Genomic DNA, 115,343 nt, shown 5'->3' with positions numbered 1-115,343 from the left:
ACCCAGACCTTGTTCGGTTCACTGACATTGAACTGCCGCTCCAGACGGTTGGGCGAGGCCACCGGCGGCTTGCCACCGTAGTACCCGGGGCGCCGGCGATAACCGGTCTGCGAGCGCAGCCCCTCTTTCCTCATCAGGCGAGCCACACGGTGACGGCCACAGGACTCGCCTAGCTCACGCAGGTCGTCGTGGATCTTGCGGTAGCCGTAGACCCCGCCGCTTTCCAACCAGGCATGCTTGATCAATCCGAGCAGACGCTGATCTTCCTTGGCACGCGCGGATTTCGGCTCGGCCAGCCAAGCGTAGTAACCGCTGGGATGTACCTGAAGGGTCTGGCAGAGACGCCGTACTGGGTACTCCACCGACAGCTTGCTGATGACGGCGTACTTCAGCCGGACTCCTTGGCAAAGTACGCGGCGGCCTTTTTTAGGATGTCTCGCTCTTCGGTCACCCGCTTGAGCTCCGCGCGCAAGCGACGCAGCTCAGCCTGCTGATCATCTACTTGCCGCAGCTGTACTTGGGGTTTGCTGTAGCGCTTTACCCAGGCGTACAGGCTGTGCGCGGATACGCCTAGACGCTCTGCTACATCGGCAACGCGCAAGCCGCGTTCAGTGATGTGCTTGACCGCTTCAATCTTGAATTCTTCGGGGTAACGCTGGTTGCTCATGGCACCTCCTGCTGGGTCTCATTATGAGGCTTGGAGGTGTCTACGAAACTAGGGGCGATTCACCTTACCAATCTCCTGGAGGATACGGAAAAGCCTGGGGCGGTGCTTTACATCAGCCCGCTGAAGGCTCTCATCAATGACCAGTGGGATCGTTTGGCGAGGCTTTGCGATGAGCTTGAGCTTCCTGTCATTGCTTGGCATGGGGATATCTCAGCGAGCCGCAAACATCGCTTCCTCAAGTCCCCGGAAGGCATTCTGCTGATCACGCCGGAGTCGCTCGAAGCTTTGTTCGTCAACAAGGGAACCAGCCTAGCGGGATTGTTTGCCAACCTGCGGTATCTGGTGGTGGATGAGCTCCATGCCTTTATTGGCAGTGAGCGCGGCAAGCAACTGCAGTCACTCATGCATCGTGTTGAAACAATCATTGATCGCCCCCTGCCCAGGGTTGGTCTTTCCGCCACGCTGGGCGACATGACGCTGGCTGCTGCCTTCTTGCGTCCCAATGCCCCTCATCATGTGTCGGTGATCGAATCCAAGGGTAGTGGCCAGATACTTAAAGTTCAGATCAGAGGGTATGTGGAGTCCAAGAAGGCGCTCCCGGTACGGCCTGAAGGTGACGATGTTTTTTCTCCGGACCATGCCATCGCAGAGCATCTCTTTCAGGTGCTACGCGGCAGCAATAACCTGATCTTCCCCAACAGTCGAACTCAGGTTGAGTGGTTCGCTGACAATCTTCGGCGCCGTTGCGAGCAGGATGGTGTACCGAACGAGTTCTGGCCGCATCACGGCAGTTTGGCGAAGGACATTCGAGAGGAAACCGAGAAAGCGCTGAAAGCCGGTGACCGGCCTGCCACCGCAGTCTGCACTACCACGCTGGAGCTTGGGGTCGATATCGGCAGCATCAAGACGGTAGTGCAGATCGGGGCTCCGCCATCGGTAGCTAGCTTGCGTCAACGCTTGGGGCGATCCGGACGCCGTCCGGGAGAGGCAGCCATTCTCCGAAGTTACTGCAAGGAGCGTCAGCTAGACGATGGCTCGCCCCTGTCGGATCGACTTCGCCAGGGTTTGCTGCAAAGCATCGCGATGATCCGGTTGTTGATGCAGGGCTGGTTCGAGCCTCCTCGTGTTCATGGCCTTCATTTATCGACGCTGGTACAGCAGTGCCTCTCGGTGATAGCCCAGCGGGGTGGAGCTACAGCTGCAGAGCTGTGGAGCACCTTGATACGCAGTGGTCCGTTCACTGGGGTGGAGCAGGGCAGCTTCCTCAGTTTGCTTCGTGCCCTCGGTGAGCGCGATTTGATAACCCAGGAAACATCGGGGCTCCTGCTGCCAGGCGTAGTGGGGGAACGCCTGATCAACCACTACGACTTCTACAGTGCATTTGTCAGTAATGAAGAGTTCCGCCTGGTATGCGATGGGAAACCACTTGGCGCATTGCCCGTCTCCAGGCCATTGACCGTCGATCAGCGAATCATCTTTGCTGGGCGCCGCTGGCGGGTAACGAGCGTGGACACTGAGGCCAAGGTCGTTGTCGTGAGATCCGATCCCGGTGGTGCTCCCCCGTCCTTTGACGGGCTTGGAGCCCGTGTACATGATCGGGTTCGGCAAGAGATGAGGAGCGTCTTGTTGGAGGCGGACGTCTACCCCTATCTTGATACTACGGCACAAGAGCTACTAGCTCAGGCACGTAGTGCTTTTTCGGACCTTGGACTGGCACATTCGAGCATGACCGAAAGCGGAGGTAAGACTTACCTTTTCAGCTGGCGAGGCGATTGGACAAACGATGCCCTAGCCATCTTGTTGACGCACACCGGGCTAGCCAGTGAGAACAGCGGGTTGGTCATCGAGGTTGAGGGAGATCGGACGTCGCTTGAAAGCAAGCTGCGTGAGATCGCCGAGTGGGACGGTATTGATGAATCCGCTGTTCTGGCGGACGTACAGAACATGGCTCAAGAAAAATGGGATTGGGTGCTTCCGCCAGCATTACTCATGCAGTCTTACGCCACGATGCATTTGGACTTGGGTGGAGCAAAGGCCTTGGCATTGGCTCTAGTGAGCCAGCCTGCGGAGACGGCCTGATATCTAGCTTATTCGTGTGGTGCCAGCTTTGTTGAAAGCCGACGTTGGTTCATCTGGTCAAGATGAACCAACGTCTGGCTTCGGCCCGACGGTGGTGGTTAGGGCTAAATCAATGGAGGGGTTTTTCCTTCAACACCCTTAGTGTTCATTGACAATAGGTGATTCCAGTGGCTGTGCATTGATGCGAACAGCTGGCTCTGTACGTTCCGCTCTCTTGGGCGGCACTTCGCCTTGCGGCGGGAAATGCGTACATTACTGTGAAGAGCCCCGTTCTGCTCACTCGGTATTCCTCCGCAAATGTTTGGTTTCAAACCGAGTCTAAGGCCGGCAAAAAGCAGATGCAAAACGCGGTTACCCGGGCGACTAGTCCATGCCGTCGTTGATTTCTATACCTTGCTCTATCATCTTGTTGATCAATCCGGCCCGCACGTCCGGGAGATTAAGTAACGAAGATTTCCGAGTGATTGCCACTTCTTCTTCGGTATATGGCCGGTAGTGCTCAGGCATGCTTCCACCCGCTATGCCGTTCTTTTGTAACAGCCAATTGAGCAAGTCGGCCAGTTGCGCATCGTTGAGGGCCGACTGCGACATGCCCGGAACTCGCACCAGAAATTCGCGGCCAGCCTCAACCTTGAGGAAGTTGCCGACGAAGCCCTTCATCCGCGGAGTGTCGTTGGCCTTGGAGCCCTCACCGTCGTCCAGGTGACAGCCGGCGCACTGCAACTGATAGTTAACCGGTGTGCTGTAGTGAGCCTGGGCGATGGGTTTTTGGCGCTGTTCGTTGCCAGGGGCAGGCCGCTGATCCGGATTGGGAATGGCGCGAGCCATTGCCGGAGGGGCGACCATGACGCAAGCCAGTCCGATGATGAGTGCACGCATGATCACCCCCTTCATTCAAATTGCGACCCCGCGAATCACCGCGATAGTGCAGTTGTAGATGCTCGACTTGGCGGCCAGGCACCAGTTGATGTCGTTGTTGTTGAATGGGCGGTACAGCGGCTCCTCGCTGTCGTTGCGGGTACAGGCGCACTGGGCGCAGCTGTGCTTACCGCAGCAGTCGTTGTAGGCAATGATGTAGTCCTTGCCGTCGCCCGGGTTGCGACAGGTGCCGATCCAGGTGACCTGCGACACCTCGGTGCCCGGTGGGCAGGAGGTCACGGTGCCGCCGCAGCAACTGCAGAGGAAGCCGTCAATGGAGCAGTAGCGCCAGTAGTCGCAGCTGTTGGGATCACCCGGATCACCTGCTTTCGGCGTCTCGGCGGCCAGCGCCTTGCTGGTGCGGTCGATCGGCAACAGCACGGGCAGGGCGGCCCCGGCGACCATCAGCGAGCCGAGGCGGCCGAGGAAGTTGCGTCGCGACGTGGTGTCGGCCACATGGCGAGTGGAGCGTTCGAACAGGCGGTCTAGCAATTTCATGTCAGGACTCCTTGGCTCAGTGGTTGTGCGCGCCGTGTGCGTGCTGGCTGTTGTGCAGGAATTGCTGCAGGGTGGCGCTGCCCAGGTGCTCGGTCTCGAACAGGCTGTCGAGGTGCTCACGGGAGTTCACCAGGCCCTTGGCGCGCAGCACGCCGGTGTTGTCGATCAGGGCAGCGTAGGGCAGCTTGCCGATCTGGTAGGTCATGCCCACTTCCGGGCCGACCACGTAAGTGGCGTCTTCCAGCTTGTGTTCGGCGATCAGTGCTTTCTGCGCGTCCATGTCGCCGTCGCTCACGTAGATCACGTCGAGGCGATGGGCCTGGGTCTTGGCGATGGACTTGATCGCTGGCAGCAGCGATTTGCAGATCGGGCAGGTGGGCGAGAGGAAGAACAGCAGCTGGGCCTTCTCGCCGGCGTAGCCGAAGTTCACCGGTCGGCCGCTACGGTCGGCCGCGGTCACTTGCGGGGCGGGCTCGTTGACGGCCACGCCCTTGTCGACCATCAGGGCGCCGGCTGGCGCCAGACGGCCGTGAAGCACGCCGATCTGACGCACCAGCCCCATTACGGCGAATGCCAGGGCGATCAGCAGGCACCACAACAGGATGTTAGAAACGATAAGAGCTTCCATGATTCACCTTCCGATGAGTTTGAGCAGACGGGGGCTGTTGGCCATCAGGCCATCAGCAGCGGCGTAGATCAGCAAAGCCACGGCACTGGCGGCGATGACGACGAAACCGTCGAACACGCCCAGAGCACGGCTCAGCGGAGCGAGACTGGCGACCAGCGCCAATCCCACCAGAACGGCATTGCGGGTCAGCAGCACCGGGCGGATCGGCTGCGCCTGTTGTGGCCCGGCGCAACCGCAATCGATGTCACGCCGGCCACGCCAGAGGTTGATGGCGATGGCCAGGGCATAACCCGCAAGCAGCGCAGCTGCCGCGAAGGCCGCTACCTGACGGGCTGCGGGAACCAGCAGGGCGAAGGCCAGGACCGCCTCGATGCACGGCAGAACCCGGGCGACGGGGGCGTACCAGAGCCTGCGGCAGCAACTGGTAATCCTCCAACTGGCTGGCGAAGCGGGCCGGTGCGCGCAACTTGTGGGTCGCGGCGCTGGCCAGGATCACCGCTACCGCGAGCGCGGCGGCGATGACGAAGATCGGGTCAGGTTGCATGGCGGCACCTCGTCAGTGACTGAGTACGTGAATCGCGGTCTTGGCGATACCTTCCACGGTTCCGGTGTGCGTGCCGCTGGTCAGGTCGAAGACTTCCAGACCGCCGGTGACGTTGGAGCCGAGCAGGCGAGGTTGGTCATCGGTGGTGGCTTGCAGGCTCCAGATTGGCGCGGGGGCTTCCAGAGTGCCGATACGCTTGCGCGTTTTCAGGTCGTAGACCCAGATGAGGGTGCTCGGGTCTTCCCACTTCAATGGCTCGTGGGCGTCATGCATCAGGGCATAGAGGCGGTTGAGCTTCGGCGCCACGGCGATCAGCTGCCAGCCGCCCGGTGCCCAGCCAGCCTTCTTGTCAGCGTCATCGGTGACCAGTTCCCAGGCCGGGATGATCTTCGGCTGCTTGCCGGAGAAGTCCACGGCGCGCACGGTGCCGGTGGTGGTGACGAAGTAGTAGGTGTCGCCAACGGCGTAGGCACGTTCCACCAGCTTCTCGGCGTTGGGGTCGAAGAAGGCGGTATGGGTTCGGGCGCTTTCCTGGCCGGCGTCGTTCAAGGTAACTACCTGCAGGTTGCCGTCGCCGCACAGCGAGGCAAAGCTACGCTTGCCGACCGGGTAGTTCAGCACGCAGCCGGGAATCGAGATCTCGCTGACCACTTTCTTGGCCTGGGTGTCGACCACCGTCACCGAGGTGGAGGGCGTGAAGTTGTAGATATAGATGAAGCGGTCATCCGAACTGGCGCCCAGCGCGTGGCGCTCCGGCAGCATCACGGCACGCTTGTTTGGGATTTCAACCTCCCAGTCGGGCGACAGGGTGCTGGTGTTCCAGGCGGTGAGCACGTCGGTGCGGGTGCCACGGGTGCCGCGCGAATAGAACAGGTCGGCGGTGTACAGGTACTTTCCGTCGTGGCTCAGGGTCGAGGGTGCGGCGAAACCGGTGCTGACCATACCGAGCATGCGCTTGCTGTCCGGGTCGACCACGGTGATGCGGCCGGTTACCAGGTTCTCGAATTCGGCATCGACGATGTAGGCACGATGCGGCGACGGTGGGAAGGGCAGGGTTTCCTGGCCGATGGTGTCACGGGGAAGCTCGGCATGGGCGCCGAGCCCTGCCAGGGACAGACCCAGCGCCAGGGCGGTGCGTCTGATGAACCGGGGTATTGGCATGGGGTTCTCCTTGTTGTCGGGAGTGCGTGGCATTGCCGGCGGATTCGAGAGCGGTCGGGCCGAATGACGGCTGAGCATGCAGGCGTTCTCCGCGGACAAATGAGTCGGGATGGGCATCACCACGATCCTAAAAATGCAGCTCACTGGCTTGTAAGCGCCTGCAAGAAACTTGTATTTGCCTGCCAGCATGTAGGCCTCGCAGCGGCGTGCGAAGGGTGATCGATCGATCTGGCAGGCGTAGGCAAGTGAATGGCAGGCAGATGAAAGCGTGCGAGGGAAGCTGGGCATAGCGTCGGGGTCTGTCAACTTCACTCACCACTGGGGAACCTCATGTCCAAGCTACCCACCTTCCGTCTCTCCACTCTCGCGCTGCTGCTCGGTGCCGCATTACCCGCCGGCGCGGTGGAGCTTTACGCCGATGCGGACACGCGCGTGCAAGCCAATCTCGAAGGTGTGTTCGGCCTTTTTCACAGCCGTGAGAACTATGCCCCGAGCGGGCGCCTGGAAGAAGGCAGTTCCTCCTGGCGCGAGGGCACCGTATCCATCAGAGCCCGCACATGGGCTCGGCCCTGCAAACCCTGATCGCCGCCGTGGTGGTGTTGATGTTCGCCGCTGCCGGGGCCGATCCGATCCTGCAACTGTTCGCCTGGTTCTCCAGCCTGGCCGCGCTGTCGCTGATCCTGCTCATGGCACTGACCTCGGTCGCGGTGCTGGTCTACTTCCGCAAGCATCCCGAGCTAGGCCTGAGCACCATGCGCCGCTTCATCCTGCCGGCATTCTCGGGCATCGCATTGATCTGCGTGCTAGTGCTGGCGGTGATTCACTTCGAGGTGCTGACCGGCTCCAGCAAGCTGCTCTCTTACGGGCTTTGCATCCTGATTCCGATTTCACTTTTCGTCGGCGTGATGCTTGCCGCACGTCTGCGCCGTGTGTCGCCCGAACGCTTCCAGGCCCTGGGTAGCCACAAGCTTTAAGGGCTGCCAGGCATTCACCACCTCTACCACCAGCTAACCGCCGTGCTCGTTGCATTGCCGGCGGCCAAGGGGATGCTTCATATGAACGACTATCAACTGCTTATCGACGGAGCCCAGGTGCCGGGTGAAGGCGGTCACTTCGAGGTGATCAACCCGGCCTCCGGGCAGCCATTCGCCCATTGCCCAGCCGCCAGCGTGGCGCAACTGGAACAGGCCGTGGAAGCGGCCCAGCAAGCCTTCGCCCAGTGGGGCCGCACTTCGTGTAAGGAGCGTTGCGAACGCCTGACACGCATCGCCGATGACATCGAGCAGGAGGCCGAGGCGCTGGCCAAACTGATCGTTCTGGAGCAGGGAAAACCGCTTACGCTGGCGTTCTCCGAGGTGATGGGAGGAGCAGCCTGGACGCGCTACGCGGCCAATCAGGAGCTGCCCGTGGAGTTGGTCGAGGACACGCCCACGCAGCGTATTGAACTGCACCGCAAACCGCTGGGTGTAGTGGCCTCGATCACTCCATGGAACTGGCCGTTCATGATCGCCGTGTGGCACATCATGCCGGCGCTGCGCGCCGGCAACTGCGTGATCAGCAAGCCGTCCAGCCTGACTCCGCTGAGCACCATCCGCCTGGTGGAAATCATCGCCCGCCACGTGCCGAACGGGGTGATCAATATCGTTACTGGCGAGCGCGGCTTTGGCAGTGCCATCGCCAGCCACCCGGGCATCCACAAGATCGTCTTTACCGGTTCCACCGCCGTTGGCCAGCAGGTCATGCACGCGGCGGCCGGCAACCTAAAGCGTCTCACTCTGGAGCTGGGCGGCAACGATGCGGCCATCGTGCTGCCGGACACGCCGGTTGAGGCGGTAGCGGAAGACATCTTCCAGGCCGCCTTTCTCAACATGGGGCAGACCTGCGCCGCGCTGAAGCGTCTGTACGTGCATGAGTCGCAGTACCAGGCGTTCGCCGAGGCCCTGGTGGCCATCGCCCAGCGCCAGGTGGTCGGCGATGGCCTGGAGGAGAAGGTGACCTTCGGGCCCGTACAGAATCTCGACCAGCTCGAGCTGGTGACCGAACTGGTGGACTGCGCCCGCGCGCAGGGTGCCCACGTGCTCTGTGGCGGTGCGCGCCTGGATCGCCCCGGCTTCTTCTATCCGCCAACCATCGTCACCGGCGTCCGCGATGGCCAGCGCCTGGTGGATGAGGAGCAGTTCGGCCCGGTGCTGCCGCTGATCGCCTACCGCGAGGTGGAGGATGTGCTGCGCCACACCAATGCCAGCGAGATGGGCCTGGGTGGCTCGGTATGGGGCGCGGATCAGGCACAGGCACAGGCGCTCGCCAGCCGTTTGGAAAGCGGCGTGGCCTGGGTCAATTGTCACGCCCAGATTCAACCGAACACCCCGTTCGGCGGCTGCAAGATGTCCGGTTTCGGTGTCGAGTTCGGCCTGGAGGGGTTGCTGGAGTACACCGCCCAGCAGCTGTTGTTCGTACGCAAGCCCGCAGTGCAATCGTGAGGAGCGAAACCATGTCCAAGAATGCCGTGCTCAAGCCAGTACCCCATAAAGAGCCTGTCGAAACCATGTACGAGAAATACAAGACTGCCGAGAAGAAGTTCTGGCATCCGATGAGCGCCTCGGCGCCGGCCAACCGCGCCAAGACCCTGATCATCGCCCGTGGCGATGGCAACTACGTCACCGATATTGACGGCAATCGCATGCTCGATGGCGTTGGCGGCCTGTGGAATGTCAATGTCGGCCACAACCGTCCGGAAGTGAAGGCCGCCATCGCCGCGCAGCTCAATGAACTGGCCTATTACCAGACCTTCGATGGAATCGCTCATCCACGGGTGTTCGACCTGGCCGAGCGGCTCACCTCGATGTTTGCCCAGGAGCGAATGGCCCGCGTGCTGTTCAACTCCGGCGGCTCCGATGCCGTGGAAACCGCGCTGAAAATGGCGCGCCAGTACTGGATCGCCTCCGGCCAGCCGGGCCGCACCCGCTTCCTCTCGCTGCGTAACGGTTACCACGGCGTGCACGTCGGCGGCACCTCGGTGGGTGGCAACGGCGTCTACCACTACAACCACGGCCAGTTGTTGGCGGGTTGTCACCATCTCGATACCCCCTGGCTGTACCGCAACCCCTGGGATTGCCGTGACCCCGAGCAGTTGGTCGAGCATTGCATCCGCCAACTGGAAGAGCAGATAGCCTTCCTCGGCGCGCAGACCATCGCTGCCTTCATCGCCGAGCCGGTGCAGGGCGCTGGAGGCGTGATTGTGCCGCCGTCCGCCTACTGGCCGCGTCTGCGTGAAGTCTGCGACCGTCACGACATTCTGCTGATCGCCGACGAAGTGGTCACCGGTTTCGGCCGCAGCGGCTGCATGCTCGGCAGCCGTGGCTGGGGCGTGGCGCCGGACATCCTGTGCCTGGCTAAGGGCATCTCCGCCGGCTACATCCCTCTCGGTGCCACGGTGTTCAACCAGCGCATCGTCGATGCCATCGAGAACGCCCCCGGCTTCGCCAACGTGATCATGCATGGCTACACCTACAGCGGCCACCCGACGGCCTGTGCCGCCGCCCTGGCGGTGCTGGATATCGTCGAGAAGGAAGACCTGCCGGGCAACGCGGCGAAGGTCGGCGCGCACCTGATCGACGGGCTCAAGCCGTTGAGCGAACGATTCGACGTCGTCGGTGAAGTGCGCGGTAAGGGTCTGATGATCGCCGTCGATCTGGTCGCCGACAAACGCACCCGTCAGCCGCTCGACCCGGCCTCCGGGCAGGCCTCGCGCATCGCCGAAGCCGCGCGTGCGCAAGGCGTGCTGGTGCGCCCGATCGGCAACAAGATCGTCATTTCGCCGCCCCTGACCCTGACCTGCGCAGAGGCCGACCTGATCGTCGACGCCCTTGGCAGCGCCCTGGCCAAGCATTGAGCCTGCCAGCCCGCGCCTGGCGGCGCGGGCGTTTATCCCCTCCAGAAAACCAATAAGAACGTCTGCACAAGCACCGAGGAGCTCCCATGAAGATGAACACGCGCAACAACCGCAAGGTCGGGTTGGCCCTGGCCATCAGCCTGACGTTGGCCGGGCAGAGCCAGGCCTATGAACTCTATGCCGACGAAGACACCCAGCTGAACGCCGATGTACTCGCCGTGTTTGGCTGGATGAACAGTCGCAAGAACTACGATGGCACCGAGGGCGGCTCCACCTGGCGCGAGGGCTTCATCAAGTACGGCTTCAGCGGCCAGCAGGGCCTGGGCAGTGCCGGCAGCCTGTACGGGGCCTTCGCCCTGGTCAGCTCGGGTACCTGGGGCGACGGTGATGCCGGCGGCAACACCCTCGGCACGGAGCGCACCACCAAGATCGAGGATGCCTACCTGGGCTGGCGCTCGGGGAATCTGTTCCCCGTACTGGGCCAGGACGGCGTGGATTTCTCCGCCGGGCGCCAGGTGGTCAAGCTCGGGCGTGGCTTCCTGATCAACGATGACGGCCCGAACCTCGGCAAGGGCCCGGCGGACGGCGACCTCAACCGCGGCGACGCCTACTACATTGCCGCGCGCCACGCCTTCGACCGCACCGCCGTGCTGCGCCTGGGCGGCGAGGAGGGGCTGCATGGCTCTGTGGTCTGGCTCAAATCCGACAACCGCGCCCAGGCCGAAACCGAACTGGCCGCCGGTACCCTGGATTACACCACCGAGGCTGGCACCCTCGGGCTTACCTGGGTGCATGGTCTGGACGTCAACGAGCGCTGGGCCACGCCGATCCAGAGCGAGCGCGACAACCTCGATGTTTACAGCATTCGTGGTGAGGGTAGCGCCGGCATCGAGAACGCCAACTTCGCCTTCGAATATGCCTGGCAGAACGCCGACACCGGGGTGGAAAAGGCCTGGTACGCCGAGGCCGGCTACACCTTCGCCGACGCGCCGTGGTCGCCGAACCTGACGTACCGCTACACCCGTTATTCGGGCGACTGGGATTCGCTGTTCACCGGCCTCAGCACCGGCTACGGCACCTGGCTGCAGGGCGAAGTGGCGGCCAACTACTCCGGTCCTTTCAACAGCAATACGCGCATTCACCACCTGGGCCTGACGGTCACGCCGATGGAGAGGCTCACTCTGGGCGCGCTCTACTTCGATTTCCGTACGCTGCATGAGCGCAGCAGCCTGAATCTGGATGCTCGTGAGCTGGACCTGTATGCCGAGTGGGCGGTCACCGACAACCTGATCATCAGCCCGCTGGTGGGGCTGTATCAGCCGAAGAAGAGCGCCGATAACGGCGGCAACCAGGTCGGTGGCAATGGCACCAACGTTTACAGTCAGCTCATGGTCATCGTGCCGTTCTGACGTGAGGGATACCCTCTTGGCGTGACCGGGCTTTGCTCCTAACCACGCTCTAGTCGCGTGTCACGCAGCCGCCTTCGGGCGGCTGTTTTTATGGCTGCAACAGCCAGTAAGGGGCATACCCCCCCGATTACTACCTTGATGGGGGAAGGAGCTACTCGGTTTCTCTTGGCAATATTGGAGGGCAATACACTTGCCGCAGCCTCTCGGGTTGCGGCCGAGTTGCTGAGAACTGCTGCTCTTGACATTGGCAGGTCAATGATCTTCGTGAGTCAGGATACAACCGAGGGCCTGTAAGAGCAGGGTGGAAACGACTAACCGTTTGAGCGTTGGATGGCGCCGGCTCGGGCCATCTTTTTTTTGCCCGCCTCTCATAACTGTTTCTCAGAAAGTTTCGAGTAGAGGCACGGACTGCTCTTTTATTGGGAGTTCCCCGATGTTTCTTTTTTCTGCCGCTCGCCGTGCGAGAGAAACGCTGCTGCAACTCGTAGGGCTTGCCAGTGATAGCTCTGAGGTAGCTCATTCCATCAGTAACGCGGCGCTTGTCCAGCAGGCTGAGATCGCCGTGTTGCGTGTGCGCCAGCGTCTGCTCGAATTGGAGCGAGTGTGTGAGCAGGAGACGAACGAGCGGGGGCGTCTAGACGCTGACCACGCTCGCCTGCAGGCTTTATATGCTCAGTTCGAGGATAAATGTGAGCTGCTGGCTTCATGCCTCGATGACGACTTCTGGGAGGTCTCGCTGGGTCGAGGTGAGCATCTGAGCTTATGGACCGAGCTGTCTCTCTCGGATGGGTTGCAGCGGGTGTTTGGCAATGGTGCGTCAGTCTGTTTGGGGCGCTGGATCGAATGTGTTCATCCGGACGAGCGAGAAGATCTGCTGCGGGGGTTGCTCGCACATGCTGCAGCACATAGTACGGTGCCTTATCAGCTAGAGTGCCGTGTGCGTTGGGGGGCTGATGACTATCGATGGTTTCTGCTGCGCTGCGGCGTTCGATGGAGTGAACTAGGGCACTCGATTCGTATGCGCTGCTGGTTACGGGATATCGAAGCCAGCAAGCAGCTGTCCGCGGATTTGGAGATAAGCAGGCAGCGTTTCCAACTGACGCTCGAAACCATCAATGAAGCGCTCTGGGAGATGGAGGTCGTTGCTGGTGATCCGGTCAATCCTCACAACCGCATCTGGTGGTCTCCGCAGTTTTTGCATCTGCTCGGCTTCGGGGAGGCTGAGGACTTCCCTCGGGAGCTGAATAGTTGGGCATCGCGTCTGCATCCAGATGACAAGCAGGAGAGCCTGAGCGCTTTTGCCGCTTACATGACCGATCGTGACGCAGTAGCACCGCTTGAGCTCACCTATCGGCTGAAACTCAAAGATGGGCATTTCCGCTGGTTTCGTGCGCGTGGATTGGCGCAGCGAAACCAGGAGGGCACCCCTTTGAGGGTGATTGGCTCTCTCGTCGATATGCAGAATGAACATGAAGAGTCTGCCTTGCGGCAACTTCAGGTGCGTCAGCACCAAGAGCTGCAGGATAGCCTGAGAAAACTGGGTTCTATCGTGAGCTCCATCCAGGGGATCGCTACGCAGACCAACTTGCTGGCTCTGAATGCTGCGATCGAGGCTGCGCGAGCGGGCGAGAGCGGTCGTGGCTTTGCGGTCGTGGCTGATGAAGTACGAACTTTGGCTATTCGTACGACGGAAGCGACTTTGCAGGCCAAGGTAATGATGGGTAACAGCAGCGAGAGCGTGGATCTCGCAGTGTCCCCTCGGTAGTGATCGATGGTTGTACGCTCTTTCGCGATGGTTGTGAGCAAACCGCGACCCTCCTGATTTTTCTTTAGTCATGCCTCGAGATCCAGGTTGTATTGGCGATCTCTTGCGTCCCTGTGTGCGGCCTGGGTGCTGCTACCTATCCCCCCGTTCACCCCCCGCTCTGGGGGGCGTCTCCGCAAGGGCTGCGCGACATGATTGGCCCCACGAACAAAAACAACTAAAGGTGCTCTTATGCGCAGCCCTAATACTGCATCCGATGCTGGTTCTTCGGGTGCTGCCTGCCTTCATGTGCGGGCCGATTCTTCTAATTCCTTTGCAAAAAACATTGAACTTTCCCAATCCACGCCGCATGGCGAGCGTGAGGAGCAGGCTTCTGGCTTGATCTTGCCGTGGGCTGCTCGCCTCTCGCCCTGGGCGTTGATTTTCGGGCTGGCTTATGCGGCTGTCTTCATAAAGCCGACCGCAACTGGCGCTCCGTTGCGGCAGCCGGTGGTCGAGTCGCGTGACATGTTCTTCGGTGTGGCTGGAGACAAGGATTCGTTGTGGGTGGTTGGGCAGGATGGCGCAGTGCTGCATGGCGTCGATGACGCTACGCGTTGGAGTCGTGAGGTGCTGCCGAACCGCAGCAATCTACAGGCGGTGGCCGTTTCTCCGAAGGGTGTGGTGGTCACGGTTGGCAATCAGGGTGACCTGTGGTCGCGCGCACCAGGACATGGCTGGCGTCATGCTCCGCTACCGGTAGGCGAGATTGGTGGCAAGCTGCTGGACGTGGCCTACATCGATGGTCATTTCTGGGTTACCGGTGAGATGGGGGCACTGTTCCGTGCGGGCCCAGGGGCTGAAACCTGGGAGCGTATGGCGCCAGAGCAGGACGTGGCCTTCAATGCGATCCGCCCCGGCTCAGGTGGTGATATTTGGATTGCGGCAGAGTTCGGCCGCTTGTTGCGCAGCCGTGATGGTGGGCGTACCTGGAGCACTCAGGAGCTTGGCAGCGAAAGCCTGCGCGCGGTGGCCTTCGATGGCGATACCGGCGTTGCCGTGGGCAATGCCGGGTACATCTACCTGACTCAGGATGCTGGCGACACCTGGCGCAGCCTCACACCCTTCAGTCGCGATCACCTGCATGACGTGGTGGTACGTGACGGCCTGTGGAGCGTGGTTGGCGACAACGGCACCTATTTCCAGAGCACCAAACCCGCCAGTGGTTGGAAGAACGCCGCCATCGGTTTCGGTGAGTTGGGCAAGGGCTACCTCACGCGCATTCTACCGGTTGCAGGTGGCGAGCTGCTGGTCGGTCGCCAACTGGCCGTGGTGCAGGGCGGTCAGTTGCGTGTCGTGGGTGCGGAGGGGCGGCCATGAAGCGCTTGCAGAACTTCGCGACTCGTCTGGCCGAGTGGTCGATCGCCCATCGTTTGCCGGTAACCGTGGTGGTCGGCCTGGTCACCCTGTTCTTCGCCGTCAATCTGGCGCGCTTGCATGTCGAAACGCGTTTCTCCGACATGGTTCCGCATAACCATCCGTACGTGCAGGTGCATCAGGCCTATCAGGACAGCTTCGCCGCCAGCAATCGCGTGACCATCCTGGTCAAGGCCAAGGTGGGGGACATCATCGACAGCGACATCCTGGCCGAGGTGCAACGCATCAGCCGTGAGTTGCGCAAGGTGGAAGGCGTCAACCCACAGCAGATCGTTTCGCTGGCTTCGCGCAAGCTGAAGCGGGTCAATGCCTCCAGCGAGGGCATCGAGACCGAGCCGCTGATGAACGAGGTGCCGACCACGCCGGCACAGTTGCGTCAGTTGCGCCAGGCGATCCTCAACAACTCGATGGTCTATGGCCTGTTCGTCGATCGTGAGTTCGGCTCGACGCTGATCCAGGTGGATTTCTACGACCATCTGGTCAACTACCAGGCGATCTTCCCGCAAATCCAGGCGATCCTCGATGCTTCGCCGATCAAGGATCGGGTCAGTCTGCACCTGGTTGGTGAGCCGGTGCTGTATGGCTGGGTGGCCCACTACCTGCCGGAGACGCTGGGCCTGTCGTTGCTGTCGCTGGCGGCCATGCTGGTGTTGCTGTTCATGTTCAGCCGCACCTGGCGCGGCACCCTGTTACCACTGCTGGCTGGCGGCATTTCCGGGATTTGGGCGCTGGGTATCAGTTCCCTGCTGGGTTACAACTGGGATCCGCTGGTTGTGGTCGTGGCGTTCATCATCACCGCGCGTGCTTTCTCCCATTCGGTGCAGTTGATCACCCGTTACGACGACTTGGCGCTGGACGGTCAGGTGCCATCCAAACGCGCGGCCGAGCAAGCCATGGCCGAGCTGTTTCGTCCAAGCATGCTGGGCTTGTATGCCGACGCGGGAGCCATCCTCTGCGTGATGCTCACGCCCATTCCACTGCTGCACAAGGTGGCGATCATCGGCGCCGTGTGGGTCATGAGCATCGCCGTCTCGGCGGTCGTGATGACGCCGATCATGCTGTCTTGGGTGCGTCGCCCGCAGGGTTTCGTGCATCCGCTGAAGCTTGATTTCATTCTCAACGCGGTATTGGGGGGGGCCTCGCTTATGGTCACCACCCGGGCACGCTATTTCGTCGCGCCGGTCTGCATTGCGCTTTTGGGTGGATTGCTGTTCGAGGCTACGCGCATTCAGGTCGGTGATGCCAGCGACGGCTCGCCGATCCTCTGGCAGGGCTCGTCGTTCAATCAGGACAGCGCGCTGATCAATCGTCTCTACCCCGGTTCCGAGCAGATGTTCGTGGTGATCGAGGGCAAGGCGTCGGATGCGCTGAAGCTGCCCGAGGTGCTGACCTGGGCGCAGGGTTTCCAGCGCTACATGGAGCGCCAGCCGGAGATCGGCGGCAGCGTGTCATTGGCCGATCTGGTGGTGGACGTACGGCGCAACCTCTATGAAGGCAACCCACGCTACCGCGAACTGGGCACCTCGCAGATCGAGAACGGCGAGCTGATCAATTTCTACCTGCAAGGCGCTGCCCCCGAGGACATGGCGCAGTATGTCGACCGCTCGTTCCAGAATGGCGCCATCACCTTGTTCTTCCGCGACCACAAGGGCGAGACCCTGCGCAATGCGATGCACTACGCCAAACAGTTCATCGCCGAGAACCCGCTCGAATACGCCGAGGTGAAGTTGGCTGGCGGTGGCCTTGGCGTCATCGCGGCGGTCAACGAGGTGTTGCTGCGTGACCAGATCGAGGCGATCGCCCTGGCCTTCCTGGTGGTCGTGCTGTGCTGCCTGGTGGTCTATCGCTCTTCGGTCAGCGGCATCTTCTTCATCATCCCGGTGCTGGTTTCCAACGTGGTCACCTTCGCCTTCATGGCCTGGCAGGGCATCGGCATGAGTATCAGCACCTTGCCGGTGGTCGCGCTGGGGATCGGGCTGGGCGTCGATTACGCCTTCTACATCGTCGACTCGATCAAGGAATACCTGGAGAAGCATCCGCGTGCCAGTCACCTGGAGGCGGTGCTGCAGTCCATTGGTTCGGCCGGGCGCGGGGTGATCCTGACCGCGTTCACCCTGGCTGCCGGGGTGCTGCTGTGGGGGTACTCGTCGCTGCGCTTCCAGGCCGAGATGGGCTTGCTGATCGGCCTCTGGCTGATGGTTTCGGCCTTCACCTCACTATTCGTGATGCCGGCGCTGGCGCTGGTGTTCAAACCCGACTTCATCTTCGCCCCGGCTCATTCAGAGGAGCAGGGCGCCTTCGACTCCGAGCCCGCTGTGTAAGCGGTGGGTTCGAGTGCTACTGCCATCAAACAAGAACAATGAGAGGTATCTGGGATGCAATCAACCATTCGGGCCAAGCGGCCGACGTGGCTTATGGCTCTGCTGCCGCTGAGCATACTGTCCAGTGGCGCGCAGGCGATGGACTACGGTGACGATGATTTCGGTTTCAGCCTGGGCGGCTATGTGCGCGGTTGGTCGTCGTTCAATCTGAAGGATGCGCCGGAAACCAAGGGGGACGACAAGGGCAAGCTGTCGATGCTGCGTGGTTCGCTGATGCTCGATGCCGACGCGGTGACCGGCCCGCTGAGCTGGAAGGCTATCGCCCGTCTCGACAAGGAGTTGATGACCGATTACCAGGACGACCTGCAGGACATCAACCGATCCATGGTCAACACGGGCTTGCGTGGTCGCGGTAGCGACCTGATGGGCGAGTACGACCGTGGGGAACTGCGCGAATTCTATTTCGACTACGAGCTCGACCGGGTCAAGTTCCGCGTCGGCAAGCAGCAGGTAGTCTGGGGCGAGACCGATTTCTTCCGGGCCATGGACGTCGTTCATGGTTTCGATTATCGCTGGCGCTCGTTCCTCGAACCGGAGAACGAGGAGTTACGCAAACCGCTGATCCTGCTCAACACCACCATCCAGGTGCCGGAGTTCGATGGCGCGTTGCAGGTGCTGGTGCGTCCGGGGCTGGATGCGCATAACGCGATCGGCAACAGCGTCGATTTCTATGGTGGCCGCTGGGCGCCGCAGCCTTATCGCGGCACCGACTTCTTTTCCCTGCTCGATACCGACTACGAGCACCCGGCAGGGGACAACGAGAAAGTCACAGGTGGTCTGCGCTGGTCGGGGATGGCTGGTGACGTCAACTATTCGTTGGCCTGGCTCAAGTCCTATCAGGGCGACCCGGTGGTCAACTCGCGTTTCAATCCCTACAAGAAGGCACCCAAGGGGGTTCTGGGTGATGTGTTCCATCCAGAGATCACGGTCTGGGGCGCTACCGCCAGCACCTACGTGGCGGCAGCGGATGCCGTGTTCTCTACCGAGGTGGTGTACACCGAGGGCATGGGTTTCAACCAGGGCAGCGAACCGCTGTTCGGTGGTGCGGTGCCTCCAGGTTTCGCGGGGCTCAAGCGCAAGGACACCCTAACCACCATGGTGCGCATGGACAAGACCGTGGACTTGACTCGCTTCCTCGGTACCAGCCGGCCGTCCTTCCTCTCCATGCAGTTGTTCAACACCCGTGTGCTTGGTTTCTCCAAGGACGACGATCTGGTCGAGCTGGCCGCCTTCGCGGCGAAGAAGAAGCGTGACACCACGCTGTTCACCACCGTGCTGCAGATGAACTACCGCAACGACACGATCAACCCATCGCTGGCCGCTGGCGTCGACGTGAACAACAAGGGCGGTTTCCTGATTCCGGCGGTGGAGTTCGCCATGGGTGACAACTGGCGTCTGCGTGCCGAGGCCGACCTGTTCTTCTCCGCCGGACGCAGCAACGACAGCGCCGCCGGTGACAGCAGCGATACCCGACTGTTCGGTTACCTCGATAACCACGATCAGTTCGTGCTGCGCCTGACCCGTCAATTCTGACCTGGAGCCTGCTGATGAAAACGCTCTTCAAACTCGCGGCACTGAGCTGCGCTCTACTGGCCACCAGCGCCACCGCTGTGGCCGCTGAACTGCCCGCCGGCACCCTGGTGGACAAGAACAACCTCGACCAGGTGTTGAACGAGAGCTTCGAGGGGAAGCCCCTGAGTCAACTGCTCACCGACAAGGTGCAGTGGCAGATCCGTAACTACAACCTGGGTCTGACTCTGGCGCCTTCCAAGGCGGTGGAGCTCGATCCGGCCTATCTCGAAGCCAGCGCGGCGAATCGCGACAAGGTCGGGTTCGACCGTGCCACACGTACGGTTCAGGGCTGGGACAAGGGTGTGCCTTACCCAGATATCGATGTGAAAGATCCGGATGCCGGCGACAAGATCGTGTGGAACTTCATTTACGGCCGCCCGATGGGCGACTCGCAAGAACTGAAGAATTTCCACTACATCCTGATCGATGCCAAGAAAGGTGTTGAGCGGGTTCAACGCTACCGTCTCGACCGTTTCTATACCCGCGGCCGTCTGAACGGGCCGTCCAGCATCGGCAAGGACTTCATGCTGCAGAACACCCTGCTGTTCGCGGAAGCACCGCAGGACATCAAGGGTATCGGCACCTACACCAAACGCTACGCCGATGGTTTCAAGACCGACGACGTCTGGGCTTACGTGAAGTCGGTGCGCCGTGTACGGCGAATTTCGGGTAACGCCTGGATGGATCCAGTCGGTGGCCTGGATATTCTCGGCGACGATATCGACGTCTGGGATTCGCCGCCCAACTGGTACAAGAGCGTCCAGCTGATCGACAAGCGCTGGATTCTCGCCATCACCGATACGCCGCAGACCATCGGTGTGGGTGAAAAAGAACCTGCCGCGCAGTTCCCGCAGCAGGACGTCAGCAACCCGCCTTACTGGAACCCCAACCCCAAGCTGGGCTGGCAGCCCCGCGAGGTCTGGGTGCTCGAGGGGACGCCGCCGGATGCTCATCCGTATGGCAAGAAGATCCTCTACGTGGATGTTCAGGCCAATCGCCCGTTGATGTCTGAGATCTATGACAAGAACGGTGAGTTCTGGCGCTTCCACCACATGCAGCAGCAGCCCATCACGGGGGAGGATGGCTACAAGGCGATCCTCCCGGTGCAGGGGCAGCAGATCGACTTCAAGCGCCAGCATTCGACCAACTTCGCCACGACTTATGTCATCAACCGCAAGGGTGCCAAGGAGTCCGATTTCTCCCTGGGCAAGCTCGAGGCGGCCGGCAAGTGACGTTTTCGTCGCCGCCCGGCCGGGCGGCGGCTCCAGTAAGACAGGAGTTCACGCTATGCATCATTCCAATCTGCCCGTGCAGCAATGGCCTGCCGAGCCCAAGGTACAGTTCGGCCCCTGGGCTTGCGAGGCTGCGCTGGACGAAGAGTCCGAGGCTTTCCGCCAGAGCTTGCGTCAGTTCGCCAGCAAGGTCATGCGCCCCATCGGCCAGGAACTCGACAAGCTCAGTGCCGACCAGGTCGCAGCCAAGGGCTCGCGGTTGTACGAATTCTTCACCGAGTACGACAAGCTGGGCATCAGCCTGGAGCTGTTGTCCAGCCTGAGCGATGAGCAACGTGCGGTGATGTTCCCGTTGCTGTTCGAGGAGCTTGGCTGGGGCGATGCAGGGCTGGCGATTTCTGCCGCTGTACGCATGCTGCCGCTGTACATGGCCGCGAAGATGGGCAACCAGTTCCTGCTCAAGGAGTATTCCGAGCAACTGATTGGCTGCTGGGGGATCACCGAGCCCGATCACGGCACCGACTCGCTGGATGTCAGTCAGCAACTGTTCCATGCACAGGGGCGCTACGGTCGACCGAACTGCGTGGCGCGCATCAGCGATGGGCACATCATCATCAATGGGCAGAAGTCGGCCTGGGTCTCCAATGGCTGCATCGCCGAACTCTGCGTGCTGTATTGCGCGGCGGAAACCGCCAATGGCCCGGATCCACAGCGTGGCTTCTGCGTCGTGGTGCCGACCAATCTGCCTGGGGTCTCGCGAGGCAAGCCTCTGGAGAAGCTCGGTCAGCGTGCGCTGCCACAGGGCGAGTTGTACTTCGACAACGTCAAGGTCAGCCTCGACCACCTGCTGGCCGGGCCGGATGACTTCAAGCGTGCGGTGTACGCCATCCATACCGATGCCAACCTGCTGATGGCTGCCACTTTCACCGGCGTAGCGCGCTCGGCCTACGACCATGCCCTGGCCTATGCCCATGAACGCAAGCAGGGCGGTCAGCCGATCATCCGTCACCAGGACGTGGCGCGCCGCCTGTTCCACATGCTGCGCAAGGTCGAAACGGCCCATGCCCTGACTCGTAGGGTAGCCCGTTTCAATGCGTTGGAGCCGGTGCCGGCTCTGCAGGCCGCCATGCTGGCCAAGGTCACTGCCACCGAGCATGCCTTCGAGGTCGCCAGCGATGCGATCCAGATGTTCGGCGGTAATGGCCTGACCCGCGAATACCCGGTGGAGAAGATCTTCCGTGATGCCCGCGCCTCGATGATCGAGGACGGCTGCAACCAGATTCTGGCGATCAAGGGCGGCTACAACCTGACCAACCTGGAGTGGCTGTGATGAGCACCAGCACGGATCTGGATCAGCAACTGATCCGCAACGCGCGGCAGAATGCCTACGTCATTGGCGTCGGCATGACCCGCTTCGGCAAGCACCTCGGACGTAGCCTCAATAGCCTGGCGCGCGAAGCGATCAAGCAAGCGCTGGATGACGCCGGTATCGAGGCCAGGCAGCTCAATGCCGCCTGGATGGGCACAGGCGCGGCACCGGTGATCACTGGCCAGGTGTGCATCGCCGGGCAAGCCGTATTGCGTGGGCTGGGCGTCGGGCGCATCCCGGTGATCAACGTGGAGAATGCTTGCGCCACGGCTTCCACCGCCTTCCAGCAGGCCTGCACGCTGGTCAGCCATGGCCTTTATGACGTGGTTCTGGCCGCCGGTTACGAGAAGCTCTATCACGACGACAAGGCGCGGACTTTCTCCGTGTTCGATGGCTGTGTCGACGTCGAGGAGCAGGACGCCGTGATGGGCTTCTTGCAGGACAGCATTCGCCGCAGTGGGGCACAGGTGGATCTCTCCCAGGCTGGCAAGGACCGTTCGCTGTTCATGGACATCTACGCCACCTGGGCGCGTGACTACCTGGCCTCGGCTGGTGGCGAGGCGCGTCATCTGGCCATGGTGACGGCGAAGAATTCGCGGCATGGCGCGCTCAACCCCCGCGCGCAGTTTCAGGATGTGTTGAGCGTCGAGCAGATTCTCGCGGCGCGGCCTATCGCTGATCCACTGACCCTGCCGATGTGTTCACCAATCGGTGACGGCGCGGCTGCGGCGGTGATCGTCTCCGAAAGAATGTTGCAGCGCCTGGGCGCGCGGCGCCCAATTCGTGTGGCTGCCTCGATGTTGGTCAGTGGCTATGACTATGGCGAGGAGCCTGGGCCAGAGGTGACACGCTGGGCTGCCGAGCTGATCTACCAGGCCGCTGGCGTCGGTGCGCAGGATCTCAGTCTGGTGGAGCTGCACGATGCCACTTCCGCCTCCGAGCTGATGTATTACGAAAGCCTTGACCTTTGCGCGCGCGGGGAGGGCGTGGCCTTGCTGGAATCAGGTGCCACCGAACTGGGAGGGCGGATTCCGGTGAGCGTTTCCGGGGGGCTCAATCGCAAGGGGCATCCAATCGGAGCCACCGGGCTGGGGCAGATCTTCGAACTGGTCGAGCAGTTGCGTGGCAACTGTGGTGCTCGCCAGGTTGAAGGCGCACGCGTTGCTCTGGCGGAAAATGGCGGCGGCTTTATCGGCGCAGATGCTGCGGTCATGGCCATGACCGTGCTGACCCGCTAGGAGGCTGCCATGCAACATGATGCTTCATTGATTCTTGCCAATGTCATCCGCCGCAAGGTCGAGGAAACTCCTGACCTGGATGTGCTGACTTTCGTTCATGTCGGTGCCGACCAGCAGTTGCATGAGTGCAGCCGCAGCTATCGACAGCTCTGGGAGAATGGGCAACGCATTGCCTCAGGCCTGGACGATGAGTGGATGCGGCAGGGCGATGCCTTTGCCCTGATCATGTTCAACCACCCGGAGTTCGTCGAGGCGATGGTTGGCTCTTCCATCGCCAACACGGTGTTTGTGCCCATCGACGCTCGCGCCTGCGGTGACAAGCTGCATTACCTGTTGAGCTTCTCTGCCTGCCGAGGTGCAATCGTCGCCGACCATGCTTTGACTGCGGTTCTGGAACTGGCCGAGCGCCTGCCGAATCTGGACTGGCTCTGGGTGCTGGATACTGGCGCAGGTCTAGATGAATTGCCCAGCCACCCGAGGGTTCGGGTCCGTTCCCTGAGCGATGTGCTGGACGACCGTGTGCCGGACATTGCCGTACGCGCCAGCGATCTGCAACAGCCGATGCAGTTGCTGTTCACGTCCGGCACCACTGGCAATCCCAAGGCCATTGTCGCGCCCTATGCGCGTTTCGCCGCCATCGCCAGTCTCGGTGCCGAAGTGGGTCTGCAGCCAGGTGACAGGCCTTATACCGGGTTGAGCCTGACCCATGCCAACGCCCAGTGCATCACTCTGGGCAACGCCTTGTTCATGGGCCTGCGCGCGGTGATCAGCCGCCAGTTCACCAAGTCCCGGCTGTGGGAGATTCTGCGTCGCTATCAATGCACGGTGTTCAACCTGCTGGGGGGCATGACCACCGCGGTGTACTCCGAACCACCGCGTGCGGACGATGGCGACAATCCGGTGCGCTACGTGTTCAGCGCCGGTATGCCGGCGAGTATCTGGCAGGACTTCGCCAGGCGTTTCAATGTCGAGATATTCGAGTTCTATGGCACTGCCGAGGGCGGTCTGACACTCAACCCTCCGGGCGTCGGCCCTATCGGTTCGATTGGCAAACCACCCTCGCACCTCAGTTGCGCGATTCTCGACGAGAACGGTAACCAGGTGCCGCCGGGGCAGCGTGGAGAAATCTGCTTCCGTGCAGCCTCCGGTGCCGAGCACCCGCCGGTGGCCTATCTGAACAACCCACAGGCGTCTGCGGACAAGACCCGTGGTGGCTGGTTCCACTCAGGGGATATTGGTCACAAGGACGCGCAGGGATGGGTCTACTTCGACTATCGCGATGGCAGTGGCATCCGTCGCAATGGTGAGTTCATCGACCCGGCTCAGATCGAGAAGGTCATCGCCGAGATGGACTCGGTCGCCGACGTTTTCGTCTACGGCTTGCCCTGGCCGACCTGTGCACCGGGCGAGAAGGAGATCGTTGCCGCCGTCGTGGCGCTCCCCGGCCATGTCCTGGAGCACTCTCAGCTGCTTGCGCACTGCTCTCGCTATCTGCCACGCAACCTGCTGCCCAGTCATGTGCAGGTACTCGACGAAATCCCCAAGACCGCCTCGGAAAAACCCCTCGAACGCATTCTGCGCGAAAGCCTTGAAGGTGAGCTGAGCACGGCATCCACACAACAACAAACCGCATGAAACCCGGAGAACGAGAAATGACTGATATCAAGGTCGTGGTTTATGGCGCCAGTGGCTACACCGGCAAACTGATTGCCCGTCATCTGGCTGCGCGCGATGTCCCATTCATCGCGGCTGGCCGCAGTGCGGCGAAAATCCATGAGCAATTCGCGACTCAGCCTGAGCTCAAGGATGCCCGTTACGAAGTGCTCGAAGTGCCTAACGAAGAGGGGGCGCTGACCGAACTGCTCAGAGGCAAGGTCGTGGTGTACAACACCGTCGGCCCATTCATGCAATTGGCCGAGCCGATGGTGCGTGCCGCTCTGGCCGCAGGCTGCCACTATCTGGACAGTACCGGCGAGCAGGACTGGATGATCTTTCTGCGTAAGCAATATGCCGAGGCCTATGCCAAGCGAGGTCTGTTGCTGATCCCGGCGCTGGCGTTCATGTGGACATCTGGCCATCTGGCTGCGGAGGTCTGCCTGGAAACTCCCGGTATCGACACTCTGGATCTGGTCTACGTCACCCGTGGCTCGCTGCCCTCGGTCAGTTCCACGCTGTCGTTCCTGCGTATGTGCTGTCAGCCTCAATACCACCTGGCACAGCGTGAGCTGGTGGCCTGGGAACCGGCTACTGCTTATCAGTCGGTGGCGCCCACGTTCCACCAGGTACTCGATTGTCTGCCCTGGAGCGGTGGTGGCGAACCAGTGTGGTACCTCGATCATCCACGAGTACGCAACTGCAGCATGCTGGTGAATTTCGGCAACCCGCAGGTCATGAGCAACGTGCTCAAGCTGGCCCGCGAGTTCAACGAAATACACAGGTTCAAGTCCGCACAGGAGCAGGAAGAGGTTACCAATGCCTGGGGGCACGAGTTGACGCCGGCCGAGCCGCCGCGTGAAAACCCGGAGATTTGTCGTGCGGTGATCTCCTGCCACGGTAGCGGCCCGACCAGCCAGTCCACGGTCATCCTGCAAGGCAACTGTGGTTACGAACAGGCTGGTTCGGTAGCGGTGGCCGGGATCGAGCACATCCTTGCCGGGAAGGTCACCGCTGCCGGTTTCGTCAGTCCGGCCGAGGCTTTCGGTGCGCGTAACCTGTTGGCGGCGATGGAGCGTGATGGGCTGGTAAAGGTCATCGTTCGTAACTGAGTCGATTCGACGCCCTTGCGGTGCGGGTCCCCGCCCCCGCACCGATTTTTTCAGTGATATCGCTACGTGCGTTTCAGGTTCCGTCTTTCAACCCGTGTGCTTTTCCACGACCAGTTTCTCCCGGCGCGCCTTGTCGATGGCGTGCAGGCGATCGCTGACGTTCAGTTTGATGAAGAGCTTTTTCAGGTACCACTTCACTGTTTCTGCCGATATGTTGAGGGCCAGGGCAATACGTTTGTTCGGCATACCCTGCAGCAGCAGCTCCAGAATGTCCTGCTCTCGGCCGCTCAGGTTGTACTCGCTATGCGGTTGTGCGGAACGCCTCGATAGGGGCTTCTGGCTGTTCAGTACCTGCGCCAGAAACGCCTCATGCTCCGGCGTGCGGCACTGCCCGGTGAGCTCCTGCAGCATCTGTTCGGTTCCCGGAATCTCATCGCAAAAGCTGCGAATCATCTGCCCGGGTGCGCCCAACTCCAGCAGTGAATGCAAGGTGGGCCGCCAGTCGCAGTCTTGCAAGCGGTAGCGCGCCAGACATTCCAGCAGTTTGGTCTTGATGTAGTAGTCCAGACGCTCATCGGCATTGAGTGCAGTGAGTGCAGACAATTCGTCCAGTGCTGTCGAGGGACGTTCTTCACAGAGGGCAATGCGGGCACGCGAGAGAATGCCCAGAGCGGCTATGTCGAAGGCACTGCCCAGCGTGGCCGGTCTCAGGTCATGCGTCGGCCATGATGACAACGACTCCAGTTCCACTTGCATGCGAATCGCACCCGAAAGATCGCCCTGATGCAGCAGCAGGCGTATCCGCTCAGCCACTGCGGTGACGATCGGGCGTTGCAGTCCGGTGCTATGGCCAAACAAGCGCAGGCGTTCAAGAAGTTCGTGAGCATTGTCGCAGTGGCCTTGCAGGTAACTCAGGCGCGCACCTGCCAGAAGGGCGCGGATGTAGCTCTCGAAGAACACGCGTTCGTTCATCACCTCCAGGCGGCCGCTGAGCAAGCTGTTCAGCTTCTCGAGATCATTGCTCTCGTACAAGGTTTCGGCCAGGAAGCCTGATACGACGCATGAGGGAGCCGAGCGTCTGCCGAAGTTTTCGTCCAGCCGGTGCAGGGCCTCCTCCAGGCCGCTGATGGCCCTGTGCATGTTGCCTTTGAGGAATTGGATCCAGCCGGTGAAGGATTGTCGGTAGGCATAGGTGAAACCACGTATGGCACTGGGTGGTGGCTCTGGAAGTTGGGCGAGGATGCTCGGTACTTCCTCGAAGCGCGAAGCGCTGGCCAGTGCATAGATCAGTGCGTTGCAGGCAACGCCATTGTGGTAGGCATCGCCGCTGGGGGGCCAGTGATCGAGCAGGGCGAGCGCCGATTGGCTGTCGCCACTGAGGGCGTCGAAGGTGCGGCGACATACCTGATACTCGAATTCGCCAATGCCGTCTGCGGTTCCGCTTGCCTGCTGGAGGGCTTGCAATTCCTGGCGGGCGCGTTGTAAGTGCAGCCCGCCCAGTACCATGGCCCAGAAGCGAGCCACGCGCAGGTGCCAGCGGCGTGCCAGCTCGTCGCTGGGAACCTTGTCGGTCCAGGCCAGAATGGTGTTGAGATCGCCGGTCGCCAGGACATTCATGACGCAGCGATCGATCAGGTCATAGGCGCGTTCCTCGCCCGCCGAGGCCAGGGCATGGTGAACCGCTTCGATCAGATGCCCTTTGCGCTCGAACCAGAGGCTGGCGCGATAGTGGAAGGAAGGCAGGTCGATGGCGTTCAGCTCACTTTTGCACTCGCGCAGGAAGGCGGACAAGCTTGGCCGGTTCTGTTGACCGCCAGCATCGCGCCAGCGTTGCGCGCGCTGATGCAAGTCACCGAGGCTGGCCACCATGCGATCGGCCAGGCGCTGACGCAGATGCTCGCTGAACAATGCGTGAAAACGGTACCACTGTTCATCGTGGTCCAGTGGTACCAGCAAGAGGCCATCTGCGGCCAGCCCCTCGAGAATGTGCTGGGCGTCCTTGACCTCCAGTACTTCTTCGCAGAGTTCGACATTGAAGCGATCCAGCACGGATAGCCGCAGCAGAAGATCCTGGGTCTCGCGAGGCAGATTACCCAAGGTATTTTCCAGAATGGTTTCGGCCAGCGGATAGAGCCCCTTGGACCAGTCCGTCAGATCCGGATCCTTCAGCTCATTGGAGAGCACCAGCATCTGGATGCCGGCGATCCACCCTTCGGTTGCCTCGAACAGTGCGCGGCAAGAATCCGCGCTGACCGGTTGTGTCATCCGGTTGCTCAGGTAGGACTGCGTTTCGCTTTCCGAAAAGCGCAGGCTGCGTACGTTGAGTTCATTGCCACGACTTTTCTGACGGGGATCTTCCAGGCAGTGAGGCAGTTCGGTGCGGGAGGTGATGACCAGGTGGAAGTTGGCAGGTGTGTATTTGAGGATGCGGGCGAGCAGTTCGTGCAGACGAGGATTGCTGATGCAGTGGTAGTCATCGAGGATCAGATACAGCTCGCTGTCGAGCTCGGCGAGCAGATTGACCAGCACGGTCAGAAAGTTGTCCTGGGTTTCCGGGCGCCCGCGCTCGTAGCTATCCAGCAGTTGCTGTTGGATGGGGCAGCCAGCCTGCTTGAGGGCGGCTGCCCAGTAGTTGAGGAATTGAACGTCCTCGTTGTCGGTTTCATCCAGGTTGATCCAGCCGACCTTGTGCCCCTGTTCTATCAGGAGTTTGCGCCACTGGGTCAGGAGAGTGGTCTTGCCGAAGCCACCGGGTGCTCTGAGGTGGATCAGGCGCTGGTAGGCAACGTTATTCAGCCGTTCCAGCAGGCGTTCGCGAAGGAGCGGTGGGTGGTGATAGCGCGGCGGCAGAAGCTTGGTTATCAGCATGGATGGATGTCCAGCTTGTTATTGTTATGGGCGGCGCCACGAAGGCGCCGGTTCACTTTAACGCAAGCATTGGGCACATGCACGGTAGAGCTAGAACTGATCCTCGGTCATGCCATAGAGGCTGTTCGAGCCGCCTTGCAGGCAGGCGAGCAAGCCATTGCTGCGTGGCAGGATACGCTCGAAGAAGAATGCTGCCGTCGCCAGTTTGGCCGAATGAAAGTGCGTATCGAGCGCCAATCGGGCCTTGGCGGCACAGGCCATTCGCGACCAGAAATAGGCATAGCAGACGTAGCCGAACAGGTGCAGGTATTCCACCGAGGCGGCGCCTACCGCATTGGGATCTGATTCGCTTTGTTCGCGCACCCAGGCACTGGCATCTTCCAGTTGCTTGACCACGCTGTGCAGGGCCTCGCGGTAGTCGGTAGCGGCCGTATCGGCATGCTCGCGAATCTCGTCTAGCAATTCGTGCAACGCTCGGCCGCCATCGGCAAGCACCTTGCGTCCGAGCAGGTCGAGCGCCTGGATACCGTTGGTACCTTCGTAGATTTGCGCAATGCGTACGTCACGCACCAGTTGTTCCTGGCCCCACTCGCGGATGTAGCCATGGCCGCCGAGCACCTGCTGGCCGTGTACGCAGCTTTCCAGGCCCGTGTCGGTGAAGAAGGCCTTGGCCACGGGGGTCAGCAGTGCCACTCGAGCCTGTGCACGGGCCCTCGCTTGGCCATCGTGGGCATATTTGGCTATGTCCAGTTGAGCACCGATGTAAGTCGCCATGGCCCGACCGCCTTCGTTCATGGCCTTCATGCTCAGCAGCATGCGGCGTACGTCGGCATGCACGATGATCGGATCGGCGATCTTGTCCGCCGCCTGCACGCCGGTTGCCGCACGGCTTTGCAGGCGATCGCGTGCGTAGGCGACGGCGCTTTGGTAAGAGGCCTCGGCGCAACCGATACCCTGGATGCCGATGGACAGGCGCTCGTAGTTCATCATGGTGAACATCGCAGCGAGGCCCTTGTTCAGCTCTCCAACCAGATAGCCGGTGGCGCCGTCGAAGTTCATCACGCAGGTGGCCGAGGCCTTGATGCCCATCTTGTGTTCGATGGAGCCGCAGCTCACCGCGTTGCGTTCGCCGAGGCTGCCGTCGGCGTTGACCAGTACCTTGGGCACCAGGAACAGCGAGATGCCCTTCGGTCCGGCCGGCGCGTCTGGCAGCTTGGCCAGCACCAGATGGATGATGTTCTCGGTCAGATCCTGCTCGCCGCCGGTGATGAAGATCTTGCTGCCGCTGACTCTGTAGCTGCCATCGGCTTGTGGCTCGGCGCGGGTACGGATGATACCCAGGTCGGTGCCGGCATGGGCTTCGGTCAAGCACATGGAGCCGGCCCAGCGGCCTGCGTACATCGGTGGCAGGTAGGTGCGCTTGAGTTCTTCACTGGCGTGGACATCGATAGCCAGACAGGCACCACTGCTCAGCACCGAGTAGAGGCTGAAACTGCAGTTGGTGGCATAGAGCATTTCCTCTACGTGTACTGCGAGCATCTTGGGCATGCCCATGCCGCCATACTGGGGATTGCCGGAGAGACCGACCCAGCCGCCTTCTGCATAGATGGCGTAAGCTTCGCGGAAACCGCTGGGCGTTCGCACGCTGCCATCGATCCACTGCGCGCCTTCCTCATCGCCGTTACGGTTAAGGGGAGCAAGCGTCTCGCTGGCCAGTTTGCCGGCCTCATCGAGAATGGCATTTGCGGTTTCGATGTCCAGAGCATTTGCCAGCCCTGGAAGGTCGTCCCACAGCTTGCCGGCATCGAAGACTTCGTCGAGAAGGAACTGGATGTCACGCAATGGGGGGGTGTAAGGGTTCATGATCGATTCTCGCAAGGTGAGGAGGCGCTGATCAGCAATTGGGTAAGGGCTTTGTGACGGTCACCCAGCGGGTAGCTCGACAGCCACAGTGGCAGGTGTTCAAACAGTTCTAGGACAACGATGTCGTTGTCAGCCGCATGGCATCCGGTTGAGCGAAGCGATGTTGAGAGCCGTTGACGCAATTGCTCGCGCATACGCTCGATGTGTTGTCGTTGACTGGGACGCAGACAGTCGAGTTCGCGAATCGCCAGGCGAAAGTGCAATGGGCTGCTGTCGTGCAGTGCGATCAGACGCTCTACCAGTACCGGCAGCCTGGTTCCGACGGAGGCTTGCCGTGGGCGCCGTTCGAACAGCGCCAGCATGGCCGTGTAATGCTCCTCGATGAACTCCAGCAGCAGATCCTCCTTGCCGCTGCAATGGTTGTAGAGCGAGCCGACGGTCAGCTCGAGGTGGCTGGCCAGTTCGCGCAAGCTCACTTGGGCGAAGCCGCGCTCGACAAAAAGCTCCAGTGCCCGTGAACGGTTGCGCTCGAAACGGGACATGGGGCGGCCAGCACTTGGCTTCTTGGCATTGTCCCTTGCGCTCGTCATCTCTTCTTTCAGTGGGATGAGCATGTTCAAACACGCTCGAAAACGACGGCTATTCCCTGGCCCCCACCGATGCACATGGTGGCTAACGCATAACGCCCCTTGATGCGTTGCAGCTCATGGATAGCCTTGGTGGCGATGATGGCGCCGGAGGCGCCTATGGGGTGGCCCAGGGAGATACCGGAGCCGTTGGGGTTGACCAACTGTGGGTCGAAATCCAGTTCTCGGGCGACGGCGCAGGCCTGTGCTGCGAAGGCTTCGTTGGATTCGATGACATCCAGATCCGCTACCTGTAAACCGGCCCGCTGCAGCGCCAGGCGAGTTGCAGGTACTGGCCCCAGCCCCATCAGGCTCGGCTCGACTCCAGCATGGGCATAGGCCACGAGGCGTGCGATGGGGCGCAGATTCTCGCTGTGCACCGCTTCCTCTGTCGCCAGCAGCAGTGCGCTGGCGCCATCGTTCAGGCCAGAAGCATTGCCGGCGGTCACTGACCCGTTTTCGATGAAGGCTGGCTTCATCTTCGACAGTTGCTCGAGGCTCGCTTCGGCGCGTACGTGTTCATCCACATCGAAGCGCGTGACACCCTTGCGGTTCTGTATATCCAGCGCCACGATCTGTTCTTTGAAGCGTCCTTCGGCAATCGCCCTGGCGGCGCGTTGTTGGCTTTGCAAGGCGAGTGCATCCTGATCTTCACGGCTGATGCCACATTGCTTGGCGATGTTTTCCGCGGTGATGCCCATATGGATGCCGAGCAATGGGTCTTGCAGCGCGCCGAGCATATAGTCGAGCATCTTCACATCCCCCATGCGCGCGCCCCAGCGTGCGCTGGGAACGAGGTAACCGGCCTGGCTCATGCACTCGGCACCACCGGCAATGGCGATGCGTGAATCGCCCAGCATCAGGCCCTGGGCTGCGCTGACGATGGCCTGTAGGCCGGAGCCACAGAGGCGGTTGACGGTGAAGGCCGGAGCCTCTTTGGGAATGCCTGCCTGTAACGCGGCGACCCGGCTTATGTAGGCATCCCGTGGCGTGGTCGGGATGACATGACCGAATACGACATGCTCCACTAATTGCGGAGCGCAGCCTGCACGCAACATCGCTTGCTGGGTCACGTGTGTGGCGAGTTGCGCAGGCGGTACGTCTTTGAGGGCGCCGCCGAAGGTTCCGATAGCGGTTCGTACCGCGCTGGTAATGAAAATATCAGGTTGTTTCATGTAGGCAGCTCCAGTCCGGGCAATGTGACCGGGGGAGTCTAGGATGGCGACGAGATCTTCTTCTATGCCGCAATTGCACAGCCTCCACTGACGGATTTGGACATGTCGATGACAATTGAAGCGCAGGTGAGCGCTGCGACGGAGACCTTGCGCAAGGCCGATTCGGTCGCGGCCTATCTTGTGAGCGCAGCGTTGTATCGTCTGGCCGATCAACCACCGTTGGTGGCGCGACTGTTGCACGATGCGGGGATCGATCCTCAATGGCTGAGTGATCCTCTTCAGCGTGTACCGGCCAATGCGGTCACGCGGTTGTGGTTGTCACTCACCGAGGTGTTGGGCGATGAGTTCTTCGCCTTCGACTCTGGTGGGATGCCGCGCGGTGCATTCGCAATCATCTGTCGCAGTGCGTTGCATGAGCCGGATCTGCGGCGTGGCCTGCGCCAGTGTCTGGCGGGGTTCAACCTCTTCTTGCGCGATATCAAGGCGCGCTTGGAAATCCGTGGCAGTCGATCGGCCATCGTGCTGGAAACGCGTGTCGGGGAAGCGAGTATCCGAGGGGCTGCGGAGGAGATCTATCTGAGCATGGTCATCGGGATCGCATGCTGGCTGGTAGGGCGACGGCTCTCGCTCGAGCGCACGCAGTTCGGCCATCAACCCCCGCCTCATGGCGCTGATCCGCTGCTCTGGGGAGCATGGATCCAGTTTGGTTCGGGCCATACCGAGGTGGAGTTTTCCACGCATCAGCTCGAATTGCCTGTGGTACGCAACTTTGCCGCCCTCAAGAAATTCCTGCGTCAGGCTCCTGAGGGAGTGGTCGTGAGCTTTCGCAATCGCTCGGGACTTTCCTCCAAGGTCTATCGCCACCTGAAAGGGGGTAATGGGCTCGAATGGCCGTCGCAAACCCACATGGCCGAACAACTGGGCATGAGCGAGTCCGCATTTCGACGACAGTTGGAACGCGAAGGCTTTTCTTACCAGGTTCTCAAGCATGAAGTGCGCAAAGCTCTGGCCTTCGAGTATCTCGATGACCATCGGCTAAGCATTGCCGAGGTTGCGATTCATTGTGGTTTCCAGGAGCCCAGTGCATTTCACCGGGCGTTTCGGCAGTGGACGGGCATGACGCCAGGTGCATACCGGGCTGCGCGCTCGCAGGCTGTGGACGTTCCCGGATAGCCTGCTGGCTACCCCTGAACCACCTGTTCTGGGGGGAGGATGGTGGCGGTTGCGCTGGGCACTATCGACGACGGTTTGCAAGCACAACAATAACGAAGCTGCCTCCTGCGTTGCCGGCGTGCATCATGGCGTTCAGTCTGTGATCTCGAGGTTGCGGCCGGAGGTGGTGTAGCCCAAGAGAACCGTTCGATGACTCACCATGCCCGTCTGCTTTTCACCACCGCCGCCCTGTTCAATTGGTCGGTCGCGCTTGGCTTGCTGTTCCCTCCTGCGCTGCTCTCTCAACTATTGCAACTGACACCCGTCGAGGGTGGTGACCTGATCCTTCGACATATCGCCAGTGCATTGATCGCTGTCTTTGGCTGGGCCTACTGGCTTGTCGCTCGCGACCCGCAGCGCTGGCGTGCACTGGCGGTCATCGGTGTCATCGGCAAAAGCCTGGTGGTGGCTCTGGTTGGCGTCCACTGGGGTTTGGGAACGATCAATGGATACTGGCCTGCTCTGGTCATGGCTGACCTGATCTACGCACTGCTGTTCCTCGATTTCCTGCGGCGCTACCCCCTGCCCGCCCATGCAAGGGCTTGACTACATGAGCACTCTGGATCAGCTATACGCACTGGCAGGAAAGGTCGCTCTGGTCACTGGCGGTGCCCGTGGTTTGGGGGCGGAAATTGCCCGAGCGTTAGCCCAGGCAGGAGCCAGGGTTGCGATCAGCGATATCCAATTCGATGCCGCTGAGCTTACCGCTGGCAACATTCGTGAGACGGGCGGGATTGCCATCGCCGTCAAGCACGACGTGACCTGCGAGGCGGACTGGGAGGGTGCGCTACACAAGGCCGTAGAGGTTCTGGGCGGTTTGGATATCGTGGTGAACAACGCTGGTATCGAGCAGGTGGGGTTGATCACCGAAACCACCCTGGAAGAATTCACACGGTTGCATGCGATCAACGTGGGAGGCGTCTTTCTCGGGCTCAAGCACGCTGCACGGATCATGCGCCCCGGTGGTGCGGCAGGCCGTGGCGGCGTGATCATCAATCTGTCCTCGGTTGCCGGCCTGGTTGGTGTTCCCGGTTTGAGTAATTACTGCTCATCGAAAGGGGCAGTGCGTCTGTTGAGCAAGGCGGCGTCAGTGGAGTTCGCCGCACTCGATTACCGGATCCGCGTCAACTCCTTGCACCCCGCGATCATCAAGACGGAATTGGGCACCAATGTCGTGAATGGTTTTGCCAAAGTCGGCCTGGCTGCCGATGAGGAAGAGGCCGAGCGATTGATCGGTGGCATGCATCCGTTGGGCTACGGCCAACCGCAGGACGTCGCCAGCGCGGTGCTGTTTCTGGCCTGTGGAGCAGCGGGTTGGATTACCGGTGCGGAACTCGCGGTCGATGGCGGTCTCAGTGCGCAGTAACCCTGGCAAGGAGTATTGAAATGGGACGATTGCATGAGCGGGTATGCCTGATTACCGGAGCAGCCAAAGGCATTGGGCTGGCCACGGCAGAGTTGTTCGCCCGAGAAGGGGCGTATGTTCTGCTGACCGATATCGATGAGGTTGCTGGCCAGGAGGCCGCAAGCGTTTTGAGCGAACAAGGTCTGCGCGTTAGTTTTCATCGACACGACGTGACCGACCAGGAACAGTGGTTGACCGTGATGACGGCATGCGAAAACCGTCATGGTGCCTTGGATGTACTGGTCAACAACGCAGGGATTGGTGAGTTCTGCGATGTCGAACATTTGAGCCTGGCACAGTGGCGCCGCACCCTGGCATGCAACCTGGACAGTGTATTTCTGGGCACGCAGTTGGCCATCGAGAGAATGAAGTCACGGGGTGGGTCTATCATCAATGTGGCCTCGATCGAAGGGCTGATTGGCGAGCCCCTGGTACCAGGGTACAACGCCAGCAAGGGAGGCGTGCGTTTGTTCACTCGCTCCGTGGCGGCGCACTGCGCGCGCCAACGCTATGCCATCAGGGTCAACGCACTATGCCCCGGTTATGTCGAAACGCCGATGGTCTTGGGGGCGTTGGCGGCAGCGCCGGAGTCGGAGGCGAAAGCGATGAGCGACTACCTTTCGCAACGTATTCCCATGGGCCGAATGGCGCGTCCTACCGAGATCGCCAAGGCCATGTTGTTCCTGGCTTCGGATGACTCCAGCTATATGACGGGAGCAGATTTGATCGTGGATGGTGGCTATCTGGCTCAGTGAGAAACCGGCTCATGCTTATGATGGCGCCAGGTTTCGTTGCCATTTCGACGTGAGCCGCATTGCTGTGACGTAAAGCAAGCAGTGCCTTGTACGTCTTTATTGCTGCAGCGGCCAACGCAGCACGAAGCGGCTGCCGCCGCTAGCAGAAGCCTGACAGTACGCCTGCCCGCCATGCGCTTCGGCGATGGCCTTGACCACCGCCAGGCCCAGGCCGCTGCCGCCGCTCTTGCGCGAGCGCGAGGGGTCGCCACGGCGAAAGGCCTCGAAGATGTCGGCGGCCAGGGCGCTGTCGATACCGGGGCCGTCGTCTTCCACGCTCAGCCGGCAGTCGCCGTCGGCCTGCTCAAGGCGCACCCGCAGCTTGCCCGGTTCGGCATGGCGCAGGGCGTTTTCCAGCAGCGCCATCAGCGCCTGACGGATGCGCATGGCATCGCATTCCACCAGCAGCCCGGCGTCCAGTTCCTGCTGCAGGTGAAAACCCTTCTCCGCCAGCGGCGTGGCGAAGGCCTGCAGCACGCTGCCCAGTTCATCGGCCAGGTGCACGCGGCTCCGTTGCACTTCCAGATGGCCGCTGTCGTTGAGGCTCAGCACGCGCAGGTCTTCGATCAAGTGGTTGAGGCCTTCAACCTGGCGCAGCAGGCCCTCGAACAGCTCGTTGCTGGGGCTGAACACGCCTTCGGCCAGGCCTTGCAGGCGTCCGCGCAGAATGGTCACCGGGGTGCGCAGTTCGTGAGCGATGGCGGCGTTCCAGAACTCGCGCTCGCGGGTCATGCTCTGCAGGCGCTCGGCCATGGTGTTGAAGTCGCGCACCAGTTGCGCGGTTTCGCCCATGGCCTGATCGTCCAGCGGCGCGCGAGCGTCGAGCTTGCCCTGAGCCACTTCACGCAGGCTGTGTGCCACGGAGTTCAGTGGGGTGATCAGCCGTCGCGACAGGCGCACGGCGAAGAATACCGCCAGGCCCAAGGCCGCGATGGTGGTGCAGCCGATCCAGATCATCTCCACCCGCGAAGGCATCCAGGTTTCGGAGATGCTGTCCGGCAGGTAGGTCATCGCGATGGCGTAGAACACGTAGGAGCCGAACACCGCGATGAAGATGATGCTCAGCGCCATCACCGCCAGGGACTGAATGAATTGCCGGCGCAGGCCCGGAGTCGGCTTCATGACTCGGCGCCGAAGCGATAGCCCACGCCCCAGACACTGGCCGGCACGCCCTGGATATCGAGGGCTTCGAGTTTCTTGCGCAGCTTGCTGACGTGGCTGTCCACGGTGCGCTCCTGGGTGTCGCCTTCGGGCAGGCAGCTCTCCAGCAGTTCGGCGCGGCTGAACGCCCGTTTCGGCGCGCGCATCAGGCAGGCCAGCAGCTTGAACTCGGTCAGGGTCAGGTCCAGCGTGTGCGGCTGACCATCACGTTGCACGCTGGCTTCGTGGCTGTCCAGGTCGATCTGGAATGCACCGACGCGCAACACCTGAGAGGCGGCGGAAACATTGGCCCGGGTACGCCGTAGCACCGCCTGCACCCGCGCCACCACCTCGGCCGGGTTGAAGGGTTTGACCACGTAATCGTCGGCGCCCAGGCGCAGGCCCATGAGCTTGTCGATGTCCTGATCGAGCGCGGTGAGCATGATCACCGGGGTATCGCCGCGGGAGCGGATGTCGCTGAGCACCTTCCAGCCATCGACGATGGGCATCTGCACATCGAGCAACAGCAGATCCGGCTTGAGCGCCTGGTGCATGGCCAGCGCCTGCTGGCCGTCGCTGGCGTGCTGGGTGCGCAGGCCGCTGCGTTGCAGGTAGGCGATGAGGATATCGGCGATCTCGGCTTCATCCTCGGCGATCAGTACCAGTGCCGTGGCGGGGGAGGCGGGGCTGGTGCGCGCGTGGGGATCGGACATGGGCGGGCTCGCAGACGGTGGCCCTGAATGTTATCGCGGCCTCCATGCTTTCTCCACAAAGCCTCGAATCATTCGCAACAGCGCTGTTCCACACTGCCGCCTCAATCAGCTCCCGGTCGCCATCAGGTCAGCGGAGCGCAGTGGGTAATGAGGAGTGGGTTATGGGCAGCAATCAGCGGCATCTGGGCATCGTGCTCGCAGCGCTTGCCGCAATGGCACTGACAGGCTGCGACGCGGCGCCAGAGCAAAGCGAAGCGGCCGCGCCGCTGCAGGTGTCGGTACTGACACTGGAGGCGCAGGAGCTGGCGGTCAGCGAGGATCTGCCCGCGCGTGTGGCCGCCGTGCGCAGCGCCGAGATTCGCGCGCAGATCGGCGGCATCGTGCAGCGCCGCCTGTTCGAGCAGGGCGCCGAGATCGAGGCCGGTGCCGTGCTGTTCCAGATCAACCCGGCGCCGTTCAAGGCCGAGGTCGACAGTGCAGCCGCTGCTTTGCAGCGCGCCGAGGCGACCCTGGCGCGGGCGCGGGTGCAGGCTGAGCGCCTGGCCCCGCTGGTGTAGGCCGAGGCCGTCAGCCGCCAGGTGTATGACGACGCTGTGGCGCAGCGCGAGCAGGCCGCCGCCGATGTGGCTCAGGCTCGTGCGACGCTGGCGCGGCGCAAGCTGGACCTGCAATTCGCCAGCGTCGAGGCGCCGATTGCCGGACGCATCGACCAGGCGCTGGTCAGCGAAGGGGCGCTGGTGTCGCCCACCGATACCACGCCCATGGCGCGCATCCAGCAGATCGACCAGGTGTACGTCGATGTGCGCCAGTCCGCCTCGGTGCTGGAGACGCTGCGTCAGCAGGTCGGTTCGGCGACGCCGGAGCTGGCCGTGGACATTCTCGGCAGCGACGGCAAGCCCCTGGGCATGCGCGGGCGCATTCTGTTCTCCGGTATCGAGGTGGATGCCGGCACCGGCGACGTGCTGCTGCGCGTGCTGGTGGACAACCCGCAACGCCGCCTGCTGCCCGGCCTCTATGTGCAGGCGCGGATTCCCCGCGCGCATTACCCGGCCGCCCTCAGCGTGCCGCAGCAGGCGGTGACCCGCACGGCAGGCCAGGCCAGCTTGTGGGTGGTCGATGCCCAGGGCCAGGCGCAGCCGGTGGCCATCGAGCTCGGTGAGCTGGTCGAGCGTCGCTACCGCGTGGTGTCCGGGCTCAGCGCCGGGCAGCAGGTGGTGATCGAAGGCATCGAGCGTCTGAGCCCGGACGCCCAGGTCGCCACACGCCCCTGGCAGCCCGCCGCCAACGGCGAACGCCTCAGCGCCGTTGCGCGCTGAGTTCGGAGACAAGCGCATGCCACAGTTCTTCATCAACCGCCCGGTGTTCGCCTGGGTGATCGCCCTGTTCATCGTGCTGCTCGGCGTCATCGCCATTCCGCAGTTGCCCATCGCCCGCTACCCGTCGGTGGCTCCGCCGTCGGTAACCCTCTACGCCACCTATCCCGGGGCCACCCCGCAGACGCTCAACGACTCGGTGGTGAGCCTGGTCGAGCGCGAGCTGTCGGGGGTGAAGAACCTGCTGTACTTCGAGTCCTCGGTGGACACCTCGGGCACCGCGCAGATCACTGCCACCTTCAAGCCGGGCACCGACGCGGAGCTGGCCCAGGTGGACGTGCAGAACCGCATCAAGGCGGTCGAGCCGCGCCTGCCTCAGGCCGTGCGGCAGAACGGTATCCAGGTGGAGTCCGCCGCTTCGGGCTTTCTGATGATGGTCGGCATGACCTCGCCCAACGGTCAGTACGATGAAGTGGCGCTGAACGATTACCTGGCGCGCAATATCGTCCAGGAGCTGCGCCGCATCGACGGCGTCGGGCGCGTGCAACTGTTCGGCGCCGAGCAGGCCATGCGCGTCTGGGTCGACCCGCACAAGCTCACCGCCTATGGCCTGACCCTGAACGAACTGGCCCAGGCCATCGAGCAGCAGAACGCGCAGATCGCCCCTGGCCGGGTCGGCGACGAGCCGGCATTGCCGGGCCAGCGCCTGACCATACCGCTGACCGTGCAGGGGCAACTGAGCACGCCGGAACAGTTCGCCGCCGTCGTGCTGCGCGCGGGTGCCGATGGCGCCAGGGTGGTGCTTGGCGACGTGGCGCAGATCGAACTGGGCGCGCAGTCCTATGCCTTTTCCAACCGCGAGAATGGCGTTGCGGCGACCAGTGCCGCCATCCAGTTATCGCCCGGTGCCAATGCCGTGCGCACTGCCTCGGCCGTGCGCGAGCGCCTGGCAGAACTAGCGCCGAGCATGCCGGTGGGCATGGCCTACTCGGTGCCTTTCGATACCGCTCCCTTCGTCAAGGTGTCCATCGAGAAGGTGATCTACACCCTGTTCGAGGCCATGGCGCTGGTGTTTCTGGTGATGTTCCTGTTCCTGCAGAACCTGCGCTACACGCTGATCCCGGCCATCGTCGCGCCCATCGCGCTGCTCGGCACCTTCGCGGTGATGCTGCTGGCGGGCTTTTCGATCAACTCGCTGACCATGTTCGGCATGGTGCTGGCCATCGGCATCATCGTCGACGACGCCATCGTGGTGGTGGAGAACGTCGAGCGGCTGATGGCCACCCAGGGCCTGTCGCCGAAAGAGGCGACCCTGCAGGCGATGCGGGAAATCACCGGGGCGATCATCGGTATCACCCTGGTGCTCACCGCCGTGTTCATTCCCATGGCCTTCAGTAGTGGCTCGGTGGGGGTGATCTACCAGCAGTTCACCCTGTCGATGGCGGTGTCGATTCTGTTCTCGGCCTTCCTCGCCCTGAGCCTGACGCCGGCGCTGTGCGCCACGCTGCTGCGCCCGGTAAGCGCGGATCATCATGAAAAGCGCGGCTTTTTCGGCGCCTTCAACCGTGGCTTCGAGCGCCTCACGGCGAGCTACGGCACGCAGGTAGCGCGTCTGGTCGGGCGCAGCGGGCGGATGATGGCGGCCTTCGCGGTGCTCTGCGCGATACTGGCCGTGGCCGCCGCGCAGTTGCCCTCGTCCTTCCTGCCGGAAGAGGATCAGGGCTACTTCATGACCTCCATCCAGTTGCCCACCGGCGCCACCAGCGAACGCACCCTGGACGTGGTCAAGGCCTACGAAGCGCACGTCGCCACGCGCCTCGGGTTGGACGCCAACCTGGTGGTGCTGGGCTTCAGCTTCGCCGGCTCCGGCCCCAACGCGGCCATGGCCTTCACCATGCTCAAGGACTGGGATCAGCGCAATGGCGCCACCGCTGCCGAAGAAGCGGCGCTGGCGCAGCAGGCCATGGCGGGTAACGTTGAAGGTCGGTGATGAGCCTGATGCCGCCGGCCATCGACGAGCTGGGCACGTCCTCCGGCTTCACCCTGTTCCTGCAGGATCGGGGCAACCGGGGCGAGGCCGCATTGCTCGCCGCGCAGGCGCAACTGCTGGAACTGGCGGCGCAGAGCGAGGTGGTCAGCGATGTCTATCCCGATGGCCTGCCACCCGGCGAGAGCATTCGCCTGGATATCGACCGGCAGAAGGCCGAGGCCATGGGCCTGTCCTTCGCCGCCGTGAGCAGCACGCTATCGGCGGCCATGGGCTCGCTGTACGTCAACGACTCCCCCAATGCCGGGCGCATGCAGCAGGTCATCCTGCAAGCCGACGCGCCGGCGCGCATGCAACTGGACGACGTACTCGGCCTGCGCGTGCGCAATGCCAGCGGCGGCATGGTGGCGCTGCGCGAGGTTGTGACGCCGGTGTGGAGCGAGTCGCCGCAGCAGATGATGCGCTTCCAGGGGTATCCCGCCGTGCGTATCGCCGGGGGCGCTGCTGCCGGTGTCTCCAGTGGCGCGGCCATGGCCGAGATGGAGCGCCTGGTGGCGCAGTTGCCGCAGGGTTTCGCCGTGGCCTGGACGGGGCAGTCGCTGCAGGAGCGCCAGTCGGCGGCACAGGCACCGCTGCTGATGCTGCTCTCGGCGCTGGTGGTGTTCCTGGTGCTGGCGGCGCTGTACGAGAGCTGGTCGATCCCACTGTCGGTGATGCTGGTGGTGCCGCTGGGTCTGCTCGGTGCGGTGGCGGCGGTGATGTTGCGCGGCATGCCCAATGACGTGTTCTTCAAGGTGGGGATGATCACCATCATCGGTCTGTCGGCGAAGAACGCCATCCTTATCGTCGAGTTCGCCCGCCAGCTACACGCAGAAGGGCGCCCGCTGATCGATGCCGCCGTGACCGCCGCGCGCCTGCGCCTGCGGCCGATCCTGATGACCTCGCTGGCCTTCACCCTCGGTGTGCTGCCCTTGATGCTGGCCTCCGGCGCCAGCGCCGAAACCCAGCACGCCATCGGCACCGGGGTGTTCGGCGGCATGCTCAGCGGCACTCTGCTGGCGGTGTTCTTCGTGCCGGCCTTCTTCGTCTTCGTCATCGGCACCCAGGAGCGTTTCAGCGCCTGGCGTGCGCAGCGGGGCAACACCGCGCTGACCCAGGAGAACCCATGATGCGTCTGTTCCTCACCCTAGCGCTGCTCGCCTGCCTGAGCGCCTGCTCGCTGGCCCCAACTCTGCAGCGCCCGGCTGCGCCGGTGCCAGCGAGCTTCCCCTTGGCCACGGCTGCACCGGCCTCGACGCTGCCGGCCAGTGCATTGGGCTGGCGCACGATGTTCGGCGATGCGCGCCTGCAACGGTTGATCGATCTGGCGCTGGCCAATAACCGCGACCTGCGTCTGGCCATCCTCAACGTCGAGGCGGCGCAGGCCCAGGCGAACGTCCAGCGCGCCGCACGTCTGCCGGCTGTGGGGCTGGAGGGCGCGCGCACGCGTGAGCGCGCTTTGACGACCGATGCGAACGGCCAGGCCAGCCGCGAGGTGAGCCAGCAGACCGGGGTGAATGTCGCCCTCAGCGCCTTCGAACTGGATCTGTTCGGCCGTGTGCGCGCACTTTCCGATGCGGCGTTAGCACGTTACCTGGCCAGTGAACAGGGCCGCGCTGTGGCGCAGATCACCCTGGTTGGCGCGGTGGCCGAGGCCTATTTCGCCCAGCGCCTGGCCGACGAGCAACTGCAACTGAGCGAGCGCACCCTGGCCGACTGGCGGCAGTCGCTGCAACTTGCCCGCCTGCTCAAGCAAGCCGAGCAGAACAGCAGCCTGGACGTGGCCCAGGCCGAAGGGCAGGTGGCCCTGGCCGAAGCCGACCTGGAAGCGCGCCGCCGCGCCCTGGCGCAGGCGGACAATGCCCTGCAGTTGCTGGTGGGCGGCGAGCTGCCGGGCGATCTTCCTGCTGGCTTGCCGTTGGAGCGCCAATCGGTGATTGCGCCACTACCGGCCGGATTGCCGGCCGACCTGCTGCTGAACCGGCCGGATCTGCGCCAGGCCGAGCAGACGCTGATCGCTGCCAATGCCGACATCGGCGCGGCGCGGGCGGCGTTCTTCCCGCAGATTTCCCTGACCGCATCCTTCGGTTACGCCAGCACCTCGCTCGCTGGCCTGTTTAACCCGGCGCGGCAAGTCTGGCGCTTCGCCCCGCAGATTTCCCAGCCGCTGTTTCTGGGCGGGCGCCTGCGCGCCGAACTGCGTCTGGCCGAGGTGCGCAAATCCGAGGCGGTCGCGCAGTACGAGCGCGCCATCCAGACCGCCTTTCGCGAGGTGGCCGATGCTCTGGCCGGGACGGCTACCTTCGACCGTCAGATCGAGGCGCAACTGCGCGCGGTGACAGCGACCGAGCGGCGTCTGCAATTGTCTGACCTGCGCTACCGCGCGGGCGTTGACGGCCGACTGGAACTGCTCGACGCGCAGCGCCAACTGCAGGCTGCACGGCAAACGCTGTTGGAGTTGCGCCGCGCAGAAATCGCCAACCGGGTGGCGCTGTACAAGTCCCTCGGCGGCGGCCTGCACGAGCGCGATGCCGCGGAGATTGCCGCTGTCACGGCCGCTCAGTAGAGTCCATCCACCTTGCCCATGAACCTTTCCATGCGTGCTGTCATTCCCCGTCGCTGGCTGATCCTGCTGGCCGTGATGTTGGCCTTTCTGCCGGTGGTCATCGACATGACCATCCTGCACATCGCCATGCCGTCGCTGACCCTGGCGCTCGGCGCCTCGACCACCGAGGTGCTGTGGATCATCGATATCTACCCGCTGCTGATGGCCGGCCTGCTGGTGCCCATGGGTACCCTGGCCGACCGCGTCGGCAACCGCCGTGTGCTGCTCATCGGCCTGGTGGTGTTCGGCATCGCCTCGCTGTTGGCGGCCTTTGCGCCGACCCCGGCGCTGCTGATCGGCGCGCGGGTGCTGCTGGCCCTTGGCGGCTCGATGATCATGCCTTGCGTGTTGGGCATCATCCGCCGCACCTTCGAGGATGAAGACGAGCGCGCCATGGCCCTCGGGCTGTGGGGCATGGTCGGCGCCGCCGGCGCGGCGCTCGGGCCATTAATCGGCGGGGCGCTGCTGGAGCATTTCTGGTGGGGCTCAGCCTTCCTGATCAACGTGCCGATCATGCTGGTGGTCGCGCCGCTGGTGTTCCTCCTGCTGCCGCGCAGCGAAGCCACCACGCCGGGCACCTGGGCGCTGGGCCAGGCGTTGTTGCTGATCGCCGGCATGCTGGCGCTGGTGTATGGCATCAAGGCCGCCGTCGGCGCCACGCAGCCGTTGGCTGTGGCGCTGCTGGTGGCGGTGCTGGGGTTCGCGCTGTTGAGCCTTTTCGCGCGGCTGCAACTGCGTTCGGCGACGCCCATGCTCGATCTGTCGCTGTTCTCGCGCCCGGCGATCCTGGCCGGGATCATCATGGCGCTGGTTTCCATCGGCGCGCTGGCCGGAGTCGAACTGACGCTGGCGCAGGAGCTGCAGTACGTGCTGGGCAAGACGCCGCTGCAGGCCGGCATTTTCATGATTCCAATCATGGCCGCGGCCGCGGTGGGTGGCCCGATAGCCGGCTATCTGTCGAATCGCTTCGGCCTGCGCCTGGTCGCCAACCTGTCACTGGCAGTCGCGGCAGGGGCGCTGCTCTCTTTGGCGCTGACGGAGCTGCAGAGGCCAGGCCTGCTTGTACCCACCCTCTTGGGGATGCTGGGCCTGGCGCTGAGCATCGGGCTGACGGCTTCATCGATTGCCATTATGGGCGCGGTCGACGCTGACAAAGGTGGCGCTGCAGGGGCGCTGGAGGCGACAGCCTACGAGTTGGGTACTGGGCTGGGGATCACCTTCTTCGGCGTATTTATGTCCAGCATCTTTGCGCGCACGGTGTCCTTTGCGCCTGATCTCGCAGAGCCGCTGGCTGAACAAGCCGCACGCTCGATCGGTGACAGCTACATTGTTGCCCAGGGGCTGGATGAGCCCCTGGCAGCGGCTGTGATCGAGGCGGCCAGGGTCGCTTTCTCAGCAACCCACTCGACCTTGCTGATGACATCGGCAGCCCTGATCGGGCTCTTGGCTTGCGTGACTCCCTTCATGCTGGGCGTCGAGGGAAAAAGGCGCTGCTCGTCGTAGCAGTGGGGTTCAATTGATGCCAAGGCACATGTACTTCTGCTCAATGTAATCGTCGATGCCGTAATGCGAGCCTTCGCGGCCCAGGCCAGACTGTTTAATGCCACCGAAGGGCGCGACTTCGGTTGAGATCAGCCCTTCGTTGACGCCAACCATGCCGTACTCCAGCGCCTCGCTGACGCGCCAGGCGCGGCCCAGGTCGCGGGTGTAGAGGTAGGAGGCCAGGCCAAACTCGGTGTCGTTGGCCATGGCGATGGCCTCGGCTTCGCTGTCGAAGCGGAAGATCGGCGCCAGCGGGCCGAAGGTCTCGTCGCGGGCCACCAGCATGTCCGCTGTCACGTCGCCGAGCACGGTCGGCTCGAAGAAGCTGCCGCCCAGAGCGTGGGGCTGGCCGCCGGCGAGGATCTTGGCACCTTTGCTGACTGCATCGGCGATATGCTCTTCGACCTTTGCCACGGCACTGGCATTGATCAGCGGGCCCTGCTGGGCACCGTCTTCATCGGCCGGGGCGACCTTGAGCGCGTTTACCGCAGCCACCAGGCGTTTGCTGAATTCGTCGTACACAGCGTTCTGTACCAGAAAGCGGTTGGTACACACGCAGGTCTGCCCGCTGTTGCGAAACTTCGACCCGATAGCACCTTGCACCGCAGCATCCAGGTCGGCGTCGTCGAAGACGATAAAGGGCGCGTTGCCGCCCAGCTCCAGCGATATCTTCTTGATAGTCGCAGCGCACTGCGCCATCAGCAGCTTGCCGATGCCGGTGGAGCCGGTGAACGACAGTTTCTGCACATCCGGATTGCCGGTCAGCTCGCCGCCGATGGCGCGCGAGTCCCGGCCGGGTACGATGTTCAACACACCGGCAGGAATCCCCGCGCGCTCGCCCAGCACCGCCAGGGCCAGGGCTGACAAGGGGGTTTCCGACGCGGGCTTGAGCACCACGGTGCAGCCAGCGGCCAGGGCCGGACCGACCTTGCGGGTGATCATGGCGTTAGGGAAGTTCCATGGCGTAATGGCCGCGACCACGCCGATCGCCTGTTTGATCACCACCAGGCGGCGGCCTTGCTTGTCGTGGGGGATGACGTCGCCATAGACGCGCTTGGCCTCTTCGGCGAACCACTCGATAAAGCTGGCACCGTAGGCGATTTCGCCGCGGCTTTCGGCCAGGGGTTTGCCCTGTTCCCAGCTGAGCAGGCGGGCCAGGTCTTCCTGGTTGTCCATGATCAGGTTGTACCAACAGCGCAAGATGGCGCTGCGCTCCTTGGCGGTCTTTTCGCGCCAGGCGGGCAGGGCGGCCTTGGCGGCGGCGATGGCGCGAGCGGTTTCCGCCTGGCCGAGGGAGGCGACCTCGGCGATCAGCTCGCCGTTGGCCGGGTTGGTACGGGGAAGGGTGCCTGGTTGTCGGCATCGACCCACTGGCCGTCGATATAGGCCTGTTGGCGTAGCAAGTTGGTGTGGTTGAGTTTCATCGCAGGGCTCCGAAAAAAGCATGACCGCCGGCTGTATGGGCAGGGCAGGCATGGTGTGTGCCTCTCCGGGGATCGGAGGTGCGGTTGTTCGGAGATTTTTATACAAGCGTGAATGTTATCGACTTATATTTAGCAAAAAAACTCAATATAAGAGATTTTTGAGATTTTATAACAATGAAATGGCCAATTTATGGCGCGCCTGATGTGCTCTGCGGCTTCTGCATGTTGCTCGCGATAAGGTTTGTGGTCTGGATCACCAGGTCGATGACGCGCTCCTGGCGCAGTAGCTTGAAGGTGTCGGTGCTGCCGACGGCCGAGACGCTGCCGACCACCTCCTTGCTGTCCGTAACGATGATCGGTGCGGCGATACCCGTGAGCCCCAGGTTCAGTTCGTCATGGGTGATGCAGTAGCCGTCCTTGCGAATCTTCTTCGCCGCCCGGGCGAACTCCGACCAGCTGCGTGTGCTGTAGGGGTTGTTGGGGTCCTTGGAAATCTGTTCCTCGAACAGTTTCAGCAGGCGTCTGCCCTTCTGATAGGCCACCAGCACTTTTGACTGCGCACCGCGGAACGGCGGCAGCGGATGGCCACGGCCGAACGCGAAATGGTGCTGCTCGTTGGGGTCGGTGATGAAGGTGTTGATGATGTGCCCATCGTAGAAAACGCTGGCGAACACTGCCAGACCAGTCTCCTCAGACGTTAGCAGTCCCATACGGGTATACAGGCACTGCGCCCCTTGCTCCTGCTTGAAGGCTTACCAGCGCATCAGTGGTGGAAAGCTGCCTTAGCAGTTGAGCTTAACGGGTTCTACGCGCTAGCCTGCCTAGCCGAGATGAGCATGGGGCCGCTGAGCTCCGCGATCACTGTCCGACTATTGCTCCGATCGCTGACAGAATGCCGGATATCCTTGGCCTACCTCGTTCGAAACGGCACCGACGAGATGTGGAAGAAGTTAGCTCCTACTGCTGGCCAAGCCAAGCTGGCACTGCTCAAGCGCGAAGACATGTCTAGCCATAAGCCTCGGTTCGTTACCCAAGCGGCGCTCGAGGCGCTGGCGAACGAAGACAATTTCCAGGTATACGTGGAAATTAACCTGGGCCACTGGTACGGGAAAAACTGAATCGGCTCCGGTTTTCTACATCCCCAATGACCGCTTTGGACGGTTTCTTCCTGTCGTCAATGCTGGCTCCTGGCCTCTTTCGGCCGGTCTAAAAATGCAGTCTACTGGTCAACTCGATGCAATCCTTAGTCAGAACAAATGCAAAGGCCGTAAAAAACGATGGCCTTCGATTTGCAGCTGAAGCGCTGTTACCGCTATCTCGATCGTTAGCGTGTGATTATATGAGAGCGGTATCGAGACATTTGAATGGCTCACTCGGTTCGTCTGCTGTAGATGAACCATAATCCATGCGCTTTTGTTGGTGCAATCTTTAAGCGTGCGTCGGTTGCCGGGCATTAGTAAATGAAAGGCTACCGAGACAGTAAAGGTTTGAAGTGAGCAGCCTTCAAGTTAATCAGGCGAGCTACAATAAAGCCAACGTCTAACCGAGTCGCATTGAAGCCAATTTAGTCAATAAACGTCTTTATCTATAGCGCGCCTCGGTTGCATGCGGCTTTTGATTAGGAATGCAATGGCGGGACATTAGCGCTTGCACGCTTACCGTGGCGCATTGAAATCCAAAATATCCAGTTGCTCGGTCAGCCAGCGATATGCCTGATATGTGCTATTAAATTTACGAACTAGGGTGCGTACACCTTTATCTATGTTACAGTCGCGGAGCGTGAGGCCAAGACCTTCTTCGTCGACTTCGTAGGTCTTTGCTTTCATATCGCCGAGCTGCATCGCAAGCAGCCTAACGTCATCGAGAGAGTGAATGGGGGCGATGCTGTGCTTGCGCACGTAGGAGCGTACCTTCTCTGAAAGCTCATTGAAGTCATCTGCATTAATGCGGTGGACTATATCATCTGAATCTGGGATTTGCTCCGGATAGTCATCATCAAGTGATACGCAGTGTTCCACACCGTGAATGCTTGCTACTAGGTATTGACCGCCGACTTCGTCGCGCTCGCGGTTAAGAATTAGAATAGACATGTTTTTTCCTCAGGTTGTTGTTCTGTTCATTATTCTAAGTTGCTCCGCTTAAAAAAGGCAATAGGCTATACTGTATTTTTATACAGCCCAAGGTTAACGCCCCGGAGGCCGTTCGGCTGGCTATCTAGTGAGTGTCCGGCCCAAAACCCATAATTTAAAAGTGGCATAAGCAGTATGTCGTGGGCAGTGGTGTCTCGGTAAGCGATTGCGCCAGTCCGTCGCCGCCCCAGGCTGTGAGCGCAATTTAAAATTACTCTACTTGGTTCTCGCATTATAAAATGTGAATCGGCTGAAAGAGTGGAAGCACCTGCTCATACCCAGCGCTGTTCAGTCGGTCTATGTGCTGCTCCCGGCGGGTCGTCTTGTGGGGTCAGGTAACATGGTGCGTCCTTGGCCAACGAACCAAAGTCCGGAATGCGATATAGAAAGGATAGAATTTTTGCACCTTTGCAATGTTTGGCTTTTGGGGTTATATAAAAAATAATGCTCTGGTTGTTGTTTTTTTGTTTTCGTATTTGCAATAATTGATTGTGTGGCATGTGTCACGCAAATAATAATTAGAAGAATAATATGAATGCAGAGACTCAAAGCGCCTATATTAGTTTGGCCAGTAATTTTTATGCGACTCGGATGCAGGGCGTTGAGCTTGATGAGCTCAATATTATTGGTGCTTTACTACGGGCGGCCCCTGATTACCGCCCGGATTATTATCGGCGCCTACGTAACGCTTTGGCGTTTGATCAAAAGCATCGAGGAAATTTCTGGGCTGCCCAAGAAATCAATCGTACGCTCAATCCGGTCACTGTGTTAAATCTGCCGCGAAAGAAAAAGCAGCGACGTCCGCAGAAGCTTTCTACCGCTGATTTCGAAGCGTGGCTACGGTGTCTGGCTGAACGAGATATGCCTGTCGAAGCGGGAGCTTTAATGGTGATATCTCTTACCGGAGCGCGACCATGCGAGCTTAACGGAATTTCTATCGATGGCCGGCGCATCCATATATCCGGTGCAAAGCTTAGCCACAACGGTTTACGCGGCGCTAGCCGAACGCTTGAGGCTGATGGAGACGTCTGCAATATCTTGAGAAACGCTCTCGCTGCTTTTAAATGTCAGCCGCGCAGTATGGATTCAATACGCGTTGCGCTTCACCAAGTCGCTACTGAGCTATTCGGTAGGAGGAAGGTGCCGAGTATGTACACACTTCGTCACCAGTTCGGCTCAAATCTGAAAGCCTCAGGCATGTCCGCAATAGAAATGGCATACGTCATGGGGCACCAGGCTACCGATTCGATTAGCCGCTATGGCGATAAAAGATTTGGACGTGCAGAAGCGGTTAAGGTTAAGCCTGCAAGCGATGCTGACTTTTCAAAGGTGAGAGATACAGTGCCTGCTCGAATGCGTGCGGACGCCGTGGCTCTTAATGATCAGCGAGACTTGGATCGTAGGACTGAGGTCGCTGACGGCTGAGGTGATGTGGTCATTTCAGCGGACAATCATGAATTCCTTAGGCTATAGAGCGTTTGTATCTAGCTCTGGTTTTGATAGCGGTTTCCACCTTTACGTCGTCAACGCTCAGGTATCTGTTCGTTTTGTCGAACCATTGCATCGCCCTTTGTGATTGGCGTATAAACACACAAACACCTATTAGCGGAGAACGCTATGAATACCATTCGCTGGAATGTCGCCGTCTCGGCCGACACCGACCAGTCGCTTCGGATGTTTCTGGCCAGCCAGGGCGGCGGCCGTAAGGGCGACCTGTCGCGCTTCATCGAAGAAGCGGTACGGGCACACATCCTGGAGCTGAGCGCTGAGCAGGCCAAGGCCGCTAACGCCCATCTGAGTGAGGCAGAATTGACCAACGCGGTTGACGAAGCGCTCGACTGGGCACGTAAGCGCTGATGCGGGTCGTGTTGGATACCAACATCCTGTTCAGCGCCCTGATCTCGCCACATGGCGCGCCCGATGCGATCTACCGTGCCTGGCGGGCGGCGCGTTTCGAGGTGGTGACCTCGCGGATGCAACTCGATGAAATTCGTCGAGCCAGCCGCTATCCCAAGCTTCAGGCCATCCTACAGCCCGCCAAGGTGGGCGCCATGATCAATAACCTGCAACGGGCTGTGGTACTGGAGCGCCTGACCATCGAGGTCGAAGCCGATGATCCGGATGACTCGTTTTTGCTGGCCATGGCCTTGGCGGGCGATGCGGACTACCTGGTAACCGGTGATCGCCGCGCCGGCCTGCTGCAACGCGGGCACATCGAACGCACGCGGATCGTCACGCCCGCCGTGTTCTGCGTCGAGGTGCTGTGATCAATGCCGGTCGGTTTTCTGACTCAAGAGCAACGCGACGGTTTTGGCCGCTATGTTGATTCGCCCAGCCGTGAAGAGCTGGAACGTTACTTCCACCTGAGCGATGAAGACCGTGAAGCCATCCAGGTGCTGCGGGGTAACCATAACCGTCTGGGTTATGCCGTTCTGCTGACCACCGTCCGCTTCGTTGGCGTTCTGCCGGACAAGCCCGCCGCCGTGCCGGTGGAAGTCCTGCAGGTGCTTTGCCGACAACTGGCGATTCCAGACCCCGACTGCCTCCAGCGCTATAGCGATCATCGCCGCTGGATACATGCCACCGATATTCAGAACCGCTTTGGCTATCGTCATTTCACCGATCCGGGCATCGGCTTTCGCTTGAGCCGCTGGCTGTATGCCCTCTGCTGGACGGGCACCGACCGGCCGGGAGTGCTGTTTGAGCGAGCCACCTCGTGGCTGTTCACACAGAAAGTCCTCCTGCCTGGTGTGTCTCAACTAGAGCGCTTTATCGCCCAGTTGCGCAGTCGGGTCGAAGAACGCCTCTGGTTTACGCTGGGCCGCAGCGTGACTGAGGAACAGCGATTGCAACTGCAAGACTTGCTGACGGTGGCCGAAGGCAACCGCAGCTCCCGGCTGGATCAATTGCGCTCCGGCCCGGTCATGGTCAGTGGCCCCGCGTTGATTCGGGCACTGCGCCGGCTCGATGACGTGCGCGGCATCGGCATCACCTTGCCGGCGGCGGCGCACATCCCTCCCAGCCGTATCGCCGCCCTGGCCCGCTTCGCCAACACGGCCAAGGTCACCGCGATTAATCGGCTGCCGGCGTCGCGGCGGATGGCGACACTGGTGGCCTTCGCACTCTGCCTGGAGGCGACTGCGCACGACGACGCACTGGAAGTCCTGGAGGCCTTGCTGCGCGACCTGTTCAGCAACGCGGAGAAGGCCGACAAGAAAGCCCGCATGCGCAGCCTGAAAGACCTGGATCGGTCGGCCGCGACGCTCGCCGCCGCGTGCAAGGTCGTGCTGGACAGCTCGATCAGCGATGACAACGTGCGCGCCCGGCTGTTCAACGACCTGCCGAGGACCACCCTGGAAAAGGCCCTGGAAGAGGTCAACGCGCTGATCCGCCCGGTAGATGACGTCTATTTTCTTGCATTGGAAGCGCGCTACCGCAGCGTGCGCCGCTTCCTGCCCGACCTGCTCAAGCACATCCGCTTCGGCTTCAGCCCGGCCGGCAAGGGCGTGGCGGCTAGTCTGGAGTGGCTGCAACTGAACCTGCCGCGCCGGAAGCCAGAGGATGACGCGCCGCAGGAGATCGTGGCCAAGGCTTGGCAGAAGCACATCACCCGCGAAGATGGCTCCCTCGACATGGGTGCCTATGTGTTCTGCACGCTCGATGCGCTGCGCACGGCCCTGCGCCGCCGCGATGTCTTCGTCTCGCCCAGTTGGCGCTATGCCGACCCGCGCCTTGGCCTGCTCGACGGTGCCGAATGGCTGGCGGCGCGACCGATCATCTGCCGGTCACTGGGCCTGACCATCGACGCCAAAACCACCCTGGACGCCTTGTCCGTCGAGCTGGATGCAACCTGGCTGGCAGTAGCCGCGCGCCTGCCCGACAACCCGGCGATTCAACTGAGCGAGAACACCGAGGGCAAGACCGAACTGTCGCTCGGGGCGCTGGACAAGCTGGACGAGCCCTGCTCGTTGCTGCAACTGCGGGCGGCCGTGTCTGACCTGATGCCGCGTGTCGATCTGCCGGAAATCCTCTTGGAAATCGCCGCCCGCACTGGCTTTTCCGAGGCCTTCACCCATGTCTCCGAACGCAATGCACGCGCCGACAACCTGGTCACCAGCCTCTGCGCGGTGCTGTTGGGCGGGGCCTGCAACACCGGCCTGGAGCCCTTGATCCGCACCGACAACCCGGCGCTGCGCCGTGACCGGCTGTCCTGGGTCAGCCAGAATTATATCCGCGACGACACCCTGTCAGCGGCTAACGCCATCCTGGTCGGAGCGCAAAGCCAACTGGAACTGGCCCAAGTCTGGGGTGGCGGCGAGGTCGCCTCCGCCGATGGCATGCGCTTCGTCGTACCGGTGCGCACCGTGCATGCCGGCCCCAATCCGAAGTATTTCGGCACCGGCCGGGGTGTCACCTGGTACAACCTGATTTCCGACCAATTCTCCGGCCTCAACGCCATCACCGTGCCCGGCACGCTGCGCGACAGCCTGGTGTTGCTGGCGGTCGTGCTGGAACAGCAGACCGAGTTGCAGCCGACGCAAATCATGACCGACACCGGGGCCTACAGCGATGTGGTGTTCGGGCTCTTCCGCCTACTTGGCTACCACTTCAGTTCGCGGCTGGCCGATGTCGGCGGTACCCGCTTCTGGCGCACGCGCCCGGACGCGGACTACGGCAAGCTCAACGGGCTGGCCCGCCAGTCGGTCAAACTCGACCTGATCGCCGAGCACTGGGACGACCTGCTGCGCCTGGCCGGCTCGCTCAAACTCGGCCGGGTGCCGGCGACTGGCATCATGCGCACGCTGCAAACGGGAGATAGACCCACCCGGCTGGCCCAGGCGCTGGCCGAATTCGGGCGGATCGAAAAGACTCTGCACACGTTGACCTATATCGACGACGAGTCCAAGCGCCGCGCCACCCTGACCCAGTTGAACCGAGGCGAAGGCCGGCACAGCCTGGCCCGCGCCGTGTTCCACGGCAAACGCGGCGAGCTCCGCCAGCGCTACCGCGAAGGCCAGGAAGACCAGCTCGGTGCTCTGGGCCTGGTGGTGAACATCATCGTGCTGTGGAACACCCTCTACATGACGGCGGCCGTGGAACGGCTCAAGCAGCACGGCTATCCAGTGCTGGAAGAGGATTTGGCCCGGCTATCGCCGCTGATCTACGAGCACATCAACATGCTCGGGCGGTATTCCTTTGCGGTACCGGAAGAAGTTGCGCGCGGCGAGCTGCGGCCACTGCGTAATCCAGACGACGACCTGTGATCCCCCTAAACGCTATGAGCAACACCCAAGCTGCTGCTGGATCGGCGGGCACTTCACCGAGCCGAACGAACAGAAAACGCAGCAATCCCCTGGGTTGGGGCGCAGCAGCGCCTTGCAGTTGCTGCACTCGTAATAGAACTGGCAGGCGTCCGTGGGCATGGTTTCCGGCTTGGCGAAGCCGCAGCGCGGGCAAGTCAGCACGGACTCAAGGACAATGGCGCTCATCGTGACCTCACTTCTGCACTGTGGAGGGGTATCCCGCGTTCGCGGTCGCCTCAGTCAGTGCCTCGGGCTGGGCCTTATCGGGATCGTAGGTGACGGTCGCCGTCTTCTGGTCGAAATTGACCTGGACGTCACTCACGCCGGACACCTTCTCCAGCGACTTCTTGACCGTGATCGGACAGAGTCCGCACGTCATGTTCTGCACGTCGAGCGTGACGGTTTTCGGGGGAGCCGCCAGCGCCACGAAGGGCAAGGCGAAAAGCACGGCGATCAGCAGTTTGCGCATGGTTAATCTCCTTCAGTAGAACAGCGGGGCGAGCCACGGCACGGCCAATAGGCCGAGCAGCAGCACGCTGACGATCCAGAACACGAGTCGCTGTCGCACGAGCGTGCGCGGATCGGCGCAGGGTGTACCTGGCGTACAAACCTGTGGCACCAGGTAGAGCTTGCGGAATGCCAATCCCAGGAACAGTAGAGTCAACCCGATGAAGAGGGGGCGTAGTGGCTCCATCATGGTCAGAGCGCCCACCCACGTACCGCCGACACCGAGTGCCAACAGCACCAGTGGCCCGACACAGCACACCGACGCACCGATGGCGGTCAGCGAACTCGCGACCAGCGAGCCTTTCCCGGTGAGTTGCATCCCCATTCCCATCTCCTGAGCCTGATTGCCTAGGTGCTATTCTAAACTCCGTACCAAAGTACGGAATCAAGGAGAAAGTGATGGCCACAGAGCTGACCATTGGCAAGCTGGCAGACGCCGCCGGGGTGAACGTCGAGACGATCCGCTACTACCAGCGACGCGGGCTGCTGGATGAACCAGCCAAACCCTTGGGTGGCCATCGGCGCTATCCGGTGGACATGGTGAAGCGACTGCGTTTCATCAAGCGGGCTCAGGCGCTGGGTTTCACGCTCTCGGAAGTCGGTGGACTGCTGACGCTGGATGAGTCGTGCGCCTGTGCCGAAACGCGAGCACGGGCTGCACGCAAGCTCGCGTTGATCGAGCAGAAGATGGCCGACTTGGTCGTCATGCAGCAACTGTTAGGCGAACTGGTGCAGCAATGTGATGCGGGAGACGGCGGAACGATCTGCCCGATCATCGAGGCACTGATCAGAGAGTAATGCCTGGCGGGTGAGCTGGAGATCGGAAAGCCCCTTTACGGTGGGATTCAGAGCTTACGTTGGTTTTTGGTTCCATTGCTCCCCAAACCCCTACATGAACCGTTTCCAGATCGCACCCGAAGAGTGGGCGCTAGAGGCGCTGTTCGGCGAATCATTCGTTCGCTACCGCGCCCGCGTCCGCCGCTGGATCTGAGCGTTGTCAGTGGTAGTGGCTAGGAGACTTGCTATCGCGTCAGCCTGCGGCAGGTGCACTTGAGTTAGCTGAATTTTATCGTGACGAGCTGCTTATCTATATACCTGAAATATGTCGCAGGTCGAGGGCATAGCGCCAATAAGTGATATTCGGCTATTCGCTCTGTTAATACCTTGTTTTAATTGTAGCGCATAGTAAGCTTATGCTTCGCTGCAGTGATTGTCGGTCTGCTTGGTGTCGAGACAAACACTGCCGTCTAGCTCCATCTCGAGTGTCGAGTGGCTGATTTTGAATTGCTCATGGAGTACACGTTTCAAATCAGTCTTCACTCGTTCGATCCCAGGCAGACTCGCCTTCTTGATGACAACATGTGCTTCCAGTGCAATTGTATGCTCAGCGATTTCCCAAACATGCACGTGGTGAACGCCCTCGACGTCGTTTACTTGTTCCATGACATTGATTATATCAGCGACGGAAACGCCTTCTGGCGCGCCCTCCATTAACAGATGGATGGTTTTAGGCAGCATGCTAAAGCCTTGCCAGAGCACGTAGCCAGCAATCATCAGTGTCAGTACAGTATCCGCCCAGTACCACCCATACAGAAGTATCAATGTCCCGGCGATAACAACGCCGACGGAGGCCAGCGCATCCGACACATTGTGCAAGAATGCCGCCTTTATATTCATGCTGTTCTTGGACATTGTGTAGGTGAGAAAGGCCGTGACGATATCTACAACCAAGGCTATTCCCGCGACCACGACCACTGTCCAACCTTCAATGGGCTGCGGGGAAAACAACCGGCCTATGGCCTCGTAAATAAGATAGAGACCGACGATGATCAGGGTGACCAAGTTGATCAAAGCCGCTATGGTTTCACTGCGTCGATAGCCAAAGGTTTTAAATGCATCTGGCGGTCTGCGACCGATCTTACGTGCGATCAGCGCAATAACCAGTGATGCGGCATCGCTCAAATTATGTAGCGCGTCAGCAATGAGTGATAAGCTACCAGAGAGTATTCCACCGACTATTTGTGCCAGTGTTAATGCGGCGTTAACGCCTATAGCAGCAATTAGACGCTTATCGCCTATAGCTTCGGTGTTATGGTTATGTTCGTGGCCCATTGGTTTTTAACCACCCTTAAAAATCTAAAAAAAGACTAAGCACAGGAAGCCAAACGGTCGTCTATAGCAACAAATAAATATACTAGTGCCTTTGTACCGTCTGACACGGAGACAGCCTCCAAACCGTTGACAGAAATCCGACCATCATCGCCCGAGTTCGTGCGCCATTGCCTTCAATACGCCGATAACTGGCTAACCCTTGTCATGATCTGAATATGACAGATTTGTAATCTTCACATCATCTTTCGTGGTTCAAGCTGCACAGCGGAAGATTACATTTCAATAATGTAATGTTTGGCTCACACTGCCGTTATCTTCAGTCGCGCAAAATTCGTTAGAACCTGTAGAGCTCACCGGGAAAGCTCAACAAGCCACTTTGAATTTAGCGAGGGCTGCCCATATGAATCTGTTGAAAGCTATTATTGTTGGATCGGTAATCTTCGGCTCCGCATTATCCTATGCAGGAGACGGCTACGATCGTTCAATGAAATTTAACGAAAAGTTTCGTGCAGAACAAAAACGGATTCACGAAACCGAGTCTGGTGAAGAAAAAATAGACGGACTAGAAGCTAAGAATCCGCGCCCGGATCAGAGCAATATGCAAATAAAGAAAGAATCCAAAACTGAATAACCGCTTCACCCGAACAATCTTCGCCTCCGATAGCTTCCGAATCCCGTTGGTAAAGCTGTATTTAAGCGCCTTTCGAGGCGCTTTTTTTGTTTCTCGATAACGTACCCGTCAGTCGTTACCAGCGCATTGGGGCCACAAATCCTTTCAGTGAACCCTTCGAAGCTTCGATTGGATATTCATAAAAAGGCCAGGCATCAAGCCTGGCCTACGTTGGGAGAAAACCAATATCAGCTCGCGTCCTCATCCTCTTCGTTGCGTTTCATGCGGCGCTGCAGAGCCGTGTAATAGAGCGCAGGCAATACCAGCAGCGTCAGTGCTGTCGAGGACAGGATGCCGCCAATGACCACGGTCGCCAGAGGCCGTTGGACTTCCGCGCCGGTCCCTGTGGCCAACGCCATCGGGACGAAGCCGAGCGACGCCACCAACGCCGTCATCAGGACCGGGCGTAATCGCACCAGTGCGCCTTCACGCACAGCCTCGGATAAAGGCCGGCCCTCCTCTAGCAGCCCCCGAATGAAAGCAATCATCACTAGTCCGTTCAGCACTGCTACCCCCGACAACGCGATGAACCCGACGCCAGCCGAAATCGAGAGGGGAATGTCTCTCAGCCAGAGCGCAAGAATGCCCCCGGTAAGCGCGAACGGAATGCCGGTGAAGACGACTAGCCCATCACGCAGGGTGTTGAACATCATGAACAGAAGCACGAAGACCAGCAGTAAGGCGAGTGGGACGACCAGCTGCAGGCGCTTGGCGGCAGCCTGTAGCTGCTCGAATTGCCCACCCCAGGTCGTCCAATAAGCGGGCGCTACCGGGTTTCGCTCGGCGATTGCCGCAGACGCGTCTTGGACGAAACTGCCAATGTCACGCCCCCGAACGTTGGCACTCACCACAACCAGACGCTTACCATCCTCACGGCTGATCTGGTTCGGTCCCAGCACGAATTCCAGCGTGGCAACTTCAGCCAGCGGGATGAAGTCGATTCGGTCGCTAGCTGCGCCCGCCACCGCCGGCACCGGAATCGGCAAGCGAGCTAGCACATCCGGATCGGCACGCAGCGTATCGGAAAGACGAACAACGATGTCGAAACGGCGGTCACCCTCAAAGAAGGTTCCAGCTTCCCGTCCGCCGATCGCAGCTGCGACAGTATCCTGCACATCGCCGATGTTGAGTCCGAAGCGTGCCGCCTTGTCGCGATCCACATTGACGCTCAGCAGCGGGAGGCCCGTTGTCTGCTCGACTTTTACTTCGGACGCGCCTGGTACGTCCTGAAGTATCGCCGCGATGTCATCAGCCGTTTTGTTGAGAATATCCATGTCGTCCCCGAACACCTTAACGGCCACATCGCTGCGAACTCCGGAAATCAGCTCGTTGAAGCGTAACTGGATCGGCTGAGACATCTCATAGTTGCTGCCTGGTACAGATGCGGCCGCCTTCTGGATGTCCTCAATGAGCTGCTCGCGGGATTTGTCCGGATCTGGCCATTCTTCCTTGGGCTTGAGCATCACATAGCTGTCCGAAATATTCGGCGGCATAGGGTCAGCCGCGATCTCTGCGGTGCCGGTTCGGGCAAACGTACGCTTGACCTCCGGGACCTGTTCGGCAATTGCCTTTTCGAGCCGCTGCTGCATATCCACGGATTGGGAGAGGCTGGTCCCTGGAACGCGCAGAGCTTGAAGCGCAAAATCACCCTCGCTGAGGCTCGGAACGAACTCGCTACCCATTCGCATGGCCAGCAGCGCAGACAGCAGCACGCTAGCCACGGCGCCACTGAATACCAATGTGCGATGACGCATGACCCAGTCGAGCACCGGTGCGTAGCCATTGCGCGCGGCACGCATCAGGCGGTTGTCCTTCTCTTGCACTTTACCGGTGACAAAAAGGGCAACAGCAGCGGGTACGAAGGTGACCGAGAGAATCATGGCGCCCAACAGTGCGATTACCACCGTGAATGCCATGGGGTGGAACATCTTCCCCTCGACACCGGTGAGCGCAAAGATCGGCAGGTAGACCACCATGATGATCAGCTGGCCGTAGATCAGCGGACGCCGTGCCTCCTTGGCCGCCGCGAATACTTCGTGGAAACGCTCACTGCGGGTCAGAATCCTGCCATGTTTTTCCTGGGCGTGGGCAAGCCGGCGGATTGCGTTTTCGACGATGACCACCGCACCGTCGACGATGATGCCGAAGTCGAGTGCCCCTAGACTCATGAGGTTGGCACTGACCTTATTAGTCGCCATGCCGGTGAAGGTGAATAGCATGGAAAGCGGGATGACCATCGCTGTGATTAGGGCTGCACGCAGGTTGCCGAGGAACAGAAACAGCACGGCGATAACCAGGATCGCGCCTTCGATTAGGTTCTTGCGAACCGTGGCGATGGCCTTGTCAACAAGGTCGGTCCGGTCATAGACCGTTATGGCGCTCACGCCTTCTGGCAGGTTCTGGTTGATAATCTCCAAACGCTGCGCGACTGCCTGCGACACGCTACGGCTGTTTTCTCCCACCAGCATAAAGGCGGTCCCGAGGACCACCTCGCGTCCATTGTCGGTGGCCGCGCCAGAGCGCAGCTCGCGACCGATCCCCACTTCGGCAATATCGCGTACCCGCACGGGCGCACCGCCTGCGTTGCTCAGGACGATATTGCCAATGTCCTCGGGGGAGCCGAGCTGGCCGGGTGTGCGGATCGACAATTGTTCGCCATTACGCTCGATGAAGCCGGCGCCGACGTTGGCGTTGTTACGTTCGAGCGCAACTACAAGTTGTTCCAGAGTGATTCGGTACGCGGCCATGCGCTTCGGATCGGGCGCTACCTGATACTCTTTGGCGAAGCCACCGATCGTGTTGATCTCGGCAACGCCTCGAACGTTTCGCAGCTGCGGCTTGATGATCCAGTCCTGGATTTCACGCAGGTCGGTCGGCGTGTAGGGCTGACCATCAGGACGGCGCGCCTCGGGCTCGGCCTCGACCGTCCAGAGGAAGATTTCCCCCAGGCCGGTGGAGATGGGACCGAGAGTGACCTCCACGCCCTGCGGAAGCTCGTTGCTCGCGGCCTGCAGCCGTTCACTCACCAATTGCCGGGCGAAATAGAGATCGGTGCCATCATCAAAGATTACGGTGATCTGAGCGAACCCGGAGCGCGATAATGAACGTGTCTGGCGCAGGTGGGGCAAGCCGGCCATCGCCGTCTCGATGGGGAAGGTAACGCGTTGCTCGGTTTCAAGCGGCGACGCGCCTGGGACTGCGGCGTTAATTTGAATTTGTACATTGGTGATGTCGGGCACAGCGTCGATAGGTAAGCGCTGATAGCTATAAACCCCGACGCCCGCCATGCCCAAGACCGCCAGCAGCACTAGCCAGCGCTGCTCGATGGCGAAGCGAAGAATACGTTCGAACATGAGTTAGGTATCCGGAGGATCAGTGAACGTGCTCGGCGGAGCCTTTGCCGAGTTCGGATTTCAGGATGAAGCTGCCAGCGGTCGCGATCTGTTGGCCGGCCTGCAATCCGTCACGAATTTCCACGCGATTTTCGTCGCGCTGGCCCAGCGAAACCGGGTGCGCCTGGAAGCCGTGCGGCGTGCGAACGAAAACCGTCGGCGCGTTTTCGACGGTCTGGACCGCCTCGACTGGAACCGTGACCGGAACACTACGTCCGTCGGCGCTAACTCGGACCGTCACGAAAAGACCGGGACGCCAAGCCCCATCGGGGTTGGCCAGGGTCACGCGGGCTGTCGCGGCACGCGTCTGCTCGCCCAGCAGGCTGCCCACATGGGCGACCTTCCCCATTGTTCGCACGCCTAGCTCGCCGGCAACAACTTCGACTTCTCGGCCGACGGTTACGCGCATCAAATCACGGGCAGGTACGCTGAACGTGGCCCAAACCCGCGACAAATCAGTCAGAGTGAAGACGCTGGTCGTTTCATCTGCACGTTCGCCCAGCACAATATGCTTCTCGACGACCACTGCATCGAAAGGTGCACGGAGCTCGTAGCGATTACCCACACCGGCGTCACTTCCGCCGCCCAGCGCCCGGGTTTTTTCCTGGGCATTACGCAAGTCGATTTCTGCTACGCGCAGGCTCTGCTGGGCCTGCAAATAGTCCTGTTCTGCAGAGATACGCTCCTGCCACAGGGTGCGCTCACGCTCGAACAAGATGCGAGCCAGTCGGAGGCGCTGCTCGGCGGCAGCCAGCTCACTACGCTGTTCGGACAGCTGCTGGCTGGCGATAACCGCCAGCAACTGGCCCTTCTTCACTTGGTCACCCAGGTTGACCGAAACCGATTCGACAACGCCGGCCACACGGGGCACGACATGTGCGGTACGGTCTTCGTCGAAACGCAGCTCGCCCGGCAAAGATACAGACGAGCCGATTTCAGCCGGTCCGGCCTTGCTTAGCTGAATGCCTGCGGCACGTATCTGCTCTTCGGAAAGCTCAATCTCACCTTCGGCATGCGTTTCGTTGCCGTGCTCGTCCTCCTCACCGCCATGACCGCTTTCGTCACCATGGCCGTGGCCATCGCCTTCAGCGTCATGACCGTCTTCGTCCCCATGGTCGTTCTCAGATTCCTCGTGACCGCTTTCTCCATCCTCATGCGCGTGGCCATCCTCGGCGTGCTCAGCCTTGTTATCGCTGGCCTGCGCCTCAAGAACGAAGCCCTGTTTTACGCCAACGCCGGTCAGCAGTACCAAAGCGACCGCCAGAGCGATTCCCGTCTGTTTTTTCATGCAAGCTCCCCCACCGCCAATACGTAATGGCGGCGTTTCGGTCATTCGAAGGTAGTGGTAGGTCCGTACAGCCGCTCGATACGCGCCCAGGCGTCGACCACGGCTTGCAATGACTGCAGATAGCGCGTGCGTGCATCGATCAGCGCACGCTGTGCGTCGAGCACGTCGAGGAATGCGAAGCGGCCCAGACCGAAGCCACGCGTTGCCGCTTCCACGGTTCGCTGTCCCGCCGGCAGAATCCGGTTGCGTATCTCCTCGACGTCCGCACGTGCGGTGCGCCAGTCGCGCAGGGCCTGTTGGATCTCCGCACGCACACGCAGCTCGGCCGCATTGCGAAGATCACGCGCCTGTTCCGCCCGCCGTGCGGCCGCCAGAACATTGCCTTGGTTACGATCAAACAAAGGCAGCGGAACAGAGAGGCCGACGAGGTTGACGCGCTCACGCTCGATTTCGTCGTACTGGCTACCGATACTGACGCTTATGTCCGGGTAGCGCTGGCTTCGCTGAAGCCCCAGCTCGGCTTCACTCAAGGCCACTTGGCGCAGAGCCCTACGCATATCGGCACTCTCACGCACGCGCGCCAATAATGCAGATTCGCTAGGCACATCTGGCAGGTGTTCGAAACTGCCCAGCAAACTGCCAAACTCCGGTGCGTCGGTCCCGAGCAGGCGCGCTAGCATCTGTCGAGCGTTGTCCCATTCCTGGCGTGCTCGCCGCAGGTCCAGTTGTACGGTCGCCAGTTGCATATCGGCGCGCGTCGCCTCCACTGGCGAAACTTTTCCGGCATCGACCTGTGCATCGGCGACCTTAGCAGCCCGTTCGGCCAATGACAGAGAGGCCTCGGCCAGTCGCATGCCTTCTTGGGCGCGCAGGGCGGCGAAGAATGCCTGGATCACATCTGCACGTAATCCTTGGCGTCGAAGGTCGAGATCGGCATCCACCATCGAGCGATTAGCATCCGCCACGCCGATTCGAGCGCCGCGCTTGCCGCCCAACTCGATCGACTGGGTGATTGTAATTGAGCGGGTCTGGCGGTCGGACTGAGTGTCTTCCACCTCGAACCCTAATTCCGGGTTCGGGATAACCCCAGCTTGGCGGCGCAGACCGCTTGCGATGCCGATCTCCGACCGCGCAGCGGAAAATTCTGGGTTGCGTTCATACGCAAGGGACACGGCCCGCTCCAGTGTCAGACCGTCTTGCGCGCCCACCTCGAGCGACATTAGTGCCAGCCCGAGCCCAAGCAGCCCGCTAGCAAGCAGATACAAGCGTTTCTTTTGATACATACGCAACACTGCAGTGCAGTGCCCCCTTCGTCGATAGCGTTTCCTCAGCCGCACTAAACCGGCCAGATAGCTGATGGCTAAGCGGCGTGACTTTAGATAAGCGCGGATATCGGCCGGGTGACTACGACATTACAAATTTGTAATCCAAGGAATATCTGCGATTGCACCGCTCAAGATTACGAGATCGTCATTTACCGCTAATCCTGCGGTCATTTACAGGGGAAGATCATCGCCCGGCACTCGAACAAAAAGGCGAAGGCGTCATTCGAGCGCTGACATGCCGTATATCAGGAGCATCATCATGAGCAAAAAGGCCGCCCTTTCACTTACAGCCCTTTCACTGGCACTGGGCAGCGCCCCGGTCTTTGCCCAATCGGAAACAGCGGAGGGCTTCATCGAAGGCAGCACGCTTTCGCTGATAAATCGCAACTTTTATTTCAACCGAGATTTTCGCGACGGTGGGAGCGCCACCGGCAATGGCTATTCTGAGGAATGGGCTCACGGACTGATGGCATTCTTTGAGTCCGGATATACCCAAGGCTCGGTGGGGATCGGCGTCGACGCCTTCGCCATGCTCGGCCTCAAACTCGATTCTGGATCAGGACGTTCCGGTGCTGGCGGAACCGTCGATCTTCTCCCCTACAATAGCGCCGGCGATGCCGAGGATGACTTTTCTCGAGTAGGGGGGGCCGTGAAAGCACGGTTCTTGGGCACCGAGATCAAGGCAGGCGATGTATTTCCCGCTACTCCTGTCGTGCACTTTGGTGACGCACGGCTGCTGCCGGAGTCTTTCAAGGGTGTCACCGTTGTGAACAACTCGCTGGACGACCTCACCCTCCAGGGCGGCCGCCTGCACGCGATGAGCCAGCCCAATACCAGCAACACGAACGATGACTTCGTCACGTTTTATGGCGGCGGCGTCGACTCGCCTTGGCTCGGCTACGCAGGCGGCGACTATAGCGTGAACGAAAACCTCAGTCTTAGCCTGTATACCAGCCGGCTGAAGGATGCCTGGGATCAACATTATTTCGGTGTCTCGGCCACCTATCCACTTTCCGATGCCGTCGTGCTGCTGGGCAGCTTCAACTACTACAAGGCAACCGACGAAGGTCGGAAATTGCTGGGCGAGTTTAACAACAGCATCTGGAGTTCCAGTCTGGGTGTCGCCTTCGGCGCGCACACCGTCACGGCGTCGTATCAGCGAAACAACGGTAACAACGACTTTGACTACTTGCGCCAAGCGGACTCGATCTACCTGAATAACTCCATCCAGTACAGTGATTTCAACTCACCTAAAGAGCAGTCCTGGATGCTGCGTTATGACCTGAACATGGCGGGTTACGGCATACCTGGGCTTACGTTCATGACTCGCTACGCCCGCGGCTGGGGCGCCGATTACAGCAACGCAAATGAGGTATATATGCGCCAAGACGATAACGGCGCGCCTCTGTCCGGACAGAAGCGCTGGGAACGCGACGTCGAAGCACGCTACGTTGTACAGACAGGCTCGTTCAAGGACCTCTCTCTGCGGGTGCGCCAGGCTACAACACGGGCGACTGCTTTCGAGTCCGACCTCAATGAGGTTCGATTCATCGCCGAGTACCCGCTCTCGATCCTGTGAAGCACTACGAGCAACACCACATCTTCTTTTTGTGCTCCCTTGGTTTGAAGATGTGTTTCAGGCGCCCGTAGGGCGCCTTTTTTTGCTTAAGTGCACCTCCTTGCGCTGCGGGCCAACCAAATGACAGGTAGATTACAAATTTGCAAGACAGCCCCGCAGGACTTTTACCGCGTTAAAGTGCTTCCCGCTTCCCTAGGCTGATCTTTACGGCCTGCCTTCCATGCTGGGCAAGCCGCGTTAGTCTTGGCCTAGTTGCTACATGAATAATTTTTTGGTTCCGCTTACCGCGCACCTCATTGCTGAGTCATCTGAAAACATGCGCATTCTGGTTGTAGAAGACGAGATTAAAGCTGCGGAATACCTGCAGCAGGGTCTCATCGAGTGTGGTTACACGGTCGATTGCGTAAGTGATGGGCTCGATGGATTCCACCTGGCACTGCAGAACGACTATGACATCGTGCTGCTAGACGTGAATCTGCCAACCATGGACGGGTGGGAGGTGCTCGAACTCATCAGGCGACGTAAGCAGACACGCGTCATCATGCTGACGGCCAATGGCCGCTTAGAGCAAAAGGTCCGCGGCCTGGAGTCGGGCGCCGACGACTATATGGTCAAGCCGTTCCAGTTCCCCGAGCTGCTCGCTCGTATCCGAACATTGTTGCGGCGAGGCGAGGCGGTCGCACTCCCGAGCAATCTGCGTGTAGCCGACCTCGAACTCGACCCGGGCCGGCATCGGGCCTACAGGAGCGGTCAGCGTATTGATCTCACCAGCAAAGAATTTGCGCTACTGCATCTGCTCATGCGCCGGACTGGCGAGGTTCTCACGCGTACCGAAATAACCGCCCTGGTGTGGGACATCAACTTCGACTGCGATACCAATGTGGTGGATGTTGCAATCCGTCGCCTACGGATGAAGGTGGACGAACCCTTTGGCGATCGCCTGATACACACCATTCGCGGTGTCGGCTACGTGCTGGAGGCGCGGCCTTGAAGCCACTCAGCCTCGCATCGCGTCTCGCGCTTCAAATCACATTGACCGGCGCCGTCTTGGTCGCGCTGTTGATTGCACTGAGCTACTGGGTACTTGTGCGCCAACTGGAACTGCGCGCCCAGGAGGAAGTGACGGCCAAGCTCTCGCAGATCGATCATGGACTCCTAGAAGACACCAAAGCCCGTATGGGCCGCTCCTGGCAACACGCACTGAGCGATACGGTACTCGGCCATGACAACCTTTCGATTACCGTCATCGGCGATAGAGCCAAATCCCCCATTTTTAGTATCGGCCGGTTCGCCCATGCGCCGCAGCAGATGGATCTTGTGAACAGAGACGGTGAATACCTAGGCTGGACCACGGAAGACGGCGTGCAGATGCTAACCGGGCGCAAGCAAATACAGGTCCCGGGACTGGCTCCAATGACGCTTTTACTTACGCAAGATCGCAGTGCCGATCAACTGCTAGTGGCTGCATTCCTGCGCTCGGCCTTAGTGACTGTGCCGATGCTGCTGATGTTGATCGGGTTGGCTGGATGGCTAGTTGCTAACAACGGTTTGCGACCGCTTCGCAAGTTTCGGGCCTTGGCGACAAAGGTATCGACGCAGGATCTGTCACCCCGAATCCGCAGCGATCAGCTTCCACTAGAGCTTCAGGAATTGGCGCACAGCCTCAACGTAATGCTTCATCGACTCGATGACGGAGTTCAGCAACTGTCACAATTCTCGGACGATGTGGCCCATGAGTTGAAGACTCCCCTAAATAACCTGATAGGCAAGGCGCAGGTGACATTGGTGCGTGAGCGAAGCAAGGAGCAATATAGGGAAGTGCTCGAATCGTCGGTCGAAGAGCTCGAACGCATGGATCGAATCGTGTCAGACATGCTGTTTCTCGCCCAGGCCAGCCACGCCAGCCCAGCACTGAAACTCGAACAACTATCCCTGGGAAGTGAGGCGAATCGCGTCTGTGAATACCTCGAAGTCCTCGCCGAAGAAGCCGGAGTCGCAACGACGGTAACGGGCGATGCCATAGTTCTAGGAAATCGGCTTATGGTCCAACGGGCCATTTCCAACCTGCTATCCAACGCGTTGCGGCATTCGAATACTGGCAGCACGGTCGAAATTAAGATACTTGAGAAGGACATAGACATCGTCTCGCTGGCTGTCACCAATCATGGCGCGACTATCGAATCGGATCATCTCCCGCACCTGTTCGACCGCTTTTACCGCGTTAACGGCATACAACCTCGTGGGGCAGGATTGGGGCTAGCTATTGTCCGTTCAGTGATGAACCTCCACAAAGGCCACGTGGCCGTCGCCAGCAAAGACGGTCGGACCACATTCGAACTCACCTTTCCTCGGCACGCCTGATTCAAAGTGATACGGCTTGGTACCCACTCCCCATCAGACCAACGCCATACATTTAATGCATGCATGGCCTAATCGAGCGTGGGATGGTCTACAAAAACGATGAGTTTAAAACAGAGCCGAATCGGCAGAAAGCGATGGTTAATTACTGCTTTGTAATGCGAAGAACATCTTCTGGTAAGGGTCAACCCTTTAATCTAAAGGTATCTACTAACCCAAGAGGGTAACAAATGAACCGCCCTGCTAAAGTAATCCTGCCGTTCTTTCTGGCCGCTGCTTCTTCGCTCGCTATGGCTGAAGACGGAGGGGAACTAACAATGCAGCGCCTTGAGAGTGCGTCAGTAACAAATCCCACCCTTAAAATACTTGTTAAAGAAGGTAAAGTGCTGAGCATAGCACCTGCAGGGACGACCGGTACGACCGGAATGATTCAGAGTTATAGAACTAACGGCAAAGTTCAAACGTACGAGATGAAGGTTAAGACCCCTGATGGGAAGATCCATACGGTTGAGTTTTTGAGCGCCCCGGTTGGTATAAACAACGGCTAACAGGCCAGTAAGCCCCAACGCCATTAATTTAATGCACGCGTCCTCGCTAATGCCAGCGAGAATTCCACAAGCCTCAACTTCCCGCCCATCACTGCAATTAGCCCGCAGTGATACGAGTTGTCGTTCGAGTGACTGCAGAGCGGTTATCTGCGACTTGACTTGAGAAATGTGTTCATCGAGCAAGGCATTAACGGCCGTACAAGGCTGGCGAGGGTCATCCTGGTAGCGTTGGAGTGCGTGAATCTCTGGAAGTGACAGATTCAGGATTCGGCAGCTCCGGATGAAGGCTAGCCGCTCGCCATGCTTCTCGGTGTAGACACGATAGCCGTTCGCCTGGCGATCAGGCGGTGGCAGCAAGCCCTGCTGCTCATAGAAGCGGATCGTCTGTGTATCAATCCCTATTAGCCTTGCTAATTGACCAATGCGCATCGTGTGAATCCTTATCGGCTCTGCATTATTGACCTTGTAGTAGCTATAGGGCTTTTAATGACCCCATCTTCGATTTCAAGTGGAGCCGTATCATGAGCAAGTCCGATGGTCCCTGCGGCTGCGATGCGACACCAGCCGCCGATGCCGGTGTGCAAAATCATTCCGATACGACGGGGCAATGGGTCAGTGTTTACGCCGTGCCCAAGATGGATTGTCCATCAGAAGAGCGAATGATCCGCTTGGCGCTGAATAGTTTGGACGGAATTCGGAAACTGACTTTTGATTTATCGGACCGTCGATTAGACGTCATGCATGACGGGGCCGTTGAGCCCATAACTACAAAGCTGGCGGCGTTAGGGCTAGGCGCCACACTTCAGAAAACCGTCACTGCAGACCCGGAGATGATTAAAGCCGTCGAGAATTCGGCGGAATCTACACAGGAGTCCCGCTCCCTACGTTTACTGTTAGGCATCAACGCCTTCATGTTCGTGGTAGAGATGACTGCTGGTCTGGTCGCCAGGTCCGCGGGTCTGATTGCCGACTCGCTCGACATGTTCGCTGACGCGGCAGTGTACGGCCTAGCCCTTTATGCGGTGGGGCGTAGCGTCAGCCTGCAGGTGCGTGCTGCACACCTTGCTGGTGTGCTCCAGCTGATTTTGGCTCTCGGCGTGCTCGTAGAGGTATTTAGACGCTTTGTATTCGGCAGCGAGCCCGAGTCGCTGATAATGATGGCCGTCGCATTCCTGGCATTGCTCGCCAACATGGGTTGTTTGCTGCTGATTTCCAAACACAGGGAAGGCGGGGCCCACATGAAAGCGAGCTGGATATTTTCCGCCAATGATGTGGTCATCAACGTGGGCGTCATAGTCGCCGGAGCGCTCGTCGCTTGGAGTGGATCCAACTACCCAGACCTGATTATCGGTACTGTTGTGGGATTCATCGTTCTCAACGGCGCTCGGCGTATTCTGGCGCTCAAGAGCTGAAGGAGCTCCCGTTACAGAAAAAGGGTGTCGTCATGCCTGTAAGCCATCCGGGTCTAGCGGCGACAGCTAGAACTGGCGACGCAGCTTTAGCCATTAACGGATGGTGGGTATTGCAGAACGTGGGCTGCAAAGTCCATCAGCGAGACGAAGCCGCACTGATCGGCTTTTCCTTCACGCTGTAGGTGGTAGCCACGCATGCCTTGCCCAATTGGACCAAGCATATCGGCTTGCAACGTGTCACCGATCATTGCGATGGCGGAGGCTTCGCAGCCAAGCTGTTCGATCATCTGACGATAGATTGCAGGCTCAGGCTTTATTGCCCCAACCTCAAAGCTCCATCCGTAAACATCGAACGACGGCAGTAACAGTTTGGCTGGAATCGCATATGGGGCTGCGAGATTGGAGCACAACGCGAGCTTCAGGCCGGCGTTCTTTAGCTGATTTAGCGACTCCAACGCATCATCGAAAAGGCGAACGCTGGCCAGCTCGGTGAAAAGGTCGCTTTCAAGGCTAGCTAACTCAGAGTTGCTCAACTGCGCACCGAAATAATCGGCAGCTCCAGCCAAACCCAGATTTCGAGTCATCAGAGTCCGTGCGTCATCCGGCCTTGGTGTTCTGCCCTGAAGCCGCAGGTGCTGCATCAGTTGGCGGAAAGGATGGCGACGCTCATCTATCTGGAGAAGCGTGCCAAACACATCGAAAACTACTGCTTGTATCATGCCAGTACCACTACCGTTGGAGGCGAACCGACCACCCGAAGAGCGATGCCGCCCCTCAGTTTTCTGAACTGGATTTCTTCAGAGGTGGCACGAAGAAGATGGGTCTTTGCGGGGGCGCTATCAGGATATCTGTCGACTTGATGCTTGTGCCTTTTCGACGCCTTGTTTTGCCGTTCTTGTCGACCGCCAGCAGATCACCGGTCGCGACAGCAATGTCGAGTGCCTGCTTTACGCGAAGCTCGTCAGCCATGGTGTAGTTGGTCAATCCGCTCATCAGACCCAAAAAAGGTTGCCGTTCTACCTCCCATAGGCCCGCTATCCCTAGCAGCCGCCCATCGGCACGGGAAATTCGAGTAGGAATAGCCTTGCCTGTTCGCCAGTCGGGCTCATAGATCGCCACCGCAGGGATGATGCAGTGCTGTGCCTTCTTCCATGCCTCCCTGAATGACCGCTTGACCGAGGCCGTCTCAGAACGGGCGTTGTAGGTGGACCGTGCCAGCTTTTTGTCGGCCCAGAAGGGCAGGAGCCCAAACACTCCCACCTCAGCTTCAAATGGCAACACGGCGTCATCGTACGGGTCGACATTGCGAGGCTTGCGCAGGAACGGCCCGGCATAACCTGGCCACAATTCGAGCTTCTCCTGAGCGTCGAACTCGACACCAAACTCTTCTTGGAGACGCTCTGGGGTAGGGGCTTCGTAACGACTGCACATAACACACCTCTCATTCGTCACTGTGCTGCTCGGTGTTGCGGCCCGCAACGCCTTGGCGAGTGGGATCTATGATTAGGACAATCTCTCGCGGCACCCCGCTTACTGAGTACATCCTTATACTGAACGCCTGCCTCCGACGATGGTGAATGCATGTCGATAGATCAGCCCCTCCCTTTCTGGCGCAGAGCAGGAACATTTCTATGGGACTCAGTGCGTGAGGACTGTGGGTATCCTGCAACGCTCATGAAGCTGATTAAGAGCCCAGTCAAACTTAATTCGCCCATCCAGGAAACAGCAAAAGGTATTGGCGCAGGAGCGGTTGTTAGGTGGCACGACTTCGGATCTCTTATTTATGAGCGCGGGATATATCGCGACAAGCTGAATGGATGGACCCACTGCCGCACCTATGGTCGGTATGGCTCGACTAGCATCGAATGCGCCCCACTATTGCGCGTTGGCAGCGAGATGCAGATCCAACGGTGGCGGTGCGATATCCAACAGGTAGATGGCTTCTCCGCGTCGAAATCCGAACTCAAGGAGTTCGCCACCATGGATGACATGGTGGTAAGGAACTCACCCGAGATGATCGACGAGATATCTCCGGCGAAGCTGGCGAAGAATCTGGCCTGGGATGAAATTCGGATCATCAGCCACGTCGATCACGATTATTTCGCCACTTGGGCTTGGGACGGACGCGTCTTTCTGATGAACTCCGGCGGTTCGCATCACTTCGCAGCTGCCAAGTACATCGCGGCGCGGCTTGAACAGCCGGTTGAGCTGACCGGAACCTATAAGATCTACGGGTTATGTGAGCAGGCTATAACAGAACTCAGGCGTGAATACGGCATGTTCGTGTTGTCGCATGAGCCTGATGCTTGGTTGGGGTTCAACGAAGCTATGGCTCGCTTCAAGGCAACGTATTATTGGAAGACATTGCCCCGCCCGCACAACCACCAGCGTTGCGCAATTTTTTTACCGCTAAAGGAGAAGCGCTCTGCCATGGTTGCGAGGATTCTCAAGGAAAACAATTTCCAGGACCTAGGCGCTTACTTGGCTGGCCTAGCTGCCCAGTCACAAGCGGTCATCAACAAAGTCAATCCGCCATAATTAGGGTAGTCCAGACCTCAGCGCAACTATCCAATGATAGCTAGTGATCATCCTGACTCTCACAAAGTTTGAGATTGGGATTATCCAGCATCTCAGTTGTGAATACGTCGCCGGGTTTTTTGAGCATATAACCCTTCAGTGTTTTCGTTTTACGAGGTCCAAAGACTTCGCACGTCCAGATGTTATGTCCGTTGCTCTTCTTAACGTGAAGCTTCAGCTTTTCGAACGACTTTTGGACCTGCAGCCATGGCTGTCCTTCGCCAGCCCTCGCTGAGAAGAGGGTCGGATGCTCTTGGGCATACCTTCTGAATATTTCAGGAGTCACCAGAAAAGCCGTGCCGTTGACGGTGTGAACCTTGGCTTTTGCATCATTGATAATGATCTTGTGGGTTCCTACACCCACTTTTAGCCAGTGCATGAAAAGGTGACCTAGCGTGTCGCCGATCGGGCCAGCGATGGTAGCGGTCGCGGCAGTGTCTGACTGAGCTTCGACCTCGGACGCCGCCGGCATCGCCGGGGCGGGTACCGAATTGGTCGGCGCGTCACGCATATCCATCAGATCCAGAAGGTAGTCCGTATCATCTACCTCATCGGGTTGCGGTCCATGGTCACTTGCGGGTTCGTCCCCTTGAGGCTCTGCCGCAACGGCATCGCCGCCCCCGGCAGTAAGGCTGGGCTTTTCCTCCTGCGCTTCGGAAGCTGCGGCAGGGGCTGCTTCTTCGTTGAGGACTTGCACCGAGCCGCCAAAAGGCTCCGGGCGGTCTTCGCCAGCTGCCCATATGAGTGAAGGTGAAACTCTCAAGAACGTGAATGCGTTCTTCCATCCCGTAGGGCTCAGGATTTCGGCATCCCAAATAGCTTTGCCAGCAGGATTCGCAACAATCAGGCCGTTATCCTGAAAGACATTGAAGAGAGTGGAGTTGCGCTCCGGAACACCCTCAATCCCTTGGCTGAGGAGGTGAGCACGCAGCCGATCCGAAACGGTCTTGCTGACCAGCCAGATCGCATCGGCCGTGATCCAGCCATCGGAAGCGTCTGGCTGATTCAACTTGAGCTCGTTCTTCACCAGGTAGCGCAGCCCATCGAGGAGCTGACGCTGAAGAGTGTTACGCGGTGCTGCCACAGCTCTGTCTGGATTGCCGCCAAGCTCATGGGCGACCGACGCCTGGTCAGACCTTACAACGATGTCCCCAAGAACCCCAGCGTGCTCAAACTGGCCAGCCAGTACGTACAGCAAAGCACCCCAGAGCTCTGGATTGGATGAGATCCATCCGATACCATTCAATCAATGTACCCATAGAACGCATACGCGGAATTCGTGTGTGCGTTGATTCGTGAGCGGCAGAGAGAGGGCATTCATTGGTGAAGCAGCGCTGCGGGGTTTAAGAGTGCTCAGCGAGCCTGCTCGAAGAGCCGGCGCCGTGCTGAAGCACGTGAACCGAAACGCCGCTCTGGCCCGGTAGCTGCCAGTCGTCACCGGCGGCAATCGGCCAAATGCTGCCTCCGGCAGCTACCGACCAAAGCCTCCACAGAATTCCATCCAAATACTCATTGGCGCCTAGCCCACGGGGCAAACAGGGCGCGCAGCAGGCGGGATAAGAACTTGGGTACATCAATCTCGGCGATCCGCAGAGCTGAAAAGATGAGAGCTGCACCGGCCAGGGTTCTTCCATCCAAGGTTTCGCCAAGGAGCATCGCTCCCGCGAATGCTGCGAAGATGGGCTCGAACAGGTAGGTCAGGGCTACTTTTTCTTCTTCGAGATACTTCTGCGCAGCACTCTGAACCGCGTACATGAAGGCTGTGGCGAGCAACGCGCAGAACAGAACTCCTTCCCAGAAGGAGGAATCCATTGGGGCCCATTCGGCCCTAGCGTCGAAAAGTGCAGCAAAAAGGCATCCAGTAGCGCAGGTAGCCAGCGCAGTGATGACCGTAAGCATCGAGTCGTACTTATGCGAGAAGAAGCCAACCGTGAGCACATATGCGGCAAAAAAGACTGCACAGCACATGATCCAGATGTCACCTGGATTCAGAGTAAGCCCGGCCCTCGTAACGATCAGATAGAGCCCTGTCAGCGCGACGGCGCAGCAGAGCCAGATTCGAGGCTCGACGCGCTTCCGAAAGAGAGCCCACTTGAAGACCGGGATGAGCAATACATCCAGGCCAGTGATGAAGGCGGTGTTGGTGATGCTGGTGTGCTGAAGCCCGACAGTCTGGAAAATGTTACCCAAACACAAGGGTAGACCTATGGCCACGCCGGCCAGGAGCGTTTCTTTGTTGATCAGTTTCAGCCGTCTGAAAAAGATCACGCAAAGCACTAGCGTAGCGAGTGCGAACTTGTACCCCAGGAATACGAAGGGTGGCCCGTCCGCAACACCCACTTTGGTGAAGGCAAACGAAATCCCCCAGAACGCGGTTCCGAGGATTAACAGGCATAGATATGTCTGACGAACAGGCATGCGAAAACCATCCATTCAAATTGGAGTGGTTAGAGCATGCGGAGAGGCCGCAAGAAAGCCCGAGTTTGCCTTCAATCTCTTCTCTAACGTTAAGGCAAGTCGGTAAAGCGCTTTCATCTGCCGCTATTAATCAATCTGGGGCAGCAGGCTGTCAACAGGTGCTACAAACCAGTCTGCAGCAAGCTGCCATCGACAGATGGCTACAACATGGCACCCGATGCACTGTCGCCAGCTTCCGCTTCTGGCCGGTTAGCGACGGCCTGACTTCGACCGTCGCTATACATGGTCAAACCTCGGTCTGCTCTGCCATTTCCAAGGCGTCGTCGACCTCAATCCCAAGATATCGAACGGTGCTCTCCAGCTTCGTATGGCCAAGCAGAAGTTGAACGGCCCGCAAGTTCTTTGTCCTGCGATAGATCAGTGATGCCTTTGTACGTCTCATTGTGTGAGTGCCATACATGGCCGGATCAAGGCCAATGGCTTGCACCCAGCCTTTGACGATACGAGCGTATTGACGAGTGGATAGATGGTCTGAGGTGTGCAGCCTGCTCGGGAAAAGGCAGTCCTGGCTACGGAGCTGGGCTTGGTGTATCCAGGCCGCGAGAGCAGACCGTGTTTGCTCAGTAATTTCGAACTGCACTGGTCGCTTCGTTTTCTGCTGCATAACCATTGCTCGTGATGACACATGCTCGCCATGAGCAACGTCGCATACACGGAGCTTGGTTAAGTCGCAGGCTCGAAGCTTGCTGTCGATGGCCAGATCGAACAAAGCCAGATCCCGGGTTCGTTCTGCAAGCTGAAGCCTTACTCGGATGGCCCAGATATCTCTCAGCCGGAGCGGGGTTTTCTGTCCGACCAACTTTCCTTTGTTCCAGGGCCGGCGGGTGCAGGTAGCAGTGATGTTCATGGCAAGTCCTCCACATGTGGGAGGACAAGCATGGCTAGCCTGAGAAGTGGTCGCTAACCGGCCAGAACCGGACATTCAACAAGGTTTTACTTTGAGATTTGGGGGCGCCTACAAAGCAGGGGGGCGACAACCAGCGAGTGTCGCGATGCGCTGTGGTTTAGTGCGTCAAAGATAAGTGTCTCCTGGGTCGCGACGGGGCCCGCACGCTCGAAGCGAAGCAAGCCAGCGTCAATCGGCTCGCCCGGCTGGTGCTCCTTCCACAGCCACGCTCATACCTCTCAGTCGGCTACCCTCGAACGCCGCTCTTCCAACTTTTGCTCGATGCGTCTCCACGCTCTGCGAAGTCCAAAACGCAGGTGGGAGAACCGGGTCCGGTCGCGCATGCGGCGTAACCAAAAAGCCGGACGAGCCCGCAGGTTGCTGTCGAGTATCGGCGAGCCAAGTGCTGTCAAATCCCGTCCATATGGGTGGGATGGGGCCTGCAGATACGAGTGGCAGACGGGTGATAACTCGAAGAAAAGCACTGCTGAACACCATTGCCAGTGACCGCGACACCTTCCTTCAGCAGCCTTCAGCTTAGCGCCCCGGTTGCATCCTGCCGCCCAGCCACTTGCAACGAGCGAAGTAAGTCCCGTTTCTTCGCGCGATGCTCCCGCATGCGGCGCAGCACGTCATTGAGGGTTGTCACCGCCTTAAGAATGTATGGCCCCTTGTTGAGCATTACGCACTCAGCACGAACGCTCATGGCTGCATCGGTAATTTCTGAGCGCGCCGGCGCTCCCTTCTTAGCCAGGCTTTCAAGAACCTGGGTTGCCCATATCACTGGTACATGGGCTGCCTCACACAGGCACAGCATCTCTTCCTGAATTTCGGCCAAACGTTCGAAACCGGTCTCTACGGCCAGGTCGCCCCGGGCGATCATGACGCCAAATCGTGGCAATCGCATGCCGGCGAGCAGCATCTTGGGCAGGTTTTCGAATCCGGCACGGGTCTCGATTTTCAACACTACTCCAAGGTGCGTCGCGTCCAGTCGTTCCAAATGATCAATCAATTCAATCACGTCTTCGGCGCTGTTTGCGAACGACATCTGAACGATATCGGCGTGTTTCGCCGCAAACGCCAGTGTTTCAATATCGTCCTCGGTCGGTGCTCGGACTGGGAGGGCGTTGTCTGGGAAGTTGATGCCCTTGTCACTTGCCAGCTTGGCGCGGCCGCTTGCATGTGCGATTTGGGTAATGCGCAAGATCAGCGCATCGGCAGACGCTTTCTCCACCCGCGCCCCAATTTTGCCATCGTCGAACCAAACAGGGTCGCCCGCTGCGACCGCCGCCAATACGTGCGGTAGTGTGCAGCCTATCCTTGCGGTCTCGGCATTGTCGTTGCTCGGTGGATCGATAGGTTGGTCGTCAGCGGTCAGCGCCAACAGGTCGCCAACCCGCAGGGTCAAATGCTGCTCGCGCGGCGGCAAGCCAGTAACGCGCATTCGTCCCAGTGTCTTGCCTGCCCGACGCTGTTTGATCTGCCTGCCGTCTGTGAAGTAGGCCGTTTTCTTCAGCTCCGCCAGGCACCCCTCCTCATCAGACGCGATGACCTTCATCTTTCGTTTCGAGCCGCGCGCATCGCGTAACCTAAGCGTATCGCCAGCACGGACTGCCAGCGCTTTATCGCTTGTAACCATCAAGCATGGGTCGGTATCGGACTCGTTTATGGCTGCCGTCGCCCAGGTAATACGAACGTGGGCGGGGCTGATGACTTGCCCATAGCAATCACGCGTGGGCCGTACCTTTTTTACACCTGGCGCCGTTGCGATAGGGCCTGTGCGTAACTTGGGCCCAGCGAGATCGAGCGCTACCTTGCATTCGCGCCCAAGCGCTTTCTCCGCTGCACGAACATGCTCGATCATCGCACGCCAGCTGTCTGGGTCATCGTGTGCGCAGTTGATGCGCGCGCAATCCATGCCTTCCTTGATCAACGCTTCGATGAGGTCGCGGTTGTGCGCCGCTTCAGAGGGGAGGGTGACCATGATTCGAATCGAGCGCGTGCCACGGGCCTTTCCAAACAGCGCGTCGGCGTGAGCCGCCAATAGACGCTCACCCTCGTGGAGACCACGCTCAGGGGCCTTGGGCTCTTGGGTATTCGGCTCTTCGAGCCGCTGCAACACGCCCATCACCGATGTCACAGCTGCGAGTATTGCCGCCTCGGCGCGGCCCAAGGACGACAAACCGATCTCGGCAAGCTGCGCTTGTAACTCGCGCAGGTCATGGCGACGAAGACATAGGTACTGCAGCAGATTCTCGGCGCTTTGCCTGTAGCACTCATGAACCTGGATATTTTTCAGCGATGCCAGGCAGGCGTCGCTCGTCATCTCGTTACGTAGCCGTTCGAGTTGCACGCGTAATGGATTGAAATGCAAGGCCGCAGAGGGCGGGGTCAGTGCCTTTTTCGACATCGAAATCTCCAGAGAGCCTGCGGCCCGACCGGCCGCTACCGGTATACACTGACCTGATGCAGGTTGGACCTGTTTCATGACAGCCGACCAGTGGGTCGTCCTAGAAAGCAGCACACGAGGTGTCGACCTGTAGCCGAGAGCATCTTGGCCTATGCAACGTTTCAGACAGCAGCGGAGTGACTGGGCCTAGAATCACTGTCGGTAGGGGTGACTTTGAGCTGGAGCTACGGGCGTCTCCAAACTGCTTGTGTCCCACGCAGAACGAGCCAAGCCAATAGCGCGGCCAGCACGTCATCAAAAACGATACCCAAGCCACCACCAATGGTTTCGACGAAATCAATGGGGGGCGGTTTGGTGATATCGAAAAGCCTATACAGTGCGAATCCCGCACCTAGTAGCCACCATCGATGGGTTGTGGCCACTCCCAAAAAAACCAGTGGAAAGGCGAAGTACTCGTCGGCAACGATCTGCGCGGCATCACCGCCTCCAAGCCAACGCGAGGCCCAGTGACACAGCGGAACGCCGACCGCCAGCAGCGCGGTGATGACCAGCAGTTGCCTTGTCAGCGCCTGCCCCCAGAGCCACCACGCCAGTGGTATCCCCAGCAGTGATCCGAAGGTTCCAGGCACCCAGGGTAAAGACCCCAGCCCGAAACCAGTGGCAATCAATAAAACGACTTGCTCAAAGATCAATTGTCGAACCTCTAGGGTGACCATTTGGCATTGCGCGAGAAAGGCCTCGCAACATCTGGCATGAAATCGATTCGACCGCTAGGTATCGAACATCGCTCAAAATGAGCGCTTTTTACTCCTGAGCTACAACTGACCTGATCCGGCGGTGTGGTCGGCTCGCCGGCTTATCACGACGTTGCGTCTGCTCGCGAAAAATGCGGTGCATAGATAATTAAGGACCTTCGGTGTTTGCAATTGACAAGCTATTGCTGCTGGCAGCAGTACTGATCCTGTTCGGTGTGCTCTCCAGCAAACTGTCGGCCCGTCTGGGGCTGCCGGTGCTCGTGTTGTTCCTGATCACCGGCATGCTTGCAGGTGAGAACGGTATCGGCGGGATCGTTTTTGATAATGCCGTTGCCGCGCATGCCCTCGGCACCCTGGCTTTGGCGCTTATCCTTTTTGACGGCGGCCTGCAAACGCCCGTTTCGTCCATAAGGAAGGTTTGGAAGCCAGCGTCTCTGCTGGCAACAGTTGGGGTACTCGCAACGGCCGCAATCGCGGGGCTCGCAGCTGCCTGGATGCTTGAGCTTCCAGTTCTGGAAGGCATGTTGCTGGGTGCGATCATCGGCTCGACCGATGCTGCAGCCGTATTTTCTCTCTTGCGAAACGCCGGAATTCACATCAATCAGCGGCTCAAGTCGGTGCTGGAGATTGAAAGCGCGTCCAACGACCCCATGGCCATCTTTCTGACGGTGGGCTTGTTGGAGGTGCTGGTTAACAGCATGCCGCTTGGCTGGGGTCTGCTTCAGATGTTTTTGATGCAGATGGGGATAGGTGCGCTGGTCGGGCTTGGTGTCGGATGGTCGATACTCAGGTTGCTGAGCAGGATAAAACTGGTCGCGACCGGCTTGTATCCGGTGCTTGTTGCGGCCGGCGGATTGCTCGCCTATGGAGTATCCGCGAATCTGGGCGGCAGCGGATTTCTGGCGATCTTCGTCGCTGGCGTGATGATCGGAAACCAGAAATTCGTTTTCCAGCGCAGCACCTTCCTGTTCATGGATGGCCTGGCATGGCTTAGCCAGATCACCATGTTCGTAGTCCTCGGCCTGCTCGTCGATCCGGTTTCGCTGCTCGATGTGTGGGTCGAGGGGTTGGTGATTGCACTGGTCCTGGTGTTGCTGGCCAGGCCGCTGGCCGTCGCACCAATGCTTGCGCTTTTTGGCTTCAATCTCAGGGAGACGGCACTCGTTTCCTGGGTAGGCCTACGTGGTTCGGTGCCGATCATCCTGGCAATCTTCCCGTTGCTTTTCGGACTGCCTAATGCGCCCCTGATCTTCAATGTTGTGTTCTTCGTAGTTCTGCTATCGGCGACGGTGCAGGGCTCTACGCTCCCGCTCGTCGCGCGCAAGCTGGGGCTGACGGAGAAGCCACCAGCGACGCCCGCCGCGACTCTCGAAATCTCGTCACTGCACGATGTCGACGCGGAAATCGTCGAATACACGCTCGGTAACGATGCGAGAGCCGCCGGCCGTTTGCTCTCGCAGATGGCGTTGCCCGAAGGCGTAGTCGTGGCGATGATCACGCGAGGGTCGGCCGTCATACCGCCTCGAGGGTCGACCAGGCTTGAAGCCGGTGATCATCTGTTTGTCGTCCTCAAGCCAAACAATCAGCCTTTCGTTGACTGCGTTTTTTCCCAGGCGGTAGAAGCGTCAAGAACCGATCTGCCAAACCTTGAACTCCGGCTCAAGGGCAGCACCAAGGTTGAAGATGTGTGGAATTCCTACGGTATCGACCTGGCAGCGGAAAAGGGGCAACCCCTGGATCAGTTGATAAAGGAGGCACTCGATGGCAGCGCTCGTCAGGGGGACGAATTGATGGCCGGATCAGTGCGGCTAATCGTTCGCGAGCAACTGCAAGGGCGCATCACGACGGTTGGAATCGAGGCGGTGCGGCGCTTGGGGTTATAGAACATCTCGATGTAATCGAACACATCACTGCGGGCTTCTTCGCGAGTGCCGTAGGTTTTCCGTCGGATGCGCTCCTGCTTCAGCAACTGGAAAAAGCTTTCCGCGACCGCGTTGTCGTGACAGTTACCGCGTCGACTCATGCTGCTGATTAGGTTGTCGGCCTTTAGGAAGCTCTGCCAGTCCGAGCTGCTGAACTGGCTGCCCTGGTCGGAGTGGATCATCACCTCCTGCCTGGGCTTGCGCCGCCAGACCGCCATCAACAACGCATCGATGGCCAGGTCGCTGCACATCCGTGGTTTCATCGACCAGCCGATCACCTGGCGCGAAAACAGATCCAGCACCACCGCCAAGTACAACCAGCCCTCATAGGTGCGGATGTAGGTGATGTCGGTGACCCAGACCTTGTTCGGCTCGCTGACCTTGAACTGCCGCTCCAGGCGGTTGGGCGAAGCCACCGTCGGCTTACCGCCGTAATAGCCGGGGCGCCGACGATAACCGGTCTGCGAACGCAGCCCCTCCACCCGCATTAGGCGAGCCACGCGGTGCCGGCCACAGGACTCGCCCAGCTCACGCAGGTCGTCGTGGATCTTGCGGTAGCCGTAGACCCCGCCGCTTTCCAGCCAGGCATGCTTGATCAATCCGAGCAGGCGCTGATCTTCCTTCTCGCGTGCGGATTTCGGCTCGGCCAGCCAGGCGTAGTAACCGCTGGGATGTACCTGGAGGGTCTGGCAGAGACGCCGTACCGGGTACTCCACCGACAGCTTGCTGATGACGGCGTACTTCAGCCGGACTCCTTGGCAAAGTACGCGGCGGCCTTTTTTAGGATGTCTCGCTCTTCGGTCACCCGCTTGAGTTCCGCGCGCAAGCGACGCAGCTCGGCCTGTTGATCATCTACCTGCTGCCGCTGTGCTTGGGGCTTGCTGTAGCGCTTTACCCAGGCGTACAGGCTGTGCGCGGACACGCCTAGACGCTCCGCCACATCGGCAACGCGCAAACCGCGCTCGGTGACTTGCTTGACCGCTTCGATCTTGAATTCTTCGGGGTAACGCTGGTTGCTCATGGCACCTCCTGATGGGCCTCATTATGAGGCTTGGAGGTGTCTACGAAACCAGGGGCGATTCAATGATGGAACAGGCGACTTCCTCAATCGTCGGCCGGGCTCTGCCATTTCTATCGGATTGCTGCATAACGCAACGCCAGTGCTGGGCGTGGTTTACGCCCCCGTCACGCCTAGTGGTCCTGACTGCATAGCATGGGCTGAGGGTGCACCGGCTTTACTGCGTAATGGTCGTCCCGTGAATAATGACCTGCAATCTGCGATCTTGGCACCGGGGACAGCGGTAATGGTCAGTTATGGGGGCGCCCAAAAAGCCAAGCAGAATGCTTTGCTTTGCCACCCGGCTATTTTCCACCCGATGCCAAGCATTGCTTACCGCCTTGCGCGTGTTGCCGCAGGCGATGGTGTTGCTGCCGTATCGCTCTACAGCGTTTCGCCCCATGACCTGGTTGCGGGTCATGCTTTGTTGCGGGCGGTCAATGGCGATATCTGGAATGAGAAAGGTGAGTCGGTGCGATACGCATCACCACAAGCATTCACTCGAAGTTTGAATTTCTGCTTCGGTGGCGCGCAGGCAGCGTGCTCAGAACTGCTTGGCCGGCCATGGCATTCGCTGAAAGGCAGTGGTTATGTGCTGTAGGTCGTGTATGCGAGGGTGGGTTATTCGTGGTGAGTTTTTCCTTCTGCCCAAGGAGATAGCATCTGTGGATAAGCCGGCCGAGGATCAAAGCGTCACAGCACTCAAAGGACTGATCAAAAAGCCCGAAAACCCGATATCTGTCGACTCGATGAATCCCCTTGGCGCGACGAAGCAAGACCGTCTTTCCCAAGTAGCAGTCATAGCCGAAGAAATTTTCGAAGACAAAGCCGTTGCAATCTCATGGATGACCACAGTTAACGATGCCTTGGGTGGGAAAATGCCGATATTCCTTTGCGATACCGAGATCGGCGCTCGCCAGGTGCTTAGGGAAATCCTGAAGAAGACTTCCCGTTTCTGGTGAAATACGCCGATCCCGTTGCCGGAGTTTCCCGATGAAGCAGATGACCTTTGCCGACGCCGAGTACGCCGGTAAGCGCAAGCAGACCCGTAAGGAGTTGTTCCTGATCGAGATGGATCAGGTGGTGCCGTGGACGGGTTTGGTTGCCCTGATCGAGCCGCACTACCCCAAGGGTGAAGGCGGCCGTCCGGCGTATCCGCTGATGGCGATGCTACGCGTACACCTGATGCAGAACTGGTTCGGCTACAGCGATCCGGCGATGGAGGAAGCGTTGTACGAGACCACGATCCTGCGCCAGTTTGCCGGGCTGAGCCTGGAACGCATTCCCGACGAAACCACCATCCTCAACTTCCGTCGCTTGCTGGAGAAACACGAATTGGCGGCTGGGATTCTGGCGGTGATCAATGGTTATCTGGGCGACCGCGGTTTGTCGTTACGCCAAGGCACTATCGTCGATGCCACGCTGATCCATGCGCCGAGTTCGACCAAGAATCAGGACGGTAAGCGCGACCCGGAAATGCACCAGACGAAGAAAGGAAACCAGTATTACTTCGGCATGAAGGCCCACATCGGCGCATGCCGAGTCCGGCCTGGTGCACAGCGTGGTAGGGACGGCAGCGAACGTTGCAGACGTTACCCAGGTCGACAAGCTGCTGCACGGTGAGGAAAACATGGTGGGTGCCGACGCGGGTTACACCGGCGTCGAGAAGCGCCCGGAACATGAAGGCCGGGAGGTGATCTGGCAGATCGCGGCCCGCCGCAGTACGTACAAGAAGCTGAGTAAGCGCAGCGCGCTGTACAAAGCCAAGCGCAAGATCGAGAAGGCCAAGGCCCAGGTGCGCGCCAAGGTCGAGCACCCGTTCCGGGTGATCAAGCGCCAGTTCGGTTATGTGAAGACACGCTTCCGTGGCCTGGCGAAGAACACGGCGCAGCTGGTGACATTGTTTGCCCTGTCGAACCTGTGGATGGCGCGCCGGCATTTGCTGACGAATGCAGGAGAGGTGCGCCTGTAATGTGGGAAATGGCCGCTGAGAGGTGTTCGCGGCGGCTAAAAACTCAGAAATGAGCGGATGACTTGATCGATTTTGGTCGAATCGCCGCTTCTAAAATTGGCAAGGGCAGAAGTCGGCCGGAAACACAGGGCTACTTCAGACCATCCCTAGAATAAATTGGCTCACGGCATAAATGCTAGTGTTGTCTTGAGATTCTGTTGCGCTTGGGGGAACTACGCCTTGTTCGAGTATCCGCTTCTTGCTGCCGGAATTTGAAGACCACGAGCAGCAGCCATCGAACAAAAATTTCTGCTGTTTTTCAGTGCAAGTGATGAGGTTAAGAGCACATCACACGTAAGCTCCGCTTAGCATTAATGTAATATAAGACTCAGCTTTGTGTAAGGTTGACACCTTTAAACTATCCAACATCAATGACCAAGAGGTGTTAACGATGAAAAAATTTGCGGCAGTTCTTGCTGTTGGCATAGCCGTAAGTTCCTCCTTCGCAATGGCTGAGGTTGATAGAAACTCAACGATGCAGCATGACTATGCTGCAGTCGAGGGTAGACAGGCTTTAAAGGTTCTTCTTGAAAGCGGTGATGTACTAAGTGTGACGCCAATGGGCGAAGATAGTATTCTAGGCTGGCCAAGCTATCGTGCGCAGCCATACGAAATCAAAATTCGTACTCCTGATGGAGTTGTCCACTCAGTGGAGTTCCGTAGCGCGCCAGTTGGCATCAATAACGGTTAATTATTTATAAGGGAATTAATACGATATAAGCCAATTGTATGATCGTTACGATTGGCTTATGACTGATTTTTCAAATGGCATTCTTTTTTTTGCACAAGAGTAACAATAGAAGCCAAGGCGTCATTTCAGTGGGTAGAGCGTAGGTGTCCTGCCACTGAATAAAAGCGCTTTCCTACCAAGTCCATAAGATACCATCTTGGCAGGAAAGCGGCTTGCTGGTTATACAGCCATACGTTCACATTCCTCAGCGCACTTCATACAGGCTTTCGCGCACTCTTGGCAGTGATCCATCTGATGCTTGGCACACTCTTCACCGCAGGCTCGGCAAATTTTTGCACACAATGCACAGAACTCTTTAGCCAACTCGCTCTGGCGACTCATGAGTCTGGCTGCCAGAGCACATATGTCAGCACAATCTCTGTCGAGCTCAATGCAACGGGCCATCGTTTGTACGTCGTCTTCAAGTAAACAGGCAGATGCGCATGCTTCGCAAACTAGAGCGCAGTTAGAACAAGCTTGAATGCAGCTATTGAACATTGTTTCAGTCATGACTTCCTCCAAAGTTCGTATTTTAGCGTATAGTCTTGAGCTGGCCTGAGGTGATCCTCTAGCAGCTCATAAATCCGACATATTCAGAGTTCGTCCGTTCCAATGGTTAACATTACAATCGTGTAAGGTCCCTTATGATCGCTATGCGGCTGATTTTAAAATATTTACCTTTATTCGATATTTTATTATTGGCGGGGAAATTCCATGTGAAAGCCCGTCACGCCGTCTAATGAGGTGCACCAGATTCTGCCTTTATGGGCCTCAACAATAGATCTGGTAATAGCCAAGCCGAGGCCAGCGTTGCTTGGACTACCCTCGCGCCGGGCAGGATCGACCCGATAGAAGCGATAAAAGAGCTTGTCCAGGTGCTCGGGCTCGATCGTCCCTCCGGGATTCTCGACGCTGAGGGTTACCGTTCTTTCCGCCTCGTGAATCGTTACAGAAATAGTTTCCCCTACCGGGGTGTAACGCAGCGCGTTGGATAACAAATTGGAGACCGCTCTATCAATCATTAATTTATCTCCCAGCACATTTCCTGCGCCTGAGACTGAGAGACGGATATCGCGTTCGTCAGCCACTAAGTGGTAATACGCAAGCAGTTTAGCAACGACATCAGCTAGTTCGATAGACGCTTGTTCGGGAATAATCAAGCCGTTGTCGGATTTGGCCAAAAAGAGCATGTCGTCAATAATGCGTGACATACGCTTCAACTCCTCTAGATTGGAGTAAAGATTCTCCTCATAAGCATCAATATTCCGCTTTTTGGTCAGCACCACCTCGGTGTGGGTCATGAGGTTGCTAACAGGGGTTCGCAGTTCATGAGCAATGTCCGCCGAGAAATTGGAAAGCCGAACAAAGGCATCTTCCAAGCGATCTAACATCGCATTGAAGGACAGAACCAATTGCTGTAACTCAAGCGGTATCGGTTCAAGCGGCATTCGTTCCTGCAACGACCTTGCTGACATCGATGCGGCGAGATGGGTAACTTGCCTCAGAGGCCTGAGACCGCTTCTAACTACCATCCAGCCAAGCGCAGCACTAATTAGAGCGCTGACGCTTAATCCAACGCCGAACCAACGCTGCAAAGTCTGAAAGAAATGCGCGTGGTTAGTGACATCAAGAATCAACAGTGCTGTAAGTGGTTCGGGCTGGTCTGCTACCGAGATTCGGGCAGTCAATCCTCTATACAGGCGGCCGGCATATTTCCATTCCCACATATTCTGCTGTTCTGCGTCCCTATAGCTTTCCGGGACGTCGACTGTCTTGGGATCAGAAAAGAGCACTCTGCCATCTTCGCTCAAGATGGTCGCCGCTAAATCATGATGGGCACCTAGCAGAGCTCGCAACTGCGGTAGCTCCTCAGCAAGGTTTGCGCTGCTGCGTACGTTATTGAAAATTTTCTTGGTCGATTCGAGCTTCTCCACCAAGGCCTGCCGATCCAACACTTCGAAGTGATGCTGGCTAAGCAAATTGAAGCTCAGCCCAGCTATGGTGAGAACTACAACCACCACAGACATGAACATGACACTCATTCGGGCGGTCAGCGAAAGGTGACGCAGTCTCACTCCGGTGCATCCATCATATAGCCCATGCCACGCACGGTATGGATCAGTTTGTGCTCGAAGTCGTCGTCGACTTTTGCGCGCAGACGGCGTACCGCGACCTCGATAACGTTGGTGTCGCTGTCGAAGTTCATATCCCATACCTGAGATGCAATCAGAGACTTCGGAAGCACCTCGCCGCGTCGGCGCATCAACAATTCCAGCAGTGAAAATTCCTTCGCCGTCAGATCAATTCGCTTCCCAGCACGAACGGCGCGGCGCTTTAGCAGGTCCACTTCGAGATCTGAAATTTTCACGGTGGTTTGGGTGGGGGAGCCGCTGCCCCTGCGAAGCAATGTCCGGACCCTTGCCAGAAGTTCGGAGAACGCGAACGGCTTAATCAGGTAGTCGTCCGCGCCCAGCTCCAGGCCTTTGACGCGGTCTTCCACGCCATCACGTGCGGTCAAGAACAGTACGGGTATTTCGTGCCCTGCTGATCTGACCATGCGTAGCACCTCCCATCCATCTAACCCTGGCATCATCACGTCAAGGATTAAAAGGTCATAAACCTCACTCAGCGCATATTGGAGCGCATCTGTGCCAGTCGTGACCCGGTCGACGGTAAATCCAGCTTCGGTAAGTCCTTGTTGCAGGTAAGAACCAGTTTTGGGTTCGTCTTCAGCGACCAGTAATTTCATGCAGGCAGATTCCGAAAGTTTGTTTCGACTCAGTGTGCAGGTTAACGAGGCCGCCATCTAGAAGCTTACAAAAATGTAACGTACAAATCAGCTCGCTGACAGGCGGAGGTGATAGTGTTTCACATAAGTCGGAATCTATGTTCGAGCAAAATATGAGCAGTGACTCTAAGAATGCTAGCAGCTGGTTTTTCCAGGCCTTCCACATTGCTCCCTTGGCCTAATGGCGCCTCAACGGCGCCTTTTTTTTTTGGTGATCTGATCAGGCGGGCGAGCCTTACAGATAGTAATTTAAGTGTGCGCACCTCTGAACTTGAAGTGAATTAATTCATTCCTCTGCACGGAGTTTCTTTCAATGCTTAGATTGGGCGCGACATCCATCAGTCGGCTATCAAGCAAGGAGGGTCGGCAAGGTGAGGATCCGTTAATCTCCTTAGTTGGCATGCTATATCTATCGGGACGAGCGGCTCATGCTGACGCAACGTACTAAAAATACCAGCACTGGAGGTCACTGCCGTGTATCACCGCCATCTTCATCGGAATAATGAAATATCTTTTTGGAAGACTAGACCCGGCGTAGCGCTCTTAATGCTGGCAATAATCGGTTTTTTCTACTTGGCACGCGAGCATTACGGTCATCTCTTGCAGGGACTGCCATACATAATCTTGCTGCTTTGCCCGTTGCTCCATTTGTTTGGTCACAACCATGGTGGCCATTCCAATCCCACCCGTGTCTCCAAGGACAAAGATAGGAAGTAAATGGCATGCACAATTCTTCCAGCAACCACGACCGGCATCAGGCTAACCATTCGCACGATCAAAACGGTAAACAGTACGACCCGGTGTGTGGAATGGCGGTCAAGCCAGATAGTCCTCATCACGAGACCTTCGAAGGAAAGACTTATCGCTTTTGCAGCGCAAGGTGTCAGGAGAAATTCCAGGCTGCCCCTCAGCGGTTCGCAAGCGGCCGGCCGCATGAGCAGCATCAAGATGTAGCTCAAGCGCCGTCCGGACCTAGCACCGAATACATCTGTCCGATGCATCCGGAGATTCGCCAGGCAGGACCAGGAAGCTGCCCAATCTGCGGTATGGCATTGGAGCCTGTCATTCCGGAACTAGACGAAGAAGAGAACCCGGAGCTTAAGGACTTCTCTCGGCGCTTCTGGTGGACCCTGCCGTTGACGGTGATCGTCACCGTGCTGGCCATGGGTGGGCATTCCCTGAACCTGTTCCACGGCACCACGCAGAACTGGGTCGAGCTCGTACTGACCACTCCGGTAGTGCTTTGGGCTGGCTGGCCATTCTTCGAGCGCTGCGTACGCTCGTTCGTGCTGCGCAGTCCGAACATGTGGACGCTGATCGGCCTCGGCACCGCCGCCGCCTACCTGTACAGCGTCGTTGCCACTCTGGCGCCAGGCGTGTTTCCTGCCGACTTTGTACAAGACGGGCGCATCGGCGTGTACTTCGAGGCGGCGGCGGTGATCATCTCACTGACTCTGCTCGGCCAGCTCCTCGAGCTGAAGGCACGCTCGCAGACCTCGGCGGCGATCAAGTCACTACTCGGCCTGGCGCCGAAGACCGCGCGACGCATCAATCCCGACGGTACAGAGGACGACATTCCGCTCACCCATGTTCATGCGGGCGATAGGCTACGCGTACGCCCTGGAGAGAAGGTGCCAGTCGACGGTCTGGTGCTGGAAGGCGAAAGCGCGGTGGACGAGTCAATGCTGACAGGCGAGCCGGTGCCGATCATGAAGCACGTCGGTGACAGTCTCATCGGTGCCACCCTTAACGCCCACGGCAGTCTGGTGATGCAGGCGCAGAAGGTCGGCAGCTCGACCATGCTTGCGCAGATCGTGCAGATGGTTGCCCAGGCGCAGCGCTCCAAAGCACCGATGCAGCGACTGGCTGATGTTATTGCTGGTTACTTTGTGATGGTGGTGATCGCTATCGCCATACTAACCTTCCTTGTCTGGGGGCTTTGGGGTCCGGAGCCGAGCTGGGTCTTCGGTTTGATCAACGCGGTGGCGGTGCTGATCATTGCCTGCCCGTGCGCCCTGGGCCTGGCCACGCCAATGTCGGTAATGGTCGCAACCGGCAAGGCGGCCGGCAGCGGCGTACTGTTCCGCGATGCGGGCGCCATCGAAAATTTGCGCAAGATTGACACGCTGATCGTCGACAAGACGGGCACCCTGACTGAAGGTCGCCCGGCCTTTCACAGTGTAGAGGCGGCGCCTGGTTTCACTCCGGATGAGGTGCTGCGCCTGGCAGCGAGCCTCGATCAGGGCAGCGAACATCCCCTGGCCCACGCCATCGTCGACCATGCCCGCGCGCACGGCCTGGCACTGAGCACGGCCGAGACATTCGAATCAGCCTCCGGCATCGGCGTACGTGGCCAGGTTGATGACCACCACCTGCAACTGGGCAACACCGCGCTGATGAATGATGCCGGCGTGGATGCCAGCTCCCTCAGTGCGCGGGCCGAACAGTTGCGCGGCGAAGGCGTGAGCATCATGTTCCTGGCGGTGGACGGCGTCCTGGCTGGTCTGCTGGCAGTGGCTGATCCGATCAAACCGACGTCGAAACTGGCGGTAGAGCGCCTGCAGGCAGACGGCGTGCGGGTGATCATGGCCACCGGTGATGGCCTGACTACTGCTCGCGCAGTGGCCCGCGAGCTAGGCATCGAAGAGGTGCACGGCGAGGTCAAACCACAGGACAAGGAACGCTTGGCCGCCGCCCTGCAACAAGAAGGGCACCGCGTGGCCATGGCCGGCGACGGCATCAACGACGCCCCAGCCCTGGCGCGCGCCGATATCGGCATTGCCATGGGCACCGGCACCGACGTGGCGATGAACAGCGCTCAAGTCACGCTGGTCAAGGGCGACCTGCTGGGCATCTTGCGCGCAAGGAGCCTGTCAGTGGCCACCGTGCGCAATATGCACCAGAACCTGACCTTTGCTTTTCTCTATAACGCTCTGGGCATCCCGCTGGCCGCAGGCCTGCTCTACCCGCTGACCGGCCTGCTGCTGTCGCCGATTATCGCCGCGCTGGCGATGAGCCTGAGTTCGGCCTCAGTGGTGTTTAACGCGTTGAGGCTGCGCAAGGTATCGATCGATTGAAACGCTTGACCTTGCCGCTCTGGCAAGGTTGAACATCTGCTCAACCATTACGGTGACTTCCCAGGAGATTCTCATGAGCACCATTGAACTGAACGTCGAAGGCATGAGCTGCGGCTCGTGCGTCAAGCATGTCACCGAGGCGCTCAACACTGTCGAGGGCGTCACCAAGGTGGATGTCGATTTGCAAGCCGCCAGGGTGCGGGTTAGCGGCCAGAGCGACAGCCAAGTGCTGATTGCTTCCCTGACTGATGCGGGATATCCCGCGCAGCTGGCCAGTCCGGCAGCCGGGACGAACAACATGAAAAAGACGGGTTGCGGTGGCAGCGGTGGCTGCGGCTGCAACTGAAAACGAGAGGCAAACAAGGTTCTTATATGTCTAGAAAACTGCGTATATCAGCCCTTGCGGCGCTGCTGGTAAGTGGGGCGATCCATGCCGCTGAACCCTTGATCATCGATGTACACCGAGACGCCAACTGTGGTTGCTGCAAGGACTGGATCTCCTATCTGGAGGACAACGGCTTTGCGGTCCGCGACCATGTTGAACGCAACATGCGTTCGGTGAAGCAAGACCTAGGAGTGGAGCCGCGTCTGGCGTCCTGTCACACCGGTGTGATCAACGGCAAGTTCGTTGAAGGCCACGTGCCGGTGGCGCAGATACTCGAATTGCGCAAGCGTTCCGACCTGCTAGGTATTGCCGTGCCCGGCATGCCGGCTGGATCGCCCGGTATGGAGCACGGTGATGCCAAACATGCCTACGAGGTAATCGGGCTTACCCGTTCAGGGCAGGATGAGGTCCTCGCCAAGTACCCGTAAATTCAGGCTCCGTGCCGCTGACCGGCTTTCCCAGGCGGGTGGCAGCAAAGAGAACGCGGGGGTGATCACTGGATGATCGCAGCGATCACCCCGTCCGGCTCGCTTGCTCAGGACAGTTTCCTGACTTGCGAGGCGGAATTATGTCCGGAGCCTTTCGTTAACTCTTGTTCCGCGAGATACCCATGTTCCGCCTTTTGCTGTGCCTGCTTTTACTGATCCCACTGCCGGTCAGTGCTGGGATTTTTGATCTGCCTCGCTCACAGCCGGCCCTGTTCAACGCCCCCCTGAATAACAGCCAGGACTTCCTGCCGGTGGATCTGGCCTTTGGCCTTGATCTGATAGAAGCCGACACCGACAGTATTCGCCTGCGGTTCATAAATGCCGATGGCTATTACCTCTACAAACATCGTTTCGCCTTCAACAGCGACCATCCGCAAGTAACAATCGGCACCCCGCAATGGCCTGCAGCCGAACCGAAAACCGATGAGTATTTCGGCGATGTCGAGGTGTTCTACGGCATTACGGACTTAGAACTACCGATTGATAACCCTCAGAACAGGCCGTTCACCCTGCAGGTGAGCTACCAGGGCTGCGCCGATCTGGGACTGTGCTACCCACCTGAAATGCGCACTTTTCAGATCGGTAACTCGCCCCCGGTATCGCCTGCGCAACCGGAAACGACCTTGGACTGGGGAAGTCTGGCACTGTTCTTTCTGGCCGGTTTGGGGCTGACTTTCACTCCCTGCGTGCTGCCGATGCTGCCCATCCTTTCCGGCGTAGTGCTGCGTGGACAACTCGGTGGGCTACGAGGTTTTCGCCTGTCGCTTGCCTACGTACTTCCCATGGCTGCCTGCTTCGCACTGCTCGGAGCGCTGATGGGCATGTTCGGAGCTGGCCTCAACCTGCAGGCGCGCCTGCAGTCACCGTGGCTACTGGTGCCCTTTGCGCTGTTCTTTTCGGTATTTGCCCTGGCCATGTTCGGGGTGTTCGAGTTGCGTATGCCGCGCTTTATTACCGAACGAATGGATCGCCTGGCCAGCCGAACCCGCGGGGGTTCAATGATAGGGGCCGCAACGCTAGGCGTGCTGTCAAGCCTGCTTGTATCACCCTGCGTGACAGCACCACTGGTCGGTGCGCTGCTGTACATCAGCGCCACCGGCGATGCCCTGGGCGGCGGGCTGAAGCTGTTTTCGCTGGGTCTGGGCATGGGGGCGCCGTTGGTGTTGTTCGCCACTGGTGGCGCCGCCTTGTTGCCCAAGTCCGGGACCTGGATGGTCGGCGTACGCAAGGTTTTCGGTCTGATGTTGCTGGGTGTCTCTGTATGGCTGCTGGAGCGTGTGTTACCAGCTCCCGTGACGCTGGCCTTGTGGGGCCTGTTGGCGGTTGGCACTGCGTTGTGGCTGGGCGCCCTGGAATTTATTCCTAAGCCCGGCAAGCAGAAGCTTGCCCAGTTGCTTGGTGTGGCCTTGCTGGTTTACGGCATCAGCAGTTGGGTGGGCGCTTTGCAAGGTCAAACCGACCCGCTGCGCCCACTGGGTCGCCTGGACGCCCAAGGCTTGCCTCAAATCGGCGCAACCGTCGGCTGGCAGACCCTGGACACCCCAGCAGCCCTGGATGCGGCACTGTTGTCAGCGAAAACTGCCGGCCAACCTTTGCTGCTGGACTGGTACGCCGACTGGTGCATCAGTTGCAAAGTAATCGAACGAGAAGTACTCGAAGTGTCCTCTGTGCGCGAACAGCTGGCTGATTACCGGCTGGTGCGCTTCGATATGACGCGTAGCGATGCCGAGCAACGCGCGCTGCTTGATCGCTACCAGCTGTTTGGCCCGCCGGCACTGCAATTGTTTGCCCCCAGTGGTGATGAGTGGCAGGACCTTCGCACGGTTGGTGAAACCGACGCCGAGAGTTTTCTGGAACGACTGCGTCAAGCCGACGACCGAATGTAAAGCATGCAACCTGGTCGCTCCCGGAAGTCGACGTCAGCTGGCAGATCGCAGCCCGCCGCAGCATGTACTTGCGGCGGCTGAAAGCTAAGACGTGGGCAGATGACTTGATCGTTTTTACCGATGCTCCACTTTCAAAATCCGTGACGGCTGAAGTCAGCCATTTGTTGAACAGCCACACCGGAACTTAACAGTCAGAAAAACTAGAACCTGACAGAACTGTAATGTTTCGCTAAGGCCTGTGACAGGATGCCGCGGTTAAGTTGGCGTCGTGCCTGAAGAACAAAGCACTCCGTTCAAACGGAAACCGAATTAACGGGTATTTCGAGGGGGATCGAACAATGCCCCTGTTTTCATGCGTTGCCGAGTACTCCGACTTGGCAGGGGCGAATGTGTCAGTTGGCATATGGGGCACCTGAGTGGCGGTTTGAGAATCTGTCGCCTCCAAGCAGCATAAGCCGAGGCGCCTGTTGCAAATTGCGACGCCAAATAAGCTGAGCTTACCAACTGCTGAAGAGGCGCTGCTCGCTGGAACGAGTTCACACAACAGTGGGAAAGGTTGAAGGTGGAATCTCGATAGTGGGGCAGTCAACGAACCCGAGACCGGATTGCTCACCACCGGCTCATCTGATTAATGGACATAACGGGATGCAAAGCAAAACCACAAGGCGCACTTTCATCAAGGGGCTAGCCGCCACCAGTATTCTCGGCGGCTTAGGCATGTGGCGTATGCCGGTCTGGGCCGTGACCAGTCCCGGTCAGGCCAACGTGCTGGCCGGTACCGATTTTGATCTGTTCATCGGTGAAACCCCGGTAAATATTACTGGCGCGGCTCGTACCGCGATGACCATCAATGGCTCACTTCCGGGGCCGACCCTGCGGTGGCGGGAAGGCGATACCGTGACTCTGCGCGTTCGTAATCGTCTGCAGGAAGATACCTCGATTCACTGGCACGGCATCATCCTGCCGGCGAACATGGATGGCGTACCTGGCCTGAGTTTCCACGGCATCGCCCCCGATGGCATGTATGAGTACAAATTCAAGGTTAACCAGAACGGCACCTATTGGTACCACAGTCACTCGGGACTGCAGGAGCAGGCTGGCGTCTATGGTGCTCTGGTGATCGATGCCAAAGAGCCGGAGCCGTTCAGCTACGACCGTGACTACGTCGTGCTACTAAGTGACTGGACTGACGAAGATCCGGAACGGGTTCTGGCCAAGCTCAAAAAGCAATCGGATTACTACAACTTCCACAAACGTACTGTCGGCGACTTCGTCGATGACGTGAGCGAGATGGGGTGGTCCGCAGCGATCGCTGATCGGAAGATGTGGGCCGAGATGAAAATGAGCCCGACTGATCTTGCCGATGTCAGTGGCTATACCTACACCTACTTGATGAATGGCCAGGCGCCGGATAACAACTGGACTGGTATTTTCAAGCCGGGTGAGAAAATCCGTCTGCGCTTCATCAATGCATCGGCCATGACCTATTTCGATGTCCGCATCCCCGGTCTAAAGATGACGGTGGTGGCGGCCGATGGGCAGTACGTCAAACCTGTTAGCGTCGATGAGTTCCGTATTACTGCGGCCGAAACCTTCGATGTAATAGTCGAGCCCGATAGCGAGCAGGCCTACACCATCTTCGCGCAGTCCATGGACCGCACTGGCTATTCACGCGGCACCCTGGCCGTTCGCGAAGGGCTGAGCGCGCCTGTTCCTGAAGTTGATCCTCGCCCGTTGATCTCCATGAGCGATATGGGAATGGATCACGGCAGCATGGAGGGAATGGATCATGGCTCCATGCAGGGCGGCATGGCAGGCATGGATCATAGCAAGATGGCAGGTATGGACCACGACAGCATGGCTGGCATGGATCATTCAGCGATGGCAGGCATGGGTGGAGCGATGCAGCCCCATCCGGCCTCCGAAACCAATAACCCTCTGGTCGACATGCAGACCATGACGCCAACTCCCAAGCTGAATGACCCGGGAATCGGGCTTCGCAACAACGGTCGCCGTGTGCTGACTTACTCAGATCTGCACAGCACCTTCCTCGATCCGGATGGGCGCGAGCCGAGCCGTACCATCGAGTTGCACCTCACAGGTCACATGGAGAAATTCTCTTGGTCATTCGATGGCATTGAGTTCTCTGATGCGGAACCGTTGCGATTGAAGTATGGCGAGCGTGTTCGTATCACCTTAGTCAACGACACCATGATGACCCACCCCATCCACCTTCATGGCATGTGGAGCGATCTGGAGGATGAGAACGGCAACTTCCTAGTTCGCAAACACACCATTGATGTACCACCAGGCTCGAAGCGCAGCTATCGCGTAACCGCAGATGCGCTAGGGCGCTGGGCCTATCACTGCCACCTGCTGCTCCACATGGAAATGGGCATGTTCCGTGAAGTTCGTGTGGATGAGTAAAGGAGATATCTAATGAGCAATTCCCCGAAACGAAACCACCTGTTCTGCAGTGCCGCAATGTTGAGCCTTTTGGCTGCCCTGTATATCCCAGTGTCGCTGGCCGAAGAAAATCACAGCGATCACGGACGGCACGCCGTTGACTCTTCCAAAGCTGCAAGTGAGAAGCAGCCTCCTCAGGTGCGAGGCCAGGGCCCCGCCAATCAGCAAATGGATCACGGCTCGATGAATCACGGCTCGATGGACCATGACGGCATGGACCACCAAAAAATGACCGGTGAGCATGGCAGCGACCATGCCGAGGCAGATTCGAACCATGACCATTAAGCTTTCACGTCCATCGCTCATTGCGCTGGCGGTGTCAATGAGCGCACTGAGTAGCGGCTTTACCTTTGCCGCAGAAGAGATGGATCACTCGACTATGGACCACGGCTCCATGCCGATGGACCATAGCAAGATGAACCACGGGGCTGCTCAGGTGCAGATGGGGGGCATGGATCATAGCCAGATGCCCGAGGGCCAGAATTCGCAGGATGGGACTCCTGCTATGGACCACAGCAAGATGAATCATGAGGCCATGCAAGGCCAGATGGGCAGTATGGATCACTCCCAGATGAACCATGGCCAAAATCAGAGTAAAGCTGCGGCTATGGACCATAGCAAGATGGGCCACGGCGCCATGCAAGAGCAAATGAAAGGGATGGATCACAGCAACATGGATCACTCCCAAATGAACCATAGCTCCGCTGATACCCCGAGAACCACCAGTCGTACACCGATCCCCGTCCTCACGGATGCTGATCGCCAAGCGGCCTTCGCGCCTCTGCCTGGACACACAGTGCACGATAGCGGCATCAACAGCTTCTTTCTGCTCGATCAGCTTGAATATCAGGACGCTGATGAGGGCAGCACCCTGGCCTGGGATGCCTCAGGCTGGGTGGGAGGCGATATCAATCGGGTCTGGTTTCGTTCCGAGGGAGAGCGTACTAACGGCGTAACCGAGGATGCCGAGCTGCAGCTGTTGTATGGGCGCTCGGTCGGCCCCTGGTGGGACGTCGTTGCTGGCGTTCGCCAAGACTTCAAACCCGAGTCTCCACAGACCTGGGCTGCCTTTGGTGTGCAAGGCATGGCGCTTTACGCTTTTGAAGCCGAGGCCACAGCCTTCGTCGGCGAAAACGGCCAGACTGCGGCGCGTCTTGAGGGCGACTATGACATCTTGCTTACCAATCGGCTGATCCTCCAGCCAACTGCGGAAGCCAATTTCTACGGTAAGAATGATTCTGAAAGAGGAGTGGGCTCGGGCCTGGCGAATACCGAACTGGGTTTGCGCCTGCGCTACGAAATCGTTCGCGAGTTTGCGCCCTACATCGGGATTTCTTGGAGTCGCTCATACGGTAATACCGCAGACATGCTGCGCGACGAAGGAGAAGATGTTGAAGAGGCGCGCTTTGTCGCCGGCATTCGAATGTGGTTTTAGAGCCTGATATGAAAAAAACAATTACAACCCTGGTGGTAGCAGGCGCTGTCGGTAGTGCAGCAATATTAGCCGGAGCCTATTCCGGCTTGATCAACGTTGGTGCTGACGATCCTCATTACCCAGCCGTGCATGCGTTCCTTTCAATGGCGCGTGATCGCTCTATCGAAGCGCGGTCCAAGGACATTGAGATTCCCAATCTAGATGACGAGGCTCTCATTCGTGGCGGGGCCGGGAACTACAACGCCATGTGCGTTGGGTGCCATCTGGCGCCCGGTGTCGAACAAACAGAGCTGAGTCAGGCGCTGTATCCAGCCCCGCCTAACCTGGCCAAGATCGGCATTGACGCAGGCCCTGCATCCGCCTTCTGGGTCATTAAGCATGGAATCAAAGCAACAGGCATGCCGGCCTGGGGTAAGAGTATGGGCGACGAATATATCTGGGGCATGGTTGCCTTCATCAGCCAGTTGCCCAAGATCGACGCTACGCAATACCAAGCGCTCGTCGCTGCGAGTGGCGGTCACCAGCATGGTGGCGGTGAGAGCCAGACGCACAATCATGAAAGCTTGGATGGCAGCAATTCTGACCATCATGGCAATGCTGCCGCTGGAGGAGAGTCTGGACGTCGCGGTATAGCGGCTGCAGACCACCACGGCGGCTCAGCTCCAGAGGCCGATCACCATTCTTCGAGCAGTAACGGCGATGATCACCATGGTGGAAGTAACTCCAGCACGAAAGGCAGTAGCGCCAGCGACCATCATGGCGAGCCGGCGTCCAACGCTCACACTCATGCGGATGGCAAAGAGCACGTACATGACAGCTAAAAGCAACGGGGCACGTTTGGTGGTCAAGCAGTAGTTGAGCTTTTACCGCGACGAGCGTCTTGCTACACCGCCGTCATCGCGGGTTAGTTCGTGTGCTGGCCGCTCAGGTCAGCGAACTCAATAAGCGCAATGACCTCGTCGGGATCGCGTGACGCTTGAAGGAAAAACGGGCCGGGGCGAGAAAGTTGCTCGATACGTTTTTTCAGTTAGCCCTCTCTAGATCATTGATCAGGAACTTCATCTCAGAGATCTCTCGGCGCTGAGCCTCAATGATTTGATCTGCCAGCTTGCGAACGCGCGGGTCTGAAATCTGAGCGCGCTCACTTGTCATGATGGCTATGGAATGGTGAGGAATCATGGCCTTCATATAGTCCGTATCGTCGACAGTTGCCTGGCTACGAACAAGCCACAGGGCAATAGCAAAGGAAGCTGCTCCGCCGGCGAATATCGCTATGTTCATGGGCTTTTTCTTGTACATATTGAGCATGAAGGCGAGCATGACTATCGCCATGACAGCTCCCATTACTAACGCCATCCAAGCACGGGTCTCACTCCATAGAACATGCTCAAAAGCGTAAGTATTCAAATACATAACGCCGTACATGATGACGGTTGATGTGGCCACCATCGCAGCGAAACGCCAATAAGACATTTTCATATCAACTCCTCATGGTGATGTGCTGCCACAGTATTGCATTGACTAAAGTCTGCGTATTTTTCGATCATGCCGGGCAGTTGCGTTACTAATACTGTGAGAGCTCAGATTTGATAATCAGCCCTCGGTGTTACCTAAGAACGGACAAGCCGGGAGGCTGTGAGGTTTCGATTTTTTTAAAAAGCTTACAAAAATGTAATCTGCACCGAGTTTACTCGCTCTCGGGTTTGCGCAGCGCTGCTCCAAGTAGAAGTGACCATGCGCCAGTCTGGCTGCGTGACGCGCTTCCGTGATTTGGTGAGGAACACGGCGCGCCTGGTGACGCTGTACGACCTGTCGAACTGTGGATGTCTCCTCGATATTCGCTGTCGAATGTAGAAGAGGTAAGCCTTTAAGGGGTAAGGAGCGACATCGAGATCCTTGCGGTAACCAGTAATTGCGATTTGTGGAAGATCAGGTCGTTCAGACCTGTTTCCAGTTTCCAAAGCGCAGGAGCTGAACGTTTGTTGGCTGTCACTGAGGTTACGCCAATGTAATTTTAGGGACAGCATCCCGTAAGTATTCACCCGCCACACTCAAATCAGGCCCCAACACTGAGGAAAGCACAATGAAAAGCATGCAAAAGCTCGTTATCGCCCTTGTTCTAACCGCTACATCTCCTTTTCTCATCGCTGCAAATAAAGGCGATCAACCCATGAGACACGACCATACTGTTGGCGATGGTCATGAAGTGATGGTCAATCTGCTAAAAACCGGGCAAGTGCTAAGCGTGACCCCAATGGGTAATTCACCAGTGTCCGGAAGTGATGTAAGAACGTATGAGATTAAAATTAAAACCCCTGACGGAGTCGTCCATTCGGTCGAATTTCTCGGTGCCCCAGTAGGCGTTAAAAACGGCTGATACCACTTTAACGGACACCTCCGCGATATTAATACGATTATGGTTGTTGCAGGTATCAGCACTTACCCTGCAACAATCATCGATGCTTAGGCTTCCCTTTGCTAAGGGAACCCTAGACGTGCAGTTTATACTTGGGATGTTTGAGACAGAAAGCGAGCAATAGTTTTTTAAACGCAAATCGGGGAAGAGGGATAAATGATGAACCAAATTAGTAAAGCACTGGTGACGATTTCGCTAATTTCGGCAGCTTTCGCAGCCGTCGCCGGCACGGAACAAGAAAGTGCTATGCGGCACGATCACACTGTTGGGGATGGTCACCAAGTAATGCTGGATCTGCTGAAGCGCGGCGAGGTGGTGAGTGTGGCCCCTATGAATAAAGAGCGTTCGGATAATAAAGCTATAAATAACACACTTAAGGGAAATGTTAGGCCATATGAAATAAAAATTCGTACTCCAGACGGGCGACTTCACGCGGTAGAGTTCCGCGGAATGCCAGCCAAAATAAACAACCGCTCACATGGTAATAAATGACAAGAAAGTTATTTCTGAGTAGCTGCCACAGGGGTAAGCCGGATCATAACGTCTCCTTACACGGGAGGAGGATCCTGACAGCGTGTCATGCAACAATGGGCTGAGTCGGCCTTCTCGGCTCAGCTCAAAGCAACATGAGCGAGTGATTTAATTTTTCCACAGCACATACAATTTTTACATTCAGTTGGCGTCTACTTCACCAGTTGAGCGAATGTCTGTGGGGGACCCAGTGGTGCTGCTACGAAATCACTACAGTCGCTGTGGAAAACCACCAGTCCGCTCTGATATGCCGCCGATCGCGATCGCGTTCTCTGCCGCGAATATGAGGCCCTGACCAAAAGTGTGACGATACGCAGCGTTTTGAAGCTCCATTGCCATTCTGAATGCCGCCCCTTATGGCCGCGCCGCTATCGCCTCCTACATAGGCTATTACCAAGTTGAGTCTGTCATTGTCGAGCAGTATGTGGTCTTCCTCGTGATGTCTTCCAAAAGGCACCGATAATTGCCGCGGGTAGCTTGCAAACGCGGACGTCACGCAAAGCGATGCATGTGATCGACGAGACCCATCTTTTGGTCTGAGATCGCAGCGGTCAGTATCCCAGCTTTGAGCCGGGAAAGTCTGATGCGGCGCATATCGAGAATACGCCCCTGGTCGATGCCGATGCTGTTCTCTGCTCCGGCAGTGCCAGTTCTATGCCCCTTCATCAAGAGCCGAGGGGCGCCTGTCACCCGTCGGCCCGTCCTAGCCAGAAGCGCTGCGTGGATGGGCCTCTCAAATTTAAAACTTGAGCGCCTGCGACCCCCAGCTCAACGGCTGAATGATTTTCATATGGTGTGGCCGCTAGGTAACTGAGCCAATTAATCGGGATGGCTATGCTTGCTCGAATGCTACCGGCCCCACTTAATCCTTGGGTAATTTGATTCATAACACCAGTGTAATTACCGCGTCATATGAGTAACAGCTTGCCGCTCTTATAATTTCATCACACACGTTAAGTTAGGAGCTGGTTATGAAAGCTTTCAAGATTACGGCAGCAGTGTTTTTTATGAGCGTGAGCTCATTATCCTTGGCAGAGGGTAGCTCAGATCGCGAGTATGGCGAAATGATACGTGCGAACGAAAATACTATGCGGGAGTACGCTACTTCTGTCGGAAAGAAGCCTCCCGAAGTTGTCCATTATCGTTATGGGATGAAGTTGGACATCGCCAAGGTAATTCGTACCACGCGAACCGATATGACCTGCAACGATGTGATGCCGGCCCAAATTACCTATGAGGACTCTAAGGGTGATTTGGCGATTGTTGAGTATCGGGTCGCCGGAACGAACTGTCGGAGATAAGACACCACCTATCGACCCATCGAAGCCTGCATAAACGTAAGAGTCCGAGGCGGTAGTCGCAGCCCGAGACATGCTCCTGGTGCGGCGGTGGTCATAAGCATTTCAGCAATACAATCGTTACTAGCCTTGCCGTTTTTATGGCGAATCGGTGCGGGTACTGGCATGGGGCCGTCTGGGGAAACTGCCCAGCTGAGCGATGTGCTTAGTAGTACATACATAGCCGCGAGGGGTGCCTACGACTCGCGGCTTTTATTTTCCATATGGAGCGTGTAGCTGAGAAATGTTCGGACAAGTACTATCAAACCAAGTACTGCAACGTTTCGTAGCGAGGGCTCAATTACAACCGTTCGTATGACATCGGCAGCAACGAGGAATTCTAGTCCTAGCACAATCGCGCCGCCAATATCTTGCCGTAATGACCGGGAGCGATCCGTCAATGCGGCCCCTTTGTAATTGAAAAAAAAGCGATAGAGCGCTATGAAACTTCCGAAAGTTATAGCGAGCACCCCTGCAATCTCGAACCCGATCACCGCGATCTCAATCGCTGCATGAGGTGCCTCAAGGTTCATAGAAACACCCGTCAATGGTGGTCATAGATGCCTATTCCCCGAATATCGTTCCATGAGGTGGTCTGGTGGCAGAGATAGCACTGCTCAGGTTCCGCATTCCTGACACCCGCTATCGGCTTGGACATCATTCCGAAGTGCTCCTTGTAGTGGCTGAGCGGCGCGAGGTGGCACTGGCCGCACTCGGTGGAACTCGGCGGTGGATGCCGGTACTCGGCAATCGACCATGTGGTCGTGCCGTGGCATGTCGCGCAGTCGTTTCCGAAGACCTGGACGTGCGGGTCGGTGGTCTTGTGGCAGCTCGCACAGTCCAGCAGCGTCTCCTTGTAAGTCATGCCGTTGGCAAGCGAGAGGTTGCCCGGCAGCGCCTCGGGCCGGTGTGCCTTGAGGTGCGCGAGCAGCACCGCCCCCTCATGACCCTCCGGGGCCCGATCGAGCCATCGCACGATGATGTCGGTCAAAGCCGCATGGTCCATACCACGCAGGCTGCGGCCGGCGTCGTGTTCCTTGTGGCAGGCCACGCAGTTGTTCGAGCCGGCGATGTCGGCATGGAATGCCGTCGGTTGTCGCTGGACCAGGACGGTCTCGTTTGCATGGCAGGCCACGCAAGTCGCGTCCTCCACGCCCTTCACCGGCGTGTGGCACGCCGCACAGTCCTCTTTGAGAAACGCATGTGCGCTGGACAGGGGGCCCGGAGAGGCCATGTTCTGCCACGTCGCGGCGCGCTGCATTTGCGGAAGGTATGTCCACAGTGCGACTGCCGACACCGGCGCCAGGACCGCGAGCAGCGCGGCGAGGATCTTTCCCTTTCGACTCATCTGAACCACCGCAACCCGAAGTAGATGCCAGCCCAGATATGCAACGCCAGCAGAAGATAGAAGATGATCGAGAACGCGATGTGTGCCGACAGCCAGGCGTTGAACAGCCTGCGCACCCGCTCCTGGAACTGGATCGAGTACTGCAGATCGGCGGCGGCGGATGCCAGTGGCAGCAGTTCGGCGCTGGCCTTGGGCGTACCGGCAACGCCCGCTGTTGGTCCTTGCGCGTAGGCCCAGTACTGCCCATCCAGAAGGCGCCACAGCCCGTCGATCTGCGCCTTCTTCTCGCGGATGTTCTCCGCGACGTAGCGCAGGTAATGCTGGCCGATGAACCCAGTGAGCACGCTCAGCAGCATCGATGCCGTCAGCGCGACGCCGAGCGCACTCTGGAACTTGTGCCCGCTATGGAGGATGGCCAACAGCGCGCCTACCAAGCCGAAATAGACGTGCGCCTGCAGCAATGCGCCGAAGCCATGCTTCCTGGTGAATGCGCGGCGCAGCGTAGCGCTGCGCTTGATTACGGTGTAGGTGAGCGGGACGAGCATGAACGCCGCGCCTACGACGCCGAACACGCCACCCAGGAGGCTTCCGGCGAAGAAGGAAGAGCGGTGCACCAGGAAACCCAGCCACAGGACCACCAGCATCAAGAAGATGATCGTCGCGATGATGCGATCCTGGTTGCGCATCTACGCATCCACCGAGATATCGGCCGACGCTTTCGCCTGGCAGGCCAGGATCACGCCCGAGGAACGATCGAGTGGCGTCAGACCGTCGTCCACGTCCATGGTGACCTCGCCCGACAGCAGCTTGATCTTGCAGAGGCCGCAGTAACCCTGCCGGCAGGCATATTCGATCGGAACGCCGACCTCTTCGGCGGCCTCGAGAACGGTCTGGCCGGCCGCCAGCGGCGCCTTTTTTCCGGACCGCTCGAAGCTGCAGGTGACGGCCGTCGCCGTGTCGCCCGCCGACACCTCCAGGCCGGGAGGCACTGTCCTGGAGGGGCTCAGGAACAGCTCGGAATGAACCGACGCCAGGTCGATGCCCAGCTTGCCTAGTTCGTTGCGGACCGCGTCCATCATCACCGACGGACCGCACAAGTGGATGCGGCGCGAACGGATCTGCGGAATCTGCCCCAGCAGTTCGGCGGTGATGAACCCACGCGGGCCGGTCCATGCCGCCGATGACTCGTCGCTCAGCACGATGGACACATGCAGGTTCGGATGCCGGCGGGCGAGTTGGTTCAGCTCGTCGCGGAAGATCACGCTTTCCAGGTCCTTGCAGGCGTAGACCAGGTCGATCCGGCCGTTCCAGCTCTGGTCGGTCAGGTAGCGGATGGAACTCATCAGCGGCGTGATGCCGACGCCGCCGCCCAGGAACACGACACTGTCGGACTCGACGCCGCGGAAGGTGAAGCGGCCGTAGGGGCCGGACGCATCGAGGAGATCGCCTTCCTTCACCTGCTCGTGCAGGTAACCCGAGACGATGCCGCCGCTTTCGTGCTTGACCGTCAGGTCGCACCAGCCGTGGCAGCATGGCGATGAAGCGATCGAATACGAGCGCTTGACCTGGTTCCCGCCTGAATGCACCGAAAGCGTGAGGAACTGGCCGGGCTCGAACTCGAACGGCAGCGCACCCACGCCCTCCACTGGCGCCAGCCGAAACGTCTTGACCTTGGGCGTCTCCTGGAAGACGCGTGCGACCCGCAACTTGCCCACCCAGCCGCCCATGGTGGACACGGGTGCGCGTGCCTGCGGCTCGCCCTCGGCCGGCACGCCCGGAGACACGGACGCCGCGGGGACCGGCGCCACACCGGAACGAGGCGCAGCGGCGGGGGCCGGAGGCACCGGTGCCCCGGTGCGCAACGTGGCGAGGACCGCATTCGTGCGTCGGGTTCGCGCCACGTACATCCAGGCGGCCAGCAGCGCAAAGGCCAGCAGCAACGCCATCGTGAAGTAGTGGAAGCCCGACAGGCCGAAGACGCCGTGCGCCGGGGCCGTGGTCAGGGGATCGGTCAGGTTCATCTCGCGCCGGAACCACGCCAGCGCGATCCCCCGCGGCGCCTGTCCTTCGGCCAGTGCGCGGTAGGCCGACAAGCCGCTGTCGAATTCGCCCCAGGCCACGCGCATGCGGTCGGATGCTTCCTGCAGGCCGCCGTAGTCGTTGCGCTGGACCGCGTGCGACGCCTCCGACGACAGGGACGCCAATAGCTGGATCCCTTCGTGCATCCGGTGGTGGGCGAGCTGCTCAACGCTCGCGCGCCGCTCCGGCGGTAGATCCGGTAGCGCCATCAGCTGCGGATACAGCAGCTTGTTGAGGCGCCGATCCCGACCGCACTCGTCTCCGCGGCAGCCGCGCATCATGTCGTCCATCATGCCGCCCATGGAACCGGCCATCATGCCGCCCATGGAACCGGCCATCGATGCACCACTCGAAGCCGGCATGCTGGCAGTCGCGTCCGGGTGATGCGCGGCGTGATCGTCATCGCCCGCCGATGCGTCAGCCGGCGGTGTGGCGCTCATCGGCATGCCGTTCATCGAGCTGCTGCTTTGCGCCGGCATGCCATCGGCTGGCGCCGGCTGCGGTACCGCCATGCTTCCGGCCTTGTCCGGATGATGCGCGGCGTGATCGTCGTCGCCCATCGGCACGCCAGCCGCCGGCGTGGTGCCCATCGGCACACCACCCATCGAGCCGCCGCCCTGGGCAGATGCCGTGCCGGCAGCGACCAGCTGCGCAGCCGTGGTGTAGCCGACCTTGCCTTGCAAATAAGCTGCGTGTAGATCAGCAGCCGACTGAGCGCCAGCAGTTCCGGGAGCTAGCAGCATCGCCAGCGTGGCTGCAGCGGCGACTCGCTTCCACCGTACGAAGTCTTCCGTTAGCACCGCGCCGGCCTCCGCTACATGTGGCCCATCTTCTTCTTAGCCATACCGCCACCCATGCTCGAATCCATCTTCTGCATGGTGGCGTCAACCCTCTGCATCTGCATCTCGCAGTGCTTCATGTCCTCATTCATCTGCTGCATGTGCTGCATCGTGGCAGACATGTCCATGCCCTGATGCGCAGAGGCGTCGCCAGTCTTCATCGCCATGGCCTGTTGATGCATCTGCATGCTGCCTTCCTGCATCTGTCGGCCCATGGCCTCCATGGCTTGCCCCTTTTGGCGCATCATGGCTGCCATCTCCTCCATGTGCGTGGCCATGGCATCGGGCGTTGCAAGCGTATTCTGAGGAGCAGAGGACTTCGGATCGGTAGCGTGCGCCGATGGCGTGCTGGTGGGCTGCTGTCCAATTGGGCTAGGCATGGCGTTCTTGTTGTGCATGTCGTCATCAGCGAGCGTCGTCCCAGCGAGGAGTATTCCCACGAAGCAAATTGGAGCGAGGGGTGTGCGTCGGTGCGGTCTCATGACAACCTCCTAATGGTTGTTTTTCTGACTTTGGCTGTGGGCGTAGGAAAAACTACCTTACAGATCAGGCTATTACTAATAGCCTACAGAGAAGAAGCTGTCGTAAACCTTACTTGTGCATTACATTTTCACGTTTGTTGGTGAAATAGTTGTATTGATTTTGAAGAGGAGGTAGCAGGTTATTTGTGGTTTGCGGCGGCGGAGATAGCAGGTGTTTTGCGAGTAGTACGCTGAAAATATGTTAGTTTAGGTAACTGACATAAATGTAAAGTTTAAGTTATATGAACGACAGGTCTGATCTGCAATAAAGCCAAACAATAGCTCGCTCATAAACGGGTCCAAGCTTTCCCTTGTGCCGAAATTTGCGTGCTTCGGAGTTAAACATGATGAATGACTTGATCAAGTATCGCGCCTGGTCGGCACACCCGTTTCCGCTCTCCGCTCATGACTGGCGTGGTGCGCAAGCCGAAGTCCTCGAATATTCTAGTTGTCGTTGCTGCAATCAACGGGACCGGCACTGCAGTAAGGAGATTCTATGAACTGGATCGTTCAGCCGCTGCCCGTCCGCAGTTGGGGGCTGCTAGCACCCGTCATCCTAGGCCTTGCTCTGAGCAGCGGCGCGCAGGCTTCGCCAGGGTCAGCCGAGCTTGGCGCCACGTTGCCTCCGCTGCTAGACCTGCTTGAACGGCAGAGCCCAGAGCTCCGGGCTGTCGGGCATGAGAGGCAGGCCGCCTGGGAGCGTCCCGATGTAGCCGGTGCGCTCCCGGACCCGATGCTCACTTTTGAGGAAATGGGCATCGCCCGCGACGACCCGAGCCTATCGCCCAGCGGCGTTGGCAGCACACGTTACGCGTTCCGTCAGACTTTTCCTATTGGCGGCAAGCGGGGGCTTGCTCGCGAGATCGCAGAGGCGGGCGCCGAGCAGGCAGCGGCCCGCGAGCGCCTGAGCCGAGTCGAGCTCAGGAGTCTCGTCAAGCTTGCCTTCAACGAATACCAGTATGCCCACGCAGCCATCCAGGTCACCGAGGAGCTGCGGGCGCTGGTGGATGAGCTTGAGAGTATTGCCCAAGCTCGCTACAGAGTGGGGCTTGCGCCGCAACAGGACGTGATCAAGGCTCAGACCGAGCACACCAGTCTGCAGAGCGAGCTGCTGACGCTGGAACGCGACCGACGCGGCACGGCGGCGCGGTTGAACGGCATCTTGGCGCGCCCTGCGAACTCGCCGCTGGCGGAGCCCGCCGGTTGGCCTGCTCTGCCTGCATCAGTGCCGACCTTGGCTGAGCTGCAGGCTCGTATCTTCGGTGGCAATCCTCAACTGGCTGAGCTCAATGCACGAATTCAAGAGGCCCAGCGTGCTGAGGCGCTTGCCAGCCGAAACTGGATTCCGGATATCACCGTCGGCACTGCCGTCGTCCAGATGGGTAACCGGGCCGAAGAGTTCGAGTTGATGCTGGAGATGAATATCCCGCTGTGGGGCAAACGCCGCAGCGCAGAGCAGCGCGAGGCCGTTTCCTTGCGCTACGCCGCCGAGGCTCGTCGCGAGGCGGTCAACAGCCGTCTCGCGGGCAGCGTAGGTGAAGCGTGGTCGGCGTTGGAGACAGCCTTTCGACAGCACGAACTGATTGACAGAACGCTCCTGCCGCAGGCGGAGCTCACCTATCAATCGGCGCTCGCCAGCTATCAGACCGGCAACGTCGATTTCGCGACCTTGCTTGATGCCCAGCGACAGATTCGCCAGCTGAGGCTGTCGCTGCTCTCGCTGGCGCTGGAGCAACGAGTCCAAGTGGTGGAATTGGAACGTCTTGTCGGAGCAGAACTATGAATCGCAGCATGATTTTCGGCGCAGGTGCGCTCGCCCTTGCGACGGCAATCGCCGGCTTCGGTGGTGGCTACATGGTGGCGCAAAGGACAGGCTCCTCGGAGGTAGCTGGAAGCACCGCCCCACAAGAGCGCAAGGTTCTGTACTACCGCAACCCCATGGGGCTGCCCGACACGTCGCCAGTGCCCAAGAAGGATCCGATGGGGATGGACTACATCCCGGTCTACGCCGACAAGGGGCCTGCTGCCGCGCAGGGCGAGCGCAAGATCCTGTACTACCGCAATCCCATGGGACTGCCGGACACCTCCCCGGTGCCGAAGAAGGACTCCATGGGTATGGAGTACATCCCCGTTTATGAGGGTGATGAATCGGGAAACACCGTTGTAATCAGCCCTGAGAAGGTGCAGTTGCTGGGTGTACTGTCTTCGCCAGTTGAGCGCCGCGTGCTCACCCGTACAGTGCGTGCAGTCGGTACGGTGCAGGTCGACGAGCGCGGCCAATACACCTTGGCGCCCAAGTTTGAGGGTTGGATCGAAAAGCTCTACGTCAACACGACCGGTGAGCCGGTTCGCAAAGGCCAGCCACTTATGGAGGTCTACAGCCCCGAGCTGGTGTCGGCGCAGCAGGAGTTCCTGATCGCCAATGCCGGGCAGCAAAGTCTTGCCGGCGGCAGCGCGGCCGCGCAAAAGGGGCTCGCCTCCCTCTCCTATTCTGCCCTTGAGCGGCTACGCAATTGGGATATCGGGGAAGCACAGCTTGAACGGTTGCGTCGTACTGGCAAGGTAACTCGCACTTTGACGATCGCCGCGCCCGTGGATGGCGTGGTATTGGATAAGCCATCGGTTGAAGGTATGCGCTTTCAGCCAGGGGATGCCCTCTACCGAATCGCGGATCTCGATACCGTCTGGCTTATCGCTGAGGTTTTCGAGCAGGATCTGGCGTTAGTTCAGCTTGGGCAGAAGGCGCAGCTTACGGTAAGCGCCTATCCCGACCGGCGCTTTAGGGGCGAGGTAACCTTCGTTTATCCCGATCTGTCGCCGGAGACTCGCACCGCCAGGGTTCGCATCGAGCTAACCAATCCCGACGGCCTGCTTAAGCCGGCTATGTTCGGCACCGCTCAGCTCGCAGCAGGTGAGCAGGCGCCGGTGCTCGCAGTGCCTGACTCGGCGGTAATCGACAGCGGTACTCGCCGGATTGCGCTGGTTGCCCTGGGCGAAGGTCGCTTTGAGCCGCGCGAACTGCGCACAGGCAGGCGTGCCGACGGCTACATTGAGGTGTTGGAAGGGCTGGGGGAGGGCGAGTCAGTAGTCACGCGCGCCAACTTCCTGATAGACGCCGAGAGCAACCTAAAGGCAGCGCTAAGCGGCATGAGTGGGAAGTCGGCTTCGACTGCAGAAGCGGATCCCCATGCCCATGGAGCCGCCGTCGGGCCTGACGGTCCCGCCGCGCCAGGCAATGCCGATGCACTTCATCGTCATGCTGGACACGACGATCACAGTGATAGCGGCAGTTACGAGAGCAACGAGCTTCATAAGCCGGCGGGTGAGGTGGATGCGGGCCACGGTAGCGACGCTGAGTCTGGGAGTCACCCAGATCATGTGATGCCGGACGGCGGCCATTCCCATGGAGGGCATTAAGCATGCTTGCCAAAATCATTGAATGGTCGGTGCGCAACGTCTTCCTTGTGTTGCTCGCCACGCTGATTATCATCGGCGCCGGCATCTACGCGGTAATGAAAACCCCACTGGACGCACTGCCGGACCTATCCGACGTGCAGGTGATTGTGTACACCGAATATCCTGGGCAGGCCCCGCAGGTGGTAGAGGATCAGGTCACCTATCCGCTTACCACGGCGCTGCTATCGGTGCCCAACTCCAAGGTGGTGCGAGGCTTCTCGTTTTTCGGTGCCTCCTTCGTCTATGTCATCTTCGAGGACGGTACCGACATCTATTGGGCCCGCTCGCGGGTGCTGGAGTACCTCAACTTCGCTTCGAAGAACCTGCCAGCGGGGGTGACACCCGCGTTAGGGCCAGATGCCACAGGTGTGGGCTGGGTCTACCAATACGCCTTGACCAGCACACGTCATACCCTTGCTGAGCTACGCACCCTGCAAGACTGGTTCGTGCGCTATCAGCTCACCAAGGCCGAAGGCATATCCGAGATTGCGAGCATCGGAGGCTTTGTCCAGCAGTACCAGGTCACCGTTGACCCGCAGAAGCTTCAGGCCTATGACATCCCGTTGAGCCGGATATCTGAAGTCATCCGTACCAGCAATGCCGACGTCGGTGGCCGCATCGTAGAGATGAGCGAGACCGAGTACATGGTGCGCGGTCGTGGCTACCTGCGCGGTGCAGAGGACATCGAGAAACTGGTGCTGAAAGCTTCACGCGGAATTCCGGTTCTGCTGCGTGATGTAGCTCGCGTCGAACTCGGCCCGGACGAGCGTCGCGGCGTCGTTGAGCTCGATGGAGAGGGTGAGGTGGTCGGCGGCATCGCCGTTGCCCGCTACGGCGAGAATGCTATGTCCGTGATCGACAATCTTGAGGCCAAAATAGAGGAGATCCGTCCCGGCCTGCCGGAAGGAGTGAATATCGAGACGGTGTACGACCGCTCGGATCTTATCCAGCGCGCTGTCGACAATCTCAAGTTCACGCTTCTTGAAGAGTCGATCATCGTTGCGCTGGTGTGCGTTGTGTTTCTTCTGCACGTGCGCAGTGCGCTGGTGGCCATCCTCATGCTGCCGATTGGCATCCTAATGTCCTTCATCGCCATGCGCTGGCTAGGGCTCAACTCCAACATCATGAGTTTGGGCGGCATCGCGATCGCCATCGGTGCGATGGTGGACGCAGCTATTGTGATGATCGAGAACGCCCACAAGCACCTGGAGCGAGCGCCGCCGGAGAAGCCGCGTGTACATATTATAATCGAGGCCTGTCGGGAGGTAGGCCCTGCGCTGTTCTTCTCGCTGCTGATCATCACAGTCTCCTTCCTACCGGTGTTCACGCTGGAGTCGCAGGAGGGGAGGATGTTCTCGCCGCTGGCGCTCACCAAGACCTTCGCTATGGGCGCTGCGGCGCTGCTATCAGTGACCCTGGTGCCGGTGCTGATGCTGCTGTTCGTGCGAGGGCGGATAATCCCCGAGCACAAGAACCCGGTGAACCGCTTTCTGATATGGGTCTACCGCCCGATCATCCAAGGTGTGCTGCGTTGGAAGGTGATGACAATCGTTGTAGCGCTGGTGGTTTTGGTCGTTAGCATTTTGCCGGCGCGGCAGCTCGGTAGCGAGTTCATGCCGCGACTCAACGAGGGCACGCTGCTGTATATGCCAGCCTCGCTTCCTGGTATGTCTATTACCAAGGCCGCTGAGCTCATGCAAACGCAGGACCGGATCATCAAGAGCTTCCCAGAGGTGGCCTCGGTGTTTGGCAAGGCGGGCCGCGCGGCCACGGCCACCGACCCGGCGCCGGTGGAAATGTTCGAGACGGTGGTTAACCTCAAACCGGAGAAAGAGTGGCGGCCAGGAATGACGGTGGACAAGCTCATCGCCGAGATGAACGACGCGCTGAAATTTCCGGGCGTGGCAAATAGCTGGACTATGCCCATCCAAGGGCGCTTGGACATGCTCTCCACCGGCATTCGAACGCCCATTGGCATCAAGGTATTTGGCATGGACCTCGCCGGGATCGAGCGGCTAGCAACTCAGATTGAAGCGGTTGTGCAGGCAGTGCCCGGCACCACCAGCGCGTTTGCCGAACGTATTACAGGCGGCTTCTACCTCGACATTTCGCCCGACTATGACGCCTTGGCCCGCTACGGCTTGACGGTAGGGGAAGTGCAAACGGTGATTAGCACCGCCCTTGGCGGCGAGCTTGTGACCACCACTGTCGAAGGGCGGGAGCGATTCGGCGTCAATGTGCGCTATCCGCGAGAGCTGCGTTCCGATCCCCAACGGATCGGCACTGAAGTGCTAGTGCCGACGCCGAGCGGTGCACAGATACCACTCGGCCAGCTTACGGACATCAGCATCACTAAGGGCGCGCCGAGCATCCGCACTGAGAACGCATTGCTATCGGCCTATATCTACGTGGATATTCGTGATAGGGATATCGGTAGCTACGTGCGCGAGGCGCAGCAAGCTGTACAGGAGCAAGTGAGTTTCCCGCCTGGGTATTATGTCACCTGGAGCGGCCAGTTTGAGTACATGGAGAGAGCGGCCGAGCGGCTGAAAATCGTAGTGCCGTTGACGCTGGTGGTGATCTTCCTCCTGCTGTATCTGAACTTCCGGCGGCTTACCGAGACGCTGATCGTCATGCTCTCAGTGCCATTCTCGCTGGTAGGTGGCGTTTGGCTGATGTGGGCGTTGGGCTACAACTTCTCCGTTGCAGTAGCGGTGGGTTTCATTGCTCTGGCTGGCGTTGCCGCGGAGACAGGCGTGATCATGCTGATCTACCTTGACCACGCGCTCGATGAGCGTCGAGCAGAGCGGGAGGCTGCCGGTGAAAAGCTGACGGTGGATGACCTTTACCAGGCAGTGATAATTGGCGCGGTGGATCGAGTGCGGCCGAAGATAATGACTGTGGTTGCCATCATGGCCGGTCTGTTGCCAATCATGTGGGGCACCGGTACCGGATCGGAGGTGATGAGGCGCATCGCCGCGCCGATGGTGGGCGGCATGGTTTCTTCGACGATTCTTACGCTGGTTGTTATTCCGGCGATCTATACGCTCGTGAAACAGCGTGGCCTGGCCCGTTCGGCTTGCTAAATGATGCGGATTCGAGCATCGATTTGTTCGAATCCGCCCTGATCGTCCGGCCGGTGGGTAATCGCATCGACTCCGACACCGATTCGCATCCTCCATCAGTCATTCGCGACGCTAATGGAGCCATAGATCTTGGAGGCGAAACGGTGTCGCTGCTGACTGTGCAGGCGCGATTCCCATCGACGGTATCGTCAACAACCAAAAGGCCCCAGGCTAAAATAGAGAAGACGTTGCATCGCCTGATAGATGTGCCGTGCAGCATGGCGCACGTGAAGTACGTTGCCGAAATCGATCTGGCGCTTAACCAGAAGTACTCGGCGTGCGGCATTCGCATCGCCTCCTAATTCCACCGGTCTTCATCTGGTCGCCGTGATGGATCTTGGTTTACGCCAGCTAACAAGCCAGGTCGAGCAGCACCGCAGATTCCAAATAACTGCCGCGGGAATCCATTCTCGGACGGCAGGCCAAGCGATGCGAATGGACAGCCACGCAAATCAGGCTTCGTGTCGATCACGTCTGCTACCTGTAGCAGCTACTTCGATCCAGGCGACCTGGCGTGGCCTCGGTGATTGCCACCATCGGGTGCTTCATCGGGCTACACAGAGCAAACGAAGCGGCATTGTACGGATTAAGCTTGCCGCACTCACCGCCTCAAGATCTTGGCGGTACTGCCTGCGCCCGCCACTTTCGTGAGGCAGTCGTATCCGCGTTGGGCAGCCCTAGCTCCGCAATTGCGCGCTAAAATGAAAGACGCTCCCCGCCGTTACCTTATGCTTCATGGGTAAGGCGCGAAGCCGCGTCTCTGAGCCGTCCGGATCAATTCGAACGAGCCATCCATCCCTCGCCATTATCAGCGTACGGCCTGCCTGAACTGCACGCAGGTAAGCAGCATGCGTGGCGCTGGCTGCGAGCGCAGGAATCAATCCCTCGGGATGGCCAATTTCGTGGTCGCTGGGCTCTGTCATGGTTTAGCCTCCAAATAGGGGGAATCTACGACATGGGTGTGCGCTATGGTAAGGCGTCTCCGCCATGCTTCTGACTTTAGCTTCTGTAAGGAGGGTGGCGTCATGGACACACCTAACAGCTGGCGAGTTGTCTGCCAAGATCCGGGAGACGGCAGCGGAGACGTAATCGTTGAGCTTCCATCTGAGTTACTTGCGAAACTCGGTTGGACGCTGGGAGATGAGCTGATAGTGGAGAAAAGCGAGGAGGGATTTTCCCTAAAGCTCAAACCGCGGCCCGTGAACGCACCTCTTTAGGCGGATTGCACCGCATAGGCGGCATAGCCAATGAGGCGTTCCGGCGTTAGATCGAACTGCGCTTCGAAACACTCGACCATCGTTCTGGTCGAGTCGACTGCGGCAGTACGATGCACCGGAGTCGTTTCCACTTACATGATCACGCCATGCTCGGTGTCGCTCAGGAAGTTGGCGGAGTAGGCAAAATAAGCCGAGCCAGGGCGGCGGTGTCAGACTTTATTCCTGGCTGCGGTGGGGCTTTTCCGGCGGACGCGTTAGGCTGTGTCGAACTATATTTCCGTTGTTGCGGCATGCCATAGCGCTGAAGCTTGCGGATTTTGCGGCCCTCTATGTCAAACTATATTCTGGGCATCCAATCATGGATTTACCTCGGGGTTAGTGTGGGTTGTTGTTGCCCTCAGAGTGTCCATCGATCCAGCAACGACCTTCGAGCAAGGAATCCGATTTAATTTTCAGGCACCTTTCACATGCCAAGATCTAAGCTCTGACCGGTCCAAGGTGAGCCCGATGTCGAGAGGATTTCTGCTTTGGTACGCCTGCGTAATGATTCACAAACCGCACGTTAACGCTGCTTCCGGGCTTAATGCGTCGAATGTGGGTGTCAAACATTGGCGTTGTTAGAGCTGGCTTGCTCTGATACCCCCGTCAAACCTGCTCTTGATTGGCGCGAGTTTGTGTCAATCAATGGACTTGAGTTTGACGGTCAATTGCCAATTACCGAAATAGCCGCAAGAGGTAGGGGTGACGGGCGATTTGGCAGTGTCAATGTAGGGAACGTAAGGTGATACCAAGCCCCTCTGATCCCGGGAATGACGGCGAACGCCAGTGACTCAGTAGTCTCTGCAAAGCCAACGAAAACCACTACCCTGGTCGGCCGGCGCAAACTCGGCGCTCTGGAAGTATCGAGTGTAGGCCTGGGCGTGCAGATCATGAGTCGCACCTACCAGACGACAATCCCTAATCGGGTGGAGATGCACAACATCATTCGCACCGCGTTCGAGCACGGCGTCACCTTCTATGATGCGGCCGAGGCGTATGGCCCCCATGAGGTGGAGCGAATTCTCGGTGAAGGCGTGGCCCCGTTCCGCAATGAGGTGGTGATCGCTACCAAGTTCGGCTGGAACATCGATCAGCAAACCGGTGAGCGCCGCCCAGGGCTCAATAGCCGCCCGGAGCACATCAAGTTAGTCGTTGAGGGCATGCTCAAACGCCTGCGTACGGATCGCATCGATCTTCTTTACCAGCACCGCGTCGACCCGCAGATACCAATTGAGGACGTGGCGGGGGCGGTCAAAGACTTGATGGCCGAAGGCAAGGTGCTGCATTGGGGCTTGTCCGAAATGGGGCTGAAGACATTGCGCCGAGCGCATGCCGAGCTGCCCGTTAGCGCGGTGCAGAACGAATATTCGCTGCTATGGCGAGGCCCCGAGCAGGAGCTGATTCCGCTATGTGAGGAACTGGGTATCGGCTTCGTCCCCTGGAGCCCGCTCGGGGTCGGCTTTCTCAGCGGGCAATCGACGAAAAGACGCGCTTTGCCGAGGGTGATATTCGCGGGATCGAAGCCCGATTTGCGCCGGAGAGTCGGACTAATAACCTGAAGCTTGTGCGCCTGGTGAAAGCCTGGGCCGAACGCAAGAGCGTGACACCCTCCCAGCTCGCATTGGCCTGGCTGATGGTGCAAAAGAACTGGATTGTGCCCATTCCAGGTACGACACAGATGGCGCATATGCTCGAAAACAACGCAGCGGCACAAGTGACCTTCAACAATCAGGAGCTTGCGGAACTCAATGCGGCCTTGGCTGAAATCAGCATCCAAGGTGAACGGCTACCACCGGCTGTGCTCGCCTATAGCGGGGTCGAAGCCCCAGCGCAGTGATGTTTTCGGTTTAGCCCGGATAACGCAGGGCATCGCGCAGCAAGGTAAAAGCCGGTGAACTCTGTCGCCGGCTCGGGTAATAGAGGTGGTAGCCCGAGAAGGGCTCGCACCAGTCTTCAAGCACGCGAATCAGCCGGCCTTCAGCTACATGCGCCTGCACTAGGTCTTCGGCCATGTAGGCCAAACCTAACCCCTGGAGGGCTGCCCCCAGGCGCATGGCGATGTTGTTGAACACCAGTTGGCCCTCAACTCGTACCGTAAGCGTCCAGCCAAGTCATCTTCCGAAGCTGTATCACATGGTGCACGGGTAGGCTGTATCACATGCTGCACGCCTACTCTGTATCACACGCTGCACGCATAAAAATCAGTGCGAGACTATTACGG

Annotated in this window: 91 protein-coding genes and 12 pseudogenes (1 of these 103 running past the window's edge); 61 read left to right on the top strand and 42 right to left on the bottom strand. The window is 59.2% G+C overall.

Translation table 11 applies throughout. From position 1 onward, the window contains the following. Positions 1-667 (bottom strand): IS3 family transposase gene (locus tag CXK94_RS18150; protein ID WP_102895351.1). Its coding sequence is split into 2 segments (ribosomal slippage): positions 1-430 and positions 430-667, totalling 1,152 coding nucleotides; it reaches 484 nt to the left of the window's first position; the frame shifts between segments, so codons are not numbered across the junction. Between the two features lie 36 nt (positions 668-703). Here CXK94_RS18150 and CXK94_RS18145 point away from each other — a divergent pair. Then, the gene (locus tag CXK94_RS18145) at positions 704-2,746 is read left to right on the top strand and encodes a DEAD/DEAH box helicase (protein WP_256046131.1); all 2,043 of its coding nucleotides are present in this window, start codon (positions 704-706) and stop codon (positions 2,744-2,746) included. Positions 2,747-3,109: 363 nt separating this feature from the next. On the opposite strand, the gene CXK94_RS18140 is transcribed toward CXK94_RS18145, so the two are convergent. The 5 genes and pseudogenes from CXK94_RS18140 to CXK94_RS18120 all read right to left on the bottom strand — a co-directional run bounded on the left by CXK94_RS18140 (position 3,110) and on the right by CXK94_RS18120 (position 6,495). Continuing rightward, a complete protein-coding gene (locus CXK94_RS18140) occupies positions 3,110-3,625 on the bottom strand; it encodes a c-type cytochrome (protein ID WP_102895360.1) in 516 nt (171 codons plus the stop codon). 15 nt (positions 3,626-3,640) lie between these two features. Then, positions 3,641-4,162: a methylamine dehydrogenase light chain gene (locus CXK94_RS18135; RefSeq protein ID WP_102895350.1), complete on the bottom strand. Its 522-nt coding sequence runs from the start codon at positions 4,160-4,162 to the stop codon at positions 3,641-3,643. A 16-nt stretch (positions 4,163-4,178) separates the two neighbouring features. After that, entirely contained in the window at positions 4,179-4,790 is a 612-nt protein-coding gene (gene mauD / locus CXK94_RS18130) for a methylamine dehydrogenase accessory protein MauD (RefSeq protein ID WP_102895349.1), read from the bottom strand. 3 nt (positions 4,791-4,793) lie between these two features. Then, positions 4,794-5,334: pseudogene (locus CXK94_RS18125) on the bottom strand (MauE/DoxX family redox-associated membrane protein). Positions 5,335-5,346: 12 nt separating this feature from the next. Then, on the bottom strand, positions 5,347-6,495 hold the full coding sequence (locus CXK94_RS18120) for an amine dehydrogenase large subunit (RefSeq protein WP_102895348.1): 1,149 nt from the start codon (positions 6,493-6,495) through the stop codon (positions 5,347-5,349). Between the two features lie 330 nt (positions 6,496-6,825). Between CXK94_RS18120 and CXK94_RS18115 the strand changes: the two are divergent. The 15 genes and pseudogenes from CXK94_RS18115 to CXK94_RS18050 all read left to right on the top strand — a co-directional run. Next, positions 6,826-7,035: pseudogene (locus CXK94_RS18115) on the top strand (hypothetical protein); the annotation flags it as partial. Positions 7,036-7,052: 17 nt separating this feature from the next. After that, positions 7,053-7,469 carry a hypothetical protein gene (locus tag CXK94_RS18110; protein ID WP_256046130.1) on the top strand — a complete coding sequence of 139 codons (417 nt, stop codon included), beginning with the start codon at positions 7,053-7,055 and terminating at the stop codon, positions 7,467-7,469. 81 nt (positions 7,470-7,550) lie between these two features. Further along, positions 7,551-8,975, top strand: coding sequence for an aldehyde dehydrogenase family protein (locus CXK94_RS18105; RefSeq protein WP_102895347.1), 1,425 nt, complete (start codon positions 7,551-7,553; stop codon positions 8,973-8,975). A 65-nt stretch (positions 8,976-9,040) separates the two neighbouring features. Continuing rightward, entirely contained in the window at positions 9,041-10,387 is a 1,347-nt protein-coding gene (locus CXK94_RS18100; protein ID WP_102895359.1) for an aminotransferase class III-fold pyridoxal phosphate-dependent enzyme, read from the top strand. Positions 10,388-10,473: 86 nt separating this feature from the next. After that, complete coding sequence (locus tag CXK94_RS18095; RefSeq protein ID WP_423835247.1) at positions 10,474-11,796, top strand: alginate export family protein; 1,323 nt, start codon at positions 10,474-10,476, stop codon at positions 11,794-11,796. A 433-nt stretch (positions 11,797-12,229) separates the two neighbouring features. Beyond that, positions 12,230-13,231: pseudogene (locus tag CXK94_RS22320) on the top strand (PAS domain-containing protein); the annotation flags it as partial. A 21-nt stretch (positions 13,232-13,252) separates the two neighbouring features. Continuing rightward, entirely contained in the window at positions 13,253-13,561 is a 309-nt protein-coding gene (locus CXK94_RS22850) for a methyl-accepting chemotaxis protein (protein WP_423835248.1), read from the top strand. 231 nt (positions 13,562-13,792) lie between these two features. Next, positions 13,793-14,920: a WD40/YVTN/BNR-like repeat-containing protein gene (locus tag CXK94_RS18085; protein ID WP_102895346.1), complete on the top strand. Its 1,128-nt coding sequence runs from the start codon at positions 13,793-13,795 to the stop codon at positions 14,918-14,920. Next, positions 14,917-17,298: an efflux RND transporter permease subunit gene (locus tag CXK94_RS18080; protein WP_102895345.1), complete on the top strand. Its 2,382-nt coding sequence runs from the start codon at positions 14,917-14,919 to the stop codon at positions 17,296-17,298. Before CXK94_RS18085 ends, CXK94_RS18080 begins: the two co-directional genes overlap by 4 nt. A gap of 93 nt (positions 17,299-17,391) precedes the next feature. Next, the gene (locus tag CXK94_RS18075; RefSeq protein ID WP_219726498.1) at positions 17,392-18,891 is read left to right on the top strand and encodes a DUF1302 family protein; all 1,500 of its coding nucleotides are present in this window, start codon (positions 17,392-17,394) and stop codon (positions 18,889-18,891) included. A 14-nt stretch (positions 18,892-18,905) separates the two neighbouring features. Continuing rightward, positions 18,906-20,162 carry a DUF1329 domain-containing protein gene (locus CXK94_RS18070; RefSeq protein WP_102895344.1) on the top strand — a complete coding sequence of 419 codons (1,257 nt, stop codon included), beginning with the start codon at positions 18,906-18,908 and terminating at the stop codon, positions 20,160-20,162. A 55-nt stretch (positions 20,163-20,217) separates the two neighbouring features. Further along, positions 20,218-21,492, top strand: a complete 1,275-nt coding sequence (locus tag CXK94_RS18065) for an acyl-CoA dehydrogenase family protein (RefSeq protein WP_102895343.1) — start codon at positions 20,218-20,220, stop codon at positions 21,490-21,492. Next, complete coding sequence (locus tag CXK94_RS18060) at positions 21,492-22,769, top strand: thiolase family protein (protein WP_102895342.1); 1,278 nt, start codon at positions 21,492-21,494, stop codon at positions 22,767-22,769. Before CXK94_RS18065 ends, CXK94_RS18060 begins: the two co-directional genes overlap by 1 nt. Before the next feature lie 9 nt (positions 22,770-22,778). Next, positions 22,779-24,404 carry an AMP-binding protein gene (locus tag CXK94_RS18055; RefSeq protein WP_102895341.1) on the top strand — a complete coding sequence of 542 codons (1,626 nt, stop codon included), beginning with the start codon at positions 22,779-22,781 and terminating at the stop codon, positions 24,402-24,404. Beyond that, positions 24,401-25,534, top strand: a complete 1,134-nt coding sequence (locus tag CXK94_RS18050; protein WP_219726497.1) for a saccharopine dehydrogenase family protein — start codon at positions 24,401-24,403, stop codon at positions 25,532-25,534. The genes CXK94_RS18055 and CXK94_RS18050 overlap by 4 nt, the downstream gene beginning before the upstream one ends. A gap of 87 nt (positions 25,535-25,621) precedes the next feature. Here the strand turns inward: CXK94_RS18050 and CXK94_RS18045 are convergent, their stop codons facing one another. The 4 genes from CXK94_RS18045 to CXK94_RS18030 form a co-directional block, all read right to left on the bottom strand. Beyond that, a complete protein-coding gene (locus CXK94_RS18045; RefSeq protein ID WP_102895339.1) occupies positions 25,622-28,402 on the bottom strand; it encodes a LuxR C-terminal-related transcriptional regulator in 2,781 nt (926 codons plus the stop codon). Positions 28,403-28,492: 90 nt separating this feature from the next. Continuing rightward, positions 28,493-30,265, bottom strand: coding sequence for an acyl-CoA dehydrogenase C-terminal domain-containing protein (locus CXK94_RS18040; RefSeq protein WP_102895338.1), 1,773 nt, complete (start codon positions 30,263-30,265; stop codon positions 28,493-28,495). Next, positions 30,262-30,879, bottom strand: a complete 618-nt coding sequence (locus tag CXK94_RS18035) for a TetR/AcrR family transcriptional regulator (protein WP_256046129.1) — start codon at positions 30,877-30,879, stop codon at positions 30,262-30,264. Before CXK94_RS18035 ends, CXK94_RS18040 begins: the two co-directional genes overlap by 4 nt. 2 nt (positions 30,880-30,881) lie before the next feature. Further along, on the bottom strand, positions 30,882-32,066 hold the full coding sequence (locus CXK94_RS18030; protein ID WP_102895337.1) for an acetyl-CoA C-acyltransferase family protein: 1,185 nt from the start codon (positions 32,064-32,066) through the stop codon (positions 30,882-30,884). A gap of 108 nt (positions 32,067-32,174) precedes the next feature. On the opposite strand from CXK94_RS18030, the gene CXK94_RS18025 reads away from it, so the two are divergent. The 4 genes from CXK94_RS18025 (at position 32,175) to CXK94_RS18010 (ending at position 35,438) form a co-directional block, all read left to right on the top strand. Then, entirely contained in the window at positions 32,175-33,239 is a 1,065-nt protein-coding gene (locus CXK94_RS18025; protein WP_102895354.1) for an AraC family transcriptional regulator, read from the top strand. 189 nt (positions 33,240-33,428) lie between these two features. Further along, positions 33,429-33,824, top strand: a complete 396-nt coding sequence (locus CXK94_RS18020) for a hypothetical protein (RefSeq protein WP_102895336.1) — start codon at positions 33,429-33,431, stop codon at positions 33,822-33,824. A 4-nt stretch (positions 33,825-33,828) separates the two neighbouring features. Next, positions 33,829-34,644: an SDR family NAD(P)-dependent oxidoreductase gene (locus tag CXK94_RS18015; protein ID WP_102895353.1), complete on the top strand. Its 816-nt coding sequence runs from the start codon at positions 33,829-33,831 to the stop codon at positions 34,642-34,644. A gap of 20 nt (positions 34,645-34,664) precedes the next feature. After that, on the top strand, positions 34,665-35,438 hold the full coding sequence (locus tag CXK94_RS18010; protein WP_102895335.1) for a glucose 1-dehydrogenase: 774 nt from the start codon (positions 34,665-34,667) through the stop codon (positions 35,436-35,438). 96 nt (positions 35,439-35,534) lie between these two features. Here the strand turns inward: CXK94_RS18010 and CXK94_RS18005 are convergent, their stop codons facing one another. Both CXK94_RS18005 and CXK94_RS18000 read right to left on the bottom strand, forming a co-directional pair. Continuing rightward, entirely contained in the window at positions 35,535-36,599 is a 1,065-nt protein-coding gene (locus CXK94_RS18005) for an ATP-binding protein (RefSeq protein ID WP_102895334.1), read from the bottom strand. Beyond that, a complete protein-coding gene (locus CXK94_RS18000; protein WP_102895333.1) occupies positions 36,596-37,330 on the bottom strand; it encodes a response regulator in 735 nt (244 codons plus the stop codon). The genes CXK94_RS18005 and CXK94_RS18000 overlap by 4 nt, the downstream gene beginning before the upstream one ends. 161 nt (positions 37,331-37,491) lie before the next feature. On the opposite strand from CXK94_RS18000, the gene CXK94_RS22725 reads away from it, so the two are divergent. The 5 genes and pseudogenes from CXK94_RS22725 to CXK94_RS17980 all read left to right on the top strand — a co-directional run bounded on the left by CXK94_RS22725 (position 37,492) and on the right by CXK94_RS17980 (position 44,777). Continuing rightward, entirely contained in the window at positions 37,492-37,887 is a 396-nt protein-coding gene (locus CXK94_RS22725) for a hypothetical protein (RefSeq protein WP_256046127.1), read from the top strand. 15 nt (positions 37,888-37,902) lie between these two features. Then, positions 37,903-38,646, top strand: a pseudogene (locus CXK94_RS22720) (efflux RND transporter periplasmic adaptor subunit); the annotation flags it as partial. Between the two features lie 16 nt (positions 38,647-38,662). Further along, positions 38,663-41,799: pseudogene (locus CXK94_RS17990) on the top strand (multidrug efflux RND transporter permease subunit). Further along, positions 41,796-43,235 carry an efflux transporter outer membrane subunit gene (locus CXK94_RS17985; RefSeq protein WP_256046126.1) on the top strand — a complete coding sequence of 480 codons (1,440 nt, stop codon included), beginning with the start codon at positions 41,796-41,798 and terminating at the stop codon, positions 43,233-43,235. The pseudogene CXK94_RS17990 and the gene CXK94_RS17985 overlap by 4 nt, the downstream one beginning before the upstream one ends. 30 nt (positions 43,236-43,265) lie before the next feature. Further along, positions 43,266-44,777 carry an MFS transporter gene (locus CXK94_RS17980; protein WP_102895332.1) on the top strand — a complete coding sequence of 504 codons (1,512 nt, stop codon included), beginning with the start codon at positions 43,266-43,268 and terminating at the stop codon, positions 44,775-44,777. Positions 44,778-44,786: 9 nt separating this feature from the next. Here CXK94_RS17980 and CXK94_RS17975 read toward each other — a convergent pair. Both CXK94_RS17975 and CXK94_RS17970 read right to left on the bottom strand, forming a co-directional pair. Beyond that, positions 44,787-46,240: pseudogene (locus tag CXK94_RS17975) on the bottom strand (NAD-dependent succinate-semialdehyde dehydrogenase). 188 nt (positions 46,241-46,428) lie between these two features. Beyond that, positions 46,429-46,935, bottom strand: a pseudogene (locus tag CXK94_RS17970) (IclR family transcriptional regulator domain-containing protein); the annotation flags it as partial. Between the two features lie 210 nt (positions 46,936-47,145). On the opposite strand from CXK94_RS17970, the gene CXK94_RS17965 reads away from it, so the two are divergent. Beyond that, a complete protein-coding gene (locus tag CXK94_RS17965) occupies positions 47,146-47,358 on the top strand; it encodes a hypothetical protein (RefSeq protein ID WP_180984448.1) in 213 nt (70 codons plus the stop codon). A gap of 537 nt (positions 47,359-47,895) precedes the next feature. Here CXK94_RS17965 and CXK94_RS17960 read toward each other — a convergent pair. Beyond that, positions 47,896-48,330: a hypothetical protein gene (locus tag CXK94_RS17960; protein WP_020307695.1), complete on the bottom strand. Its 435-nt coding sequence runs from the start codon at positions 48,328-48,330 to the stop codon at positions 47,896-47,898. A gap of 570 nt (positions 48,331-48,900) precedes the next feature. Between CXK94_RS17960 and CXK94_RS17955 the strand changes: the two genes are divergently transcribed. The 4 genes from CXK94_RS17955 to CXK94_RS17940 all read left to right on the top strand — a co-directional run bounded on the left by CXK94_RS17955 (position 48,901) and on the right by CXK94_RS17940 (position 53,633). Then, complete coding sequence (locus CXK94_RS17955) at positions 48,901-49,794, top strand: integrase (protein WP_003291594.1); 894 nt, start codon at positions 48,901-48,903, stop codon at positions 49,792-49,794. Between the two features lie 192 nt (positions 49,795-49,986). Next, positions 49,987-50,226, top strand: coding sequence for a ribbon-helix-helix domain-containing protein (locus tag CXK94_RS17950; protein ID WP_003089107.1), 240 nt, complete (start codon positions 49,987-49,989; stop codon positions 50,224-50,226). Next, positions 50,226-50,636 carry a putative toxin-antitoxin system toxin component, PIN family gene (locus CXK94_RS17945; protein ID WP_003150546.1) on the top strand — a complete coding sequence of 137 codons (411 nt, stop codon included), beginning with the start codon at positions 50,226-50,228 and terminating at the stop codon, positions 50,634-50,636. Before CXK94_RS17950 ends, CXK94_RS17945 begins: the two co-directional genes overlap by 1 nt. 3 nt (positions 50,637-50,639) lie before the next feature. After that, on the top strand, positions 50,640-53,633 hold the full coding sequence (locus CXK94_RS17940) for a Tn3 family transposase (RefSeq protein WP_102895330.1): 2,994 nt from the start codon (positions 50,640-50,642) through the stop codon (positions 53,631-53,633). Positions 53,634-53,645: 12 nt separating this feature from the next. Here CXK94_RS17940 and CXK94_RS17935 read toward each other — a convergent pair whose 3' ends face one another. The 3 genes from CXK94_RS17935 to CXK94_RS17925 are packed head-to-tail and all read right to left on the bottom strand — an operon-like array spanning position 53,646 to position 54,504. Then, positions 53,646-53,858 carry a GDCCVxC domain-containing (seleno)protein gene (locus CXK94_RS17935; RefSeq protein ID WP_003089113.1) on the bottom strand — a complete coding sequence of 71 codons (213 nt, stop codon included), beginning with the start codon at positions 53,856-53,858 and terminating at the stop codon, positions 53,646-53,648. A gap of 7 nt (positions 53,859-53,865) precedes the next feature. Next, positions 53,866-54,141 (bottom strand): mercury resistance system periplasmic binding protein MerP, encoded by a 276-nt coding sequence (gene merP / locus CXK94_RS17930; protein WP_003150552.1) that lies wholly within the window; start codon positions 54,139-54,141, stop codon positions 53,866-53,868. A 12-nt stretch (positions 54,142-54,153) separates the two neighbouring features. Continuing rightward, positions 54,154-54,504 carry a mercuric transporter MerT family protein gene (locus CXK94_RS17925; RefSeq protein ID WP_003089115.1) on the bottom strand — a complete coding sequence of 117 codons (351 nt, stop codon included), beginning with the start codon at positions 54,502-54,504 and terminating at the stop codon, positions 54,154-54,156. Positions 54,505-54,578: 74 nt separating this feature from the next. Between CXK94_RS17925 and merR the strand changes: the two genes are divergently transcribed. Then, on the top strand, positions 54,579-54,977 hold the full coding sequence (merR, locus tag CXK94_RS17920; protein ID WP_003089120.1) for an Hg(II)-responsive transcriptional regulator: 399 nt from the start codon (positions 54,579-54,581) through the stop codon (positions 54,975-54,977). Between the two features lie 393 nt (positions 54,978-55,370). Here merR and CXK94_RS17910 read toward each other — a convergent pair whose 3' ends face one another. After that, positions 55,371-56,291, bottom strand: a complete 921-nt coding sequence (locus CXK94_RS17910) for a cation diffusion facilitator family transporter (protein ID WP_011914465.1) — start codon at positions 56,289-56,291, stop codon at positions 55,371-55,373. Between the two features lie 400 nt (positions 56,292-56,691). Between CXK94_RS17910 and CXK94_RS17905 the strand changes: the two genes are divergently transcribed. Continuing rightward, positions 56,692-56,922 (top strand): hypothetical protein, encoded by a 231-nt coding sequence (locus CXK94_RS17905; protein ID WP_003282470.1) that lies wholly within the window; start codon positions 56,692-56,694, stop codon positions 56,920-56,922. 227 nt (positions 56,923-57,149) lie between these two features. Here CXK94_RS17905 and CXK94_RS17900 read toward each other — a convergent pair whose 3' ends face one another. The 3 genes from CXK94_RS17900 to CXK94_RS17890 are packed head-to-tail and all read right to left on the bottom strand — an operon-like array spanning position 57,150 to position 62,924. Further along, on the bottom strand, positions 57,150-60,314 hold the full coding sequence (locus CXK94_RS17900; RefSeq protein WP_102895329.1) for a CusA/CzcA family heavy metal efflux RND transporter: 3,165 nt from the start codon (positions 60,312-60,314) through the stop codon (positions 57,150-57,152). Positions 60,315-60,333: 19 nt separating this feature from the next. Further along, positions 60,334-61,641, bottom strand: a complete 1,308-nt coding sequence (locus CXK94_RS17895; RefSeq protein ID WP_011914461.1) for an efflux RND transporter periplasmic adaptor subunit — start codon at positions 61,639-61,641, stop codon at positions 60,334-60,336. 41 nt (positions 61,642-61,682) lie between these two features. Next, a complete protein-coding gene (locus tag CXK94_RS17890) occupies positions 61,683-62,924 on the bottom strand; it encodes a TolC family protein (protein ID WP_011914460.1) in 1,242 nt (413 codons plus the stop codon). Positions 62,925-63,225: 301 nt separating this feature from the next. On the opposite strand from CXK94_RS17890, the gene CXK94_RS17885 reads away from it, so the two are divergent. From CXK94_RS17885 to CXK94_RS17870, 4 genes are all read left to right on the top strand, one after another. Further along, positions 63,226-64,545, top strand: coding sequence for an OprD family porin (locus tag CXK94_RS17885; protein WP_011914459.1), 1,320 nt, complete (start codon positions 63,226-63,228; stop codon positions 64,543-64,545). A gap of 316 nt (positions 64,546-64,861) precedes the next feature. Beyond that, positions 64,862-65,536 (top strand): heavy metal response regulator transcription factor, encoded by a 675-nt coding sequence (locus CXK94_RS17880; protein ID WP_013982153.1) that lies wholly within the window; start codon positions 64,862-64,864, stop codon positions 65,534-65,536. Next, entirely contained in the window at positions 65,533-66,906 is a 1,374-nt protein-coding gene (locus tag CXK94_RS17875) for a heavy metal sensor histidine kinase (protein ID WP_014597623.1), read from the top strand. Before CXK94_RS17880 ends, CXK94_RS17875 begins: the two co-directional genes overlap by 4 nt. A gap of 227 nt (positions 66,907-67,133) precedes the next feature. Then, positions 67,134-67,451, top strand: coding sequence for a co-regulatory protein PtrA N-terminal domain-containing protein (locus CXK94_RS17870; RefSeq protein WP_019405735.1), 318 nt, complete (start codon positions 67,134-67,136; stop codon positions 67,449-67,451). A 42-nt stretch (positions 67,452-67,493) separates the two neighbouring features. Here CXK94_RS17870 and cadR read toward each other — a convergent pair. Then, positions 67,494-67,880 (bottom strand): annotated as a pseudogene (cadR, locus tag CXK94_RS17865) (Cd(II)/Pb(II)-responsive transcriptional regulator); the annotation flags it as partial. 92 nt (positions 67,881-67,972) lie between these two features. On the opposite strand from cadR, the gene CXK94_RS17860 reads away from it, so the two are divergent. Continuing rightward, a complete protein-coding gene (locus CXK94_RS17860; protein ID WP_011914454.1) occupies positions 67,973-68,863 on the top strand; it encodes a cation transporter in 891 nt (296 codons plus the stop codon). Positions 68,864-68,949: 86 nt separating this feature from the next. Here the strand turns inward: CXK94_RS17860 and CXK94_RS17855 are convergent, their stop codons facing one another. Next, positions 68,950-69,582 carry an HAD family hydrolase gene (locus CXK94_RS17855; protein ID WP_011914453.1) on the bottom strand — a complete coding sequence of 211 codons (633 nt, stop codon included), beginning with the start codon at positions 69,580-69,582 and terminating at the stop codon, positions 68,950-68,952. Positions 69,583-69,637: 55 nt separating this feature from the next. After that, entirely contained in the window at positions 69,638-70,294 is a 657-nt protein-coding gene (locus CXK94_RS22710; protein WP_011914452.1) for an SOS response-associated peptidase family protein, read from the bottom strand. 243 nt (positions 70,295-70,537) lie between these two features. Here CXK94_RS22710 and CXK94_RS17845 point away from each other — a divergent pair, with 243 nt between their 5' ends. Beyond that, a complete protein-coding gene (locus CXK94_RS17845; RefSeq protein WP_020307701.1) occupies positions 70,538-71,401 on the top strand; it encodes a DUF6685 family protein in 864 nt (287 codons plus the stop codon). A 40-nt stretch (positions 71,402-71,441) separates the two neighbouring features. On the opposite strand, the gene CXK94_RS17840 is transcribed toward CXK94_RS17845, so the two are convergent. The 5 genes from CXK94_RS17840 to CXK94_RS17820 form a co-directional block, all read right to left on the bottom strand. Then, positions 71,442-72,686 (bottom strand): helicase/relaxase domain-containing protein, encoded by a 1,245-nt coding sequence (locus tag CXK94_RS17840; protein WP_102895328.1) that lies wholly within the window; start codon positions 72,684-72,686, stop codon positions 71,442-71,444. Positions 72,687-72,949: 263 nt separating this feature from the next. Next, positions 72,950-73,858: a DMT family transporter gene (locus CXK94_RS17835; protein WP_102895327.1), complete on the bottom strand. Its 909-nt coding sequence runs from the start codon at positions 73,856-73,858 to the stop codon at positions 72,950-72,952. A gap of 286 nt (positions 73,859-74,144) precedes the next feature. Then, positions 74,145-74,765 (bottom strand): tyrosine-type recombinase/integrase, encoded by a 621-nt coding sequence (locus CXK94_RS17830; protein ID WP_003152807.1) that lies wholly within the window; start codon positions 74,763-74,765, stop codon positions 74,145-74,147. Between the two features lie 571 nt (positions 74,766-75,336). Then, positions 75,337-77,214 carry a pyruvate kinase gene (locus CXK94_RS17825; protein WP_011914445.1) on the bottom strand — a complete coding sequence of 626 codons (1,878 nt, stop codon included), beginning with the start codon at positions 77,212-77,214 and terminating at the stop codon, positions 75,337-75,339. A 224-nt stretch (positions 77,215-77,438) separates the two neighbouring features. After that, on the bottom strand, positions 77,439-77,930 hold the full coding sequence (locus CXK94_RS17820; protein WP_011914444.1) for a phosphatidylglycerophosphatase A family protein: 492 nt from the start codon (positions 77,928-77,930) through the stop codon (positions 77,439-77,441). Between the two features lie 200 nt (positions 77,931-78,130). Here CXK94_RS17820 and CXK94_RS17815 point away from each other — a divergent pair, with 200 nt between their 5' ends. After that, entirely contained in the window at positions 78,131-79,852 is a 1,722-nt protein-coding gene (locus tag CXK94_RS17815; protein ID WP_020307703.1) for a potassium/proton antiporter, read from the top strand. On the opposite strand, the gene CXK94_RS17810 is transcribed toward CXK94_RS17815, so the two are convergent. Then, positions 79,744-80,912 (bottom strand): IS3 family transposase gene (locus CXK94_RS17810; protein WP_230387492.1). Its coding sequence is split into 2 segments (ribosomal slippage): positions 79,744-80,675 and positions 80,675-80,912, totalling 1,170 coding nucleotides; the frame shifts between segments, so codons are not numbered across the junction. The two genes, CXK94_RS17815 and CXK94_RS17810, sit on opposite strands and share 109 nt — an antisense overlap. On the opposite strand from CXK94_RS17810, the gene CXK94_RS17805 reads away from it, so the two are divergent. The 4 genes and pseudogenes from CXK94_RS17805 to CXK94_RS17790 all read left to right on the top strand — a co-directional run bounded on the left by CXK94_RS17805 (position 80,911) and on the right by CXK94_RS17790 (position 83,650). After that, positions 80,911-81,549: an inositol monophosphatase family protein gene (locus CXK94_RS17805; RefSeq protein WP_102895326.1), complete on the top strand. Its 639-nt coding sequence runs from the start codon at positions 80,911-80,913 to the stop codon at positions 81,547-81,549. The genes CXK94_RS17810 and CXK94_RS17805 overlap by 2 nt on opposite strands. Before the next feature lie 64 nt (positions 81,550-81,613). Next, complete coding sequence (locus CXK94_RS17800; protein ID WP_041755728.1) at positions 81,614-81,910, top strand: MbcA/ParS/Xre antitoxin family protein; 297 nt, start codon at positions 81,614-81,616, stop codon at positions 81,908-81,910. 31 nt (positions 81,911-81,941) lie between these two features. Continuing rightward, positions 81,942-82,920 (top strand): annotated as a pseudogene (locus tag CXK94_RS17795) (IS5 family transposase). A 430-nt stretch (positions 82,921-83,350) separates the two neighbouring features. Next, positions 83,351-83,650, top strand: a complete 300-nt coding sequence (locus CXK94_RS17790) for a hypothetical protein (RefSeq protein ID WP_085987739.1) — start codon at positions 83,351-83,353, stop codon at positions 83,648-83,650. A 219-nt stretch (positions 83,651-83,869) separates the two neighbouring features. Here the strand turns inward: CXK94_RS17790 and CXK94_RS17785 are convergent, their stop codons facing one another. From CXK94_RS17785 to CXK94_RS17775, 3 genes are all read right to left on the bottom strand, one after another. Further along, positions 83,870-84,199: a four-helix bundle copper-binding protein gene (locus CXK94_RS17785; protein WP_024162553.1), complete on the bottom strand. Its 330-nt coding sequence runs from the start codon at positions 84,197-84,199 to the stop codon at positions 83,870-83,872. Between the two features lie 185 nt (positions 84,200-84,384). After that, entirely contained in the window at positions 84,385-85,764 is a 1,380-nt protein-coding gene (locus CXK94_RS17780; protein ID WP_031323825.1) for a heavy metal sensor histidine kinase, read from the bottom strand. After that, complete coding sequence (locus CXK94_RS17775) at positions 85,761-86,438, bottom strand: heavy metal response regulator transcription factor (RefSeq protein ID WP_003292145.1); 678 nt, start codon at positions 86,436-86,438, stop codon at positions 85,761-85,763. Before CXK94_RS17775 ends, CXK94_RS17780 begins: the two co-directional genes overlap by 4 nt. Positions 86,439-87,023: 585 nt before the next feature. Between CXK94_RS17775 and CXK94_RS17770 the strand changes: the two genes are divergently transcribed. From CXK94_RS17770 to CXK94_RS17730, 9 genes are all read left to right on the top strand, one after another. Further along, on the top strand, positions 87,024-87,194 hold the full coding sequence (locus CXK94_RS17770; protein WP_080505060.1) for a DUF2933 domain-containing protein: 171 nt from the start codon (positions 87,024-87,026) through the stop codon (positions 87,192-87,194). 5 nt (positions 87,195-87,199) lie between these two features. Beyond that, complete coding sequence (locus CXK94_RS17765) at positions 87,200-89,554, top strand: heavy metal translocating P-type ATPase (protein ID WP_011914430.1); 2,355 nt, start codon at positions 87,200-87,202, stop codon at positions 89,552-89,554. Positions 89,555-89,627: 73 nt separating this feature from the next. Next, entirely contained in the window at positions 89,628-89,900 is a 273-nt protein-coding gene (locus CXK94_RS17760; protein ID WP_003292143.1) for a heavy-metal-associated domain-containing protein, read from the top strand. A 26-nt stretch (positions 89,901-89,926) separates the two neighbouring features. Next, positions 89,927-90,367: a DUF411 domain-containing protein gene (locus CXK94_RS17755; protein ID WP_014597615.1), complete on the top strand. Its 441-nt coding sequence runs from the start codon at positions 89,927-89,929 to the stop codon at positions 90,365-90,367. Positions 90,368-90,549: 182 nt separating this feature from the next. Further along, positions 90,550-92,313, top strand: coding sequence for a protein-disulfide reductase DsbD (locus CXK94_RS17750; protein WP_003292141.1), 1,764 nt, complete (start codon positions 90,550-90,552; stop codon positions 92,311-92,313). Positions 92,314-92,958: 645 nt separating this feature from the next. Continuing rightward, entirely contained in the window at positions 92,959-94,740 is a 1,782-nt protein-coding gene (locus CXK94_RS17745) for a copper resistance system multicopper oxidase (protein WP_014597614.1), read from the top strand. 12 nt (positions 94,741-94,752) lie between these two features. Further along, positions 94,753-95,064: a hypothetical protein gene (locus tag CXK94_RS17740; RefSeq protein ID WP_003298487.1), complete on the top strand. Its 312-nt coding sequence runs from the start codon at positions 94,753-94,755 to the stop codon at positions 95,062-95,064. Beyond that, entirely contained in the window at positions 95,054-96,214 is a 1,161-nt protein-coding gene (locus CXK94_RS17735) for a copper resistance protein B (RefSeq protein WP_003292138.1), read from the top strand. Before CXK94_RS17740 ends, CXK94_RS17735 begins: the two co-directional genes overlap by 11 nt. Positions 96,215-96,222: 8 nt before the next feature. Then, complete coding sequence (locus tag CXK94_RS17730) at positions 96,223-97,035, top strand: c-type cytochrome (protein ID WP_014597611.1); 813 nt, start codon at positions 96,223-96,225, stop codon at positions 97,033-97,035. A 202-nt stretch (positions 97,036-97,237) separates the two neighbouring features. Here the strand turns inward: CXK94_RS17730 and CXK94_RS17725 are convergent, their stop codons facing one another. After that, positions 97,238-97,693: a DUF305 domain-containing protein gene (locus CXK94_RS17725; protein WP_003292136.1), complete on the bottom strand. Its 456-nt coding sequence runs from the start codon at positions 97,691-97,693 to the stop codon at positions 97,238-97,240. A 604-nt stretch (positions 97,694-98,297) separates the two neighbouring features. On the opposite strand from CXK94_RS17725, the gene CXK94_RS22315 reads away from it, so the two are divergent. From CXK94_RS22315 to CXK94_RS17720, 3 genes are all read left to right on the top strand, one after another. After that, positions 98,298-98,591 (top strand): hypothetical protein, encoded by a 294-nt coding sequence (locus tag CXK94_RS22315; RefSeq protein WP_011914423.1) that lies wholly within the window; start codon positions 98,298-98,300, stop codon positions 98,589-98,591. Between the two features lie 195 nt (positions 98,592-98,786). Next, a complete protein-coding gene (locus CXK94_RS22310; protein WP_011914422.1) occupies positions 98,787-99,122 on the top strand; it encodes a hypothetical protein in 336 nt (111 codons plus the stop codon). A gap of 1,010 nt (positions 99,123-100,132) precedes the next feature. Next, complete coding sequence (locus CXK94_RS17720; RefSeq protein WP_003292133.1) at positions 100,133-100,462, top strand: DUF2790 domain-containing protein; 330 nt, start codon at positions 100,133-100,135, stop codon at positions 100,460-100,462. Between the two features lie 233 nt (positions 100,463-100,695). On the opposite strand, the gene CXK94_RS17715 is transcribed toward CXK94_RS17720, so the two are convergent. From CXK94_RS17715 to CXK94_RS17695, 5 genes are all read right to left on the bottom strand, one after another. Continuing rightward, positions 100,696-101,031 (bottom strand): DUF1622 domain-containing protein, encoded by a 336-nt coding sequence (locus tag CXK94_RS17715; RefSeq protein WP_003298493.1) that lies wholly within the window; start codon positions 101,029-101,031, stop codon positions 100,696-100,698. An 11-nt stretch (positions 101,032-101,042) separates the two neighbouring features. Then, positions 101,043-101,846 (bottom strand): multiheme c-type cytochrome, encoded by an 804-nt coding sequence (locus tag CXK94_RS17710; protein WP_003298494.1) that lies wholly within the window; start codon positions 101,844-101,846, stop codon positions 101,043-101,045. Then, positions 101,843-102,532, bottom strand: coding sequence for a hypothetical protein (locus CXK94_RS17705; RefSeq protein WP_014597608.1), 690 nt, complete (start codon positions 102,530-102,532; stop codon positions 101,843-101,845). The genes CXK94_RS17710 and CXK94_RS17705 overlap by 4 nt, the downstream gene beginning before the upstream one ends. After that, entirely contained in the window at positions 102,533-104,608 is a 2,076-nt protein-coding gene (locus CXK94_RS17700; RefSeq protein WP_231098873.1) for a 2Fe-2S iron-sulfur cluster-binding protein, read from the bottom strand. A 131-nt stretch (positions 104,609-104,739) separates the two neighbouring features. Further along, positions 104,740-105,162 carry a hypothetical protein gene (locus tag CXK94_RS17695; protein ID WP_169918116.1) on the bottom strand — a complete coding sequence of 141 codons (423 nt, stop codon included), beginning with the start codon at positions 105,160-105,162 and terminating at the stop codon, positions 104,740-104,742. A gap of 619 nt (positions 105,163-105,781) precedes the next feature. Here CXK94_RS17695 and CXK94_RS17690 point away from each other — a divergent pair. The 5 genes from CXK94_RS17690 (at position 105,782) to CXK94_RS22705 (ending at position 113,083) form a co-directional block, all read left to right on the top strand. Next, the gene (locus tag CXK94_RS17690; protein WP_003296208.1) at positions 105,782-107,068 is read left to right on the top strand and encodes a TolC family protein; all 1,287 of its coding nucleotides are present in this window, start codon (positions 105,782-105,784) and stop codon (positions 107,066-107,068) included. Beyond that, positions 107,065-108,702, top strand: coding sequence for an efflux RND transporter periplasmic adaptor subunit (locus tag CXK94_RS17685; RefSeq protein ID WP_011914419.1), 1,638 nt, complete (start codon positions 107,065-107,067; stop codon positions 108,700-108,702). Before CXK94_RS17690 ends, CXK94_RS17685 begins: the two co-directional genes overlap by 4 nt. A 2-nt stretch (positions 108,703-108,704) precedes the next feature. Continuing rightward, the gene (locus CXK94_RS17680) at positions 108,705-111,827 is read left to right on the top strand and encodes an efflux RND transporter permease subunit (RefSeq protein ID WP_011914418.1); all 3,123 of its coding nucleotides are present in this window, start codon (positions 108,705-108,707) and stop codon (positions 111,825-111,827) included. 23 nt (positions 111,828-111,850) lie between these two features. Next, the gene (locus CXK94_RS22305) at positions 111,851-112,168 is read left to right on the top strand and encodes a hypothetical protein (RefSeq protein ID WP_020307713.1); all 318 of its coding nucleotides are present in this window, start codon (positions 111,851-111,853) and stop codon (positions 112,166-112,168) included. A gap of 723 nt (positions 112,169-112,891) precedes the next feature. Continuing rightward, entirely contained in the window at positions 112,892-113,083 is a 192-nt protein-coding gene (locus tag CXK94_RS22705; protein ID WP_020307714.1) for a hypothetical protein, read from the top strand. A 14-nt stretch (positions 113,084-113,097) separates the two neighbouring features. On the opposite strand, the pseudogene CXK94_RS22700 reads toward CXK94_RS22705, so the two are convergent. Further along, positions 113,098-113,280 (bottom strand): annotated as a pseudogene (locus tag CXK94_RS22700) (IS5/IS1182 family transposase); the annotation flags it as partial. A 732-nt stretch (positions 113,281-114,012) separates the two neighbouring features. On the opposite strand from CXK94_RS22700, the pseudogene CXK94_RS17655 reads away from it, so the two are divergent. Then, positions 114,013-114,959 (top strand): annotated as a pseudogene (locus CXK94_RS17655) (aldo/keto reductase). A 10-nt stretch (positions 114,960-114,969) separates the two neighbouring features. Here the strand turns inward: CXK94_RS17655 and CXK94_RS17650 are convergent. Continuing rightward, positions 114,970-115,230 (bottom strand): annotated as a pseudogene (locus tag CXK94_RS17650) (LysR substrate-binding domain-containing protein); the annotation flags it as partial. Between the last annotated feature and the right edge of the window lie 113 nt (positions 115,231-115,343).

It is taken from the genome of Stutzerimonas stutzeri (assembly GCF_002890915.1).
Lineage (GTDB): Bacteria > Pseudomonadota > Gammaproteobacteria > Pseudomonadales > Pseudomonadaceae > Stutzerimonas > Stutzerimonas stutzeri_AF.
This window is presented reverse-complemented; position numbering and strand designations above follow the sequence as displayed.

Bases quoted from the DNA above. Each gene is read 5' to 3' on its own strand.
- CXK94_RS18140 (WP_102895360.1), bottom strand. From the start codon at position 3,625: ATGCGTGCACTCATCATCGGACTGGCTTGCGTCATGGTCGCCCCTCCG.
- CXK94_RS17855 (WP_011914453.1), bottom strand. From the start codon at position 69,582: ATGATACAAGCAGTAGTTTTCGATGTGTTTGGCACGCTTCTCCAGATA.
- CXK94_RS17825 (WP_011914445.1), bottom strand. From the start codon at position 77,214: ATGTCGAAAAAGGCACTGACCCCGCCCTCTGCGGCCTTGCATTTCAAT.
- CXK94_RS17690 (WP_003296208.1), top strand. From the start codon at position 105,782: ATGAACTGGATCGTTCAGCCGCTGCCCGTCCGCAGTTGGGGGCTGCTA.
- CXK94_RS17935 (WP_003089113.1), bottom strand. From the start codon at position 53,858: ATGAGCGCCATTGTCCTTGAGTCCGTGCTGACTTGCCCGCGCTGCGGC.
- CXK94_RS17960 (WP_020307695.1), bottom strand. From the start codon at position 48,330: ATGTCTATTCTAATTCTTAACCGCGAGCGCGACGAAGTCGGCGGTCAA.
- CXK94_RS17745 (WP_014597614.1), top strand. From the start codon at position 92,959: ATGCAAAGCAAAACCACAAGGCGCACTTTCATCAAGGGGCTAGCCGCC.
- CXK94_RS18105 (WP_102895347.1), top strand. From the start codon at position 7,551: ATGAACGACTATCAACTGCTTATCGACGGAGCCCAGGTGCCGGGTGAA.
- CXK94_RS17845 (WP_020307701.1), top strand. From the start codon at position 70,538: ATGAAGCTGATTAAGAGCCCAGTCAAACTTAATTCGCCCATCCAGGAA.
- CXK94_RS17905 (WP_003282470.1), top strand. From the start codon at position 56,692: ATGAATCTGTTGAAAGCTATTATTGTTGGATCGGTAATCTTCGGCTCC.
- CXK94_RS17770 (WP_080505060.1), top strand. From the start codon at position 87,024: ATGCTGGCAATAATCGGTTTTTTCTACTTGGCACGCGAGCATTACGGT.
- CXK94_RS18070 (WP_102895344.1), top strand. From the start codon at position 18,906: ATGAAAACGCTCTTCAAACTCGCGGCACTGAGCTGCGCTCTACTGGCC.
- CXK94_RS17950 (WP_003089107.1), top strand. From the start codon at position 49,987: ATGAATACCATTCGCTGGAATGTCGCCGTCTCGGCCGACACCGACCAG.
- CXK94_RS17735 (WP_003292138.1), top strand. From the start codon at position 95,054: ATGACCATTAAGCTTTCACGTCCATCGCTCATTGCGCTGGCGGTGTCA.
- CXK94_RS17785 (WP_024162553.1), bottom strand. From the start codon at position 84,199: ATGACTGAAACAATGTTCAATAGCTGCATTCAAGCTTGTTCTAACTGC.
- CXK94_RS18045 (WP_102895339.1), bottom strand. From the start codon at position 28,402: ATGCTGATAACCAAGCTTCTGCCGCCGCGCTATCACCACCCACCGCTC.
- CXK94_RS18085 (WP_102895346.1), top strand. From the start codon at position 13,793: ATGCGCAGCCCTAATACTGCATCCGATGCTGGTTCTTCGGGTGCTGCC.
- mauD (WP_102895349.1), bottom strand. From the start codon at position 4,790: ATGGAAGCTCTTATCGTTTCTAACATCCTGTTGTGGTGCCTGCTGATC.
- CXK94_RS17980 (WP_102895332.1), top strand. From the start codon at position 43,266: ATGCGTGCTGTCATTCCCCGTCGCTGGCTGATCCTGCTGGCCGTGATG.
- CXK94_RS22315 (WP_011914423.1), top strand. From the start codon at position 98,298: ATGAAAAGCATGCAAAAGCTCGTTATCGCCCTTGTTCTAACCGCTACA.
- CXK94_RS22850 (WP_423835248.1), top strand. From the start codon at position 13,253: ATGCAGAATGAACATGAAGAGTCTGCCTTGCGGCAACTTCAGGTGCGT.
- CXK94_RS18120 (WP_102895348.1), bottom strand. From the start codon at position 6,495: ATGCCAATACCCCGGTTCATCAGACGCACCGCCCTGGCGCTGGGTCTG.
- CXK94_RS17720 (WP_003292133.1), top strand. From the start codon at position 100,133: ATGAAAGCTTTCAAGATTACGGCAGCAGTGTTTTTTATGAGCGTGAGC.
- CXK94_RS17695 (WP_169918116.1), bottom strand. From the start codon at position 105,162: ATGCACAACAAGAACGCCATGCCTAGCCCAATTGGACAGCAGCCCACC.
- CXK94_RS22310 (WP_011914422.1), top strand. From the start codon at position 98,787: ATGATGAACCAAATTAGTAAAGCACTGGTGACGATTTCGCTAATTTCG.
- CXK94_RS18110 (WP_256046130.1), top strand. From the start codon at position 7,053: ATGGGCTCGGCCCTGCAAACCCTGATCGCCGCCGTGGTGGTGTTGATG.
- CXK94_RS17830 (WP_003152807.1), bottom strand. From the start codon at position 74,765: ATGAACATCACTGCTACCTGCACCCGCCGGCCCTGGAACAAAGGAAAG.
- CXK94_RS17710 (WP_003298494.1), bottom strand. From the start codon at position 101,846: ATGAGTCGAAAGGGAAAGATCCTCGCCGCGCTGCTCGCGGTCCTGGCG.
- CXK94_RS17880 (WP_013982153.1), top strand. From the start codon at position 64,862: ATGCGCATTCTGGTTGTAGAAGACGAGATTAAAGCTGCGGAATACCTG.
- CXK94_RS17755 (WP_014597615.1), top strand. From the start codon at position 89,927: ATGTCTAGAAAACTGCGTATATCAGCCCTTGCGGCGCTGCTGGTAAGT.
- CXK94_RS17760 (WP_003292143.1), top strand. From the start codon at position 89,628: ATGAGCACCATTGAACTGAACGTCGAAGGCATGAGCTGCGGCTCGTGC.
- CXK94_RS17890 (WP_011914460.1), bottom strand. From the start codon at position 62,924: ATGTATCAAAAGAAACGCTTGTATCTGCTTGCTAGCGGGCTGCTTGGG.
- CXK94_RS17685 (WP_011914419.1), top strand. From the start codon at position 107,065: ATGAATCGCAGCATGATTTTCGGCGCAGGTGCGCTCGCCCTTGCGACG.
- CXK94_RS17925 (WP_003089115.1), bottom strand. From the start codon at position 54,504: ATGGGGATGCAACTCACCGGGAAAGGCTCGCTGGTCGCGAGTTCGCTG.
- CXK94_RS17900 (WP_102895329.1), bottom strand. From the start codon at position 60,314: ATGTTCGAACGTATTCTTCGCTTCGCCATCGAGCAGCGCTGGCTAGTG.
- CXK94_RS17740 (WP_003298487.1), top strand. From the start codon at position 94,753: ATGAGCAATTCCCCGAAACGAAACCACCTGTTCTGCAGTGCCGCAATG.
- CXK94_RS17885 (WP_011914459.1), top strand. From the start codon at position 63,226: ATGAGCAAAAAGGCCGCCCTTTCACTTACAGCCCTTTCACTGGCACTG.
- CXK94_RS17860 (WP_011914454.1), top strand. From the start codon at position 67,973: ATGAGCAAGTCCGATGGTCCCTGCGGCTGCGATGCGACACCAGCCGCC.
- CXK94_RS17750 (WP_003292141.1), top strand. From the start codon at position 90,550: ATGTTCCGCCTTTTGCTGTGCCTGCTTTTACTGATCCCACTGCCGGTC.
- CXK94_RS17680 (WP_011914418.1), top strand. From the start codon at position 108,705: ATGCTTGCCAAAATCATTGAATGGTCGGTGCGCAACGTCTTCCTTGTG.
- CXK94_RS17985 (WP_256046126.1), top strand. From the start codon at position 41,796: ATGATGCGTCTGTTCCTCACCCTAGCGCTGCTCGCCTGCCTGAGCGCC.
- CXK94_RS17940 (WP_102895330.1), top strand. From the start codon at position 50,640: ATGCCGGTCGGTTTTCTGACTCAAGAGCAACGCGACGGTTTTGGCCGC.
- CXK94_RS18050 (WP_219726497.1), top strand. From the start codon at position 24,401: ATGAAACCCGGAGAACGAGAAATGACTGATATCAAGGTCGTGGTTTAT.
- CXK94_RS18035 (WP_256046129.1), bottom strand. From the start codon at position 30,879: ATGCTCATCCCACTGAAAGAAGAGATGACGAGCGCAAGGGACAATGCC.
- CXK94_RS17945 (WP_003150546.1), top strand. From the start codon at position 50,226: ATGCGGGTCGTGTTGGATACCAACATCCTGTTCAGCGCCCTGATCTCG.
- CXK94_RS17715 (WP_003298493.1), bottom strand. From the start codon at position 101,031: ATGAACCTTGAGGCACCTCATGCAGCGATTGAGATCGCGGTGATCGGG.
- CXK94_RS22710 (WP_011914452.1), bottom strand. From the start codon at position 70,294: ATGTGCAGTCGTTACGAAGCCCCTACCCCAGAGCGTCTCCAAGAAGAG.
- CXK94_RS17820 (WP_011914444.1), bottom strand. From the start codon at position 77,930: ATGGTCACCCTAGAGGTTCGACAATTGATCTTTGAGCAAGTCGTTTTA.
- CXK94_RS18135 (WP_102895350.1), bottom strand. From the start codon at position 4,162: ATGAAATTGCTAGACCGCCTGTTCGAACGCTCCACTCGCCATGTGGCC.
- CXK94_RS17705 (WP_014597608.1), bottom strand. From the start codon at position 102,532: ATGCGCAACCAGGATCGCATCATCGCGACGATCATCTTCTTGATGCTG.
- CXK94_RS17870 (WP_019405735.1), top strand. From the start codon at position 67,134: ATGAACCGCCCTGCTAAAGTAATCCTGCCGTTCTTTCTGGCCGCTGCT.
- CXK94_RS17895 (WP_011914461.1), bottom strand. From the start codon at position 61,641: ATGAAAAAACAGACGGGAATCGCTCTGGCGGTCGCTTTGGTACTGCTG.
- CXK94_RS18060 (WP_102895342.1), top strand. From the start codon at position 21,492: ATGAGCACCAGCACGGATCTGGATCAGCAACTGATCCGCAACGCGCGG.
- merR (WP_003089120.1), top strand. From the start codon at position 54,579: ATGGCCACAGAGCTGACCATTGGCAAGCTGGCAGACGCCGCCGGGGTG.
- CXK94_RS18015 (WP_102895353.1), top strand. From the start codon at position 33,829: ATGAGCACTCTGGATCAGCTATACGCACTGGCAGGAAAGGTCGCTCTG.
- CXK94_RS18075 (WP_219726498.1), top strand. From the start codon at position 17,392: ATGGCTCTGCTGCCGCTGAGCATACTGTCCAGTGGCGCGCAGGCGATG.
- CXK94_RS17910 (WP_011914465.1), bottom strand. From the start codon at position 56,291: ATGGGCCACGAACATAACCATAACACCGAAGCTATAGGCGATAAGCGT.
- CXK94_RS18025 (WP_102895354.1), top strand. From the start codon at position 32,175: ATGACAATTGAAGCGCAGGTGAGCGCTGCGACGGAGACCTTGCGCAAG.
- CXK94_RS17725 (WP_003292136.1), bottom strand. From the start codon at position 97,693: ATGAAAATGTCTTATTGGCGTTTCGCTGCGATGGTGGCCACATCAACC.
- CXK94_RS22725 (WP_256046127.1), top strand. From the start codon at position 37,492: ATGGGCAGCAATCAGCGGCATCTGGGCATCGTGCTCGCAGCGCTTGCC.
- CXK94_RS17765 (WP_011914430.1), top strand. From the start codon at position 87,200: ATGCACAATTCTTCCAGCAACCACGACCGGCATCAGGCTAACCATTCG.
- CXK94_RS17835 (WP_102895327.1), bottom strand. From the start codon at position 73,858: ATGCCTGTTCGTCAGACATATCTATGCCTGTTAATCCTCGGAACCGCG.
- CXK94_RS22705 (WP_020307714.1), top strand. From the start codon at position 112,892: ATGGACACACCTAACAGCTGGCGAGTTGTCTGCCAAGATCCGGGAGAC.
- CXK94_RS17730 (WP_014597611.1), top strand. From the start codon at position 96,223: ATGAAAAAAACAATTACAACCCTGGTGGTAGCAGGCGCTGTCGGTAGT.
- CXK94_RS18100 (WP_102895359.1), top strand. From the start codon at position 9,041: ATGTACGAGAAATACAAGACTGCCGAGAAGAAGTTCTGGCATCCGATG.
- CXK94_RS18010 (WP_102895335.1), top strand. From the start codon at position 34,665: ATGGGACGATTGCATGAGCGGGTATGCCTGATTACCGGAGCAGCCAAA.
- CXK94_RS17805 (WP_102895326.1), top strand. From the start codon at position 80,911: ATGGCACCTCCTGATGGGCCTCATTATGAGGCTTGGAGGTGTCTACGA.
- CXK94_RS18095 (WP_423835247.1), top strand. From the start codon at position 10,474: ATGAAGATGAACACGCGCAACAACCGCAAGGTCGGGTTGGCCCTGGCC.
- CXK94_RS18000 (WP_102895333.1), bottom strand. From the start codon at position 37,330: ATGTCCGATCCCCACGCGCGCACCAGCCCCGCCTCCCCCGCCACGGCA.
- CXK94_RS18030 (WP_102895337.1), bottom strand. From the start codon at position 32,066: ATGAAACAACCTGATATTTTCATTACCAGCGCGGTACGAACCGCTATC.
- CXK94_RS17955 (WP_003291594.1), top strand. From the start codon at position 48,901: ATGAATGCAGAGACTCAAAGCGCCTATATTAGTTTGGCCAGTAATTTT.
- merP (WP_003150552.1), bottom strand. From the start codon at position 54,141: ATGCGCAAACTGCTGATCGCCGTGCTTTTCGCCTTGCCCTTCGTGGCG.
- CXK94_RS17775 (WP_003292145.1), bottom strand. From the start codon at position 86,438: ATGAAATTACTGGTCGCTGAAGACGAACCCAAAACTGGTTCTTACCTG.
- CXK94_RS18020 (WP_102895336.1), top strand. From the start codon at position 33,429: ATGACTCACCATGCCCGTCTGCTTTTCACCACCGCCGCCCTGTTCAAT.
- CXK94_RS18040 (WP_102895338.1), bottom strand. From the start codon at position 30,265: ATGAACCCTTACACCCCCCCATTGCGTGACATCCAGTTCCTTCTCGAC.
- CXK94_RS18065 (WP_102895343.1), top strand. From the start codon at position 20,218: ATGCATCATTCCAATCTGCCCGTGCAGCAATGGCCTGCCGAGCCCAAG.
- CXK94_RS18005 (WP_102895334.1), bottom strand. From the start codon at position 36,599: ATGAAGCCGACTCCGGGCCTGCGCCGGCAATTCATTCAGTCCCTGGCG.
- CXK94_RS17790 (WP_085987739.1), top strand. From the start codon at position 83,351: ATGAAAAAATTTGCGGCAGTTCTTGCTGTTGGCATAGCCGTAAGTTCC.
- CXK94_RS18080 (WP_102895345.1), top strand. From the start codon at position 14,917: ATGAAGCGCTTGCAGAACTTCGCGACTCGTCTGGCCGAGTGGTCGATC.
- CXK94_RS18055 (WP_102895341.1), top strand. From the start codon at position 22,779: ATGCAACATGATGCTTCATTGATTCTTGCCAATGTCATCCGCCGCAAG.